Source organism: Desulfobacterales bacterium (genome assembly GCA_028704555.1).
Lineage (GTDB): Bacteria > Desulfobacterota > Desulfobacteria > Desulfobacterales > JAQWFD01 > JAQWFD01.
This window is the reverse complement of record JAQWFD010000015.1, coordinates 1-81,992: the sequence shown is the minus strand read 5'-3', so window position 1 is coordinate 81,992 and position 81,992 is coordinate 1. Positions and strand designations below refer to the sequence as shown.

Genomic DNA, 81,992 nt, shown 5'->3' with positions numbered 1-81,992 from the left:
ACCAGTCCATGGCCATGGTCAATCACGACCAGTTTGCCGAGCAAACCCTTGGTACCTGAAAAGGTAACCACGCCATCTGCCGTTGCAACAACCGGAGTACCTTTGGGTGCGGCGAAATCAATCCCTCTGTGCAGCTCTTTCAGACTGGTGAAGGGCGATTTTCTATAGCCGAATTTAGAGCTGATCCAGCCATTTGTCGGACGAATCGCAGGGGTACATGCCAGCAGGTTACGTTTCAGTTCCAGTCCCTGAAGAAGTGACTCGAAAGCATTCTTCTGCGAGACTGAGGCCGTATTCAGCTGTTCAACCTGCTCGTGCATCTCCCGTACCAGACTGCCGGAATTCTCTTTGAATGAAAGGTCCGGATCCAGATCCTCCGGCATTGGACCGCCCACCCCAAATAAGCCATCCTGTTCTCCGTCAGTTTCGAGATTGGCGATGATACGGATTTTTTTCTGAAACTCGTTCAGTACGGTCAATTCTGACTTTAATGTATTGATTTCAGCAGCAAACTTCCGGACCTGCTTTTTCTGCTGATAAATTATATCTGATTGTCCTGCGACCTTCCGTTCCAGATCGTCCTGACAAACAAGATCCTGTTTAAGGCCGTAATAATCATAGATGATAAAACCCAGCAACGTCATGCAGAAACCGAAACACAAGCCCAGCACCGCCAGCATTTTTTTTGTCGCGGCCACTTTACTGAGGCTTTTTCCGGTTTCATCAGATATGATAAATAAAATTTTACTCTGCATGGCTATGTTTAATCAAACCCCCGAATATGACCGGACAGGTCCGGTTCATCAGAATTATTCCAGCGGCAGCTCTCAGCTACTAACCACCTGATATTTTGTATAAACATCGATTTTTATTCATATTAAAATTATTTTTTTATCATAATTTGAACAAGGCTGTCAAGAATCCAAAACCCGAATTACGGAATAACCTCATAAAAAGTCAAATATGACGAACTCGTAAAAAGTCAAAATAAAGACAATAAAATAAATAAGACAAAGCTCAAAAAAACCACAAATCTCATTAAATTAATGGATGTTATACAAACTGCGTAATCACAGAATAAAACGAAACACAAATAATTTTTTTACTACGATGTCAAATATCGAGGGGTAAAAAAAGGTCTGAACGCTGATGCCTGCAGGCAATCAAAGAAGTCCGATCCGGTATTTCAGTGACGCCAGCGTATTTTTCATCAGCATCGTTATCGTCATTGGCCCCACCCCTCCAGGCACCGGCGTAATGGCGCCGGCAATATCTTTTGCAGTTTCAAAATCGACATCTCCACGCAACACGGGAATCATTTTCCCTGTTTTAAGACTGATTTTTTCTCCCACCCGATTAACGCCGACATCAATGACGCAAGCGCCCGGTTTTATCCATTCAGATTTTACCAGACCCGGAACACCGGCGGCAACGATCAATATATCCGCCCGCCGGCAATGATTTTCTATGTTCCTGCTGCCGGTATGCACCACCGTTACCGTCGAATTTGCGCCCTTACCTTTTTGCATCAGCATGTTGGCGATGGGTTTGCCGACGATATTGGAACGTCCCACCACAACCACCTCCGCACCGTCTGTCTGGATCCCTGCACGCATGATCATCTCCTGAATGCCTGCCGGCGTGCAGGGCGGAAATTTCATTTCCGATCCGCCAAGCATGACACGTCCCATATTCAACGGATGGAACCCATCGACATCCTTATCCGGATCAATGGCATAAATGACTTTCTTTTCATTGATATGCGCGGGAAGCGGCAGTTGAACCAGAATGCCATGAATTGAATCGTCCCGGTTATATTTACAGACCAAATTCAGCAATTGCTCTTCAGAAACCGTATCCGGAAGGTTTTCCTGAATTTCGTTAAAGCCCAATCGATCGGCAGTTTTTGCTTTCAACGTGACATAAGATACCGACGCTGCATTTTGACCAATCAGAATCGTCACCAATCCCGGAACCACGCCATGTTGTCTTTTGATCTGTTCGACTTCCTTACCGATTTCATCGAGTATCTGTTCGCGGATTTCCGTCCCACTGATGATTCTTGCCGACATTTTCATCTCCTTCAAAAAGTCATGGTAACAGTTTTTTTCGCCGATCCCCTTATGCCACGCGCATTGAACGTGCAAGTAAAAAAGTGATTAATAAAATGTAAATGCAGTGGAGTCAAGAAACCATTTAAAATATTACCCTCGGAATACCTCGTAATACCGTAAGGCAATCCATCCTGATGCCGTGGCCACAGAACCACAGGCTCAAATTTGCCATCAAAGGTTATAAATTCCTTGACAAAAAACCAAATCAAACCTATTAAAGAGGACTTCAAACAGTAATTTACGATTTATGCAAATGAAGGCAATATGATTTATTTTTTTAATCTCACCGAATTTATCTACATGTATTAATGCCTGCTGCCCCATCCGCATGTTAAGGGGGTAAGCAGGCTATCACACATCTGCATCTTTTCCCGGCGTGACCAAAACACAGAATTATTCCGTAGCGCGACTTGGTATTATTTTTATTTTTATATTCAACAAGTTACTAAAATTAAATACTGATTTATCTTTCCGGAGGATATGATGAAAAGAACCGTATTGTTCGTGATTATTTTTGGTGTAACAATGGCTGCCAGTTTATTCCAAACCGTTTCGGTAAGTATGGCCCGGCCTGTCAATCTGACTTACAGTATCTTTTTTCCCCCAACACATGAGCAATGCAAAGCCGGTGTGTTGTGGGCAAAGGAAGTTGAAAAACGCTCGAATGGCACCGTTAAGATTACCGTCTTTCCCGGTGGGACATTGACCAATGCCAATCAGTGTTATGAGGGAGTTGAAAATGGAATTTCTGATATTGGAATGTCCTGTTTTGCATATAACAGAGGGCGCTTTCCAATGATGGAAGCCATTGATCTTCCACTGGGTTATCCAAACGGTCAGACCGCCACTCATGTCGCCAACGAGTTTTATACCACCTTTCAGCCCAAAGAGTTAGCCGGTGTCAAAGTGCTTTATCTTCATGCTCACGGCCCCGGTCTGCTGCATACAAAACAGGCGGTTAAATCCATTGATGATTTGAAAGGAATGAAAATCAGATCGACCGGACTCAGTGCAAAAGTCGTTGAGGTATTAGGCGCCATCCCGGTTGCCATGCCTCAGCCGTCAACCTACGAAGCACTCCAGAAAGGCGTGGTCGAAGGAACATTTGCTCCCATTGAAACACTTAAAGGCTGGAGGCAGGCTGAGGTCATCAAGTACACCACAGGATGTTATTCAATCGGTTACACCACGGCCATGTTCGTTGTCATGAACCGGAACAAATGGAATTCACTGCCAAAAAAAATCCAATCCATTATTCAGCAAGTCAGCGAAGAATGGGTTAACGTTCACGGCGATATATGGGACAAGGTTGATATTGAAGGCCAAAACTATACACTCAGTCTCGGCAACGAATTTATTCAGATAGACAATAATGAACAACAGCGATGGGAAACAGCGGTAGAGCCGATTATTCAGAATTACATAACAGAATCCGGCAAAAAAAATATCGACGGTAGCAAGGTGATTTCGGGACTGAGACAACTGATTGACAAATACAGTAAAATTTATCTCAAATAAATCCGTCAACCCGGGGACGGTTAATCTGGGGGCAGAGATCACATGCCAGAGCTCAGATTAACCAAACGATTTTATTATAATCCATTACAATCAGGTATACAATGATTCGATTAAAAAAATATGTTCGATTCATCGCCGACAGGTTCAACTGGATTTCAGCCATCGCGATTGTGATGATGATGCTCCTGACATCTGCCGATGTTTTACTCCGGCTGTTCATTGCGCCCATCCCGGGGGTATATGAAATGGTTGGCCTGCTCGGATGTATTGTCATCTCATTTTCCCTGGGCTATACATCGTCAGAAAAGGGACATATCGCCGTGGAATTTCTGGTCCAAAAGCTGCCGGACAGTGTTCAGCACAGCATCAATATCGTAAATAATCTGCTATCCATGTCTCTGTTCGGCCTGATCACCTGGCAATGTATCGTATATGCCTCCGATCTTAAACTTGCCGGGGAGGTGTCATTGACCCTTCAGATGCCCATTTACCCGTTTGTTTATGGAATATCCATCGGATGCGGCCTTCTTTGCCTGGTATTGGCAGCAGATTTTTTTCAATCACTGGGAAGGATAATTGAACGATGAGCCCCACAGTTGTCGGCTTAATTGGAATCAGCGCCTTATTTTTATTCATATTTTCAAAAATGCCGGTCGGTTTTCTGATGGCCTTGATCGGGTTTATCGGCTTCGGGTCTCTGGTGTCTTTTGACGCGTCAATGAATTTAATTGCCCGGGATGTGTTTTCCGTATTCAGCTCCTATAATTTGACGGTCATTCCGCTGTTTGTACTCATGGGGCAATTCGCATTTCACTCTGGAATCAGCAGCAGGCTGTTCGATACCGCTTATAAATTCATGGGACATCTGCCGGGCGGGCTGGCGATCGCCACGATCGGCGCCTGTGCCGGATTTTCCGCTATATGCGGCTCAACCAATGCCACTGCCGCAACAATGGCTGCGGCCACCCTTCCGGAAATGAAACGTTATCATTACAAACCCAGCCTGGCAACCGGGGTGGTGGCAGCCGGAGGCAGCCTGGGGATATTGATTCCTCCCAGCATCATATTTATTGTCTATGGGATCATGACCGAGCAGTCCATCGGAGAGCTTTTTATTGCGGGGCTTCTTCCCGGAATAATGCTTACCGGGCTTTTTGTTATGGCCATTGTGATTTGGACTACAATCAGACCCGATCTGGCACCACGTTGCAAAAAATTTTCCTTAAAAGAAAAAATTGCTTCCCTGACGGGTATCATTGAAACGATCATTTTATTTATTCTGGTCATGGGGGGACTTTTCGCGGGTTTTTTTACGCCCACCGAGGCAGGTGGCGTGGGTGCTTTTGGAACCTTGATTCTGGCTGTATTCAAACGCAATCTCTCATGGGATGGATTTATCACGTCTCTTTGTGAAACCACCCGAATCACCTGCATGATTCTGGTGATCGTCACCGGAGCAACCATTTTCGGGCATTTCCTGGCCGTATCCCGTATTCCGTTTGATATCGCCGCATGGATATCAGGACTTGCCCTGCCGCCATATATGATCATGGGATTTATCATTCTGGTCTATCTGGCGGGAGGCTGTTTCATCGATTCCCTGGCGCTGATCATGCTGACCGTTCCGATTTTTTACCCGGTCGTCATCCACTTTGGATATGACCCGTTATGGTTTGGAGTTCTGATTGTTCTGATCACCCAGATCGGGGTTATTACCCCGCCGATTGGGATCAATGTATATGTAGTCAGTGGCGTGGCCAGGGATGTGCCGCTTCAGGTCATTTTCAAAGGCGTCATTCCGCTGCTCATCGCCCTGATCATTGCAACAGTTTTATTGATTCCGTTTCCGCAAATCGCTCTGTTTCTTCCCGGGCTGATTGGGGTGTAGGGTATTCAGTGTCTTATTTTTTATGCAGAACAGTTGCCGCCCGCTTCGCTCGAGACGCAGAAAACGCAGCGCACTGAAACAGCCGGCTCTGGTCTCTGCGATCTCTGTGTCTCAAGAGAGCAAAGCGTATCGCCACCCTTGCGGGGGCTGGGGGTTGAAAATGAACGATGAGGAAACGGTAAACCAACTGGCCTTTAATATACAGTGGTATTATGCGCTGAACATAACCGAAGAGTCGGATGCTGCAAAATTTGTCAAAAAGAAAAAAGGCCCTTTCACATGAAGGGCCTTAATATTTTGATCTGCTTTTCCTGCTACCTGAAAGTTGCTGTTTTACAGCGGATACGGAACGGTATTCAGTCCTCTGGTCTCATCGAACCCCAGCATGATATTCATATTCTGAACGGCCTGTCCGGCGGCGCCTTTCACCAGATTGTCGATGACTGAAACGATGACAATCCGGTGGGTTCGCTGATCGATTTTGAAACCGATATCACAATAATTGGTACCCCGGACATGGAGCGTATCCGGGAAACTGCCTTCAGGGCAAATCCGGACAAAGGATCGTCCGGAGTAAAAGGATGAAAGACAGTTTCGAATATCATCGGAGCTGACCGGTTTGGTCAGGGTCGCATAAATGGTGGAAAGCATTCCCCGTGTCATGGGAACCAGATGGGGGACAAAGGTAATATGGACCGATTCCCCGGCTTCATGGCTCAATACCTCTTCCATTTCCGGAGTGTGCCGATGCTGGCAGACTTTATACGCCTTGAACGACTCGTTCGCCTGGCAGTAATGGCTCCCCAAAGAAAGAGAGCGCCCTGCACCGCTGACCCCGGATTTGGAATCCACAACGATCGTACGATGATCAATGATCTCGTGTTTGATCAGGGGAATCAGAGGCAGCAGCATACTGGTGGGATAGCATCCGGGATTTCCAATCAGTCTCGCGGTCCGGATTTGATCGCCATACACCTCACAAAGCCCGTATACAGAAGTTTCAAGCAGTTTAGCGGCAGTGTGGGGCTGATAATAGGTTTCATAGACGGCCACATCCCTGAACCTGAAATCCGCTGAAAGATCGACCACTTTTTTTCCCCGATCGATCAACTCCGGCACGGTCTGCATGGGAATCTTATGCGGAAGGGCCATGAAAACGACATCCGCCATTTCACTAATGCGGTCAACCGAGAAATTTTCGCATTCGAGTTCGACAATTCCGTTCATCGCCGGATACACATGGTCAAATCGCACTCCGGCATACTGACGGGATGTTAACACAGTCAATTTTACATCATCATGGCCTGCCAGAATTCTGACCAGTTCGGCCCCGGCATACCCGGTTGCCCCGACTACGGCTACACGAGTCATATCATCTCCTTATCTGTTAAAACCATCCGGCCGGATTCTCTGATCCGGTTCACCTTTCGGATGGACATGACAATTTCATAACGTCAGAACACCTGGACCCTCGATCATAACATACCGATATTACATTACGCTTTTGAAAACGTATCGTAATATGGAAACCTATATTGCGAGCGATTTCCGATTTTCCTGTTCTGTGTGGGAACAATCAAAACAAAATCTCATGATGTTGCTTCAAACATTGTGTGAATTCAGAATGTATGACCTTCCTGATTTCACACAATGAAAGCAACAATCTGTATCACACCGTATCTGATTTATCATTTTTTTTCTTAAAATCCACAACCAGTTCTTTCATAATCGACATCACGTTTTTCCCTCTTTCCCGGGCAATCCGATGCGCTTCATCAATAATTTTACCTGACTGGCGCTTCAATTCGGCAAGTTCCGGAGCAGGAATATCCCGTTTTCCGTACTGCCTCATCAGCAGACTGATAGCCAAACGTTCTTCCTGACGTCTGATAAATCCCATCATTGTTCTTTCACCTTATAGTTTCTTCACCTTCACCATATTGGTCGTACCCGGCACCCACAACGGATGGCCAGCCGTAATAACGACCAGGTCCCCTTCATGAACCTTTCCGGTTTTAAGCGCTGTATCCGCAGCCACCTCGATCATCCTGTCCGTATCCGAAATATCATCGAATAAAACCGGAATGCATCCCCAATAAAGTGCCAGGCTCCGGATCACCTTCTTGTCCGGGGATAGCGCTATAATATCAGGAATCGGCCTGAATCTGGAAATCTGACGGGCGGTAAACCCGGAACGGGTGGTTGCAAGAATGGCCGTGGCTTCCAGGTTATCGGCCAGAATGCAGGTAGCATACGCAACGGATTCGGAGATCTCTTTTTTTTGTCTCAGCTGCAGATACATTTTGTGGGGAAAATACCGTTCCGCATCTTTGGCGATACGCACCATATACTGAACCGCCTTGACGGGAAAATCACCACTGGCGGTTTCTTCCGAAAGCATAACCGCATCAGCTCCATCGAGTACGGCATTGGCCACATCCGCGGCCTCGGCCCGCGTCGGACGGGGTGAATCCACCATGGATCTGAGCATTTGGGTTGCAATGATTACCGGTTTGCCCAGCGCGTTAGCCCGCCTGATCAACATCTTTTGAATACCGGGCACCTGTTCCAGGGGGATTTCCACCCCGAGGTCCCCTCTGGCCACCATGATTCCGTCAGAAACATCCATGATTTCATCAACATGATTCAAGGCTTCATGCTTTTCAATTTTGGCAATGACAGGGGTGTTTTTCCCCTGTTCATGAATGATTTCCCGAATTTTCAGTACATCCGCTGCCGAGCGTACAAACGACAGCGCGACATAATCCACATCGTTGGCCAGGCCCAGCATCAGATCCACCTTGTCTTTTTCCGTAATGGATTCCGCGCTGATAGAACCCGATGGCAGATTGATCCCCTTGTTCGATGTCAGCAACCCACCGGTGATCACCCGGCAGAATATTTCCGTATCCGTGGTTTTTTCAACAATCAGTTCCATCAGGCCATCGGCCAGCATGATCCGGTCATCGGGTTTGACTTCTCCGGGCAGATTACGATAGGAGACCGGTACCCGATTACCGGCGCCTTCAATCAGCTGACTGGTCAGAATAAACTGTTCACCGGATTTAAGACGGATTCCGGGTTCACGAATGCTGCCCACCCTGATTTTCTGCCCGCATAGATCCTGCAAAATCGCTACCGGCTTTTCCAGCTGATCAGAAATCATTCGAATGAGACGAATTTTTTCCAGATGATCCGCATGGGTACCGTGTGAAAAATTGAGTCTGGCCACATTCATACCGCTTTGGATCATCCGGGTGATTATTTCAGGGGTTTGACTGGAAGGGCCGATGGTGCAGACAATTTTAGTTTTTGACATGACACATTCTCCTGAGTCCGATGCATTGGAAACCTGTTTTCAACTCAACACATTACGGATAGTATCGGCAAGCTCCTTGATTATAAAGGGCTTTACCATGAATTCTTTGATCCCCATATGCAGGGCTTTATTCCTGTCCATCCCCTCACTGAAACCGGTGCACATAATAATTGGAATATCGTTTCGAATCTTCATAATTTCGCTTGCCAGTTTATCTCCTGTCATTTGCGGCATGGTCATATCGGTTACAACCAGGTCATAGCCGTCGGGATTTTCGCTAAAAATCTCCAACGCTTTCAAAGAGCTGGTAACCGCCGTCACCTGATAGCCCAATTGTTCCAGAGCGTACTTGCTCACCTCAACCAGCGAAGGCTCATCATCAACAAACAGAACTCGTTCGGTTCCTCGCAAAATCGGCCGCTGCTCCCTGATGCTCACCTTTTCTTTTTTTTTGAATGACGGAAGAAAAATATCAAATGCCGATCCGATCCCGGCCTTGCTCTCAACCTGAATAAAACCGCCACAGCCAGTGACAATTCCGTTTACCACCGCAAGCCCGAGTCCGGTTCCCTTTCCTTTGGGCTTTGTCGTAAAATACGGATCGAATATTCTCTCCAGCACATCCTGATTTATCCCGCATCCGGTATCGGTAACCGACAGTTTGCAGTATGGGCCCGGATGCGCATTCGGATAGCGATCGCATTGCTCTTCGGTAAGTGCAGTCTGCATCGACCCGACCTCCAGGATGCCTCCTTTGTCTTTCATGGCGTACGCGGCGTTTGTACAGATATTCATCATGATTTGATGAATTTGAGTGGAATCAGCAAAAATGCAGTCATCCGATGGTTCAATATGCTGACGGATCTCAACGGTTGACGGTAACGTGGCTCTCAATAATTGGATCGTCTCCTTGATGATCGGCTGCACCCGGATGTACTGTTTATTCTGGTCGGATTTGCGGCTGATTGCAAGGATTTGTTTGATCAAATCTCTAGCGCGCTGACAGGCCTTGATAATCTGTTTTAAATTATTTTCGTACCGGTCATAACAATCCATATTCCCATTGATCAGCGACAGTTCCGCATAACCGATAATGGCTCCGAGAATATTATTGAAATCATGGGCAATGCCGCCTGAAAGGGTTCCGATAGCCTCCAGTTTCTGAGACTGCCGGAGCTGGGCTTCGAGCTGCTGAGTCCGGGTAATATCTCTGGTTATGCCGCAGATTCCCGTAATTTCAGATGGACAGGAATAAATCGGCGCTTTAATGACATGAAAGATGCCCCGGGACCCGTTTATCGGAACCGTCTGCACTTCATCTACAATTTGTCCCTTCAACACTTTAGTGTCCGATTCCCGTGAATGCTCACCGGCTTGGTCTCCAAATAGATCTTTTGCCGTCATTCCGAGAATTTCTGACGCAGGCCGTTTAAATGTCCTGGCCATGGCGGGATTTACCAGCGTATACCGGTGATGCCGGTCTTTGATAAAAATGGAATCCCTGGCCGATTCGAAGATGGTCCGGAACCGCTCCTCGCTTTCGCGCAGCGCATCCTCGGCCTGCTTTTGCTCCGTAATATCATCATACGTAATCAGCTGCTTACCGTTGCCCATGAACACGCCTCTCATGTGGACAAGCCGCTTTCTTCCATCACAGGTAAAAACCGTTGAAATCCTCTCCCTGACCATCCCTTTGCTGGAATTATCCCAATCCTTTTCAGATAACGCCGTCATATTTTTTCGATACGAAGCATCCGGGTATGCGTTTTCAAACCAGGTCCGCTTGTCCGGCATATTGCCGAGATCATAGCCGAACATGGACATAAACTGAGGATTGAAATAGTCAAATTTCCCGTTCGCGTTCATTACCGAGAGCCCCACGGGAATATTTTCCGCAAGCATTTTGAATCGTTCTTCGCTTTCGATAAGGGCATCACAGATCTTCCGGTCTTCGGTTATATCGGTTACCGTTCCGACAAATCTCAAGGGGCGCCCATCGGCCGAGCGGGTGATGACTTTGCCTCGGTGAAGAATCCATTTACAAGCCCCGTTTTTGCAGATCACCCGGTGGAGGGTATTATACTGTGCGGTCTGTCCGTTGAAGTGTTTGTGAATTTCTTCACATACCCATGACCGGTCTTCCGGATGGATCCGTTTATGCCATTCACTGAAAATATCCTGAATCCGGTTTTCCTCATATCCGAGAATTTCAGTCCACCGTCTGGAAAATACGGCCTCATTGGTCTGAACATTCCAGTCCAGAACCCCGTCACCGCTTCCTTCCAGTGCGAATTCAAACCGTTTCTCGATTTCCATGAGTTTTTGTTCGGTGGTTTTGCAGACGGTAATATCCCAGCCAATGTACCAGACCTCATACCCGGAAATCCGGTTTATCCCCCTGACACTTGACCATGATATGACTTTGCAGGAACCATCCTTGCAGATTATCCGGCGGGTTGCCCGTCCATCTTTTTCGGATTTTTGATCCGGATCAGCCGTCATCGGCTTCCGGGAAAAATCCCCGGGAAACAACCGATCAAAAAACCCTTTATTGCCAATAATCTCTTCAGCCCCATACCCGGTGACACGTTCGCACTCATGATTCCAGGCAACCGGAACCCCGTCCGGATTCATGACATATACCAGCACAGGAAGATACTGGATAAATTCCTTCAGATACAGGGGATCCACCCGGGATGTATTTCCCGTCTGCCGGAGGCGTTGATTTTCATGTTCCAGTTCACTGATCCGCTTTTCCAGCTGCTCATATGTCGGTTGTGCGTGCACGAAATTTTTTCTCCAGTTCCGCTTAAAATCAAAGAAATCAAGCCTTCATTTTTCCGCAAAGTTCAAAGATCACTTCTTCCAGGATCAACTTCGGATTCTGTCCGGTTGTCTTCAACTTCACATCTGCCTTACCCAGCTTCAGCATTATTGCAAAGAGTTCTTCAGTTGTATAATGACCGGATTTGCTGACAATCTGATAAACCGGATACGGGTTATTCGGATTTTGAACCACGAAAAGATCGGCAGACGGCCTGCTTTTCTTTTTAACCCGAGGTTTTACAGCGCCTTCGGTTTCCGCTTCCCCGCTTTTGTTCAGGGCATCGGCCCAATGTTCCCAGTGTTCATTCAACGCAGCGTCAAACTTCTTTATCTCCGGCATCACACAGCTCTGGAATTGACTGTAGCTCATGCCGTCATGCCAGGACTGTCCATGCTGACTGGCCGTAAACGACTTCACCAGCAGCAGTTTTCTGATCTGATTGATGATTGCGGCAAGAATCTGAAGCGGATACACCGCATCACGAAGCAGCGAATTGAGGCAGTCGAGCGCGGTATCCAGATTCCGATCCAGTACGGCGCCGGTCAGTTCAAAGACAGGGCTCTTCCGGGTCTGTTTGATCACCGCATGGACATCATCAACCGTTATCAATTCACGATCTTTGATATACAGTACAAGTTTTTCCAGGTTGTTGAAAAAAGTGCGCGGATCAAAACCGGTCATATCATACAGGGCATTATAGGCCTGTTTATCCATGGCCTTGCCATATTGTTCAAGAACCGGCTTAATCCTCTCATTCAGAACGGCTTCCTGGGCGATCTTATCGGCCCTCCGGTTTCCCTGCGGCACCGAGCAGTCGATAATGACTCCGTTCTGATCAATTGCCTTAAACAAGCTTCGACGCTTATCCGCATTTTCGGCAATAATCACCAGATGATTTCCTTTGGGAAATCCTTTTTTTATCGCCGCCTCCAGAATTCCGGCATGATCCTTACCTGCGGAGACAGACATGCCGCTGGCTGTGCAATACCGAACCAATTTTTCGAGCCACTGGTCATCTGAAGCGCTATGGCCGGTATCCTGTGTCAGCAGATGCTGCCCGGTGCCGCGGATATCGTCAAAAGAAAGATTTAACAGGGAAAGCAGGTTGGCAAGATATTTCGAGGCCTTTGCAGGTTCATTGCTGTCCCAGGCGGTTTTTGCCTTTTCAAGAATCTTGTTTTTATCCTGTTTTGAATCAAACACCTGAGAATCATGAACCGCCACCACTTTCGTTCCGGAAAAAAACGAATACGTATTGACTCGTTCGACCGCGTCAGCAATCTTCTCATTTGCCCCGTCAATCGGCTCATAGCCATTCGTCCTCTCAGATTCCGGGAGCATGGCATTCAAAAGCAGTTCAAATGCATTTTTACACAGCCACGGGTCACCGGAAATCAGGTACACCGGAGAAAACCGTTCGGCCTGCCTATTGTTATTGATGGTATCGAGATATTTTTCCAGCGCTTTGTAACTGATTTGAGACATATTTACGGTGATTTTTTTCTAAGAATCGTCATCATTAAAATTGAAACAACGGCCATGATAATACCAATACACTGTGAAACAGAAAACATATCAAACAGCATGGTCCCTCTGAAATCACCCCGAAACAGTTCAATAGCCGAACGGGTCAGCGCATAAATCAATACATACAGCCAGAACAGCTGCCCGTCAAATTTCTTCCTTCGCCGATACGCCCATAAAAAGCAGAAAATAGCCAGATTGCTCGCCGAAGAATACAGCTGTGAGGGATGAAGCGGGATGTTCATGGGCGCGAGGGTTTCGGGATGGGTAAAGGTGACGGCCCATGGCAGATCACATACGCTGCCGTAGCAGCACCCGGCAAAAAAGCAGCCGATACGCCCGATACTGTGTCCCAATGCCAGAGACGGGGCCAGAATATCAGCGGTTTTCCACACCGACAGATGGTGCATCCTTAAATAGATGACCGAAACCAGCAATGCGGCTATGAATCCACCGTAAAAAACAAGACCCCCGTTCCACAGCCTCACAATTTCAAGAGGATCATTAAGAAACGTCCGGTAATTGATAACGACATAAAAAAGGCGTGCCCCGGCAATGGCGGCAACAAGAATATAAAAGCACAGATCCATTATCTTTTCAGGATCATGCCCCAGTCGCCTTGCTTCTTTTCTGGCAAGCCAGATGCCCATCACAAAGCCTGAGGCGACAAAAAAGCCATAGGTATATACGGTCAGGCTGCCAATCTTAAAAAGAATCGGATGCATGGTTGTTATCCAGTGGCACGGGCGATTTTCGCTGCTTCATTTTCTTTCATTCTCACCGGACGGGTACCCGCGAAACAAGGGGCACAAAATCCGCTTTCGTCAATCACCCGGGCATCTTATTGAAAATTACATGATACAAAAAAATAACGATACCGATAGAAATCGCGGAATCCGCTATATTAAACGCCGGCCAGTGAAAATTGCCGATATAAAAATCCAGAAAATCCACGACCCTGCCAAACCGGATCCTGTCAATCAGGTTTCCGGCAGCTCCGCCGAAAATAAAGGCCAGAGAGGTATTCAGCAACGGATGGGTTTTATACGTTTTCCCGTACAGGTAAAACACAACGCCCATGGCCAGTACCGCGGCAAGGAAAAACACCAGCAGTCGAAGTATCGGGCCCTGGCTGGCCAGAAAACCGAACGCTCCGCCCGGATTATGGATATGGGTGATACTGAAGAATCCGGCGATGACCGGTTTGGACTGGTAAAGCGGCAGAAAATCCATTACCACCGCTTTTGTCAGCTGATCGAATATCACGATAATGCCGGTAATCCAAAACAGCTTCAGGTATTTTGAGTAGGCTCTGTTTGAATGTGTCATCGTATGGATATCGGTTTGCGGATATTTTTTTTCATCAGGATGCCAGTCCGTTTTGTTATTGCAATCACAAGAGTAAAAAGAATAAAAAGAATCAGTTACACCGCCCGCCTCGCTTGAGGTGCTGAGAACGCAGCGTTCCAAGTGTCTCGAGTAAGCGCAGCGAAGCGGACGGTAAAATTCGAATCCTTTTATATTCTTCCTGCATTCCTTCGCGGATTACACCAATTATAACAGTGCCTTGCAGCATCGGCTGCAAATGGTCGGATTCTGCGGATCTGTTCCCACCGTTGAATCATGGATCCAGCACCGCTCGCATTTGCTGCCCTGGGCATGCTGCACCAGAACGCAAAGGCCTTCAACCTCTTCACTGACAAACGCCTCTTCACCGAGAGATTTATTTTTGACCAGAGTGGCATTCGACACGATACAAATGGCCCGGAGTTCGTCCGCATATGGAGCCAGTGCATCATGCATCGTTTCATTTACCGAAATGGTCACATCCGCATCGAGCGCATGGCCGATCCGTTTGGCCGCCCTTGCCGCTTCGAGTGCTTTTGTAATCTCTCCCCGGACGTCCAGAATTTGCTGCCACTTTGCCGCCAGTTCATCGTTTTTCCATCGTTCATCAAGCTCCGGCATCAAGGCAAAATGAACGCTTTCCTCTTTTCCTTCCCGGTTCGGCATGTACTTCCATATCTCTTCGGCTGTAAAGGAAAGAACCGGTGCCATCAGCCGTACGACCGAATTCAGAATCTCATAAATGGCTGTCTGTGCGCTTCTTCGCTCGGCAGACTTTGCCGGTGAGGTATAAAGCCTGTCTTTTAAAATATCCAGGTAAAACGAAGAAAGATCCACCGTGCAGTAATTGAAAAGCCCGTGATAAATGACGTGAAGGTCATAGCTTTTATAAGCGTTCAATGTCCTGTTAACCAGCTGATAAAGCTTATGAAGCGCAAATCTGTCGAGTTCGGGCATGGCCGCATAGTCAACCGCATCGGCAGCAGGATCAAAATCATACAGGTTGCCGAGCATGAATCGACAGGTATTTCGAATCCGCCGATAGGCATCGCTGAGCTGTATGAGAATTTTTTCAGAAATGCGGATATCATCACGATAATCGGACGAGGCCACCCATAGACGTAATATTTCTGCGCCATACTTGGCAATTACGGTTTTAGGGGCAACCACGTTGCCGACAGATTTGGACATTTTTTTGCCTTCGGCATCGACAACGAACCCATGAGTCAAGACGGCTTTGTAAGGGGCCTGGCCTCTTGTTTCAACAGCGGTCAAAAGAGAGCTGTGAAACCATCCCCGATGCTGATCACTGCCTTCCAGATACAAATCCGCCGGCCAGGTCAAATTGGACCGCTCTTCCAGTACCGCGGCATGACTGACCCCGGAATCAAACCATACATCCAGGATATCGGTTTCCTTTTCAAATTCATTATGACCGCAGCTGGCACAAGTGCTGCCTTCAGGAAGCAGCTGGCGGGTATCTTTTTCAAACCATACATCCGCGCCGTATGTATTGAACAGCTCAAAGATCCGGTCCGCGATCTGCGGGTTGATCATCAGTGCCTGACATTTTTTACAATAAAATACGGTAATCGGCACGCCCCAGGACCGCTGGCGGGATACACACCAGTCCGGCCGGTTCTCAATCATGCCGTAAATGCGATCCTTGCCCCAATACGGTATCCATTGAACTTTATTGATTGCATCCAGGGCTTTTTTTCTCAGACCGGTTTTGTCCATGGATATGAACCATTGAGGGGTGGCCCTGAAAATAACGGGCTTTTTACACCGCCAGCAATGAGGATAGGAATGTTCAATAGTTACCGAAGCAAGCAGTGCGCCGACTTCTTTCAGCTTTTCTATGACTTTCCGGTTGGCATCGAATACATACTGCCCGCTGAAAAATTCCACATCATCGGTAAAGCATCCCCGGTCATCCACCGGCGAATAGGCTTCCAGGCCATACCGGATGCCGACTTCATAATCTTCCCGGCCATGACCGGGTGCGGTATGCACACAACCGGTACCGGCTTCGAGCGTCACATGATCGCCCAGAATAATCAGCGAATCACGATCATACAGAGGATGACGGCAGCATTTTCTTTCAAGCGCCTGAGCCGTTATATCCGCGCAGATATTAAAATCGGAAAGGCCGAATGCCTTCATGCAAGTTTCCACAAGCGCTTTTGCCAGAATCCATACTTCGTTGTTGCCGACATCCACCGCTGCGTATTCAAAATCCGGGTGAAGGGCGATCGCCAGGTTTGCAGGCAGCGTCCACGGCGTTGTGGTCCATATCACAACCGATACCCGTTTTCCCGCCAGCTCGGGAATTTCGACACTCAGGTCGTCTTTCAAAGGAAATTTCACGTAAATAGACGGCGATTTTTCATTATGATATTCGATCTCGGCTTCAGCCAATGCCGTCTGGCAGGTGGTGCACCAGTAAATCGGCTTTTTACTTTTGAACAGGCTTCCGGCAAGAGCAAATTTACAGCATTCCCTGGCGATAATGGCTTCATAGGCGTAATTCATGGTCAGATAGGGGGTATTCCATTCACCCGCCACGCCGAGTCGTTTAAACTCTTCCCGTTGGATATCAATAAATTTTTCGGCATAGGCACGACAGAGTTTTCGAATCTGGACCTGTGTAAGTTCCTTTTTCTTCGGCCCTATTTCTTTATCGACATTATGCTCGATCGGCAACCCGTGACAGTCCCAGCCGGGCACATAAACCGCATCATACCCGGCCATCTGACGCGAACGGATGATGATGTCTTTCAATATTTTATTCAAAGCCGTCCCCATGTGAATATTGCCGTTCGCATATGGAGGGCCATCATGGAGAATAAACGGTTTTCTGCCCTTGGACATTTTTCTGAGTTTAGTATATGAATCTGCGTCTTCCCATTGTTTGAGCTGATCCGGCTCACGCGCTGCCAGATTTGCCCTCATGGGAAACTGAGTGACAGGAAGGTTAAGTGTTTTTTTATAATCCATGGAATCCTCCAGAAATCGGATCTATTTATTAAAAGTTTAAACGCTATCGTATTAGGACTATGCATGTCAATAAATTCGTAATGTATCATAAAAAGCGCAAGACAAAAAGCTTTGGTTATCCGAAAATCAGAGGACTGAGACATCGATGGGACATTGATGCTTTCTGTATCCAAAACCGGTTATGGATACACCGCATTCCGTATTTCCGAACGTGACCGCCTGATGCTACAGCATCCCTGTCCGGAATTGGGTATTTTCCTTCCGCAACTTTTGTATGGTTTGTTCCGGACTTTTTCATATTTAAAAACTCCCTGAATCAAGTCATCGGCAATCAGGCCGCTCGTGATATCGGGGCTTGATCATAACTGCGGCCATATTTTGCTGTGCGCAGCCTTGAAGTCCCGTCCGTTGCCGGCGTACGACATGGCGCGATCCGGGGAAAAGATGTCGGGACCATGAAGCGTTAAAAAGCGCAAACGGTTTGAGGCTTGCCGAGTTTTTGCGCTTTAGCTTCATGGGCCCGGCATCCCCCGGATCGTGCTGGAGAAGCCGGCAATGGACGGGACGGGCCCCGTGACATGGTGGCCGCAGTTATGATCAAACCCTGATATTGTTATCTGCCAGCACACGTTTAATTATTCAAACCGGCTGAATCCTGCAGTTTCCGCGACGAAACTGTTATATCGATCAGAACAGGATGGCCGATCCGCATGGCACGATGACACATCCCTCGCTCTGGCTGGACAAGTCCTTTAAAGACGTATTGACATATCTAACAGATACCGTCATTAATAGATTTGTCCAAACTTATGCTGCTTACTCCCGGATGATCATAATGTCCGGATCTATCCAAATCCGGACGATAGCCCTTATCCTCAAAATTACTTATTTGTATATTATGAAAATCTACCGAAAACTCATATCTCTGAAAACCATATCGGCATTATCAACGGACGAGGCCATAGAGCACATTGGACTTTTAACAGATGCCGCGTTTCGATGTCAGAAAAAAAAGGGACTGCATCAGGCGCTTTCGCTGTCAAATGAAATCAGAAAAAGAGATTTGACCATTGCCCAGCAGGCCATCCTCAACTATCATACCTCAAACATCTGGGGTAACCTGCACAAACTGCAGCTGACTTCGGAAACCGATAATTGGGAACAGATGGAAATCGAAAAACAGCTTTTTTATCTGCGTCGATCCGTCATTGCAGTCAAACAGGATGATTTCAGAGAGTTAACTGCCGTTCAGGTATGCCCCATTTATACAAACCTTGCGGCAGCGCTGTATCAAATCGGACGCTTTGTCGAAGCCATTGAGTATTGGAATAAAGCCCTGGACATCAAGCCGGATTTTTCCATGGCCAAAGGCAACAGGGGCCTGGGACTGATTCATTATGCACATGCCCTCTATGATGACGATCACGCGCTCCTTTTTTTAAGGCAGGCCCGTGACGATCTGAAATCAGCACTTGAAAGCGGGGTTGAACGCCAAGCCGAACCGGTTTTTCAAAATTATTTCCACGACCTCGAGCATGCCCTTTCTTCTGAAGCCATGCCTCATATCAATTCACACGTACAGCCGAACATACCCGGAAAAACAGAAGAAGAGATCAACTACAGAGCCTGGTGCCTCCAATACCGGCTGTTTCTCAATCCATTAAATGATCTGGGCACATTTCCGTCGGCCGCCTCAGATCTGCTGTGCACGCCGTCAATTATAATGGAGAAAGGTGAAACGCCCTATTTCCACGGATTTTACAATCAAATCAAGCAGGAATATGTTTCCGCCCGATGGCTCTACTATGACGGCATCACATCGCAGGAGCAGCACTTTTCAGACAGCCATGTTCTGCTCCTCAACACTCTGGATTATCCGGTATACGGGCTGGCAGCCGAAAAAATAAAAATATCATTCCGAATGCTGTACTCGCTGTTTGATAAAATCGCTTTTTTTCTGAATCGATACATGCCGCTATCGATTAAAGAAAAAAAAGTCCATTTCCGAACATTCTGGTATGAAAACCATACCCGCACAAACACCTTGCGAAAAACGCTGGAACTTTCAGAAAACTGGCCCCTGCGGGGATTGTTCTGGCTCAGTAAAGATTTATATGAAGACAGGGACGGCTTCAAGGAAGCTCTGGAACCGGACGCGAGAGAACTTCTTGCGATACGAAACCACCTTGAACATAAATATCTCAAATACCATGAGCCGCCCGAAAAACTGCCTTATTCCAACGACAATTCCGAATCATTCGGTTTTTCAATTCACCGCAAGGATTTTGAAATAAAAGTGTTGCGTATATTGAAAATGGTCCGGGCGGCATTAATATACCTGGCGCTGGCGATTCACAGCGAAGAAAAACGCCGACTGGAACAACGAAAGGCTTCGCAGCCGATTCAGGTAGTAGAATTGCCTTTTATCAATGACGATAGAAAAATGTAGCCCGCCCGGGGCCCGGGAAAGCATAAACCCTTTTGTTTGCCCTCCGGGAAAACCCGTATCTCCTGCGTTGCCAAGGGACGCGGCAACCGCCATATTCCGAGCTTTCGAAACGCAGTCGTACAGGATGCAGCAGCGCTTATCATATAAAATCAGGGTTTGATCATAACTGCGGCCATAACGTCGTGAGAGCCGTCCCGGCCGTTGCCGGCTTCTCCAGCACGATACAGGGGGATGCCGGTGCCATGAAGCTAAAGCGCAAAAACTCGGCAAGCCTCAAGCAGTTTGCGCTGCTTAACGCTTCATGGCCCTCATGGCGAGCCACCGGCAGCCGCCTTTAATAATGCAGGATGCAACCGCTGCCTTCCAAACGGCCCAGAAGCCGGGAAGCAGCCCGTTTCACTGCACTGTCCACATCGCAGAGCAATCCCTTGATCTCATTTCTGAAAATCTCCAGATGTTCATTATCAATTTCAAAAAGTCTTTCCAGTGCCAGAAGCCTCACCCGCACGTCGTTGTCATCAATACATTTATGAAGCGATTCGAGATAACTGATCGGGGCTGCTATCCCGCCAAGCAGCAACAGGGCATCATAGCGCAGATCGGCCTCATCATGATCAAGATATCTGAGATAAACCGATATGACCTCTTTCTGCTTTGAATAAAACCGCCACAGGTTGAAAAGTATACTTTGTTTCTGCTCCCGAGAGGCATTTTCCAATCGATCAACCAGCAGATTGAAGATCCGATCATCCCGAAGGTTGGAAAGCGCATTGACCGCACTTTCCTGGACTTCAACATCCGGATCATAAAGCAGCTCGATCAAAGATATGGCTGCCTGGGAATTTCCTTCCCACCCCAAAGCAAACGCAGCATGCATCCGGAGCATGGAGTCCTCATTTTTCAAATCTTCTATCAACCGGTCAATAAGCGGCTGGGGGTTTTTCAGATACGGAAACATGACACTGAGCTGAATCGATGTGACATGCCGGATTTCATCATCCTCTTTAGAATCGGTCAGCATCCGGTAAAATGACCATACTGACTTTTCCTTCGCAAACACGCCTAAAAACAAAACAATTTTCTGTTTCAAATCACTTTCAGCAAACGTCATGACTTTCAGCAGAATATCTACCGCTTTTTCCTTTTCATCATGGAAAAGTTCAATTGAATCCATATACGCTTCGGCTTTTTCACAAAGCCGTTTTCTGGGCGAAAACGGTATTACATTGTCTGCTTTCATTTTAATATAGATCCAGCTAAACGTTTAAAAATATGATTACCAGAAGTCTGATTCAATCATAAGTCAGCTCCAATAGACTTCAATTTTCAATCCACAAGCCCGACAACGCCAAGACGCTTTAAACAACCGAATCAAATACATCAGAATGCATTTACTTTATAAAAACAGGTTATAGCCACTTTCTTTTACTTTTTTTTTATTACAGAAGGCAATAATTATTTAGCATTGTCCATCCGAAAATGTCTTTCCCCCCCAATTTCTGTATCCATCTTCAGGGCGGGCGGTACGGTCTTCAGTCCGGCGTACCCGTGTACGCCTCCGTTCAATCCCCTGATTCACTTGATCTTAGGCAGATAAGCCCGGCGGGCTCGATCATAGGCTTCGGCCATAGTTCCGAAGTGTGGCCGCGGAGTCCCGCCCGCTTCCGGCGTACCCCATTGCGCGTTCCGGACGATGCCGCCTTCACTGAGAATTACCGGACAATCAGTTGACACTTCATTTAAAAAGAATTAGAATCATAGTTTTTATAAAAATATTGATTCGGAGGCTGATGTGTATTCAAAAATTCTTATTCTCCGGTTTGCCCAAACCGAATCCCGGGAGCCGGTTGTCTGCAATCTGGCAAAAAATTTTGACCTGACATTTAATATTCTCAATGCCACTATATTCCCCAGGAAAGAAGGGGTTATGGTGCTGGAATTGACGGGAACCAAAAAAAATTTCAAGGATGGGGTTCAGTTCCTGAAACAACACGGCATTAAAGTCCAGAATGCGTCTCAGGAAGTCAAACGAAACAACAATAAATGCACGCATTGCGGTGCATGTACCGCTGTCTGCCCAACCGGGGCACTTTCGATTCAACGGCCGGAAATGACGGTCACTTTCGATCAGACAAAATGCAGTCTATGCGAACTTTGCGTTCCGGCCTGTCCAACCCGGGCCTTTGAAATCCGTCAGCCCCGAGAGAACTTTTTTGAATGAAGCCCTTCACCGCGATTGCTGTCAGCGGCGGAATTGATTCGCTCATTGCAGCATGCCTGTTAAAGGAACAGGGCCATCATCTGATTGGCATTCATTTTATTACCGGATTTGAGCAGATTTCGTCCTCAGGCAACATGTATCCCGAGGCGCTTGAGGCCATTGGCACTTCGTTTTCATCTCTCCGGGAGTCGATAAGCCGGAAAATGTCAACCATCGCCGGGCAGCTGGATATCCCGATTGAAATCATCGATTGTCGTCATCAATTTAAAACCCACGTAATCGACTATTTTATACGTACCTACCGAAACAACAAAACCCCCAACCCCTGCATGGTCTGCAATGCTGCCATCAAATTCGGTGTTGTCTCGGACACCGCAAAAAAACTGGGTGCCACCCGACTGGCAACAGGCCATTATGCACGAAAAGTCAAAGACGCGTCCGGAAACTGTCATCTGCTCAAAGGCATGGACCTGATCAAGGATCAATCTTATTTCCTCGCCATGCTGACCCAAGATCAGCTGGAAACCGCTGTTTTTCCTCTCGGGGAGTTGACAAAAGCCCGGGTAATGGCCTTTGCTCGCGAAAAAGGCCTGTCCCCGGTTGAAAAAGCAGAAAGTCAGGATATCTGTTTTATCAAAAACGGAACCTATGGCGATTTTCTGCTGGCCCATCCGGATTTTGATCCGAAGCCGGGACCTGTTGTTGACACAAACGGAAAGCGGCTCGGAACCCATCAAGGGCTTCACCGGTTTACCGTAGGACAGCGGAAAGGGATCAATTGCCCGGCTGCCGAGCCCTACTATGTGGTCAAACTGGATAGTCGAAACAACCGACTGATTGTCGGATTCAAAAGCAATTTGCTGACGGACGGATGCGAAGTTGAACATATCAACTGGATAGGAACACCCCCCGAAACCGCATTCAGGGCGATGACCCGGATAAGATATCGGCACAGCGCTGTACCCTCCACCGTGTTTACCGACGGAGCAAATTCAGCAGCTGTCCGGTTCGATGAGCCCCAGCAGGCCGTCACCCCGGGGCAATGCGCGGTTTTTTACGATAACGATGAGGTATTAGGCGGAGGTTGGATTACTTTTGACCGGCAAGAACTGTAAATATCAGATCACGACGTTAGGCTGTAAAGTCAATCAATGCGAATCCGAAGCTCTGGCGCACCATTTATCCCAATCGGGATGGAATTCTTCTCAAGCCGATGATCAGGTAAACGTCTGTATCATCAACACCTGTACTGTCACACAAAAGGCAAGCATGCAGTCCAGACAGGCCATCCGGCAGGCGGTCCGGGCCAATCCCGACGCACTGATCATTGTCACGGGATGCTATGCCCAGACCGAACCCGATGCCATCCGAAAAATCCAGGGCGTAGACTATATTATCGGCAATTCAGACAAACACAACATCCCCCGCATTCTGTCCGGTTCTTTGGAAGCCCCTGCTTCTGCAACATGTCAATGTCATGACATATCCACAGAACGGCGGTTTCAGCCGTTGCCGGACATATCCATCGGAACCCGGACCAGGCCGTTTTTAAAGATTCAGGACGGATGCAATAATTTTTGCACATACTGCATCGTTCCGTTTGCCCGGGGACGAAGCCGGAGCATGCCGCCCGAAGACGTCCTGAGCCAAATTCGCAAGCTGAAACAGAGCGGCTATCGGGAAGTGGTTCTTACCGGTATCCATCTTGGCTGTTATGGGCTGGATCTGTCACCAGACACCAGTCTGTTGTCTCTGATTCGTCGGATTGAGGAATCCGGTTGTATTGACAGGGTACGGTTAAGTTCCATTGAACCGCATGAACTCAGCCCGGACATCATCCGGCTGGTATCTGTATCCGAAATGTTCTGCCGTCACTTTCATATTCCCCTGCAAAGCGGCGATGACCGTATTCTTAAAAGAATGCACCGTCCCTATACGCGCTCTTTTTTCAAAAACCTCGTGTTTCAAATCCATGAGCTGATGCCCGATGCCGCCATCGGGGTCGACACGCTGATCGGTTTTCCCGGAGAAAACCCGGAAGCCTTTGAAAACACGTATTCGCTGATTCAGGAATTACCCGTGAGCTATCTGCATGTATTTCCGTTTTCATCCCGCAAAAACACCCCGGCAGCACGATTTCCGGATAAAGTCCCCCCGGGTGAAATCAAAAACCGATGCCGGCTGATGCGCGAACTTGGGAACCGGAAAAAGACCCGATTCCTTGAAAACCTGGTTGGCACCCAAACCAGAATTCTGGTCGAAGAAAAAACAGACACAAAAACCGGCCTGATGAAAGGCATGTCTTCCAACTATATTCCGGTGCTGTTCACCGGAGAAGACCATTTCAAAAATAAAATCATTACGGTCAGACTCGATCGGATAACTAAAAACTCCCAGGTGTTCGGCTCCCGGATAGATCCCCGGATGTAGCCGGAATTTTCCCCGGGTATCCATCGGCAGTCTATTTTCCACGTATGCGACTTGGCCTGTGGAATGCGAAGCCCATTTTTCTATGGGTCAGGCTCGGATTTTAGACTTCAAAATACCCCATAGCGGCCATCCCGGAAAAAATCGGCTATATTATCCAGCGCAGGACCCAGATGCATCTTCATTTAATGGGTTCATTTTTCAATAAGGCATCCAGAATCTTCGGCACATAGTCTTCTGCCTTGCTGGCATGAAAACTGCATGATGCCGCCCCGTAATGGCCGCCCCCCTCAAACCCTGACAGCAGGAGCCCGGCATTGACTTTACAGTTACGATTAAAAATACTGTGCCCCACGCTGACAATCAGTTTGTCCCGATTGTCATTATCATAACGTATTTTCACGTTAACTGCAGAACCGGGAAACATGGAATAGACCAGAAACCGATTCCCTGAGGGTGTTTCAGTTAACATGCGGAAATCTGTGATCGAAACGTGCCTGTTCAGCCGGGTATATTTTTTCAGCGTCTCCTTGTAGCGCCTGTTCTGTTCAACCACAGAACGGCAGCGGGCGATGACTTCCGGATTCTTCATAACGAAATTAATATCATAAGTTCTGAGCAAATCAACGAGCCGGTTCCAGTAGGCTTCATCCTCTTGACTATGACTTGATATGGTCATGGAAAGCAGCACGTAGTCATACTTTTCCGGATACTGGACTTCATCCAGGGTTAATTCGGCAGAATCAATTTTATCTGTTTCTCTGACCAGTTTGCTGTAATTCCGTTGAAATCTGTCCAGATAATATCCGTAAACGACACCCGCGGCTGAAGGAGCTATTCTGAAAGCACCATTAAATGGCCTGGCAATCTGATTGGTATAATGATGATCAAACCATAACGAGCAGTCATAATGATATGGAAGGTTGGCAATTATATCACCGGACTGAATATCAACCAGCCCTTTTTGCATATCATTCGGTTCCACCCATTTTATCGGGGGCCTGATATCTTCGACGTCATAGAGAAGAACCGCACAAACAACACCATCAAAATCAGGACGTGTAACTATACGCATGGGTTAACTCCTATTCGTTTGTTTCCCCTTGTCCATCCGGAAACAGGATATTTTTTAAGTTCAAGGAAGTCGAACATTTGCACGCACTACATGAAGTATTTCGAGGATTAAAAACAGAGACTGGTCCCGGAGGAATTATTGAAATACCAGATGATTCCTCCGGATCAGGTATCTGCTGACCGTAATATTGATGAATGCTCAATAATAAATATTTGAAAAATTTTTTATATATTATATCAATGTACTGTATATAATATCAATATTATCTTTAAAATACTTCCATGCGTGGTTATCCCGCAAATCATATCAGATCCTGAATCAGGATTTTTCCCCATGAAGATAAGCAAATCTCCCTATGGACACGTTTAAGTCAGCAATGCTATGGTTAATCCACCTTAAAGTCTGCCTGAATTCAGCCAGGAAACATGATAGATTCTGAACCCCAGGGGTAGTTTTTTCAAATTCGAAGTAGACGAAGTTTTGTACACCCGACATATTCAAAGTATCCAAATTTTCGCCCAGAATCGAGCCATCCCGAAGATTGAAGCAGAGACTGGGTAAATAAGCGCAGACTTCGAAAAACCATGTGTGGATGAAAACTATCATAGCATACCGTATCTGATATAGAATCGAATTAATTCTTAACCGGAGAGGAATTATCTATGGGTGTTTTTGCGGAAAAATTTCAATGCAAATCTGATGGTGAACACTTCTGGATTTTATTTGAACAGGGAGAATCACGAAAGCCGATTTGTGTTTTAACCGATCAGGAAATGAATGAAATCGTTCAAAAGTATGTGCAGACAACCTACAAGTATGACAGCGGCCCCGAAAATATTTCGTACTATCCGAGCAAACAGACCGGCTGAAAAAGGGTATGCCGGGCGCTAATCATCATTGACCTGAAATCAAAAAAAACCAATCCCAGTTATATTTGCCGCCATACGATTGTCTTAAACAGCAAGCACTTCCGTTCTTCTGTCTGCCGGATTTTCCGGTACCATTTTCAAATGCGGCATTCTTACCCGTTTTTTATTCCCGATTCGGGCCAATCAGATTGGATCCTCATTTTTTACCACCCAAAAAGGGGGTTAGCCAATACAAGCTAACCCCCTTTTCTTATTTGTGGTGCCGAAGGGGAGACTCGAACTCCCACCGGAGTACTCCGACTAGACCCTGAACCTAGCGCGTCTACCAGTTCCGCCACTTCGGCATGAATCACATACAGATGAATCATCTGTTGCTTTATTTCATGAATGAGTATATCTATAAAAATTTAGTCTCCATGTCAAGCGAATAATTTTAAAGGTTCAGGGACATCCATGCAGCTGATAGAACGACTTGAGGATATTAAACAACCGTATAAAAATGCCGTAATTACCATTGGTAATTTTGATGGCGTCCACATAGGACATCAGGCCCTTTTTCAGGAAGTGATCGAAAAAGCCGATTCCATCGTCGGCACATCGATTGCCATGACCTTTGATCCACATCCAATAAAGTTTCTTAACAAAAACGGCCCTCCGCAAATAACCCTGTATGAACAGAAAATTGAACTGATTGAAAAATCCAATATAGATGTGCTGATCTGCACCCCATTTTCGAAGGAATTTTCAGAATTAACGGCCAGACAGTTTGTCGAGGACATTCTCGTAAAGCGCATTGGCGTAAAGGCCGTCATTGTCGGCGGGGATTATATGTTCGGACGCAACAGGGAAGGCAATCTTGATTTACTGAAAACCTACGGGCTTGAATATGGTTTTGAAGTAATCATTGCAGACTGGATTAATACATCCGATAAAGGGAACGAACGAATCAGCAGTACTAAAATTCGTGAACTGGTCATGGATGGACAGATTGAAAAAGCCCGAAAACTGCTCGGCCGACATTATCAGATCAAAGGAACAGTCGTTACCGGGCGCAACAGAGGCGGTAAGCTTCTCGGATTTCCTACGGCCAATATCCACCTGGATGATGAGTTATGCCCCAAGATAGGTGTATACGCCGTGACCGTCCAATACCGGGACAAACGGTACAAAGGCGTTGCCAATATCGGATACAGCCCCACCTTTGATGACCATATCTATACCATCGAAATTCATATTCTGGATTTTAATGAGAACATTTACAGAGAGGATATCCGGGTAAACTTTATCAAACGGTTAAGAGATGAAATTAAATTTTCCGACATCCACGCGCTTTCCGAACAAATCAAAACCGATATTGCGGTGGCACGTCGTATTATTTCCCTGTAAGGGCATCGGAAAAAATAAATTGTGCCGGGATTGCGCGGGATTTTTGTCTGTCTTCAAGGCGTATCAAAGATACGCATACTCATTGGATGTGCTCTTTGAGAGCAACGCGGAAGACGGGCAAAAAGACAAGCAAAACTGTGCAATTTATTCTTGCCGATGCCCTAACACCTGATATCACATACACGATATGAAACGACTTGTTTTTTCCTTTTTTTCAGGGTTGCTGATTTCGACAGCCGCGTTTTATCTTTCGTTCCGTAACATCCCAGTTTCTCAAGTAATTCATTATTTTAACTCCGTCAATTATATCTGGGTATTTCCCTCGGCTGCGATTATTTTAATGAGCTTCGGACTCCGGGCTATCCGTTGGCAGCTTATCCTGAGTTCAACTCACACCATCGGATTCTGGAAAGCGTTTCACCCGCTGATGACAGGATTCATGTTAAACTGCATCCTTCCTGGCAGAATGGGTGAACTGGCAAGACCCGCCATTTTAAAAAAAAAAGAGGACGTGCCCTTTTCAACGGGTCTGGCTACGGTTGCAGCAGAACGGATATTTGATGTCATTTTGCTGATTATTTTATGCGTTATCGTACTATTGACGGTCCAAATCGATCCGTATCTGAACATCCCGTTCGGAGGCTACACGTTAAACCGGGCCACCTTGATCACGTTAGGTTCCGGCATGATCAAACTCGTTCTCCTGTTGCTCGGTGCGATCGTACTGATCAGCTTTAAAGCTGCACGGGATCTGATACAAACGGCCGTTATCGGCATCCCCCATTTGTTTTTCTTTACCAGCGTTTCGTTCCGGGAAAAAATAAATAACAGATTATGTTCACCATTAATCCATTGTATGAACAATGTCACATCGGTATTCAGTCTGTTGAAAGATGTGAAAAAGACCTTGATTTGTTCCACTCTGTCAATCGGAATCTGGGGACTTGCCGCTCTTTCATATTATGCCATGGCGTTCGGCTGCCCGGGAATTGAGTTATCATTTCTTGAATTATCCGCCGTTATGATTATAATATGTGTATTTATTGTATTGCCTTCTGTTCCGGGATACTGGGGAATCTGGGAGGCAGGCGGCATGTTTGCCATGGCCCTGTTTGGTGTAACTGCAGAAACGGCCGCCGGCTATACGCTTGTAAATCATGTCGTCCAAATGGTTCCGGTCATCATAGTGGGCCTGATATCCACATTTGTGAGCAGCATTAAGGGCAGAAAACAGAGGGCAGAGGGCAGATGACAGAGGGCAGAGGGCAGATGACAGAGGGCAGATGACAAAGAACAGTGGGCAGTGGGCAGTGGGCAGAGGAGTATCAGAAATTTTTCAGCAAATCGAGGCATCCCCCCTCAGTCCCCAGCCCTCAGTCCTCAGTCCTGTTCCCCCTGCATAATCCTGAAAATATATTATCAGAAAGGTACTAAATATGGGCGTTTTTGAAGTCCTGACATATCCGGACAAATTTCTAAAGCAACCGACCCGGCCGGTTGAACAAGTTGATACGACAATTCAAAACATCATTGATAAAATGGCAAAAACCATGTATGAAGCCCCGGGTATCGGCCTTGCCGCCAATCAGGTGGGAGTGGGCCAAAGTATCATCACCTATGATGTATCCTCCGGAGAAGAACGCAATCTGCAGGTTCTCATCAACCCGAAAATCATATCCCATGAAGGGTCAATACTGTCAGAGGCTGAGGGATGTCTGAGTGTCCCTGATTTCAGGGCGGATGTAAACCGCGCTGAAAAAGTCATGGTTAAAGGGCTTGACAGAGAAGGCAACCCGGTTTCCATCGAAGCGGAGGGGATGCAGGCCATTGTGCTGCAACACGAAATCGATCATTTAAACGGCAAACTGTTTATTGACCGCATCAGTCCGCTAAAGCGGGAAATGTATAAACGCCGGCTCAAAAAGAAACAGAAAAGCAATTTGAAATGACACTGAAAATCGTATACATGGGAACACCGGAATTTGCCGTTCCTGCGCTCCAATCTCTGCATACACAGGGATATGATATCGCGCTGGTAGTAACCCAACCGGACCGGCCAAAAGGCAGGGGACGGAAGCTGATTGCGCCTCCTGTCAAACAAACGGCTGACGCACTGGGATATCGGGTTATCCAGCCCGAATCCATCAAAACCAGTGCATTCAAAGATCAGGTCGACTCACTGAAGCCGGATGTTATCGTGGTCGTTGCCTTTGGCCAGATATTGCCGGAAGCCATCCTGAATATCCCCGGATTCGGCGCCATAAACATCCACGCTTCACTTCTTCCAAAATATCGGGGGGCCGCACCGATTCAGTGGGCCGTAATCAATGGAGAGACAGAGACCGGCGTGACCACCATGTTCATGGATAAGGGACTTGACACCGGGGATATGTTATTATCCTCCAGAATACCCATCTGGCCTGACGACACGTCCGAGACGCTGCATGATCGCCTGGCTGATCTGGGGGCGAATTTGCTGATCAGGACCCTGCAAGATCTCGAATCAGGAAACCTTCACCCGGCAGCTCAGAATCATTCCAACTCAACCTACGCGCCGTTGCTGAAAAAAAGCGACGGACATATCGACTGGACTAAACCTGCCGAACTTCTGGACCCCTTTATCCGGGGAATGAATCCATGGCCCGGGGCGTTTACATTTTATGGCGGCAGCCGTCTTAAAATTTTAAAAGCAACGTCGATCGCCAAGCATACAGCCGCTCCACCCGGAACCGTTATACAAGGATTTCCGGATGAACTGGTCATAGCCACGGAGAAAGGCGTTTTATCGATCATCGAAATTCAGGGTGCATCCGGCAAGCGGCTTTTGATTAAAGATTTTTTAAGAGGCCACCCGTTGGTACCAGGGACAGTTTTGACTTAAACGGTCGTGAGTCTGCGGGTCGTGAGTCGTGGAAAATCTGTCCGGAAATCACAATAGCGTAAAAGCGAAAAGGGCTTCAGGCTCAGAATCATTTAATGAAAGCTTCATAACTATGCCAATTGATGCACGACAAATGGCCTTGTCCGTATTGAACCGTCTGCAGGATGAAAACAAAACGCTCGACACCATCATGGAAGAAGCCTACGCGTCAGACGTGCTCCATGACAAACGGGAAAAAGCGCTGCTTCAGGCGCTCGTATTCGGCGTTTTACGCTGGCAGGGCAGACTTGACTGGATTATCGCCCAATTTTCAAAAAGCCCTTTGCAGAGAATCGAACCTGAAATTTTGAATATTCTCAGGCTCGGCCTGTTTCAAATTATTTACCTGAGTAAAATCCCCGTCTCCGCCGCCGTCAACACATCTGTTGAAATGGCAAAATCCACTGCCCCCCTCTGGGTAGTCAAATTCGTCAATGGCGTTTTACGAAATGCGGTCAGAAAACATGAAACCCTCGAATTTCCGGACCTGCATACCGATCCGGTGACGGCCCTCTCGGCAACAAAATCATTCCCCCGATGGTTGATCCTCAGATGGCTGAAACGCTACGGCCTCGAGGAAACAGAACAGCTCTGCGATGCCATCAATAAAATTCCTCCGTTGACCATTCGAACCAACACGATTAAAGCAACCCGGGAAGAGCTGATCAAAAGTCTGGAAACCGGAGTCGAGCAACCTCAGCCTACCCGATTTTCACCCGATGGAATCACATTCAGTCACCCCGGAGTTGCAATACCTGACCTTCCGTCTTTCCGGCAGGGATGGTTTCAGGTTCAGGATGAAGCGGCACAACTTGTCACACTCATGTTGAATCCGCAGGCCGAGGATACGGTTCTGGATGCCTGTGCCGGCCTCGGCGGGAAAACCGGGCATATCGCCCAGCTGATGAAAAACCGGGGACGCATTGTCGCCATGGATAATGACAGCCATAAACTCGAGCGGCTTAAGGCTGAAATGCAGCGACTCGGGGTTGAAAATACCACTGTGCGCTGCCATGATCTGACCCGGCCGATAAGTGATGAATACCATGCGCTGTTTGATCGGATTTTAGTGGATGCCCCCTGCTCCGGCCTCGGCGTTCTCCGGAGAAACCCTGATATAAAATGGCGTCTGTCCAAAAAAAATTTCCGGAACTATCAAAAACGACAGATCCAGTTTATGGATCATCTGGCGCCGTGCATCAAACCATCCGGGATCATCGTCTATTCGGTCTGCAGCACAGAATCTGAAGAAAATGAAGACGTGATCAATGCCTTTTTAACCACACATTCCAAATTTATCATAGATAAAGAACTGGCATATCTGCCATCTCAAATCCACTCACTGGTCAATGAGAAGGGATATATGAAAACTCAGCCTCACGCACACCATATGGATGGATTTTTTGCCGTGGTCTTTAAACGAAATTCATAGGTACTGAAAACGTGCTGTTTCGAATATTGAAAATAACAGCACTGGCTGCCATTGCTGTAGCAGTTGCCGGTATAAGCGCCTATTTTACGTTTTCGCTGATCATCAAAAGCGAAGCGGCCGTAGTGGTTCCGGAGCTTGTCGATAAAGATGTGGTTTACGTGCTTGAACTGCTTACGGATCTGGAGTTGAATACGAAAGTGAAGGGCTCTGAATACAGTGAAACCATTTCCAAAAATCGTATCATTTTTCAGGAACCCGAGGCCGGGGCAGAGATCAAAAAAGGCAGAGATGTCACACTCATCATCTCCAAAGGCCCGGAGACCATACTGGTTCCAAATCTTAAAGGGGCTTCAGCCCGTCAGGCACGACTTATCCTTGAAGAAAATGGCCTGCGTCAAGGACATATTGCCTACACCTACCATAACCTTACGGTAAAAGAATTCATTATCGCTCAATCCCCGGCACCCGAATTCAAAACCCGGCACGACAGTGCCTGCAATATGCTTGTCAGTATGGGGCCACGACCCGGATCATTTAAGATACCGGAGCTGAAAGGACTCTATCTGGACGATGCCATTTCAAGGATCGAAGATATCCACCTTGTTGTCGGCAATATCACCGCCACGTTCCAACCCGCTCAAACCCAAAATACGATTATCAGTCAGCAGCCTCCTTCAGGCTATCGAGTTACGGAAGGCAGCGAGGTCAATCTGATTATCAATCGAAAGGCTGAAGCCAAAGAAGCGCACATTTCATATGGTATGCGTGGCATCGGTCTGTTTCAATATAAAGCGGCCGATGGCTTTCTAAAACGACATATTCGTATCGAACTGAACTGTTTCGGTCTTGCCAATACACTGTTTGACAATTATGTCCATCCGGGCAAAAGCCTATGGTATCTCATACCCGGAAACGCAGGGGCCACCGTTTTGATTTATGAAGACGATATCCTGATCCGGACACAGGTATTTGATTGATGGGTTGATTGAAAACACACTTTAATACCCATATTCTGAAGGCCAAATTTATCTGGATGGGCACGAGTAAAAAAATAACCCCTTTAAATAATCCGCGTCACTCTGCGGGATGCATTTTTATCTGAACAAAGGAGATGGTATACAATTATGAAACTCATCGCACCTTCAATATTATCCGCCGATTTTTCAAAACTCGGCAAAGAAATCACATCCGTTGAAAAGGCCGGCGCGGACTGGATACATGTAGACGTGATGGACGGTCATTTTGTTCCTAACATCACGATGGGGCCCATTGTGGTCAGTGCTGTCAAGCGCGTCACATCCCTTCCCATTGACGTACACCTGATGATTGAACAACCGGATCGATACATTCCGGATTTTGCAACCGCCGGAGCATCCTGGATTTCTGTCCAGGTGGAAGCATGCACGCATCTGAACCGGACCGTTCAACTGATTAAAGACTCCGGGGCAAAGGCAGGCGTTGTTCTGAATCCTGCCACGTCATTAACGTCACTGGACTGGATACTTGATGATCTGGACTATGTACTGCTTATGAGCGTCAATCCCGGATTCGGCGGGCAGTCTTTTATTCCGAACTGTTTAGAAAAAATCAATATGCTTCGAAAAATGATTCAGGCAAGAGGTCTTTCCACTCTGATAGAAATTGACGGCGGCGTCAATGAGAACAACATCAGAGATATTTCACGTGCCGGCGTTGACGTGTTCGTTGCCGGATCCGCCGTATTCGGAAACCCGGACTATGTAACTGCCATTGAAACGCTCCGGAAAAATTTATAGCCTGACGCAAACCGGCAGAGACAGATGAACAGGGTTCATAAAAACGTCCCGGAGGTTATGAACCCTGCCTCAAATTCAGTCCCACCCTGTCAGAAACCACCGCTTACAAGTCAACATCCAATCCGGTAAAATCCGGTCTGTGGCAGTACTTCAATGTATTTATTTTTTTATTTGTCATATACCTGAATATCCATCAAACCCCCTTCAATTCCAGTAAGATCTGGTTTTCTTCCGCTTGACACCCTACACGGCTTCTTATATTATTTTTTATATCTACCGGCCATCAGGAATCTGTCCTCTGACCGGTTCTATATTCTTAACTCAGTCCTCGGCACGCAGTCCTGCCCTCTGCCCTCTGGCAAATGAAAGGATCGCACATGAAACGGCTGTTTGTCTCACCGACATTTCATGCGTTTTTATTCTGCATCGTCTTTTTGTTGTTCAACTGGCCGGTTTTATCCGTATTTCAAGAAAAGGCACATGCCGCAATATGGATTTATCTATATTCAGTATGGGGCATTTTTATTTTGTTACTATTTTTGATCGCCATCTGCCACAACGATTCAAGCGCCCGCGTGAATAAAAAAAATCGTGTATAAGGTCGTGTATAAGGATTGATACATGGTTAACGAGTTGACAGCTATTCTGATTTTTCTCCTTTACTTCGGATTCCTGTTTCTGATTGCACATTGGGCAGAACGCAAGGCAGCCGCCGGCCAAAGCATCACCAACAATCCCGTGGTCTATTCACTGTCGATCGCGGTTTATTGCACCACCTGGACCTACTATGGCAGTGTCGGAATTGCTGCAACGACCGGCATGCTGTTTATCACCTATTTTATCGGACCAACCATCGCTACCGTTTGCTGGTGGATCGTACTCCGCAAACTGGTTCGGATTAAAAATACCCACCGCATTACCAGCATCGCAGACTTTATTTCTTCCCGATATGACAAATCCGGCGCATTGGCCGCTCTTGCTACCATAGTGGCAATTGTTGGCATCATGCCCTATATCGCGCTTCAATTAAAATCCATCCTGTCCACGGTCAGCATCATTACGGCAACTCCAACGTCAAGTTCATTGGTCGGAAGTCATTTGAGCTCCATTGTCGTTGGATTGTTGATCGTATTTACCATCATCTTCGGAGTCAGAAGACTGGACCCCACGGAACGCCATGAAGGCATGGTCATGGCACTTGCTGTCGAGTGCGTCATAAAGCTGCTGGCACTGGTCACCGTGGGGCTGTTCGTCACCTACTCCGTGTTCGATGGTTTTACGGATATTTTTCAGCAACTTTCCGAAAGCGCCTACAGCAGTCTGATGAGCGTTGGCGGAGCGGAAAAATCGCCCTATCTCATCTGGACCACCTACATCATTTTATCCATGTCAGCCATCATATTTCTGCCACGGCAGTTTCATATCGCCGTGGTAGAAAATTCTCATGAAACGCACATTCTCACCGCCATGTGGCTTTTCCCTCTGTATTTATTAGTGATCAATATTTTTGTATTTCCCATCGCCGCCAGCGGCCTGCTGCAGGGATTCAGCATACAGGATGCCGATACGTTCGTCCTTCAGATCCCCCTGTACGAAAATAAACCCTGGCTGGCCATGCTGGTCTTTATCGGTGGCTTCTCAGCCGCCGTCGGCATGATTATGATCAGCTCCATGACGCTTTCCACTATGGTGACCAACCATCTGCTGCTGCCGTTAATCAGCTGGATCAAGTGGCTGGAATTTCTCAAACGACACCTGTTGAAATGCAAATGGGCTTCCGTGGGCCTTGTCATACTGGCCAGTTATCTGTTTGAGCGTACAGTCGGCGGGACCTACATGCTGGTCAACATCGGGATGATTTCATTTTCAGCCGTCCTTCAGTTTGCCCCGTCAATCCTCGGAGGTATCTTCTGGCACAAGGGTAATAAAGCCGGAGCAATAACGGGATTGAGCGCCGGGTTTATCGTATGGGTCTATACCTCCATGACCCCGACCTTGATTAAAAGCGGATGGATGTCCACGGCAATTCTTGAAAACGGCCCATGGGGAATATCGTTTCTCAATCCCGAGCAACTGTTCGGATTATCCGGTCTGATTCCATTGAGCAACACCTTGTTCTGGTCAATGCTGGTCAATATCGGCGGCTACGTTCTCGTCTCTCTGATAATTCCACAGAGCAGAACCGAACAACGCCTGGCCGAAGAATTCGTCGGCGCCCTGCCTGCGGGTGCTTATGTAGATCGAAGCACCTTCAAAAGAGCCTATATTGACTTGCTCAAAAAAAAAGAAGAGATTCATCGCCTGTTGATGCAGTATTTTTCCGAAAAAGAGGCCTTCATCGTCACGGAAAAATGCTGCCAGCCCCTCAAAAACAAAAAAAAGATATCCATCACCGAACTTCTCAAACTTCACAGAGAAGTGGAAAGATTTCTGTCCGGCTCCATCGGAGCAGCCGCAGCCCATAAAGCCATATCGAAAAACGCTGTCTTCACCAGCCAGGAAACAAAAGATCTGATGGCCGTATACGGTGAAATATTAGCCAATTTCAGAGTGTCCCCGGAAGAACTCAGGGCCAAAATTGACTATTACCAGGAAAAAGAATCCTTGCTCGAACAGCATGCCGGAGAGCTGGAAAAACTGAACAAGGTATTGGAACTGCGCATCAAAAAGCAGAGAGAAACTGAAAAAGCCCTGGCAGAGTCTGAAAGAAAGTATCGGAGCATATTTGAAAACGCCCTTGAGGGAATTTTTCAATTAAGCCCGGAAAAATATTTTATTAATGTCAGCCCTTCAATGGCGCAGATTCTCGGCTACGATTCACCGGAGGATCTGATTGTCAATATCAATAATGTGGAGCAGCAGTTATGTGTTACCCCCCTGCAACTCAGGAATCTTCTGAACGAGTTAAATCAGCATGATGTGGTCAAAAATTTTGAATGCCAGTTTTACCGGAAAGACAGGAGCCTGATCTGGGTACTGATCCAGGCCAGAGCGATTCGTAATACGGCGGGGAACCTGATCGGAATCGAAGGATTCATCCAGGATATCTCCAACAGAAAAAAAGCCGAAGACGCGTTGCGTCAGGCCTATCTGGAAATGGAAAACCGGGTGGAGCAACGGACGGCCGAACTGAAAAAAATGAATGAGGAACTTCAGAAAACCAAAGAAAAAGCGGAAGCCGCCACTCGGGCGAAAAGTGAATTTCTGGCCAACATGAGCCATGAAATCCGAACACCCATGAACGGGATCATTGCAGCCACGGACCTGGCTCTCGATGAAGAAATGCCCGAAAAGATTCAGCATTACATGAAAATCATTCACACCTCAGCTTACTCGCTGTTAGGTCTGATCAATGATATACTTGATTTTTCAAAAATTGAGGCAGGAAAACTGGATCTGGAATCGCACCCTTTCCGATTGGATGAGCTTCTGGATCGGGTGGTGGAAATGTTTATCAACAAAACAGTGGAAAAAAAAATCGAGGTTCTGGTCGATATCGCTACCGATACCCCAAGAGCCCTGATTGGAGATTATCATCGCATCCAGCAGATATTGATCAATCTTCTCAGCAATGCGGTAAAATTTACGGATCCGGGTGGAGTGATTCTGATCGGGGTCAATGTCGTCCAGCAAACGGGCGACTGCATATCCCTGTCAATTTTTGTCAAAGATACGGGTATCGGCATTGCCCCGGAATATCAGGCCAGCCTGTTTGAATGCTTCAGCCAGGCAGATTCGTCTTCCACCCGGAAATATCAGGGAACAGGACTGGGGCTGTGTATCTGCGACAAACTGATCAAGATAATGAACGGCCGGATCTATTTCAGCAGCACCCCCCGTGAAGGAAGCACATTTTTCTTTACCATCCCGCTGGAACTTCAGCCGGAAGCAGAGCTTAAAAAACTGATTCCCCCATCGGATATTCAGGACTTGAAGGTCATGGTGGTTGACGACTGTGAAGACAGCCGTTTTATCATGCAGAAGATACTGGAATCATTCAATTTCAAAGTCGAACTTTTTTCTTCCGGCAAAGAGGCACTTCTTCGTCTGGAACGGCCTGACATCGCTCACTACCCGATTGATCTGATCCTGATAGATTGGCTCATGCCTGAAATGAACGGCATTGAAGCCTCAAAAATCATTCGGGAGAAACTGAAACTGACCCAGCCCATCATTTTAATGACGGCCTTCGGCACTGATGAAGAAAAACGTGAGGCTGAACAGGCCGAAATCAATGCATTTTTAACCAAACCCATATACCCGTCCACGCTCTTTGATGCCATCATGGATGCCTTCGGAAAAGAGCCCGCAGGCGTTGAAAAACTTGAAAATTATATCACCACAAAAGCATCCATTTACAAAAACCGCCTGCGCGGACTTAACGTACTGGTAGCTGAGGACAATTTCACCAATCAGCAGATCGCACAAGCCATTCTGGAAAAAGCCGGTATCGGGGTCCGCATCGCAAATAACGGAAAAGAAGCGATCGAAGCGATTGAAAAAGAGTCCTACGATGCCGTACTCATGGATATTCAAATGCCTGAAATGGACGGATATGAAGCCACTTCACTGATCCGAAAAAATCCCCGGTTCAAATCCCTGCCGATCATCGCCATGACGGCTCATGCCATGAAGGGTGATGAAGAAAAATGCCTTGAGGCCGGAATGGATGGATATATATCCAAACCGGTCAATCAGGACCGATTATTTTATACCATGTGGAAACTGATTCAGCCTGCCCGAAAGGACATGCTCGACGAACGGCCCGAAACCCGGCCTGAGGCCGGATCGAAACAAAAGGAGACAGCTCCTGTTCCGGACGAGGCCCTGCCCTCGTCCCTTCCGGGAATTGATATTCATAACGCCATGAAAGCACTGGACATAGCCCCGCACACATTCAAAAAAATCCTGTCAGGATTTGTAAAAAACAACAGAGAAACCGCAAAGCGCATCCTGGAGGCGAATCAAAACGAAAACTGGCACCTGCTTCACCGAATATGCCACAGCCTCAAAGGCAGCGCGGCGAACCTGGGTGCAAACAGATTATATCAAGCGGCTCAACAGGTAGAACCCTCTGTCAGAGAAAATATTCATCCTGAGCCGGAATTGATCCGCGAGGTCACAGACGCTCTGGATCAGGTTATTGCTTCACTGACATCACTGTTTGCCGGTTCAGATGCGGATACTGAGGTCTTCAACGACCGGCCAGCTGATCCGCTCGCGCTTCAAACCGCCCTTACCCGGCTTTCAGAGGCGCTGATAACTGCAGCTCCCCGGGAAGTAAATAAACACTTCCTGACTGTCAAACATAATTTAAAAAGTCCGATGGTTCAAAAACTCGAACAGCTGATTAACCACTATGACTATGATGAGGCTTTGATAACTTTGAAACAGATTTCAGAATTCTGCGGACTGGATCAGGAGAAACAAGATGGCACCGATGGATAATCAACAGGCTCTGGTTCTGATTGTGGATGACAATCCCACTAACATCGATTTGCTGGTCAACACGCTCCAGTCAGATTACCGGCTCGGAATTGCCAAAGACGGAGTCAAAGCACTGGCGTATTCGGCAACCTATCTGCCCGATCTGATCCTGCTGGATATCATGATGCCGGTCATGAACGGTTACGAAGTATGCAGCCGCTTAAAAAATACCGTTGAAACCCGAGACATTCCGGTCATATTCATTACGGCATTGATTGAAACCGACCAGAAAACAAGAGGATTTGAAGTGGGTGCCGTCGACTACATTACAAAGCCGTTTCATGCAGGAGAAGTCAGAGCCAGGGTGAAAACCCACTTATCGCTCAAACAGATGAGAGAAACTTTAAACGCGCAGAACATCATCCTTGAACAAAAAGTCGAAGAAAAAACCACACAACTCAGGGAAATGCTGTATTCAACCATTCGGACCATGGCGCTGACCCTGGAAATAAGAGACCCGTACACAGCCGGTCATCAACAACGCGTCGCGCAGCTGGCATGTACAATTGCCAGAAAGCTGGACTATTCCGAAGAAAAAATCAACGCCATACGGTTTGCGGGCCTTCTGCATGATATCGGAAAAATCCGAATTCCTGTTTCCATTCTCAACCGGCCGGGGGAACTGCTTGATGCCGAATTCATGTTGATCCGCATGCATCCGGAAACAGGGTATGAAATTCTTAAGCATATCCCGGCCCCATGGCCACTGGCAGATATCGTTCTCCAGCATCATGAACGACTGGACGGCTCAGGATACCCCAAAGGCCTCAAAAGCGACCAGATTCTTCCGGAAGCTAAAATCGTGTCTGTTGCCGATGTCATGGAAGCCGAAAGCTCTTACCGGCCTTATCGACCGGCGAAGGGAATTGAATATGCACTTGAGGAAATCACGAAAAATCGTGGAATACTTTATGATCCGAATGCGGTCGATGCTTGCGTCAACCTGTTTCGAAATGAAAATTTCAAATTTGAAACGGATGAAAAATCAACTCCAACGCCAGGTAATGAGCATCCGGAAATAACATAGTTTTCCTGATTTTTTTTTACTTTTTCTTACTATTGACCTTCATTGCATTGATTGATAAATTGTTTGACAAATCAGGACTGGTTCTATCATCGACCCTTGCGTCATCCCCCCTTTTGCGGGAATGCCGAGAACGGGATACAGCTCTGTAAAAAAGAGGACTTGATCATAACTGCGGCCATATTTTGCTGTGCGTAGCCTCGGAGTCCCGCCCGTTGCCGGCGTACGGCATCCGCCGGATCGCGCTGGAGAAGCCGGCAATGGGCGGGACGGACCCCGTGACATTGTGGCCGCAGTTATGATCAAGCCCAAAAAAGAATTTGGCTGAAGTTAGAACCCAGTCCGACAAATTAACCGTCAAATGTAGGTGCTTGAATTGGAAACACGTATTGACAAGGTATTCTCCAGAGCAACGCCAAATACCGCTGGTCAAAAAAACCGCTGGTATTCCATGATATTTTCCTGATATTGAAAGTGAGGATTAAATGAAAATCATTCATTATTCTGAGGCAGAATCCAGAAGTTTTAACAATGAAACCGTAAAAGGCGTGACGGGTCGGGTCTTGATTGGCAAAGCTGACGGCGCTTTGAACTTTTGCATGCGAGTTTTTGAATTATCTCCCGACGGGTATACACCCGGCCACTGCCATGAATGGGAGCACGAAATTTTTTTCCATTCGGGAAAAGGACAAATCGTTTGCGAAGGCAGCACCATACCGGTATCCGAGGGCTACACCGCCTTTATTGCCGGAAATGAAACTCACCAGATCAAAAATACCGGCACGAAGCCTTTAATTTTCGCATGTCTGATCCCTTCCGGAGCACCGGAATTGTAAAAACAGATTTGAAAACCGAGGGAAAAGAATATGGAAAAAAAATACCGGAACCCACTGCCTACGGTAGACATTATCATTGAAATCAATGACGGAATCATTCTGATCGAAAGAGCCAATCCGCCTTATGGATGGGCTTTGCCGGGCGGGTTTGTCGATTATGGAGAGTCTCTGGAAAATTCGGCTGTCAGAGAAGCAAAAGAAGAAACGTCTCTTGATGTTACACTGAAAGAGCAGTTTCACTCCTATTCTGATCCCGATCGTGATCCGCGTCATCACACGCTCACGACCGTCTTTATCGCCAGTGCATCGGGAAGTCCAAAAGCCGCAGACGACGCAAAAAATCTGGGCACATTCTGCGAAGACACCATGCCGGCACCGCTCGCTTTTGATCATGGAAAAATCATTCACGATTATTTCAGATATAAAAAAGGCGCGCCCAAAAGCGATATTTTCAGAATAGAAGGGAAGACCAGAGGTCAGAAGGCTGAAGACTGAAAGCTATTACAACCAAGGAGGATTTTATGGCCAGGATAGGTGTTTTGCTGTCGGGATGCGGTGTATATGACGGTTCTGAAATTCATGAAGCGGTGATAACACTACTGGCTCTTGATCGGGCCAATTCGGAAGCCATCTGCATGGCTCCGGATATTGACCAGTTTGATGTGGTGAATCATCTGACCGGAAAACCGAGCTCAGAAAAGCGAAATGTGCTGATCGAATCCGCCAGAATCGCCAGGGGCAATATTAAAGACATAAAAACAGTCACCGCCGATGATATTGACGGATTGATTATTCCGGGAGGCTTTGGCGCCGCTAAAAATTTAAGCAACTTTGCAGTCAAAGGCACAGATGCCCGTGTCAACGATCAAACCGGTCGCCTGTTGAATGAAATGATCGCTGCCGGCAAACCGGTCGGTGCCATTTGCATCGCCCCGGCCACTGTCGCCCGGGCCATCGCTGCCGTTCAACCCGAGGTCACCATCGGAAATGATACGAAAACCGCAGCTGCCATCGAAGCCATGGGAGCCGTCCACAAGGTATGCACCGTTGACATGATCCACGTGGATGAAGCGCACAAAATCGTCACAACACCGGCCTATATGCTCGGGCCAGGTATAAAGGAGGTCGCCGCCGGCATCGAAAAACTGGTGGCCAAAGTGCTGGAACTGGCCTGACTAAATGAGTGCCGAGATCAGAAGTCAGAGGACTGAGGCCAGAGATCGGAGGTCTGAGGGCGGAGTAAAAATAAGGGAAACATCTCGGGTCGTAGGGGCGGACCCCGGTGTCCGCCCATCGGGTAAAGGGTACGGAATAGAGGTGAAAAGGATAAAACAAAAAAAAGAAGAACCAGCTATTATTTATAAAATGAAGATCCGCGCCAATCCGCGTAAATCCGCGGCAAAATAAACTTCACACAGAATTTACAAAGGCAACAGAAGTCAGACGACTCACGACTCAATTTATCAGCACCCCGTAGCCCCAGAACATTATCATCCCGGCCAGAACCGTTCCCCCCATGGATTGGGTCTTACAGGCAACCAGAAAGGTCGGAATCGCAACCAGCAGCTCCGGTTTCAGTAAAGAAAGAAAACGAGGCTCCCCTGACGTAAACAGCACCGGCATCAGCAACGCGCTTAATATAGCCACCGGGATCAATTCCAGCCATTCAATCACCCATCGGGGCGGTTTGCGATTCGACAAAAAAAGCAACGGGAGCCACCGCGGCAGGTAGGTCACAACTCCCATTCCGACAACAATCAACAGATATTCGGATTTCAGCATGTCCTGCAACTTCTGTTTTTTATCAGTGCCCCCAGGGCAGCCGATATAATTGAAGCAACCATGATGTATGAATTGCCGGGCATCATCAACGACAGCATCACAGCCAACCCGCCTGAAATAATGGCCGTCACCAGATATATCCTGCCTCTGATCTGAATAACCAGCAGACTGATAAACATGGCAATCATGGCATAATCCATGCCAAATGCCCCCGCCGGAATGAACTGGCCGCTGTAGCCTCCGATGACGGTACTGATGACCCATGCCATGTTGGCTATCTGATTGACGGCCAGTGATCGGTAAAAGCCCCAGTGTCCCTTGTGAAATTTTGAAAGATTTACCGCAAAGGTTTCATCGGTAATACCGTAAGCAAACAGGGAAAGCTTTGCCGAAGAAATCCTGCCAAGATACAGCGCCAGCGATGAACTCATCAGGACATGCCTTAGATTCACCATAAATGTGGTCAGGATAATCGGAACCAGGCCGGCATGTCCGGATATCATGGACACGGCTATAAACTGTGCACTGCCGGCAAACACAAACACCGACATGACCCCGATTTCAAAGGGGGTCAATCCGGCCTTCTGTGCCAGAACCCCCAGGGCAATACCAATCGGCAGATAGGCGATACAAACAGGCCATGCAGCCAATAACGCCTGTTTCAGCCCCGAGCCCATGCCTTTATCTTGATCCGGCATCTTGATTTTATTGATCATTACGGACAGCTCCCGGAAAATCTTGGTTTTACTCCAAACACGAAACGGTTTCAAGACTGAATTGACGGACGCCTTTTCGACCGATCACCATTGGCTGCCGTCCACCCATAAATTCGGTTTTGACCGGATGGACACCCAAGTCTGTTTGCCGTCCGGAAATGATACTTTGATTAAAATTTTATTTGACAATTGTTTTTTTTTCGATTATCTTCTAAAAAGATTTAATAACAGTCCAGATTGAGACCGTGAAAAATGACCAAATTTGTCCGGGCTTTGCCAGTAGTATGATATATTAAAATACGGCAACACGATCAGGCCGTGTAAATATATTTGCGACTGATGCTGGAAGTGGGACAGATATGAACATTTTTTAATGGTCTTTTATTATATTAATTTCATATTAATCCCCATCTGGTTTGATGTCTCATTCCAAATGAGGGATTTTTTTTGTAAAAAAAAACAGCACGCCATCTGGTGAAAAGAACTTCCGATAAAGGACCCAATCAAGATGAAAAAACAAATTGAATTGATAAGAAACATTGGTATCAGTGCACATATTGATTCCGGCAAGACGACTCTGACCGAAAGAATCCTTTATTATACCAATCGAATCCATGCCATACATGATGTTAAAGGCAAGGATGGCGTGGGAGCCACAATGGATTCCATGGAGCTGGAAAAGGAACGCGGAATCACCATTGCTTCCGCTGCCACGTTCTGCAAATGGAAAAACCATGAAATCAATATTATTGATACTCCGGGACACGTCGATTTTACCATCGAAGTTGAACGTTCCCTGAGGGTTCTTGATGGCGGTATTCTGGTACTGTGCTCCGTCGGCGGGGTCCAGTCTCAATCCATGACGGTTGACCAGCAAATGAAACGCTATAAAGTTCCGTGTGTGGCCTTTATCAATAAATGCGATCGGAGTGGCGCTAATCCATCCCGCGTGATTCAGCAGCTTCGCGAAAAACTCGGCCATAACGCCATTCCTGTACAAATCCCGATCGGCCTTGAAGCGAATTTTATCGGTGTTATAGATCTGATCAGCATGAAAGCGATATATTTTGACGGCGATAACGGCGAAAAGGTTCGCATAGAAAAAATTCCTGCCGAATTGATGGCGCAGGCCGAGGAAACACGGGAAAAACTCGTTGATGCCGCCTCGATATTCTCAGACGAGCTGACAGAAGCGATCCTGGAAGAGAAGGAAATCAGTGAACCGCTTCTGATATCGGCTATCCGGACAGGCACGCTTACCCGAAAAATGACGCCGGTTTTCATGGGATCTGCTTATAAAAACAAAGGAATTCAACCGCTTCTGGATGCCGTGACCGCTTACCTGCCCTGCCCCATGGATGTTGAAAACCTGGCGCTGGATATGGACAATGACGAAAAGCCCGTAATCCTGTCATACGGCGAGAAAGATCCTGTCGTCGCGCTGGCGTTTAAACTTGAGGATGGCGCGTACGGCCAGCTGACGTATATCCGTTTATATCAGGGGACACTGGCCAAGGGTGATACGATCATTAACATTCGAAGCGGAAGAAAAATCAAAGTAGGGCGACTGGCCCGCATGCACGCCAATCAGATGGAGGAAATCGAATCGATACCGCCCGGCTTTATCGGCGCGTTGTTTGGTGTTGATTGCGCGTCCGGAGACACATTCGTGTCCCCCGGATTGAATTTGACCATGACCTCAATGTATGTGCCGGAACCGGTTATTTCCCTTGCGATCGTTCCCAAAGACAATAAAGCCCAGATCAATATGTCAAAAGCCCTTAACCGGTTCACCAAGGAAGACCCGACATTTAAAACCCATGTAAACGAAGAAACCATGGAAACGATTATTTCCGGAATGGGCGAACTTCATCTGGAAGTCTATATCGAAAGGATGCGGCGCGAATACAATGCGGAAGTCACCACGGGAAAACCCCGGGTGGCCTACAGAGAAACCATAACGCAAATGGCCGAGTTCAATTATATCCACAAGAAACAAACCGGCGGTTCCGGTCAGTACGGACGAGTTGCCGGTTACATTGAACCGATCTCGGATCAAGAATTTGTTTTTGAAAACAAAGTAGTAGGCGCTTCTATCCCGACTCAGTATATTGCGGCCTGTGAAAAAGGATTTAAAAATTGTCTCCAGAAAGGACCCCGCATGGGATTTCCCGTAACCGGAATCAAAGTGGTCCTCAACGACGGTTCTTCCCATGCCGTTGACTCGTCGGATATGGCATTTCAGGCGGCTGCCCGCGGGGGATTTCTCGAAGGCTACCGAAAGGCAAAACCCGTTATACTCGAGCCCATCATGAAAGTTGTGGTCGAAGCACCTACCGAATTTCAGGGAGGCGCAATGGGGTCACTGAATCAGCGCCGCGGCATGATTGTCGGATCTCAGGATGAGGGGCATATGTGTTCAATAGAAGCGCATGTCCCGTTAGCGGAAATGTTTGGATATTCAACGGTCTTAAGGTCACTGACCCAGGGCAAAGCTCAATTTACCATGGAATTTTCATCCTACAAACCGGTACCTAAAAACGTTGAAGAAGATCTGATCAAGAAAGTTGCTGAAGGAAAAAAGCATGTGGCATAAATAATGAATACCATCAAACGGCGATGTACCGGGAGCACACCGGTCGGCTTGCTAAACGCGGATCAACATTGTCAAAACAATATCATATACTTTCGTGAAAGGAATTTAGATATGCTAAAAAAGGATCTAATCCTTCGGAATCCGCTCAGGCTCATAGAACATGAAACCGAGGATATTCTTCCGGAGGGCGGATTTGGTGCGGTACTATCACGTGCCGGGATTGGCAAAACCGCTTTTATCGTTCAACTGGCATTGAATAACATTCTGAGAGATAAAAACGTTCTTCATATCAGTCTGGCTGATCCGGTTAATAAAGTCAGTCTGTGGTACGAGGAAACGCTTCGCAACATTGCCCTGCTGTATGACATCAAACCCATTGATAAACTCTATGAGGCGATCCTGGCCCACCGGCTTATCATGACATTTCAAGTGGGGGGATTTAGCGTACCCAAGCTGGCCGAGCGCCTGTCGGATATCACTGAGCAGAATATTTTCCGCCCCCAGATGATGCTGATCGACGGCTTGCCGTTTGACGATACGACATATGATTCTCTGTCCGAGTTGAAAGTCTTTGCCAAACAGCACGGTTTACATGTATGGGTTACGATAAGAACCCATCGCCATGAGAATGAATCACCGGACGGATTGCCGCTCCAGTTTACCGGAGTCTCTGACCTGTTCGAAGTTGCAATCCAGCTTCAACCGGAAGGGGAACAGATTCATGTCAATTTATTAAAAGGAAAATCCATAGCCACCTCGAATACTCAGTTTTTTCTGGACCCGGCCACCATGCTGATAAAAGATTCCATGTAAAACGACATCATTCGGTTGGGCAGCGTTCTGAACGTTAAATGGCATGGCAGCTTCGGCTGCCCGTTAATAACATTCTGAATTTGCTGTCCAGCTGATGTGTCACCTCTCTTTTCCCTTCAATATTATTGCCCATTTCCCCGGTTACCGTATCCTTCTGTGGCCGTTTTTTTCGCCACGGATCTACGGAGATCGGCACGGATCTTTTTTTTCCAAGCAACATCTGTAACTTCTTTGAAAATTTCTTTTTATCCGCAATTTTCAGCATTTATCTACGACTGATTTTTCCTTTTCTTGATACGGGCCTGCCCGGATTGGCGAGGCTCTCTCTTTATAAACAATAGCCTGTGGCTTCACAGCAGATGCACCCTTGTCCTGCCAGAACCGGTGATCAAATCATGTTGACTTATATCCCTGTTTGCGGGATAAACAGCATTTTGAGGTATAAACGATATCCACGCACTATCCTGCGCTGATCTGATAATCAGCAGTTAACATAAAGGGGGAAACAGGCATTCAAAACCCCGGACGCGCTGTTCCCTGATCACGACCTCAACCCTCAACCCTTGACTGACAGCCGACATGAACCCTGCACCCCGAGCTATAAACCCCTTATTTCCAAAAGGGGTTACAACCGCCATTTTATCCCTGTGCCTTTGCTGGATTCTTTCCTGCGCTACCGCTCCTGTCACGGGTCGATCACAGCTCCTGCTGATCAATGAGGGACAGGAAATCGCTCTGGGCATTAAAAGCTACCAGGAGATTCTCCAAAAAACTGAACTGAGCCGGGATCAGCGCATCATCGACATGGTCACCCGGGTGGGCAACAAAGTGGCTGCCGCTGCGAATCGTCCGGATTATGAATGGGAATTCAAGGTCATCGATGATAAGGATACCGCAAATGCATTTGCCCTGCCCGGCGGTAAAGTTGCCGTATATACGGGTCTGCTGCCTTATACACAAAACGAAGCCGGACTGGCCTTTGTCCTGGCTCACGAAGTTGCCCATGCCATCGCCCGGCATGGAGGGGAACGCATCAGCCAGCAGTTGCTGATCGGGCTGGGGCAGGAAGGATTGAATCTGGCAATCGGCTCCCAAAGCCCCGTAGCGATACAGGCCATCAATCAGGCCTATGGCGTGGCATCAGCGGTCGGCATTACCCTGCCATTCAGCCGGCGCCAGGAATATGAAGCCGATCATATCGGACTGATTCTGATGGCCCAATCCGGCTACGACCCCAGAGAAGCGCCAAAATTTTTTGAACGGATGATGTCAGAAAAAAAAGATGCCGGTCCGCCAGCATTTCTGTCGACACACCCGGCAGATGCACAGCGAATTCAGACGATTTACAAGCTGATTCCTGAAGCCCTCGGCTATTACAGGAATTAGCTGATGGCTATTTTTACACTGAACTGAAATTATGGATTTTACATCATGGGAATAAACAATCTCGTATTTCTTGAGAACATTGAGTGGTTTGACCATACTGGCACGGAGCTGGTTCACCGTATTCCGGAAACAGGCTCCGGCGAAATAAAATACGGCGCGCAGATGACCGTGCGTGAAAATCAGGCGGCGGTCTTTTTTTATCAGGGAAAGGCGGTCGAAGCTTTTGGACCGGGTCGGCATACGCTTAAAACCGGAAATATCCCCATTTTAACTAAACTCGCCAGCCTGCCGTGGGGCCTGAGCAGCCCCCTGCGTGCAGAAATTTATTTTATCAACCTGAAGGTCTTTACCAATCTGAAATGGGGAACACGTGACCCGGTCGCATTCAAAGATCAGGAACTGGGGCTGATCCGTCTCAGGGCGTTCGGGGTCTTTAATTTCAGGATCATCCAGCCTGTCCTGTTTATCAACAGACTCATCGGTACACAGGATATTTTAACGGCCCGGCAAATCGAAGACTATCTGAATCAGGTCATTGTATCCCGATTCAATGACTATATGGGAGAAACCATCGATTCAATTCTGAACCTTCCGGCCAGATATGATGAACTGTCTGAAAAACTGACTCAGCGGCTGAAAAATGATTTCAGCCATTTTGGTCTGGCCCTGACCCATCTGTACATCAATGCCATCACCCCCCCTCCGGAAGTTCAACAGGCGATTGACGACCGCAGCCGGATGGAAATTTTTCAGGATATGAACCGGCTGATGCAGATGAAATCTGCCATGGCCATGGAAAAAGCATCGGAATCGACAGGCGATGCAAGCACCATGGGGATGGGACTTGGCCTGATGCTGCCGGCTATGTTTGCCCAGGTTTTCTCCGGAAACAAACCGGCCGCTGAATCCGAAAACAACCAACCGCCCTGTATATGCCCGGAGTGTCACCAATCCATTCCTGTGGCCGCAAGATTCTGCCCTTTTTGCGGCCACCAGCAGCTGGTATTCAAACAATGCACGAATTGCGGAAAAAATCTGACCCCCAATGCAAAATTCTGTTCCAGATGTGGCACCCCGGCTGAAGAAAAACCCCGGCCTAAATTCTGTTCAAGGTGCAGAACCGAAAATCTCACCGAATCCCTGTATTGTAACCAGTGCGGTGAAAAACTTTAATTTCCATATCCGGCATCAATGCCCCCAGTGTGGAGCGCCGGCTGTTCTGGAGGAAACCGACAGACTCTTTACCTGTGGCTACTGCCGGGTAACCTCATATCTTCTGCAAAACGGCGTGTTCCGATACATACTGCCCGCCGCTGCCACTGCTGAAACTGAAGCGCTGTTTTATGCGCCCTACTGGCGCTTTAAAGGAGTGTTTTATTCCTGGGTCCCCGGCGATGAAATTCAACACCGATTTATGGATATCAGCCATTTGGCCATAAAATCAGATCATCTCCCCATTTCCCTGGGCTTCAGAAGTCAGGCGCTGAAACTCACATTTGCTGCCGGACAATCCCGCGGCAGATTTTTTAAACATCAGGTAACGAAAAACCAGGTCATGGATATCATCCGGAACCGGTTTAATGACACCGTGAACACGCCGTTGATTCAACAGGAATTTATCGGGGAGACGCTGAGCATGATTTATTTGCCGATCTACTCCAAAGGCAACCGACTCTTTGATGCGGTACTCAATACCCCGCTTTCATCACCCCTTCCGGCTTCATTTGATATCGAAACATTTCAGCCGGAGCCCCGGATACCGGATATCCGATTTATTGCCGCCCTGTGCCCGGCCTGCGGCTGGGATCTGACCGGGGCCAGGGATTCAATCGCTCTTCACTGCAATCATTGCAACCGTATGTGGCAGGCCACCCACAAGGGACTTCGTCAGCTTCCGGTAAGCCACGTACCGGAGGAAACAGGTTCCAACACCATTTACCTTCCTTTCTGGAAAATCAAAGCACGTACCAGCGGAATCGATTTAAAATCTTACGCCGATCTGGTCAGCCTCGCCAATCTTCCAAAAGTAATTCAAAGCAGCTGGCATGAAAAACCGTTTTATTTCTGGTGTCCCGCCTTTAAAATCCGCCCCGGACAATTTCTGCTTCTGTCCAGGGCGTTTACCCTTTCACAGCCCGGTGCGCTTGTTTCTGCCATTCCGGAAGGAAGCCTCCATCCGGTCACACTTCCGGTTTCCGAAGCGGCTGAAAGCTTGAAAATCAGCCTCGCCAATTTTATAAAACCGTCTATCATAACTCAATCAAAAGCTCAGTCCATCGCAATTCATCCTGAAACCTACCGCCTGGCTTACATCCCCTTTCATCAAACGCACCTTGAAATCATCCACCCGCGCTTAAATCTTTCCATCAATAAGCAGCTGATCACCCTGGCGCATAATTTATGAAAATGGGGGCTTGATCATAACTGCGGCCATATTTTGCTGTGCGTAGCCTCGGAGTCCCGCCCGTTGCCGGCGTACGACATGGCGCGATCCGGGGAAAAGATGTCGGGGCCATGAAGCGTTAAGCAGCGCAAACGGTTTGAGGCGTGCCGAGTTTTTGCGCTTTAGATTCATGGGCCCGGCATCCCCCGGATCGTGCTGGAGAAGCCGGCAATGGGCGGGACGGACTCCGTGACATTGTGGCCGCAGTTATGATCAAGCCCTGAAAATGGACAGGTCAGGGGCGCGTTAACAGCGGCGTAAAAATGTATCAAAATTGACGGTTTTAAAAAAAACTCATTAATTGGTATAAATTCCGAATCATCCTGGCCGCTTGTTCAACATCGCCTTTTGAAACCATACGGCCCTCGTCCCGACGTATGAATGAACGGGATAAGGAGGTCATTTTCAATCTTCAGTGGCATCAGCAGCGGTTATTTGATGCACTTTTCCCGACAGCCCTTTATCCGGCAAATCAAAGAGGCCGGGTTGCCAGAATTTCTGATAGGCTTCGCACCTGTGCTTCTGTTTGCAGTTAGCCCGGCAGGCCCTGGGGTTTTTCCGGATCGCATTCTTTTTCCTGGGGCACCATATATAAACTGTGGCTTGTTCCATAATCAACAGCTCTTATTTCCAATGACCTTTCGGAAGCCGTCTCAACCGAAAACAGACGCCCGAAAAGGAACCACGATTTATTAAATTCTTTATCAATAAATTAAATCTCTTTATTTCAACGATTCAGAAAGGTTAAAACGCGCCTGTATTTTGTTTTTATTCAATTGAGTATTTTTCACATCTGACGACAGCATCTGTATCGTAACGATACGGGCGCAATAACTCATGAACGTCATAATATGACTTTAAAAGTCATATCATGCCTGAACTGTGATTCAAAGCAGAAACGGCCCCTGATCATCTTCACCATCAAATTCAATTCAAAGGCACTGTGAATGCAAAATTCGGCATACCCGCACCTCCGCACCAATGGTTGACAACGAAAAACGCTTTTACTTTTACAGAATTTTTGCTTGTCACGAATATATCTATTCCGACGGCTGTACCCGATATTACTTGACGCTTCTGGAAATGAGTCGTAATATAAGGCCGCATCCGGATGCAGGGGCTCAGCGGCCGGTATGTGGTCCTCATCGTACATGGAATTCCCCTTTGCAGTCCGCATTCACAGACAGTGAGAACGGGAAAGATTTGACAACAATGGAAGCTGATGCAGGATTCTGTCGTCAGAGACAACTTCTCAATACGCTTGAAAAGCAAGGAGCTTTTCCATGTATGCTTATGTTGCGCGACAACCCATATTCAATAAAAGCAAAAAAATAAACGGATATGAGCTTCTGTTCCGCGGAGGGATGGAAAACAGTTTCCCTGACGTCGATGGAGATGAGGCTACACTGGAACTCCTTTCCACAACCTTCATGACCACCAATATCAACGATTATACGGGGGGGAAACAAGCCTTTATCAACTTTACCAGAAATCTTCTTGTCAACAAAACCCCCATGCTGTTCCCCAAAGAAACGACAGTGGTTGAAATTCTTGAAACCGTTGATTCCGAGGAAGCTGTTGTCGATGCGTGTCAGCATATTGCACGGCAGGGATATACAATCGCTCTGGATGATTTTGTTTACGACGCAACGCTTTTACCACTGATTGACCTTGCCGATATCATTAAATTTGACTTCAGACAGTCGTCTATTGATAAAATTGTCAGCGATATCCATCAGCTCCCCCGGTATGATCTTAAGCTTCTGGCTGAAAAGGTTGAAACATACGAAGAATTCCAAACGGCCATTGAACTTGGATTTGATTACTTTCAAGGATATTTTTTTTCCAGACCGGAAGTGATCAAAAGGAAAAAACTCTCGCCGGTTAAAATAAACCTGATTCGTATAATGGGAGAGATCAGCCAGAGGCAAGTGGATTACAGCAAACTGGATAATTATATATCCAGCGACGTTTCCCTGTCTTTCAAATTACTTCGCTATGTCAACTCATCTTTTTTTCGGAGAACCTCAGAAATATCATCCATTCAACAGGCCATCATCATGCTGGGAGAAAATGAAGTCAGACGTTTCATTTCTATGATGGCACTGGGAAAACTCTCCGACGACAAGCCAAAAGAGCTGGTCAAAGTATCCTCCATCCGGGCAAAATTCTGCGAACTTCTGACGCTGGCGGCCAAATCAGCCAGCAATCCGAATGAATTGTTCATGCTCGGCTTGTTTTCACTTATTGATGCGATTTTAGACATTTCGATGGAAACCATTATGGATGATCTCCCCCTTTCCAATCAGCTGAAAGATGCTTTAATAAAAAACCAGGGTTTCGAATTCTACTTCTTAAGACTGGCGATCTCTTATGAAAAAGGCGATTGGAGTGACGTTACATTCTGCTCGAATATTCTGGATATCCCTGAAAATCAGCTACCGGATTTATACCTGGATGCCCTTAAATGGGGGGATATGGTTGTGAATCTGTAGGGAAGGTAAAAAAAGGACTGAGTGCTGGGGACTGAGTGCGGAAGGGCAGAGGCCAAATATTTCGCTACTCTTTACTCTATGCCACCTTCTAAACTTTCCCCTGATTTCTTATATTCTACATCATAAACATAGTACTAAGCCAGCAGCTTTTTTTACGCTCCTTACTCCTTACTTTCTCTACCCCCCCGACCTCAGTCCTTTCCCCTCAGTCCTCTTCCCTTTCCCCCACCAGCTCCCGTCGCAACAGATCCAGAGCTTTCATGGCAAATACTTCTTTATTCATGTTTCTCATTCCGTAGTTGTACTGAAACCGGTACCCTTTGGCATATCGGGGTGTTGCCAGACCGATGCAGACGGTGCCAACCGGCTTTTCTTCGCTGCCTCCGTCAGGGCCTGCGATACCGGTCGTTGAAATGCCGTAGACTGCACCGGAAATACGCCGGGCCCCTTCTGCCATTTCCTTTGCGGTCTGTTCATGGACAGCGCCGCAGGTATTGATGGTTTCGGGGGATACACCGAGCACGTTGATCTTGGCCTCATTGGAATAGGTTACCCCGGAAAACAGAAAATAATTCGAACTTCCCGGAACACTGGTCAGCCAGTGAGCAATCAGCCCCCCCGTACAGCTTTCGGCGACTGCAACCGTGGCATTATGAGATGTCAGCAGCTTTCCGATTTCTTCTTCCATGGGATCCCCGTCAAGCGAATACATCCATTTGCCTAACCGGTGAAATATCCATTCAGCGGCAGCCTCCGCACGGGCATTCAACCGGACGGCATCTTTTCCGCGTGCATATACTTTTATCTGAACCTCCGGAAAATGCGCTCGGTAGCCCAGTTTAAGATCCGGAAAATATTCATCAAACCCGTCAAGCTCCCGGTTGGCATCCGATTCCCCCACGCCAAACAGCCCCATGGTCCTGACCTGATAGACATATCGATCCGCTCCCGAGAGCTTGACGATTTGCGGAAGGACCGCATCGGAAAGCATCCAGCGCATTTCATGGGGGACACCCGGCAGACAGAAAAATACACACCGGCCGATTTTCATGCTCAATCCCGGGGCTGTACCCACACGGTTCACCAGACACCGGGCGCCTTTCGGAAGCAGGGCCTGTTTCTTATTCGTATCGGTCAAAGGCCTTTTTCGAATTTTAAAAAATTCCTCCATGGATACCAGCGCATCCGGGTCAATCGTCAGTTCCACCCCGGCGGCCGCTGCAGCTGCCTCGGATGTCAGGTCATCGGTTGTCGGGCCCAGTCCTCCGGTCATAATGGCAATATCAGCCCGATCGCCGATTTCCTTCAGAATGGAAACCAACATATCAAAATCATCCCCTACACAGCTGTGACGAACCACGTCCACACCTGTCTCTTCCAGTTTCTGAGCGATATAGGCAGAATTCGTATCCACAAGTGAACCCGTACGAATTTCATCTCCGGTCGACAAAATTTCTGCAATCATATTGAAGTGCTTTCGGTTGAATGGGTTAAGCGTTTAAGGTATGGGTTGTCCTCTGTCCTCATTTTTTTTACAGTAATCCAATCCGAAACAGTTATCAAATAAATTTCTTGACAAGGGTCTACACTTCAGGCAAAATTTGTAAAAAAATTAATGAGGGCACAGAATATGATTTACAATCAGACAACTCAAAATTCCAAGGTACAAAACTGGTGGTGGCAGGCTCATACCCATGGGAATGCCGATCGAGCCATATGTGTCTGATGTAATCTTATAATAAAGTCAACCCGGCCGTGAGCATCCCCGATGCTCACGGCCTTTTTTATTGGTACCCCCCCAAGGGCCGTGAAGATTTCACGGCCCTTTTTTATTTTTAATCATTAAAATAACAGGTCATGCCATGTTTTTAAAACAGTTTCCCGATCCGCTTCAATTCAAACAGTTGTCCCGACAATACAACGTTGTCCCGGTATATGCCGAAATCCTGGCTGATATGGAAACCCCGGTATCGGTGTTTAAAAAATTGTACCGGGACCAGGGGCCTGCGTTTTTGTTTGAAAGTGCCGAAGGCGGTGAAAAATGGGGACGCTTCAGCTTTATCAGTGCCTCCTCATTCTGTGATATCCGTATTTTTAAAGAATTTGTTGAAATCCGTAAAAATGGCACGACCCGTCAGATCCCGCACCAGGGCAATCCGCTTTCGGTCCTGAAAGATATCATGGGCCGGTACAAAAGACCGGCCATGCCGGATCTGCCACGGTTCTGGGGCGGGCTGGCCGGTTATATCACCTATGAGATGGTGTCATTTTTTGAAGCCATCCCCAACACCGTACCGGAAGACACGCCACTGGCACATTTCATCATCCCGGATGTGCTGCTGGTTTTCGATAACATCCGGCACACCCTGCTGGTGATTGCGATCGCTTTTCTGGAAGACCACCCGGTTGCCGGACGCGCTTACCAAGAGGCCACCGGCAGAATCAGAAACCTGATCGGAATCATCAAACAGCCATTGCCGGATCAATCCGTTGCTGAGGGTCCGAAACATTTTCAATTAAAGGCTGATCTCGAGCCGGAACAGTTCCGAAAGCAGGTTACCACCGTCAAGGACCATATCCGGGCCGGCGATGTCATTCAGACCGTTATCTCCCAGTCTTTCAGCTGCAACGAGCTGCCCGATCTTTTTGAACTTTACCGTGCACAGCGCTACATCAATCCTTCACCCTATCTGTATCTGATGCATCTGGGCGATATTGCACTGGCAGGCTCTTCACCGGAAACCATGGTCCGTCTGGAAAATTCGGTAGCCACATTAAGACCCATTGCCGGCACCCGGCCCAGGGGAAAAACCGAAAAAGAAGACAGACGCCTGGCTGATGAACTGTTGCGGGATGAAAAAGAACGGGCCGAGCATCTGATGCTGGTGGATCTGGGAAGAAATGATCTGGGGCGTATTGCCGAAACCGGGACCGTTCAGGTGTCTGATCTCATGGTAGTGGAACGCTACTCCCACGTGATGCATCTGGTCTCCAACATCAACTGCCACTTAAAACCCGAGTACGACGCATGGGATCTGCTTCGGGCGGTTTTTCCGGCCGGCACGCTCAGCGGAGCCCCGAAAGTCCGCGCCATGGAAATGATTGCCGAACTGGAACAGGACGTCAGAGGCCCGTACGGAGGCGCGGTCGGCTACATATCATTTGACGGCAACATGGATATGGCCATCACCATCCGTACCGCCTGCATCCGCAATAACCGCCTTACGGTTCGGGCCGGTGCCGGGATCGTGGCGGATTCAGATCCTGAGACCGAACGGATCGAAACCGTCAACAAGGCCAGGGCCATCGAAAAAGCGCTGGAACTGATGCAGCAGAAGATACGATAAGGGGGGGGCATTCATCATGATCGTAATGATCGATAACTATGATTCTTTCACCTATAACCTGGTACAGTATATTGAACAACTCGGCGAATCCGTGACCGTTATCCGAAACAATGCGGCAACCCTGGACGATCTTCACCGGCTGAACCCATCGGCCATCGTCGTATCCCCCGGCCCGGGCCGACCCGAGACCGCCGGCCTTTCCATACCTGCCATCCAGAGCTTTTCAGGCAAAATCCCGATCCTTGGCGTTTGTCTCGGGCATCAGTCCATTGCCATCGCCTTTGGCGGAAAAGTCGTATCAGCCAGGCATCTGATGCACGGAAAAACATCCGCCATTTCATCGGACGAAAAAGGTCTCTACGCCGGTATCCGCTCACCGTTTCAGGCCATGCGGTATCATTCCCTGGCGGTCTGCAGGCAGCATCTGCCTCAATGCCTTGAGATCACATCAGAGTCTGACGACGGAGAAATCATGGGCATCCGCCACAAAACCCATCCCACCGAAGGCATCCAGTTCCATCCGGAATCCATCATGACCCCGGTGGGGAAACGATTGTTAAGAAATTTTCTCAAGAACAGTCATGAGTCGGGGAAAAGGGTATAGGTATGGGGTATGGGGTGCAGGGCAATTCTATATGATAAACCATTTGCCTTCACTAATGACCCTCGTTCCAACTTAACCATATACCATTCACCATATACCATTTCCTCTTATCTCACATACACGAAAAGGAGAATTTACATGTTTACCAGATATCTAAACACAATTATCCAGGGAAATACATTATCAGAATCACAGATGTCTCAACTGATGGATGAGATTTTTTCAGGCCGGGTCTCCGATATCCGGATCGGTGCTTTTATGGCGGCACTGGCAACCCGGGGCGAAACCTTTGAAGAACTTGCCGGGGCCGCAAAGGCCATGCGCAGAAAAGCACTTCGCATTCAAACGCCCGGCGCCACGGTTGTGGATACCTGCGGAACCGGAGGCGACACGGCCGGCACGTTTAACATCTCCACTACCGCTGCCTTTGTGGTCGCCGGATGCAGCGTTACCGTGGCCAAACACGGAAACCGGTCGGTTACCAGCAACTGCGGAAGCGCCGACCTGCTCGAGGCATTGGGCGTAAAACTTGACACCGTCCCGGAACTGGTCGAAGAGGCGGTATCCGATATCGGTATCGGCTTTTTATACGCGCCGCTGTATCACAGCGCCATGCGCTTTGCCGCCGGTGCCAGAAAAGATATAGGAATTCGCAGCATCTTCAACATGCTGGGGCCGCTGACCAACCCGGCCGCTGCAAACTGCCAGCTGGTCGGCGTATACAATCCGCAGCTGACGGAAATGTTTGCAGGGGCGCTTCGACTGCTCGGAAGCCGCCGTGCCTTTGTCGTCCACGGTCATGATGGTCTGGATGAAATTTCGGTCTGCGCCCCCACGCGGGTATCCGAACTGAACCAGGACCGGATCCGAACCTATGATTTATATCCGGAAACGTTTTTCGGAAAAACGGCCGCCCCCGAAGACCTTGCGGGGGGTGATCCTGAAACAAATGCCGATATCACCCGGCGCATCCTGAACGGCGAAAAAGGCCCGAAACGGGATATCGTTCTGATCAATGCCTCGGCGGCGCTGGTTGCCGCCGGGAAAGCCGAAAATCTAACCGACGGTATCCGCCTGGCCGAAGTATCCATTGACAGCGGAGCTGCATCAGAAAAACTCATCGCCCTGATTCAATTTACCCGGAAAAACGGATAACACTTATGGCCACCGATATTCTTCAGCAAATCGTCGATCATAAATTCTCGGAAATCAAGGCGGCTAAAATCCGGCTACCGGAAAAACAGCTTCAGCAAATGGCCTGTTCCGCAACTCATGATCAAAAGTCGCTGTTTAATGCGCTTCAACACCCCACCGGATCCGGCAGCCGTATCATCGCGGAAATCAAACGGGCCTCGCCTTCAAAAGGAATCATACGGCCGGATCTGGACCCGGCATTTTACGCAACGGCATACGAGCAGGCCGGCGCCTCCGCCATATCCGTACTGACCGAAGAGCGGTTTTTTCTCGGCAGCTGCAATGATCTCAAAACCGCCAGAAACGCGACAACGCTTCCGATACTTCGAAAAGATTTTATCATTTCAACGTATCAGCTCTATGAATCCGTCCTCATGGGCGCCGATGCCGTGCTTCTCATCGTCAGGATCCTGTCCAGAAAGCAGCTTGATGACTGTCTTCGGATAACGCATGAACTGGGAATGGACGCCCTGGTCGAGGTACATTCCGAAACGGATCTTGAAGCCGCTTGCCTTGCAGGCGCCCGGCTGATCGGAATTAACAACAGAAATCTGAAAACATTTGAAACCGATATCCGCACCAGCATGCAGATGGTATCCAGGCTTCAATCCGGTCAGGTCCCTGTGGCCGCCAGCGGAATCCACACCCGCAAGGACCTTCGGCACATCCGACAGGCCGGAATAGCCAACGCATTGATTGGAGAAAGTATCGTACGGGCCGAAGATCCCGGAGAGTTTATCAAACATCTCCTGTCATAAAAAAACGGGCTGAGTTAAGAGAAAAGAGGCCGCATAACTATTTTCTCTTAACCCTATACCCTTTACCCTTTACCCTTTACCCTTTACCCTTTACCCTTTACCCTTTACCCTTTACCTGAAAGATACCATATGGAACCTCAACAGCCAGAACATATTTTCACTTTACACCGGCCCCAGGTCAAAATATGCGGACTCACCCGTATCCGTGATGCGGTTGCCTGCGTCAAAGCCGGGGCCGATGCCATCGGTCTGGTATTTTACCCGAAAAGTCCGAGGCATCTGAGCGATGAGCGGGCGATGCGGATCTGCATCGGCCTGCCCCGAACCGTTTATACCGTCGGGGTGTTTGTAAACGAATCCTTTTCAGCCATCATGCGACGGGTGGATTGCTGCGGCCTGAAAGCGGTCCAACTTCACGGGCAGGAATCCCCGGCGCTTGCGGGCCGTCTTCGCCACCAGAATCTGGTGGTTATCAAAGCGCTTTTCATCCATGGCGTTCCCGATATCAGCCTGGCCGCAGATTATCCGGCATCGGCATTTCTGGTCGAAAGCGGAAAAGGGCCGCTTCCGGGCGGCAATGCACTCGCATGGGACTGGAATGCCGTCAAGGATTTTTCCACAAAATTTCCCGCCATTCTGGCCGGAGGACTCTGCCCGGATAATATTGCCCGTGCAGTTTCAGCCGCACATCCGGATGCCGTGGATATCAGTTCCGGTGTCGAGTCAACGCCAGGGCAAAAGGATCACAAAAAAATAACCGCACTGATGAACGCACTTTCTTATCAGGCTTCCGCCATCCGGCCGGAGGCTAATTCATTAAGGAGAATATTTTAATGCAAACGCAGCACACCCCTCAAAACCTGCCGCATCCATCCCCCGGAAAGCGCCCGGATTCTTTTGGCCACTTCGGCCCCTATGGCGGACGATACGTTGCAGAAACCCTGATGCCGGCCATTCTTGAGCTTGAAGAGGCCTATCGCAACCTTACTCCCAAAGCCGATTTTCAAACGGAATTAAGCGATCTTCTTCAACATTACGCAGGCCGCCCCACCCCGCTGTTTCATGCCAGACGGCTCAGCCGGCACCTGAACGGCGCCTCCATTTTTCTCAAACGGGAGGATCTGGCCCATACCGGCGCCCATAAAATCAACAATACCATCGGTCAGGCACTGCTGGCCCGGCATATGGGAAAACATAAGCTGATTGCGGAAACCGGCGCCGGCCAGCACGGTGTGGCCACCGCAACGGCTGCCGCTCTTTTCGGAATGGAGTGCAAGGTATTCATGGGCTCCGAAGACATCCGCAGGCAGCAGCCCAATGTCGAACGGATGAAACTTCTGAAAGCGGAGGTCATCCCGGTGGACTCGGGTACCGGAACATTGAAAGACGCCATGAATGAGGCCATGCGGTACTGGGTCGGTGCAGTTCGGGACACCTTCTATGTGATCGGGTCTGTTGCCGGCCCTCACCCCTACCCGGTCATGGTCCGGGATTTCCAGAAAATCATCGGGGAAGAAGCCCGGCGGCAGATAATCCAGCAGACCGGAAGCCTGCCGGATAAGCTCATTGCCTGTGTGGGCGGAGGCAGCAACGCCATGGGACTGTTTTATCCCTTTTTAAATGATCCGGTAGATATAACGGGCGTTGAAGCTGCCGGAAAGGGCATTGAGACTGGAAAACACGCCGCCACGCTGGGCGAAGGATCGGTGGGGGTACTTCACGGTTCCAAATCCTATGTGCTTCAGGACCCGGACGGCCAGATCATGGAAGCCCATTCCATTTCCGCAGGACTGGATTACCCGGGCGTCGGGCCCGAGCACGCCTTTTTAAAAGACAGCGGACGGGCAACCTATGTCTCGGTTACCGACGGGCAGGCGCTGGAAGCGTTTCACATGCTGTGTTCTCTGGAAGGCATCATTCCGGCACTGGAAAGCTCCCATGCGCTGGCCTGTGCGGTCACCGAAGCCCCCAGGCATACCGACGACTACAAGATCGTTGTCAACCTGTCCGGGCGCGGCGACAAGGATCTTGAAATTGTCTTGGAAAAAGGGATGAAGAAATGAGGGATGAGAAGGATGAGAAGGACTCACGACTCACGACTGATAAAAAATCAAGGAGCACATCATGACACAACGATTAAAACATACATTTGAGAAACTTAAAAAGCAGAACGCCTCTGCACTGGTCGGTTTTGTGACAGCCGGGGACCCGAATCCAACTGAATCGCTCAACATTATTCTTGCCATGTGCGATGCCGGACTCGACGTGCTTGAACTCGGCATCCCGTTTTCAGATCCTACGGCAGACGGGCCGGTAATTCAGCGATCTTCAGCACGGGCACTTACCCGCGGCGGCAATGTAAGCGCCGTGCTTGACCTGACGCGACGGCTTCGGAACCGCATACAGATACCGATCATCCTGTTTACCTATTACAATCCCATCCTGGCGTACGGAATCCGGCCATTTTATGAAGATGCCGCATCATCCGGCGCTGACGGGATACTGGTGGTGGATCTTCCGCCGGAAGAATCCCATGAAATGACCGCCATGGCTCCGGCAGATCCTCTGCCGCTGATCCGCCTGATTGCTCCGACAACGCCACCGGAGCGAATGGGCATGATTGCCCGGGACGGCGCCGGATTTTTGTACATGGTTTCAAAAACCGGGGTTACCGGAAGTGGGGGCCTGGACACGAACGAAATCCGGCATCAACTCAAAGCCCTCCGGACAGTCACATCCCTTCCCGTCTGTGTCGGATTCGGAATATCCACACCGGCTGATGTGGCATCGGTCTCAGCCATTGCCGATGGCGTGGTGGTCGGAAGCGCCTTTGAACGGCTCATTGAAGAAAATCTGGGCAATCCGGAGCTTCCCTCACGCATGGGCAGGAAAGTCGCCGAATTCAAAGCAGCCACGGGAAGGGATGAAGCTGAGGGAGTAGGGAGTAAGCCGTAGGCAGCAGGTAGGAAAAAAAACGGGTGGCAGGGTGCAGCGAGAGTTAAAATAAAAAACAGAGTTGTCTCATGAGGATAAAAACAGAAAAGGGGTTACAGTATGAGCTGTAACCCCTTGAATTTTTCTTTGGAGGCGGCATCCGGATTTGAACCGGAGAATAAAGGTTTTGCAGACCTCTGCCTTACCACTTGGCTATGCCGCCATAAAAAATGGAGCGGGAAACGGGATTTGAACCCGCGACTTCGACCTTGGCAAGGTCGCACTCTACCACTGAGTTATTCCCGCTCAGTGAAAACGAAACTAAAATATACTTTTTCTCCTTAAAAATGTCAAGATAATTTTTTCAGGAAAAAAGCAATTTTCTAAATCTTATGAAGTAGTCTGCCCCGGACAAAACGGTTAACCCCAGCGCTACCCATAAAAACACCAGGCCGATACCGTGAAAATCTATCTCAAAATAGCTGTAATGTATCAGCAGAGGTATAATGGCGGCAATCTGAAAACCGGTTTTATATTTGCCGAGCCGAGAGGCTGAGACATCGGCTTTATTTTCAACCACGATGATCCGCAGTCCGTTTACCGCCAGCTCTCTTCCTATAATAATACACACGATCCAGGCCGGTATCCATCCGTAGGATGACATCATGATAAAGGCGGATGACACCAGCAGCTTATCGGCCAGCGGATCCATGATCTTTCCGAATGTCGATACCAATCCGTGCCGCCTGGCAACATATCCATCCAGATAATCCGTTATCGCCGCCAGACTGAATAAAATGGCAGCCAAAAACGTACAGGTCCGATTCGGGTACAGCATCAAGGCCACAATACCCGGAATGGCAGCGACACGATAAAGCGTCAGGCTGTTGGGATGGTATAATTTTTTTCTGATATCATTGCCATTTAACATAATTTTTTACATACTGGGCGCAGTTTTATTTCCGAGTTTTTTTCCAGTCATCAAGAAACGTTTGTATGCCCTTGTCTGTCAAGGGATGTGCAGCCAGGCTGCTGAGAATTTTAAACGGAATTGTTGCAATATGCGCACCGATTCTGGCGGCCTCCAGAATATGAAGCGGGTTACGGATGCTGGCCACAATCACCTCGGTTTCAAACGCATAGTTCTGATATATTTCCATAATCTGCTCAACCAGCAACATGCCTTCATGAGAGATATCATCCAGCCTTCCCACAAAAGGGCTGACATAAGTTGCACCGGCTTTTGCCGCCATCAGCGCCTGAAGTGGAGAAAAAACCAACGTAACATTGGTTTTTATACCTTCTTCGGTCAGCTGCCGCGTTGCCTTGAGTCCATCAATTGTCATGGGAATTTTGACGACAATATTGGTATGTATTTTTGCCAGATGCCTGGCTTCTTTGATCATGCCTTCTGTATCCAGGCTGATCACTTCCGCGCTGATAGGACCATCCACGATTGCGCAGATGTCCTTGATGATCTCTTCAAAATCACGGCCTTCTTTGGATATCAGAGACGGATTGGTGGTGACGCCATCCACCATACCCATGTTGTGTGCTTCTTTGATTTGATCTATATTCGCCGTATCAATAAAAAACTTCATCAGACTATCTCCTGAGTTTCTTTCAACCTGCAGAATATTCTCCCGCAGCCGGTTCTATCTACCATATGCGTGTCAACGAGTGCCTGCCGGATTTTCGTTCGCGCACTACCCCTCACGTTTACCGTTTAATGCGATAAATTTATCTCTGCACGCTTTACTGCAAAAATACAGATTTTTCCCCTCAAATTCGAGATGTATCCCGGTTCGCTTCGGAAAGTATACATTGCAATACGGATCTTTGACCATCACATCATCCAGCTGCCGAGAGCTGGCATTGTCCGGATCATCATTCCCGTCCATTCCGCCCTTCGGGGCCAGTGCCCGGGGCTTAATGGCCTGATAAATCAAATAAATGAGCAAAGCGAGAAGAATTAACCGCATGGATACTCAATAATCCTCTGCCTGGTGTGATCCAGCTGATCCAGCAGATATTTTGCATCTGCGTTAAATACCGGATGTATGACACTGGGGTCTATATCACAAACAGGCTGCAAAACAAAGCGCCTTTTGTGCATTCTGGGATGAGGAACTACCAGATCGGAAGTGTTGATGACCATATCCTCAAACAAGATAATATCCATATCCAGTATTCTGGGCCCGAATCGGATAGCCGCTACCCTGCGCCCGGCATCACGCTCAATATCTTTAAGGCGTTTTAACAGCCGGAAAGGATCCAGCGCTGTTTCAATCTTGATAACGACATTTGAAAACCACTCCTGATCCGCATAATCCACCGGTTCTGTCAAATAAAACGAAGACTGTGCAAGCAGCACATTGCACCCGGACTGAATCAGTTTATCGATTCCGTATCGGCAGTTTTGAACTTTGTTTCCGCTATTTGATCCAATGCTGATATACGCGGTGTGGGAATCTCCAAAAAAGTTCATTCCTGACGTTTGAGATGTAACAGACATCGCATCGCTACTCCTCATCAGTAATTCCATGCATCTTTGCAGAGTTGCGCTGTGTATATCAGCCGGGCATCTCCTTCAAGGTAAACATCAGAAAATCTGCCGTCATGTTTCTTGAAATAAACGGTAAGCGTGGCACCGCTCCGGGTGATGACATCGATTGGCGAGATCATCACGCCGCGGGATGCCATAATGAGCGCTGCGGCAACAGAACCTGTGCCACAGGCCAGCGTTTCATCCTCCACGCCCCGCTCGTACGTCCGGATTCCAATAGTGTTATCTCCCCGCGGACAGACAAAATTTACATTGGTTCCCGCCGGGGCATAGTCCTGGTGATATCGAATTTCACTGCCCCGCTGAACTACCTGGACAGCATCAAGATCATCAACGGGAATCACGGCGTGCGGGACCCCGGTATTGGCACTGCCCAGCGTCACAGGTCCGCTTTTTAATTCAACGGAATAATCGGTCTTCAGATCCACCGGATCGGTCATCCGGATCTTAACCCGACCATCGGTGACCCGGGCGGAAATAATTCCGGCATCGGTTTCAAACGACATGTCCTTTCCGGCGATACCGTTTAACCAGGCAAAACGTGCGGCACATCGTGCCCCATTTCCGCACATCTCAGCGATGCTCCCGTCGGAATTAAAAAACCGCCATTTAAAAGCAACGGCATCGGACCTTTCGATAAGGATGAATCCGTCAGCGCCGATGGACATCTTCCGGCGGCAAATTTTGGATATAACCTCGGTCAGGCAGGTTTCATCGACAACCCGATCGCGGTTATCAATAATAATAAAATCATTGCCGCTTCCACTCATTTTGTAAAACGTGATATTTTCCATTTGCCCGTTATCTGTTTCTGTTATCTGTTATCAGTCGTGAGTCGTGAGTCGTTTCAGTTCTCTGATCTCTATTTTTAGATAAACGCCGGCACAGACTCACCGGCAATCAGGTCCTCATAATTCTGCCGGGCCTTTACAATCTGATATTCACTGCCCTTGACCATCACCTCAGCCACTTTAAGCCGGGAGCAGTAATTCGATGCCATGGTAAACCCGTACGCCCCGGCACTCATGACCGCAAGCAGGTCTCCTTTTGCCACATCTGTCATCCGTCGGTCCTGAGCCAGAAAATCAGCGGATTCACAGATGGGTCCGACCACATCCGCTTTAATCTCGACGCGTTCGGTCTTTTCAACCGGCTGAATGCCATGATAGGCTTTGTATATGGCCGGGCGCAACAAATCATTCATTCCGGCATCTACCACAACAAAATCCCTGGACTCGCCGGTTTTCCGGTACAGCACCCGGGTTACCAGTATTCCGGCATTTCCGACAATGACTCTGCCCGGCTCAAGGATAAGCTTGACCGGCACATCTTTCAGCACGTTCACAAAGGGGCTGGCATAATCCCCCGGAGCCAGCGGATGTTCATCATCGTAAACAATTCCCAGGCCGCCCCCCATGTCCAGATATTTAATGCTGATCCCTGATGCTTTAAGCGCATCCATCAGGATTTTAATACTGTTGAGGGCATCCTTAAACGGTTCAGGATCGATAATCTGAGAGCCAATGTGACAGTCGATACCGACCACTTCGATATGTTCCATCTGTGCAGCCAGCTTATAGCCTTCGACGGACGTTTTGATGTCAATGCCGAACTTGTTTTTTTTCAGACCCGTTGAAATATACGGATGCGTTTTAGGATCCACATCGGGATTGACCCGGATGGCAATCGGCGCTTTTCTGCCCAGAAGGCCGGCCCTCTGATTGATAAGCGACAGCTCCTCAAGGGATTCTACGTTAAACATCAATATGCCGGTTTCCAGGGCATAATCAATCTCATCAACGCGCTTGCCCACACCGGAATAAACGATATGATCCGGACGGAACCCGGCCTTCAGGCCTCTGAAAAGTTCTCCGCCAGACACGATATCCAAACCGCTTCCAAGTCCCCTGAAAAGGGATAATACCGCCAGATTGGTATTCGCCTTTGCCGAAAAACAAACCAGACGGTCAATGCCCTTGAAGGCCTTGTCAAAGGTTTCAAAATGCCGTTTCAGCGTCGCATGGCTATACAGATAAAATGGCGTTCCCACCTTTTCAGCCAGGTCCCTGATAGCGATATCTTCACAATACAATTGCCGATTTCGATAGGTAAAATGATGCATTCGTCATCCTGATATACAGTGGTGAGTCGTCAGTCGTCAGTCATGAGTCGTGAGTCTTCAGCCGTGGGTTATGGGTTATCATTATTTTTTTCTTCTGCCGTCAATATTTAAATTCCACATAATTGGAGTCAGCGCCTGACGCGTTCCCGTCTGACCGGGGTGAAACCTTGTACACATATTGGCAGAATTTTTCAAGCACTTCCGAATAGACCATTTTGCCTGCGAAACGTTTATCCGGTTTTCCGGTCCCGATCGGTAAATCCGCCACCGGTTTGAACATTACCGGGCAACCCTGACACACCTCACCGGAAAGTGACACCCGGGATCTGTATACGACAAACCCGGTCCAGCTGCCTTTTGCGCTGTGGAACTGCTCCGGAACCGTCCATTCCAGCTTCAACATGTCCTGATCGATAGAATAGCTTAAATCGGTCACCCCCGGGGGAGGGTCGAGGCCAGGCATGACGGGAAGTCCTTTTTTACCACATGATACCAGGAACACCGCACTGACTGCCAGCAGGATAAAAACCGCTGTTTTAAAGGGGTTTGTTGGGTTCATAGCGTTTATCGGGCCATCAGGGGTTTGCCCTTTTCCCTTCCGCTTTGAATTTCTTCTTTCTTCAGATCGTTTTCAGCTGTTTGCATGGCAGCCAATACATTTTCGGAGGCTGTTCCGCCGAAAGATTTTCGCCGGTCGATCATCTGCCGGAGGGTTAAGATATCAAAAACTTCCTCTTCAAACAAAGGCGATATGGCTTTGAGTTCATTCAGTGAAAGGTTTTGAAGTTCTTTGTGTTGAGAAATCGCGTAACCGACAGCCTTCCCGGAACAGCCGTGGGCTTCCCGGAAAGGCATCCCCCGGGTGACCAGATAGTCGGCCAGATCGGTGGCATTGATAAATCCGGTTTCTGTGGCCTGTTGCATCACCTGTTTGTTGACCTTGATCGTCGGAAGCATATTTTCATATACTTCGATACATGCTTTTAATGTATCCACCGTATCAAACAACGGTTTTTTATCTTCCTGCATATCCCGGTTATACGCCAGAGGAAGTGATTTCATCACCGTAAGCATTGCCATCAGGTTTCCGAATACCAGTCCGGTTTTCCCTCGCACCAGTTCCGGGACATCCGGATTTTTTTTCTGCGGCATGATGCTGCTGCCGGTGGTAAACGCATCCGAAAGTTCAATAAAACCAAATTCGGATGATGACCACAGGATCAATTCTTCAGAAAACCGGCTGAAATGAACCATACACAGACTGGCGGCAGCCATGAACTCAATAATAAAGTCTCTGTCGGAAACCGAATCGATACTGTTGGCCGATACTTCCGGAAAATCGAGTAACTGCGCCGTATAATGCCGGTCGATGGGATAGGTGGTCCCGGCCAGCGCCGCGCTGCCGAGCGGCATAACGTTGATGCGCACCAGGGCATCGTTAAACCGGCGTGTATCCCTTGAAAACATCTCATAATAGGCCAGCATATGGTGAGAAAACAAAACCGGCTGGGCCCGCTGAAGATGGGTGTAGCCCGGCATCACAACTCCCATATGGGTTCTGGCCAGTTTCACGATTTCAGATCGAAGCGTATGCAGCAGACCGATAATCTTTCCACTCTCCTGCCTTAAATACATCCGCTCATCCAGCGCGACCTGGTCATTACGGCTTCTTGCGGTATGCAGTTTCCGGGCGACCTTGCCCACTGCCCGAAGCAGGCGCGCTTCTATGTGCATATGGATATCTTCAAGGCTGTCGTCAGTCTGAAATTCCCCCCGTTCAATTTCTCTTTTGATACCCCCCAGTCCCTCAACCAGCGTGGAGGATTCAGCTTCGGTAATAATACCCTGCTTCGCCAGCATGCGGCAGTGTGCCACACTCCCGTCAATATCATGGGCATACAGTCTTTTATCAATATCAATGGAGGATGAAAACGCTTCTACAATTTTTGCTGTCTTTTCAGAAAATCTACCGCCCCAGGGTTTATTCGACATAAGTAACCTCATTTTCTGGGCCTCAGCAAGACCCTTATTTCAAATCAACGCTGACAACCGTTCCACCGGCAGCTGATCGGTTGCCAGTTAAGGGGTAAGCGGCCCTTACCTCAGCACTCAGTCCTTTTACCTCAGTCCTTGGTCCCCGGGCGGTCAGCGATCAGCTGCTCAATTCTGAGGCGCAGCGAATTGAGTCGAATAAAGCCGTCCGCATCTTTATGGCTGAATACGGTATCATCTTCAAATGTGGCAAACTCCTCACTGTAAAGAGAGTGGTCGGATTTTCTCCCAAGGACCATGCAATTGCCCTTGTAAAGCTTTAATTTAACAACCCCTGACACATTTTTCTGGGTTGCATTGACCATGGTCTGCAACAATTCCCTCTCCGGAGAGAACCAGAATCCATTATAAATCAAATCGGAATATTTCGTAATCAAAGAATCTCTGACATGCATGACTTCCCGATCCATGGTGATGGATTCCATGGCCATATGCGCGGTCCGCAGAATCGTCCCCCCCGGCGTTTCATAGACACCTCTGGATTTCATCCCCACAAAACGGTTCTCAACGATATCGATTCTGCCAATTCCGTTACGGCCCGCAAACGTATTTAATGTCTTGAGCAGACGTGCCGGAGTCAGCGGTTGCCCATTGACCGCGACCGGATCTCCCTGCAGGAATGTAATTTCGATGATTTCAGGCTGATCAGGGGCATTTTCCGGCGATACCGTCGTCTCATACATATCTTCCGGAGGCTGGTTCCACGGGTCTTCGAGAATCCCCCCTTCATAACTGCAATGGAGCATATTCCGGTCACAGCTGTATGGTTTTTTCGGTGTTGTGGGCACCTCGATCCCGTGTTTTTCAGCAAATGCCATCAGCGACGTCCGGGACGTAAAGTCCCATTCCCGCCAGGGGGCAACAATTTTGATATAAGGATTCAACGCCAGGTACCCCAGCTCAAACCGAACCTGATCATTGCCTTTTCCGGTGGCACCATGACTGACTGCATCGGCACCTTCAATCTGAGCGATTTCAATCTGGCGTTTGACAATCAACGGCCGTGCCAGAGAGGTTCCCAGCAGATATTGCCCCTCATATATGGCATTTGCTCTGAACACCGGGAACACGTAATCCTTGACAAATGTTTCACTCAAATCATCAATGTAGACCTTTGATGCGCCAGTCTTTATGGCTTTTTCCTCCAGACCGTTTAGCTCTTCTTCCTGACCGATATCGGCAGAAAATGTAATAACTTCACATTGATACGTTTCGATCAACCATTTTAAAATAACGGATGTATCCAGCCCTCCTGAATAAGCCAGCACAACCTTGTTGATGTATTCAGACAATTCCCGTCTCCTCGAATTTTTCCTGTCAAAGCTCAACCCGGCACCCAAACGAACGGGTGCTTAATTTTGACGACGCATGCTGTATCGTCAAAATTATCTCCTCTCCAAAAGTTCATAAACAACTAACGCAGCCTCAGAGGCCGCCTCACGTGTGCGAAGAGCTCCAGTGAATACATCTTCAAGCGCCACCGGTTCATGAACCCGTCACTGTCTTTTTGGACTATGGGAATATCCGTTGATATACCAACGGCAGGTCTCCTTCCCATATCCCCTTTTATAAAAAGGATCATTCCCTCCGTCCTCCAACAAAGGAAAATGCCCCGAATATTTTTTTACGTCACCTCCTTATATCAGCTGTTGACAAAAGCAGGCCCCTGTTTGTGCCTGCGCCTTGCGCTCCCGGGCCTCAGCACGCAGTCCTCCGGCCTATATCCATCAGCCATCGGCCGTCATTTTTTCAAAGCAGCTCATCAAGCGCAGCAATCAGCACATCGATATCCTCTTTTTTAATGATCAGCGGAGGGGCAAACCTCAGGACATTGCCCTGGACGCAATTGACCAGAAGCCCTTTTTCACGACAGGCATTGACCACTGGCGCGCCTTCCATGTTCAGCTCCATTCCCAGCAGCAATCCAAGCCCCCTGACAGCAACAACAGATTCATGCCGCTCTTTAAGCCACTGAAGACGCTGTTTGAAATAGGCGCCTGTCTCACGGCAATGATCCAGGATATGTTCCTCTTCCAATATCCGGAATACTTCTCTGGCAGCTGAGGCCACAATCGGCGTTCCACCGAACGTCGACGCATGGGCACCTGGCCCGAACGTCCGGGCGACCCGATCCGTGGCCAGCATGGCCCCCATCGGGAGTCCGTTGGCCAGGGCCTTGGCCAGGGTCATGATATCGGGTTCAACGCCGTAATGCTCATACGCAAACAGCTTTCCGGTTCTCCCGACCCCTGTCTGAATCTCATCGAAAACCAGCAACGTATCGGTCTCATCACACAACTGACGAACCGCCTTGACATATTCGTGATCCGGGCAGCGAACCCCGCCTTCACCCTGAACCGGTTCCATCATCACGGCGCACACCGAAGCATCCACCTTGGACCGCAATGCCTCTATATCGTTGTATGGAACAAAATCAAAGCCTTCCAGTACAGGCGCAAACCCAATCTTGATCTTATCCTGCCCGGTCGCGGATAATGTTCCCAGGGTGCGTCCGTGAAAGGACTTCTCCATGGAAATAATCCGGTAACGGCCGGTTACCCCCTTGTCATAATAATATTTTCGGGCCAGTTTGATGGCCGCCTCATTGGCTTCGGCGCCGCTGTTGCAGAAAAACACCTTGTCGGCAAAGCTGTGGTCAACCAGAAAGGAGGCCAGCTCGATCTGAGGGATCGTATAATACAGGTTTGACACATGCAGCAGTGTCTGCGCCTGTGCACAGATTATCTGCGCAATCCGGGGATGTGAATGGCCCAGATTACAGACGGCAATCCCCGCGAAAAAATCCGTGTAAGCTCTGCCTTCCGAATCCCAGAGCGTGCAGCCCTTTCCTTTAGTAATCACCAGAGGAATTCTTGAATATGTTGATGCAATAACCTGATCCGCTTTTTCAATCATTTCATTTTTCATACTGTTACTTCCGTTCCAATACCTTTTTCTGTAAATAATTCCTGCAGCAAGGCATGTCGCTGGGTGCCGTTGATAATATGAACCTTTTCCACCCCGTTGTTCAGAGCCTTCAGGGCGTATTCGATCTTCGGTATCATGCCGCCTGAAATCGTTTTATCTTCAACCATCTTATGGATGGTTTCAGAGCCGATAGCGGAAATTAAAGCGCCGGAGGAATCCAACACCCCGTCGACATCCGTCAGGTAAATCAGGCGCCCGGCAGAAAGTGCCATGGCAATTTCGCTTGCTACAAGATCCGCATTGATATTATAAGTCTCACCTGAATCACCGACGCCGACCGGCGCAATTACCGGAATAAAATCATGTCCGGTCAGCGTATGGATAATATCTGTATTGATTTTGACTACCTGGCCGACCAGGCCCGCGTCGACAATCTCGGGAGGCTTGCTTTCATCTTCCTGAAACGTAATATGGAGTTTTTCTGCAAGGATCAGGCCTCCGTCCTTGCCGCACAGACCGATGGCTTTTCCTCCGGCCTGGTTGATCTGCCCCACGATAGACTTGTTGACCTTACCGCCCAGCACCATTTCAACGACGTCCATGGTCTGTTCATCGGTCACCCGCATCCCCCGGACAAACCGGGAATGGATTCCCATCTTTTCCAGAACCAAATTAATCTGAGGGCCCCCCCCATGGACGACCACGGGCTTGAGCCCGATATATTTCATCAGGGTGATATCCTTCGCGAAATCTTCTTTCAACTGCAGATCCACCATGGCATGCCCCCCGTACTTGATGACGATGGTCCTGCCCGAAAGCCGGCGGATATTCGGAAGTGCTTCAATGAGGATATCGGCTATATTTTTTTGCTCCATGATATCTCCAGTGGATGGTTGCTTGTTATTCATTTTTTGTTCACCGGCTACAGAATATATCGGCTCAAGTCCTCATTTTCTTTTATTCCGGCAAGTTTGCTGTCGACATAGGCTCTGTCGATAACGAGGCGCTGGCCTTTCATATCCGGCGAGTCAAACAGGATATCTTCCAGCAGACATTCCATAATGGTGTGAAGCCTTCTGGCACCGATATTTTCGGTCAGATTATTTACTTCTTCCGCCGTTCTGGCAATATAGGCGATTGCCTCATCTTCAAACACCACATCCACATCTTCGGTTTTGATCAGGGCGATGTATTGCAGAACCAGTGCGTTTCTGGGTTCGGTCAGGATCCGGACAAACTCCTGCTGGCCGAGTGAATCCAGTTCCACCCGAATGGGAAACCGGCCCTGAAGTTCCGGGATCAGATCCGAAGGTTTGCTGGAATGAAAGGCCCCGGAAGCGATAAAAAGGATATGATCGGTTTTAACCGGGCCGTATTTGGTCGCAATCGTAGAGCCTTCCACAATCGGCAGCAGGTCTCTCTGGACCCCTTCCCTGGACACATCCGGGCCATGCCCGCCGTCCTGATTACCGGAAATTTTATCAATTTCATCCAGGAAAATAATACCGGACTGTTCCACTTTTTCAATGGACTGTGCCACGACCTTATCCATATCCACGAGGCTCTGGGCTTCTTCCTGGGCCAGGATCTTCATCCCCTCAGAGACCTTGACTTTTCGTTTCTTGGAGCCCTTTGGGAGCAGACTGCCAAACATATCCTTGAAATTGATACCCATCTCCTCCATGCCCACATTGGAAAATATTTCCACGATCGGCATCGAACGCTCAGCAATATCCAAATCGACATAACGGTCATCGAGCTTGCCGTCGAAAAGCATTTTCCGGAGTTTTTCACGAGTCTTTGATGACGCTTCCGCTTCACCCCCCTCGATCATTTCCGGAGATTCTTCACTTTTGGGCGCCCGGCGCTCCGGCGTCTCCGGGAGCAACAGATCCAGCATCCGTTCTTCGGCGATCTGCCAGGCTTTTTCCTGCACCGCCTCCTGTTCCCGGGACTTGATCATATTTACCGTAAGATCGAGAATATCCCGGACCATGGATTCCACATCCCTGCCCACATACCCTACCTCGGTAAATTTTGACGCCTCGACCTTAATGAAGGGAGAATCAGCAAGTTTTGACAACCGTCTGGCGATCTCCGTCTTTCCGACACCAGTCGGCCCGATCAATATGATATTCTTCGGCGCGATTTCATCCCGAAGATCTTCAGGCACCTGCTGTCTTCGCCATCGATTTCTCAATGCGATCGCCACCGAACGTTTTGCCCGGTGCTGCCCGATAATATATTTATCCAGTTCTTTTACAATTTCTGACGGTTTTAAATCATTCATGATTATTATCTGTTATCCGTTATCTGTTATAAGGAATCAGGAGATAGGGAAGTGGATAGAGAATAGCGAAAACAGGAAAGAGGAAATTGTCCATATTTCCGCCTGCCCCTTACTCCCTACTCTTTATCTTCCCTGATCTCTGACCTCCGGCCATCAGCTTTTTTTACCCTGCCTGCTTCCTTCTATTTCCGGCCCCTGCCCTCAAATCTCTTCTATCGTGACAGATGTATTGGTAAACACACACAGCGATGCGGCCACTTTCATGGCCTCCTGAACGATCGTTGCGGCATCCAGATCCGTATTATTCATCAACGCCATCGCAGACGCCTGTGCGGCGATGCCTCCGGAGCCGATGGCAATAACGCCTTCATCCGGTTCGATAACATCCCCGTTGCCGGAAATCAGAAAGGTGCGGGTCTCATCCACGGCAATCATCAGCGCCTCCAGGCGTCTCAAAAATTTATCCGTACGCCAGTCTTTTGCCAATTCGACTGCCGAACGGGTCAGATTGCCGTTGTAACGTTCCAGCTTCTGCTCGAGCTTCTCGGAAAGATTTAACGCATCGGCGGTCGCGCCTGCAAAGCCGACAATAATTTTATCGTTATATATCCGCCGGACTTTTCTGGCATGATGTTTTACAATATTATTGTTCATGCTAACCTGACCATCCCCGGCAACGACGATCTTACCGTTTCGCCGAACCGCCAGAATGGTTGTTCCATGAAATGTAGACATAGTATCCCCAATCACACTGAAATGGCTGTTAAATGTCTTATGCCTCTGCTGTTTATTATCAGAATATAAAACAGGGTTAAGGGCAGAATGGCTCTGACTTCTGCTTACTTCCTACTGCCTGCCCTATCTGACTTCCGTCCTCTGGCCTCTGGCCTCTGGCCTCCGTCCTCTGGCCTCTGGCCTCTGACTTCTGACTTCTGACTTCTGATCTCCGTCCCCTGTCCCTCACCGTCTCGGATGAGCCGTGTCATAAATCTGCATCAGCTGATCTATACTGACATGCGTGTATCTCTGGGTGGTTGAAAGACTCTGATGTCCCAGAAGCTCCTGAAGCCCCCGCAAATCAGCGCCACCATCCAACATGTGCGTTGCGAAACTGTGGCGAAACGCATGAGGGGAAACCGGCGTCGACAGTCCGCACCGCATCGCCACCTGATCCAGAATCCGTGCAATGGACCGGGTGGTAAGCCGGCTATCATATTTATTCAAAAACAGCGGTGCATCCGAATCCATACCGACCCCCCTGTCCATCATCAGCCGGTTCCGGTATGCCTTAACCGCTTCGATTGCTTTATGACCGACCGGTACGACCCGCTCCTTGTTTCCTTTGCCGAGAACACGGACGACAAGCTGCTGAAAATCAACCCCCCCCACATTCATCCCGGCCAGTTCTGAAACGCGTATGCCGCATGAATACATTATTTCAAACATCGCCCGGTTTCTAAGACCCTGCAAGGTATCGGTGCGGATGGAATCCAGCAGACGGAACATGTCATCAACCGTCAGATATACCGGAATAAATTTGCCCAGTTTGGGGGTCAGTATCATATCCGCAGGATTTTCTGTCAGTATACCGACTTTCACAAGATATTTAAAGAAAGAACGCAGGGCCGACAGCTTGCGTGCGATGGTGACCTTTTTATTTTTTTTATAAAGAAATCCCAGATATCCCCTGATCGTTAACGCATCAACCTGTTCCACCCTCAACGGAGATTCGTACGGGTCCGGCTGATCAGAATGAAATGAATCCGGATGTTCAGCGCCGGTGGTGTTTTTCTCCACCGCTCCTGTGCCCGTTGATATGAACGATACAAAATCCTCGATATCACGGCGATACGCACGACAGGTATGTGCTGAATACCCTTTTTCTGAAGAAAGGGATTCAATAAAGGATTGAATCAGTTGGTGAAATAGAGGTGAATGCATTAATATTCAATCAGTGATTCAAGCTCGCACCAGTCGCTCACCTCTGCAAACGGATGGCTTTCCCTGTTCCACGGCTGTTTGAACAGTACGGGTGTCACCCCGGCTTCTTTTACCGCAAAACAGGTTTCAAGCCTGTCTTCGACAAAACAGGTGATATTTCTGCTGACCAGCACCTGTGGCTTTGCCTCGAACGAGCCGGTCGTGATGACATCTACCGATACGGATTCAAGTGGCAGAACCTGCTGCAGCCAATCACAAATCGGTCCCGGATAGGGGCGTGCCGTGACAAAAAGAACCGGGCTGTGTCGCCTGGCCAACCGGGTCATCACTTCCGGCGCACCGGAAATGGGCCGCAAGGCTACCGAATACGTCCCATCCAGAATCTGTCTGACAATGGCATTGATAACGCTCGGGTCCATTTGAAGGCATTGCTCAAGGTGGTAAGACGTAATATCCTCATATCGGATATGATCGATATGATAGTCCTGACGGGCAATATCCAGAAACAGCCTCATGGTATCGGCAAACACGCCATCAATATCAAATGCCACAGATGCTGGATCAATCACGGTTTCTCTCTGATGGTTCATGCCACATCGGCCGTAAGCCGGCTGAAATTTATGAATTGCAATTGATGATCTGACCCCCCGGGAGCTTACTCATGCCTCTCTTCGGGTCTTTTTCTTGAGCTGATTGATACGTTTTTTGAAAATACCCGCCATTCGGCTATCGTCTGCTTTCAAGTACGCTTCCAGCCTGACCCGCAGGTCTCTGATCTTATCCTTGGTTTCCCGATTCGAATCATTCGACTTTTTGCCGGCATCTTCCGGAATGCCTCTCGCCTTTTTGATTTCACTGATCAGCTCGGCTTTATTCAAACCATGAACACCCGTAATTTCAGGCAGTTGTATAGCAAGTTCCCGGAGTTCCTTCGCAGTCATTTTTTCCAGCGGTTTTTCTTTATCGATCTTTGTCTTTGCCATATCTGACGAATCTCCTTTCAATTTCCGTAAAAATCCAAGCGGAGGCACAGCACCCCGGCAAGAATAAATTTCTCCGTCCTGTTTGTCTTTTCAACCATCTTCAACATTGTACCCAGGCGCAGATACAAATGAATACGGATCAGGGGAAGCGGGCTTGCAAGCATCAAAAATCCCGCTCAATTCCGGCACAATTTATTCCTGCCAAGGCCCTTATAGCCCCCGCACATTTGTGTTGGCCGCCAACTGAAATTACCCCGTTAAAAGTGTTTTAGATATACCGCTTTTCTCTGTCCTGTCAATGAAAAAACAGGAACGGGGAATCGGTTGATCAGTCCCTTTCAATTCCCATTTTTTCCATCAGCATCTTCATATCTTCCCACACGTCCCGTTTTTTGTCCGGGTTTCGAAGAAGATATAACGGATGATATGTCGGCAATACCTGTATTCCCCGATAATCATAAAAACGGCCTCTGAGATTTGAAACAGGCTCGGTGGCAGCCAGAAGGGTCTGAGCAGCCAATGGCCCCAATGCGCAGATGAATTCAGGCTGAATCGCATCAATTTGACGCTGAAAAAACGGAAGGCAGGCGCCGATTTCTTCAGGTTCGGGATCTCGATCTTCCGGTGGGCGGCATTTGATGATATTACAGATATACACCTGATCACGGCTCAGCTTGATCGCCTGGATGATTTTGGTCAGCAGCTGGCCGGCAGCACCGGAAAACGGTGCCCCTTGAGCGTCTTCATCCTGATCCGGCGCTTCACCGACAAAAGCCAGCCGGGCATGCGGGTTGCCCTCCCCGAACACGATATGCCGTCGATTCCCGCAGAGCCTGCACCGCCGGCAGTCGCCCAGCGCATGACGGATGTCCTCCAGGGTTTCGATTCCAACCGATTCCGGTTTTCTCCATCTGTCGATGATCTCGAGGCTGTCAGGGCTGCAGTCAAACCCGCGGATTCCGGTATCGGACACATACCCGAGGAAATCTTTAACCTCATCGATGACAGCAACTACATTTTTCAGGGAATTGGACATATGGATTAAAAAAGGGTTAAGGGTTAAGGGCTAACGACTCTCGTTACGCCGGTACAAAACTTTTTATTTTTTTCGTGTGTTCCGTGGTTAAATATGTTGCCGCGGATTTACACGGATTTTTCTTTTCTTTACGCTGCACGATCCCGGGGAAATTTCTTGACTCAGTCCTCATCACTCATTCCTCAGCCCTTTTACATGATCCAGCAGCACGTTGGCCACCTCATCCTTTTCCATCGCCGGAAGCGGCAGTACGGTGCCATCTTTAAAAAACAGGGTCACTTTGTTGGTATCGGTCTCAAATCCGGACGCCGGTTGACCGATCAAATTACCGACAATAATATCCAGATTTTTGGCAGCCAGTTTTTTGCCGGCATTTTCTGACAGGTCCTGAGTCTCTGCGGCAAATCCGACCAGAATCTGGTGCGTTTTTCTGCGCCCCAGCTCTTTCAGGATATCCGGATTCTGGGTCAGATTCAAAACCATTTCACTCTGCTGCTTTTTAATCTTATGCGCCGCCGGATCGACGGGCCGGTAGTCGGACACAGCTGCTGTCTTGATGACGATATCGACCGAATCCATATGTTCAAACACCGCATCGGCCATCTGCCGGGCCGTTGAAATACGAATAACCGATACATTTTCCGGATCAGTCAAGGTCACAGGGCCTGTAACCAGGGTGACATCTGCCCCCCGGTATTCGGCGGCCCTGGCCACCGCAAATCCCATTTTGCCCGAAGACGGGTTACTGACAAACCGGACAGGATCGATCGGCTCCCGGGTCGGCCCGGCGGTTACCAGCACCCGTTTGCCGGCCAGGTCTTTGGGCGTCAGACAGGCCCTGGCCCGGTCAAGAAGCGCTTCCGGCTCCGGCAGTCGGCCCGGTCCGGTCGTGCCGCAGGCCAGTTTTCCGGATGCCGGCTCAATAATATGATAGCCGTCAGCCCTCAGTGTTTCAAGATTTCTCTGAACCTGACGGCTTTGATACATGTGCGTGTTCATGGCCGGACAGATGATCACCGGTGCGGTCACGGCAAGCAGAAACGTGCTCAGCGCATCATCGGCTATCCCGGCTGCCAGTTTTCCGATAATATTGGCGGTTGCCGGCGCAATGATTACGGCATCTGCCTCTTCGGCCCAGGATATATGGCGGATGGAAGGATCCGGCCGGCTTCCGAACAGGGTAGCCCATACCGGCTGTTCAGACAGAACCTCAAATGTCATCGGACAAACAAACTGCTGCGCGTTCTGCGTCATGATAACCCGGACATCGGCTCCGTGCTTTTTCAGCAACCGTAATAATTCAACGCCCTTGTATACGGCAATCCCTCCGCATACTCCCAGAACTATCTGCTTATTTTTGAACATGTTACTCATAATTAATAGTTAATGGTTGTCGGGAAAACGATTTGATTTATGGGCACAGGGTTCAAGTTAAAAAACCGGTTGTCTTTCAGCTGCTTACAGCTTAATCCATCCGATTTCGGGCGGACACAGGGGGCCGCACCTACACACTCTGATCACCCAGTCCTCAGTCCTCAGTCCTCAGTCCTGTTTTTCTGTTATTTCAGAAGTCCGGAATCGACGGACATCACCGTCGGTGCCACCCAGATTTCGGCGTAGGTGTAAAATTCTTTTTCCGAAATATTTATGACACACCAGCGGTTTTCCTTCTGGTACAGCATGATAGACTGGGGGGATACAAACACGCTGATCAGTGACCAGTTATCCTTTTCCATATTATTTTCGAAAAACCGGATCAACGAACTGGCTTCCACCCGGCCTTTGACTGAAAGCACACCGGAGGAAAAAACCGGGGTTTTATAAACAAACGAATTTTTTTTATCCACTTTCATCTCCCCCGGGATGAGGATGTCCGGAAAATCCTTATAGTGGGGGGCTTTTTCACTTTTAACCGGTGTTGACGTAACCGAGGTAGAAGAACTGGACTTTTTCCCCTTGAACACCGCACATCCGCTCAGAAGCAGAAAAAAGGTCATCAGCATCACGATTCCAGCACAAATTATACGATTATGAATATTTTTTTTCATTAAAGAATCCTCCAGATTCACAAATAATAAAGGGATTTCTCAAACAGTTATGATCAAACCCACACGGATGAACTCATAAAAAGCCAAATCCGGGATGACAAAATAAAAAATTCAAATCCGAGGCGCCTGGTATTTCGTCGAATGAAGCCCAACGCACATGGACTTTATACGACACCGCAGATACTGGCGGACATTAAAAGCGGAATGGGCAGAAAAGTCAATCGGATTTTTGATTACCACTCTTTCTCAGCCATCATTAGCAAGCATGCTTGATGCCTGAGATTGTAACCGGATGATATAGAAACATATTTGTAAACCACCTCAGCTATATTTCGAGATTTTCATTGCAGAGGAATTGGAAAAACCACATTATGACTAAAAATAAAATTCAATTTCAAAAAGGCATGAGTATCCCTGATTTCATGGACCAATACGGAACCGAAGGATAAATGCCGTAGTGAATTATTCGGGCTTGATCATAACTGCGGCCACAATGTCACGGGGTCCGTCCCGCCCCTTGCCGGCTTCTCCAGCACGATCCGGGGGATGCCGGCAACGGGCGGGACTTCGAAACTACACGTAAGAGAATATGGCCGCAGTTATGATCAAGCCCGAAAGTTTTTTTGTAACAGGAAAAGTTTTAATTAAATGAGAAAAAAATCAACATAAAAAAAGCGGGCGGAGCAATCTTGATGCCATTTTGCTTCCGCCCGCTTCAATTGCTATTCTTTAACCCCCATACACGGTTGTCGTCGTGGTTGTCGTCGTGGTTGTCGTCGTGGTTGTCGTCGTGGTTGTCGTCATGGTTGTTGCCATGGTTGTTGCCAGCACCAAGGCTGTTATCTCCGATACCAAAGCCCTGGAAACCGATTGGATTTCATCGACAGCTGTTTTCTGCTGTTCAAGAACCGCCTGTGCACTAGCGGTGTCACCGATTGCGACAAATCTTTCAACCTGTGGCGCTGCCTCTTCAGCCCTCTGCCATACGCCTCTTGCAACTTTTAATTGCTCAGCAGCCCTTTGACCTATCTCCTCTGCTTTCTCGGCCACTTGGGCCTGCCCGGCGTCAGTGGCACTCTTGCTCAGCGCCACTGACCGATCAATCACGGACTGTATCTCGGCAGTTGCGAGCGCGGCATTATGGGCCAGTTCATTGGCCCGATCGATCAGTGTTTTACCGGGTAACCCCTCAGCAGCAAACGCAGAACCGGAAAATAAAATGCAGCTTATGACCCAAAACGCCAACATCACACATAAGTAGTTGTTTGTCTTCTTCATTTTTTCCTCCGCCCTATCAAATTTGTAATTTTGTGCAATAAATCCTAACCTGATTGTTCCTGCTTAAATTTTACGAAAACATCCCGATATCTTTTGCTGAACTTTTGTCATCCGAATATCATTTTCGCCCAAATTATTCGTAAACGAAACAAGTTCATTATCCATAAACCTGAGAACGTCTTGTTCGAAATCTCTTAGCCGTTCCAACAGATTTCTGGATTTTGATTTTTTAATCCGCCCCC

The 81,992-nt window shown here is 48.3% G+C and carries 71 protein-coding genes, 3 tRNA genes and 2 pseudogenes; 35 read left to right on the top strand and 41 right to left on the bottom strand.

Annotation, left to right across the window (positions count from 1 at the left end):
- A partial coding sequence (locus tag PHQ97_07610) for a M23 family metallopeptidase (protein MDD4392596.1) occupies window positions 1–755 on the bottom strand: 755 nt, incomplete at its 3' end.
- A gap of 408 nt (window positions 756–1,163) precedes the next feature.
- Window positions 1,164–2,072 carry a bifunctional methylenetetrahydrofolate dehydrogenase/methenyltetrahydrofolate cyclohydrolase FolD gene (folD, locus tag PHQ97_07605; GenBank protein ID MDD4392595.1) on the bottom strand — a complete coding sequence of 303 codons (909 nt, stop codon included), beginning with the start codon at window positions 2,070–2,072 and terminating at the stop codon, window positions 1,164–1,166.
- Window positions 2,073–2,594: 522 nt separating this feature from the next.
- Between folD and PHQ97_07600 the strand changes: the two genes are divergently transcribed.
- The 4 genes from PHQ97_07600 (at window position 2,595) to PHQ97_07585 (ending at window position 5,803) form a co-directional block, all read left to right on the top strand.
- Entirely contained in the window at window positions 2,595–3,632 is a 1,038-nt protein-coding gene (locus tag PHQ97_07600; protein ID MDD4392594.1) for a TRAP transporter substrate-binding protein, read from the top strand.
- 101 nt (window positions 3,633–3,733) lie between these two features.
- Window positions 3,734–4,219 (top strand): TRAP transporter small permease, encoded by a 486-nt coding sequence (locus PHQ97_07595; protein MDD4392593.1) that lies wholly within the window; start codon window positions 3,734–3,736, stop codon window positions 4,217–4,219.
- Complete coding sequence (locus tag PHQ97_07590) at window positions 4,216–5,520, top strand: TRAP transporter large permease (protein MDD4392592.1); 1,305 nt, start codon at window positions 4,216–4,218, stop codon at window positions 5,518–5,520. Before PHQ97_07595 ends, PHQ97_07590 begins: the two co-directional genes overlap by 4 nt.
- Window positions 5,521–5,680: 160 nt before the next feature.
- Entirely contained in the window at window positions 5,681–5,803 is a 123-nt protein-coding gene (locus PHQ97_07585; protein ID MDD4392591.1) for a hypothetical protein, read from the top strand.
- 50 nt (window positions 5,804–5,853) lie between these two features.
- Here the strand turns inward: PHQ97_07585 and argC are convergent, their stop codons facing one another.
- The 8 genes from argC to ileS all read right to left on the bottom strand — a co-directional run bounded on the left by argC (window position 5,854) and on the right by ileS (window position 17,537).
- Entirely contained in the window at window positions 5,854–6,891 is a 1,038-nt protein-coding gene (argC, locus tag PHQ97_07580; GenBank protein MDD4392590.1) for an N-acetyl-gamma-glutamyl-phosphate reductase, read from the bottom strand.
- A 298-nt stretch (window positions 6,892–7,189) separates the two neighbouring features.
- Window positions 7,190–7,423: a hypothetical protein gene (locus PHQ97_07575; GenBank protein MDD4392589.1), complete on the bottom strand. Its 234-nt coding sequence runs from the start codon at window positions 7,421–7,423 to the stop codon at window positions 7,190–7,192.
- Window positions 7,424–7,435: 12 nt separating this feature from the next.
- Window positions 7,436–8,839: a pyruvate kinase gene (gene pyk, locus PHQ97_07570; GenBank protein MDD4392588.1), complete on the bottom strand. Its 1,404-nt coding sequence runs from the start codon at window positions 8,837–8,839 to the stop codon at window positions 7,436–7,438.
- 39 nt (window positions 8,840–8,878) lie between these two features.
- Entirely contained in the window at window positions 8,879–11,626 is a 2,748-nt protein-coding gene (locus PHQ97_07565; protein ID MDD4392587.1) for a PAS domain S-box protein, read from the bottom strand.
- A 37-nt stretch (window positions 11,627–11,663) separates the two neighbouring features.
- Window positions 11,664–13,151, bottom strand: coding sequence for a hypothetical protein (locus PHQ97_07560; protein MDD4392586.1), 1,488 nt, complete (start codon window positions 13,149–13,151; stop codon window positions 11,664–11,666).
- A 2-nt stretch (window positions 13,152–13,153) separates the two neighbouring features.
- Window positions 13,154–13,915, bottom strand: coding sequence for a prolipoprotein diacylglyceryl transferase (lgt, locus tag PHQ97_07555; GenBank protein ID MDD4392585.1), 762 nt, complete (start codon window positions 13,913–13,915; stop codon window positions 13,154–13,156).
- 103 nt (window positions 13,916–14,018) lie between these two features.
- Window positions 14,019–14,519, bottom strand: a complete 501-nt coding sequence (lspA, locus tag PHQ97_07550) for a signal peptidase II (protein ID MDD4392584.1) — start codon at window positions 14,517–14,519, stop codon at window positions 14,019–14,021.
- Between the two features lie 225 nt (window positions 14,520–14,744).
- Window positions 14,745–17,537 carry an isoleucine--tRNA ligase gene (gene ileS / locus PHQ97_07545; protein MDD4392583.1) on the bottom strand — a complete coding sequence of 931 codons (2,793 nt, stop codon included), beginning with the start codon at window positions 17,535–17,537 and terminating at the stop codon, window positions 14,745–14,747.
- Between the two features lie 835 nt (window positions 17,538–18,372).
- Here ileS and PHQ97_07540 point away from each other — a divergent pair.
- On the top strand, window positions 18,373–19,986 hold the full coding sequence (locus tag PHQ97_07540; GenBank protein MDD4392582.1) for an LA2681 family HEPN domain-containing protein: 1,614 nt from the start codon (window positions 18,373–18,375) through the stop codon (window positions 19,984–19,986).
- A gap of 334 nt (window positions 19,987–20,320) precedes the next feature.
- Here the strand turns inward: PHQ97_07540 and PHQ97_07535 are convergent, their stop codons facing one another.
- Entirely contained in the window at window positions 20,321–21,226 is a 906-nt protein-coding gene (locus PHQ97_07535; protein MDD4392581.1) for a HEAT repeat domain-containing protein, read from the bottom strand.
- Between the two features lie 552 nt (window positions 21,227–21,778).
- Here PHQ97_07535 and PHQ97_07530 point away from each other — a divergent pair.
- Genes PHQ97_07530 through mtaB form a run of 3 tightly spaced genes read left to right on the top strand, consistent with a single transcriptional unit; the run spans window position 21,779 to window position 24,637 of the window.
- Window positions 21,779–22,207 (top strand): 4Fe-4S binding protein, encoded by a 429-nt coding sequence (locus PHQ97_07530; protein MDD4392580.1) that lies wholly within the window; start codon window positions 21,779–21,781, stop codon window positions 22,205–22,207.
- Window positions 22,204–23,322 (top strand): tRNA 2-thiouridine(34) synthase MnmA, encoded by a 1,119-nt coding sequence (gene mnmA / locus PHQ97_07525; GenBank protein MDD4392579.1) that lies wholly within the window; start codon window positions 22,204–22,206, stop codon window positions 23,320–23,322. Before PHQ97_07530 ends, mnmA begins: the two co-directional genes overlap by 4 nt.
- Window positions 23,303–24,637 (top strand): tRNA (N(6)-L-threonylcarbamoyladenosine(37)-C(2))-methylthiotransferase MtaB, encoded by a 1,335-nt coding sequence (mtaB, locus tag PHQ97_07520; protein MDD4392578.1) that lies wholly within the window; start codon window positions 23,303–23,305, stop codon window positions 24,635–24,637. Before mnmA ends, mtaB begins: the two co-directional genes overlap by 20 nt.
- A 178-nt stretch (window positions 24,638–24,815) precedes the next feature.
- Here the strand turns inward: mtaB and PHQ97_07515 are convergent, their stop codons facing one another.
- Window positions 24,816–25,709 carry an exopolyphosphatase gene (locus PHQ97_07515; GenBank protein MDD4392577.1) on the bottom strand — a complete coding sequence of 298 codons (894 nt, stop codon included), beginning with the start codon at window positions 25,707–25,709 and terminating at the stop codon, window positions 24,816–24,818.
- 662 nt (window positions 25,710–26,371) lie between these two features.
- Here PHQ97_07515 and PHQ97_07510 point away from each other — a divergent pair.
- Complete coding sequence (locus PHQ97_07510; GenBank protein MDD4392576.1) at window positions 26,372–26,578, top strand: hypothetical protein; 207 nt, start codon at window positions 26,372–26,374, stop codon at window positions 26,576–26,578.
- Window positions 26,579–26,835: 257 nt separating this feature from the next.
- Here the strand turns inward: PHQ97_07510 and PHQ97_07505 are convergent.
- A tRNA-Leu gene (locus PHQ97_07505) sits at window positions 26,836–26,922 on the bottom strand.
- Window positions 26,923–27,031: 109 nt separating this feature from the next.
- On the opposite strand from PHQ97_07505, the gene PHQ97_07500 reads away from it, so the two are divergent.
- From PHQ97_07500 to elbB, 12 genes are all read left to right on the top strand, one after another.
- Complete coding sequence (locus PHQ97_07500) at window positions 27,032–27,964, top strand: bifunctional riboflavin kinase/FAD synthetase (protein ID MDD4392575.1); 933 nt, start codon at window positions 27,032–27,034, stop codon at window positions 27,962–27,964.
- A gap of 187 nt (window positions 27,965–28,151) precedes the next feature.
- The gene (locus PHQ97_07495) at window positions 28,152–29,216 is read left to right on the top strand and encodes a lysylphosphatidylglycerol synthase transmembrane domain-containing protein (GenBank protein MDD4392574.1); all 1,065 of its coding nucleotides are present in this window, start codon (window positions 28,152–28,154) and stop codon (window positions 29,214–29,216) included.
- Window positions 29,217–29,400: 184 nt separating this feature from the next.
- Window positions 29,401–29,913: a peptide deformylase gene (gene def / locus PHQ97_07490; GenBank protein ID MDD4392573.1), complete on the top strand. Its 513-nt coding sequence runs from the start codon at window positions 29,401–29,403 to the stop codon at window positions 29,911–29,913.
- Window positions 29,910–30,845 (top strand): methionyl-tRNA formyltransferase, encoded by a 936-nt coding sequence (gene fmt / locus PHQ97_07485; protein MDD4392572.1) that lies wholly within the window; start codon window positions 29,910–29,912, stop codon window positions 30,843–30,845. The genes def and fmt overlap by 4 nt, the downstream gene beginning before the upstream one ends.
- 112 nt (window positions 30,846–30,957) lie before the next feature.
- Window positions 30,958–32,316 carry a 16S rRNA (cytosine(967)-C(5))-methyltransferase RsmB gene (gene rsmB, locus PHQ97_07480; protein MDD4392571.1) on the top strand — a complete coding sequence of 453 codons (1,359 nt, stop codon included), beginning with the start codon at window positions 30,958–30,960 and terminating at the stop codon, window positions 32,314–32,316.
- Window positions 32,317–32,327: 11 nt separating this feature from the next.
- The gene (locus tag PHQ97_07475; GenBank protein ID MDD4392570.1) at window positions 32,328–33,293 is read left to right on the top strand and encodes a PASTA domain-containing protein; all 966 of its coding nucleotides are present in this window, start codon (window positions 32,328–32,330) and stop codon (window positions 33,291–33,293) included.
- Between the two features lie 147 nt (window positions 33,294–33,440).
- The gene (rpe, locus tag PHQ97_07470) at window positions 33,441–34,091 is read left to right on the top strand and encodes a ribulose-phosphate 3-epimerase (protein ID MDD4392569.1); all 651 of its coding nucleotides are present in this window, start codon (window positions 33,441–33,443) and stop codon (window positions 34,089–34,091) included.
- 621 nt (window positions 34,092–34,712) lie between these two features.
- Entirely contained in the window at window positions 34,713–39,539 is a 4,827-nt protein-coding gene (locus PHQ97_07465) for a response regulator (GenBank protein MDD4392568.1), read from the top strand.
- Window positions 39,523–40,605 (top strand): response regulator, encoded by a 1,083-nt coding sequence (locus tag PHQ97_07460; protein ID MDD4392567.1) that lies wholly within the window; start codon window positions 39,523–39,525, stop codon window positions 40,603–40,605. Before PHQ97_07465 ends, PHQ97_07460 begins: the two co-directional genes overlap by 17 nt.
- Before the next feature lie 482 nt (window positions 40,606–41,087).
- On the top strand, window positions 41,088–41,438 hold the full coding sequence (locus tag PHQ97_07455) for a cupin domain-containing protein (protein ID MDD4392566.1): 351 nt from the start codon (window positions 41,088–41,090) through the stop codon (window positions 41,436–41,438).
- A 30-nt stretch (window positions 41,439–41,468) separates the two neighbouring features.
- A complete protein-coding gene (locus tag PHQ97_07450) occupies window positions 41,469–41,933 on the top strand; it encodes an NUDIX hydrolase (protein ID MDD4392565.1) in 465 nt (154 codons plus the stop codon).
- Window positions 41,934–41,959: 26 nt separating this feature from the next.
- Window positions 41,960–42,613 (top strand): isoprenoid biosynthesis glyoxalase ElbB, encoded by a 654-nt coding sequence (gene elbB / locus PHQ97_07445; protein MDD4392564.1) that lies wholly within the window; start codon window positions 41,960–41,962, stop codon window positions 42,611–42,613.
- Window positions 42,614–42,893: 280 nt separating this feature from the next.
- On the opposite strand, the gene PHQ97_07440 is transcribed toward elbB, so the two are convergent.
- Together PHQ97_07440 and PHQ97_07435 are read right to left on the bottom strand one after the other, a co-directional pair.
- Window positions 42,894–43,220, bottom strand: coding sequence for an AzlD domain-containing protein (locus tag PHQ97_07440; protein ID MDD4392563.1), 327 nt, complete (start codon window positions 43,218–43,220; stop codon window positions 42,894–42,896).
- Entirely contained in the window at window positions 43,214–43,936 is a 723-nt protein-coding gene (locus PHQ97_07435; protein ID MDD4392562.1) for an AzlC family ABC transporter permease, read from the bottom strand. The genes PHQ97_07440 and PHQ97_07435 overlap by 7 nt, the downstream gene beginning before the upstream one ends.
- 508 nt (window positions 43,937–44,444) lie before the next feature.
- On the opposite strand from PHQ97_07435, the gene fusA reads away from it, so the two are divergent.
- Window positions 44,445–46,532 carry an elongation factor G gene (gene fusA, locus PHQ97_07430; protein MDD4392561.1) on the top strand — a complete coding sequence of 696 codons (2,088 nt, stop codon included), beginning with the start codon at window positions 44,445–44,447 and terminating at the stop codon, window positions 46,530–46,532.
- A 111-nt stretch (window positions 46,533–46,643) separates the two neighbouring features.
- Window positions 46,644–47,345 (top strand): cytoplasmic protein, encoded by a 702-nt coding sequence (locus PHQ97_07425; protein MDD4392560.1) that lies wholly within the window; start codon window positions 46,644–46,646, stop codon window positions 47,343–47,345.
- 34 nt (window positions 47,346–47,379) lie between these two features.
- On the opposite strand, the gene PHQ97_07420 is transcribed toward PHQ97_07425, so the two are convergent.
- Window positions 47,380–47,565, bottom strand: coding sequence for a hypothetical protein (locus tag PHQ97_07420; protein MDD4392559.1), 186 nt, complete (start codon window positions 47,563–47,565; stop codon window positions 47,380–47,382).
- A 359-nt stretch (window positions 47,566–47,924) separates the two neighbouring features.
- On the opposite strand from PHQ97_07420, the gene PHQ97_07415 reads away from it, so the two are divergent.
- Genes PHQ97_07415 through PHQ97_07405 form a run of 3 tightly spaced genes read left to right on the top strand, consistent with a single transcriptional unit; the run spans window position 47,925 to window position 51,135 of the window.
- Window positions 47,925–48,731: a M48 family metallopeptidase gene (locus PHQ97_07415; GenBank protein MDD4392558.1), complete on the top strand. Its 807-nt coding sequence runs from the start codon at window positions 47,925–47,927 to the stop codon at window positions 48,729–48,731.
- Between the two features lie 45 nt (window positions 48,732–48,776).
- Window positions 48,777–49,904: an SPFH domain-containing protein gene (locus tag PHQ97_07410; GenBank protein ID MDD4392557.1), complete on the top strand. Its 1,128-nt coding sequence runs from the start codon at window positions 48,777–48,779 to the stop codon at window positions 49,902–49,904.
- On the top strand, window positions 49,891–51,135 hold the full coding sequence (locus PHQ97_07405) for a hypothetical protein (protein ID MDD4392556.1): 1,245 nt from the start codon (window positions 49,891–49,893) through the stop codon (window positions 51,133–51,135). The genes PHQ97_07410 and PHQ97_07405 overlap by 14 nt, the downstream gene beginning before the upstream one ends.
- A gap of 444 nt (window positions 51,136–51,579) precedes the next feature.
- Here PHQ97_07405 and PHQ97_07400 read toward each other — a convergent pair whose 3' ends face one another.
- Window positions 51,580–51,786 carry a hypothetical protein gene (locus PHQ97_07400; GenBank protein ID MDD4392555.1) on the bottom strand — a complete coding sequence of 69 codons (207 nt, stop codon included), beginning with the start codon at window positions 51,784–51,786 and terminating at the stop codon, window positions 51,580–51,582.
- A 671-nt stretch (window positions 51,787–52,457) separates the two neighbouring features.
- On the opposite strand from PHQ97_07400, the gene PHQ97_07395 reads away from it, so the two are divergent.
- The gene (locus tag PHQ97_07395; GenBank protein MDD4392554.1) at window positions 52,458–53,669 is read left to right on the top strand and encodes an HDOD domain-containing protein; all 1,212 of its coding nucleotides are present in this window, start codon (window positions 52,458–52,460) and stop codon (window positions 53,667–53,669) included.
- Window positions 53,670–53,874: 205 nt separating this feature from the next.
- Here PHQ97_07395 and PHQ97_07390 read toward each other — a convergent pair whose 3' ends face one another.
- Complete coding sequence (locus PHQ97_07390; protein MDD4392553.1) at window positions 53,875–55,134, bottom strand: competence/damage-inducible protein A; 1,260 nt, start codon at window positions 55,132–55,134, stop codon at window positions 53,875–53,877.
- A 397-nt stretch (window positions 55,135–55,531) separates the two neighbouring features.
- Here PHQ97_07390 and PHQ97_07385 point away from each other — a divergent pair, with 397 nt between their 5' ends.
- The 7 genes from PHQ97_07385 to trpA all read left to right on the top strand — a co-directional run bounded on the left by PHQ97_07385 (window position 55,532) and on the right by trpA (window position 62,527).
- The gene (locus PHQ97_07385; GenBank protein ID MDD4392552.1) at window positions 55,532–57,016 is read left to right on the top strand and encodes an anthranilate synthase component I family protein; all 1,485 of its coding nucleotides are present in this window, start codon (window positions 55,532–55,534) and stop codon (window positions 57,014–57,016) included.
- A gap of 16 nt (window positions 57,017–57,032) precedes the next feature.
- On the top strand, window positions 57,033–57,620 hold the full coding sequence (locus PHQ97_07380; GenBank protein MDD4392551.1) for an aminodeoxychorismate/anthranilate synthase component II: 588 nt from the start codon (window positions 57,033–57,035) through the stop codon (window positions 57,618–57,620).
- 138 nt (window positions 57,621–57,758) lie between these two features.
- Window positions 57,759–58,775 (top strand): anthranilate phosphoribosyltransferase, encoded by a 1,017-nt coding sequence (gene trpD / locus PHQ97_07375; GenBank protein ID MDD4392550.1) that lies wholly within the window; start codon window positions 57,759–57,761, stop codon window positions 58,773–58,775.
- Between the two features lie 5 nt (window positions 58,776–58,780).
- Window positions 58,781–59,572 carry an indole-3-glycerol phosphate synthase TrpC gene (trpC, locus tag PHQ97_07370; GenBank protein ID MDD4392549.1) on the top strand — a complete coding sequence of 264 codons (792 nt, stop codon included), beginning with the start codon at window positions 58,781–58,783 and terminating at the stop codon, window positions 59,570–59,572.
- Between the two features lie 129 nt (window positions 59,573–59,701).
- Window positions 59,702–60,406, top strand: a complete 705-nt coding sequence (locus PHQ97_07365; GenBank protein ID MDD4392548.1) for a phosphoribosylanthranilate isomerase — start codon at window positions 59,702–59,704, stop codon at window positions 60,404–60,406.
- Window positions 60,406–61,635, top strand: a complete 1,230-nt coding sequence (gene trpB, locus PHQ97_07360) for a tryptophan synthase subunit beta (GenBank protein MDD4392547.1) — start codon at window positions 60,406–60,408, stop codon at window positions 61,633–61,635. Before PHQ97_07365 ends, trpB begins: the two co-directional genes overlap by 1 nt.
- A gap of 61 nt (window positions 61,636–61,696) precedes the next feature.
- Complete coding sequence (gene trpA, locus PHQ97_07355; GenBank protein MDD4392546.1) at window positions 61,697–62,527, top strand: tryptophan synthase subunit alpha; 831 nt, start codon at window positions 61,697–61,699, stop codon at window positions 62,525–62,527.
- 127 nt (window positions 62,528–62,654) lie between these two features.
- On the opposite strand, the gene PHQ97_07350 is transcribed toward trpA, so the two are convergent.
- The 21 genes from PHQ97_07350 to PHQ97_07250 form a co-directional block, all read right to left on the bottom strand.
- A tRNA-Cys gene (locus PHQ97_07350) sits at window positions 62,655–62,729 on the bottom strand.
- An 8-nt stretch (window positions 62,730–62,737) separates the two neighbouring features.
- Window positions 62,738–62,812 (bottom strand) — tRNA-Gly (locus PHQ97_07345).
- 58 nt (window positions 62,813–62,870) lie between these two features.
- Window positions 62,871–63,437 carry a CDP-diacylglycerol--glycerol-3-phosphate 3-phosphatidyltransferase gene (pgsA, locus tag PHQ97_07340; protein MDD4392545.1) on the bottom strand — a complete coding sequence of 189 codons (567 nt, stop codon included), beginning with the start codon at window positions 63,435–63,437 and terminating at the stop codon, window positions 62,871–62,873.
- Between the two features lie 25 nt (window positions 63,438–63,462).
- On the bottom strand, window positions 63,463–64,107 hold the full coding sequence (gene fsa / locus PHQ97_07335) for a fructose-6-phosphate aldolase (protein MDD4392544.1): 645 nt from the start codon (window positions 64,105–64,107) through the stop codon (window positions 63,463–63,465).
- 105 nt (window positions 64,108–64,212) lie between these two features.
- Window positions 64,213–64,488 (bottom strand): YHS domain-containing protein, encoded by a 276-nt coding sequence (locus PHQ97_07330; GenBank protein MDD4392543.1) that lies wholly within the window; start codon window positions 64,486–64,488, stop codon window positions 64,213–64,215.
- On the bottom strand, window positions 64,479–65,021 hold the full coding sequence (gene folK / locus PHQ97_07325; GenBank protein MDD4392542.1) for a 2-amino-4-hydroxy-6-hydroxymethyldihydropteridine diphosphokinase: 543 nt from the start codon (window positions 65,019–65,021) through the stop codon (window positions 64,479–64,481). The genes PHQ97_07330 and folK overlap by 10 nt, the downstream gene beginning before the upstream one ends.
- 17 nt (window positions 65,022–65,038) lie before the next feature.
- Window positions 65,039–65,866 (bottom strand): diaminopimelate epimerase, encoded by an 828-nt coding sequence (dapF, locus tag PHQ97_07320; GenBank protein MDD4392541.1) that lies wholly within the window; start codon window positions 65,864–65,866, stop codon window positions 65,039–65,041.
- A 74-nt stretch (window positions 65,867–65,940) separates the two neighbouring features.
- Window positions 65,941–67,194: a diaminopimelate decarboxylase gene (lysA, locus tag PHQ97_07315; GenBank protein ID MDD4392540.1), complete on the bottom strand. Its 1,254-nt coding sequence runs from the start codon at window positions 67,192–67,194 to the stop codon at window positions 65,941–65,943.
- A gap of 100 nt (window positions 67,195–67,294) precedes the next feature.
- A complete protein-coding gene (locus PHQ97_07310; protein MDD4392539.1) occupies window positions 67,295–67,753 on the bottom strand; it encodes a hypothetical protein in 459 nt (152 codons plus the stop codon).
- A gap of 5 nt (window positions 67,754–67,758) precedes the next feature.
- Entirely contained in the window at window positions 67,759–69,186 is a 1,428-nt protein-coding gene (gene argH, locus PHQ97_07305) for an argininosuccinate lyase (GenBank protein ID MDD4392538.1), read from the bottom strand.
- Between the two features lie 131 nt (window positions 69,187–69,317).
- On the bottom strand, window positions 69,318–70,538 hold the full coding sequence (locus PHQ97_07300) for an argininosuccinate synthase (GenBank protein MDD4392537.1): 1,221 nt from the start codon (window positions 70,536–70,538) through the stop codon (window positions 69,318–69,320).
- A gap of 457 nt (window positions 70,539–70,995) precedes the next feature.
- The gene (locus tag PHQ97_07295; GenBank protein ID MDD4392536.1) at window positions 70,996–72,174 is read right to left on the bottom strand and encodes an acetylornithine transaminase; all 1,179 of its coding nucleotides are present in this window, start codon (window positions 72,172–72,174) and stop codon (window positions 70,996–70,998) included.
- The gene (argB, locus tag PHQ97_07290) at window positions 72,171–73,049 is read right to left on the bottom strand and encodes an acetylglutamate kinase (protein MDD4392535.1); all 879 of its coding nucleotides are present in this window, start codon (window positions 73,047–73,049) and stop codon (window positions 72,171–72,173) included. Before argB ends, PHQ97_07295 begins: the two co-directional genes overlap by 4 nt.
- A gap of 47 nt (window positions 73,050–73,096) precedes the next feature.
- Window positions 73,097–74,464 (bottom strand): ATP-dependent protease ATPase subunit HslU, encoded by a 1,368-nt coding sequence (gene hslU, locus PHQ97_07285; GenBank protein MDD4392534.1) that lies wholly within the window; start codon window positions 74,462–74,464, stop codon window positions 73,097–73,099.
- Between the two features lie 201 nt (window positions 74,465–74,665).
- On the bottom strand, window positions 74,666–75,199 hold the full coding sequence (gene hslV / locus PHQ97_07280) for an ATP-dependent protease subunit HslV (protein MDD4392533.1): 534 nt from the start codon (window positions 75,197–75,199) through the stop codon (window positions 74,666–74,668).
- A 225-nt stretch (window positions 75,200–75,424) separates the two neighbouring features.
- Complete coding sequence (locus PHQ97_07275) at window positions 75,425–76,405, bottom strand: tyrosine recombinase XerC (protein MDD4392532.1); 981 nt, start codon at window positions 76,403–76,405, stop codon at window positions 75,425–75,427.
- Complete coding sequence (locus PHQ97_07270) at window positions 76,405–76,995, bottom strand: haloacid dehalogenase (protein MDD4392531.1); 591 nt, start codon at window positions 76,993–76,995, stop codon at window positions 76,405–76,407. The genes PHQ97_07275 and PHQ97_07270 overlap by 1 nt, the downstream gene beginning before the upstream one ends.
- Before the next feature lie 69 nt (window positions 76,996–77,064).
- Window positions 77,065–77,388: a Rho termination factor N-terminal domain-containing protein gene (locus PHQ97_07265; GenBank protein MDD4392530.1), complete on the bottom strand. Its 324-nt coding sequence runs from the start codon at window positions 77,386–77,388 to the stop codon at window positions 77,065–77,067.
- 328 nt (window positions 77,389–77,716) lie between these two features.
- Window positions 77,717–78,424 carry a uracil-DNA glycosylase gene (locus PHQ97_07260; GenBank protein MDD4392529.1) on the bottom strand — a complete coding sequence of 236 codons (708 nt, stop codon included), beginning with the start codon at window positions 78,422–78,424 and terminating at the stop codon, window positions 77,717–77,719.
- Between the two features lie 171 nt (window positions 78,425–78,595).
- Window positions 78,596–79,789 carry a bifunctional phosphopantothenoylcysteine decarboxylase/phosphopantothenate--cysteine ligase CoaBC gene (gene coaBC / locus PHQ97_07255; protein ID MDD4392528.1) on the bottom strand — a complete coding sequence of 398 codons (1,194 nt, stop codon included), beginning with the start codon at window positions 79,787–79,789 and terminating at the stop codon, window positions 78,596–78,598.
- 194 nt (window positions 79,790–79,983) lie between these two features.
- Window positions 79,984–80,472, bottom strand: a complete 489-nt coding sequence (locus PHQ97_07250; protein ID MDD4392527.1) for a hypothetical protein — start codon at window positions 80,470–80,472, stop codon at window positions 79,984–79,986.
- Between the two features lie 371 nt (window positions 80,473–80,843).
- Between PHQ97_07250 and PHQ97_07245 the strand changes: the two are divergent.
- Window positions 80,844–80,946: pseudogene (locus PHQ97_07245) on the top strand (IS1595 family transposase).
- A gap of 255 nt (window positions 80,947–81,201) precedes the next feature.
- Here the strand turns inward: PHQ97_07245 and PHQ97_07240 are convergent.
- Both PHQ97_07240 and PHQ97_07235 read right to left on the bottom strand, forming a co-directional pair.
- The gene (locus PHQ97_07240; GenBank protein ID MDD4392526.1) at window positions 81,202–81,750 is read right to left on the bottom strand and encodes a hypothetical protein; all 549 of its coding nucleotides are present in this window, start codon (window positions 81,748–81,750) and stop codon (window positions 81,202–81,204) included.
- A 72-nt stretch (window positions 81,751–81,822) separates the two neighbouring features.
- Window positions 81,823–81,992 (bottom strand): annotated as a pseudogene (locus PHQ97_07235) (transposase).

Coding starts and splice junctions, on each gene's coding strand:
- folD (MDD4392595.1), bottom strand. CDS start 2,072: ATGTCGGCAAGAATCATCAGTGGGACGGAAATCCGCGAACAGATACTC.
- PHQ97_07600 (MDD4392594.1), top strand. CDS start 2,595: ATGATGAAAAGAACCGTATTGTTCGTGATTATTTTTGGTGTAACAATG.
- PHQ97_07595 (MDD4392593.1), top strand. CDS start 3,734: ATGATTCGATTAAAAAAATATGTTCGATTCATCGCCGACAGGTTCAAC.
- PHQ97_07590 (MDD4392592.1), top strand. CDS start 4,216: ATGAGCCCCACAGTTGTCGGCTTAATTGGAATCAGCGCCTTATTTTTA.
- PHQ97_07585 (MDD4392591.1), top strand. CDS start 5,681: ATGAACGATGAGGAAACGGTAAACCAACTGGCCTTTAATATACAGTGG.
- argC (MDD4392590.1), bottom strand. CDS start 6,891: ATGACTCGTGTAGCCGTAGTCGGGGCAACCGGGTATGCCGGGGCCGAA.
- PHQ97_07575 (MDD4392589.1), bottom strand. CDS start 7,423: ATGATGGGATTTATCAGACGTCAGGAAGAACGTTTGGCTATCAGTCTG.
- pyk (MDD4392588.1), bottom strand. CDS start 8,839: ATGTCAAAAACTAAAATTGTCTGCACCATCGGCCCTTCCAGTCAAACC.
- PHQ97_07560 (MDD4392586.1), bottom strand. CDS start 13,151: ATGTCTCAAATCAGTTACAAAGCGCTGGAAAAATATCTCGATACCATC.
- lgt (MDD4392585.1), bottom strand. CDS start 13,915: ATGCATCCGATTCTTTTTAAGATTGGCAGCCTGACCGTATATACCTAT.
- lspA (MDD4392584.1), bottom strand. CDS start 14,519: ATGACACATTCAAACAGAGCCTACTCAAAATACCTGAAGCTGTTTTGG.
- ileS (MDD4392583.1), bottom strand. CDS start 17,537: ATGGATTATAAAAAAACACTTAACCTTCCTGTCACTCAGTTTCCCATG.
- PHQ97_07540 (MDD4392582.1), top strand. CDS start 18,373: ATGTCCGGATCTATCCAAATCCGGACGATAGCCCTTATCCTCAAAATT.
- PHQ97_07535 (MDD4392581.1), bottom strand. CDS start 21,226: ATGAAAGCAGACAATGTAATACCGTTTTCGCCCAGAAAACGGCTTTGT.
- mnmA (MDD4392579.1), top strand. CDS start 22,204: ATGAAGCCCTTCACCGCGATTGCTGTCAGCGGCGGAATTGATTCGCTC.
- PHQ97_07515 (MDD4392577.1), bottom strand. CDS start 25,709: ATGCGTATAGTTACACGTCCTGATTTTGATGGTGTTGTTTGTGCGGTT.
- PHQ97_07510 (MDD4392576.1), top strand. CDS start 26,372: ATGGGTGTTTTTGCGGAAAAATTTCAATGCAAATCTGATGGTGAACAC.
- PHQ97_07500 (MDD4392575.1), top strand. CDS start 27,032: ATGCAGCTGATAGAACGACTTGAGGATATTAAACAACCGTATAAAAAT.
- PHQ97_07495 (MDD4392574.1), top strand. CDS start 28,152: ATGAAACGACTTGTTTTTTCCTTTTTTTCAGGGTTGCTGATTTCGACA.
- def (MDD4392573.1), top strand. CDS start 29,401: ATGGGCGTTTTTGAAGTCCTGACATATCCGGACAAATTTCTAAAGCAA.
- fmt (MDD4392572.1), top strand. CDS start 29,910: ATGACACTGAAAATCGTATACATGGGAACACCGGAATTTGCCGTTCCT.
- rsmB (MDD4392571.1), top strand. CDS start 30,958: ATGCCAATTGATGCACGACAAATGGCCTTGTCCGTATTGAACCGTCTG.
- rpe (MDD4392569.1), top strand. CDS start 33,441: ATGAAACTCATCGCACCTTCAATATTATCCGCCGATTTTTCAAAACTC.
- PHQ97_07465 (MDD4392568.1), top strand. CDS start 34,713: ATGGTTAACGAGTTGACAGCTATTCTGATTTTTCTCCTTTACTTCGGA.
- PHQ97_07460 (MDD4392567.1), top strand. CDS start 39,523: ATGGCACCGATGGATAATCAACAGGCTCTGGTTCTGATTGTGGATGAC.
- PHQ97_07455 (MDD4392566.1), top strand. CDS start 41,088: ATGAAAATCATTCATTATTCTGAGGCAGAATCCAGAAGTTTTAACAAT.
- PHQ97_07450 (MDD4392565.1), top strand. CDS start 41,469: ATGGAAAAAAAATACCGGAACCCACTGCCTACGGTAGACATTATCATT.
- elbB (MDD4392564.1), top strand. CDS start 41,960: ATGGCCAGGATAGGTGTTTTGCTGTCGGGATGCGGTGTATATGACGGT.
- PHQ97_07440 (MDD4392563.1), bottom strand. CDS start 43,220: ATGCTGAAATCCGAATATCTGTTGATTGTTGTCGGAATGGGAGTTGTG.
- PHQ97_07435 (MDD4392562.1), bottom strand. CDS start 43,936: ATGATCAATAAAATCAAGATGCCGGATCAAGATAAAGGCATGGGCTCG.
- fusA (MDD4392561.1), top strand. CDS start 44,445: ATGAAAAAACAAATTGAATTGATAAGAAACATTGGTATCAGTGCACAT.
- PHQ97_07425 (MDD4392560.1), top strand. CDS start 46,644: ATGCTAAAAAAGGATCTAATCCTTCGGAATCCGCTCAGGCTCATAGAA.
- PHQ97_07420 (MDD4392559.1), bottom strand. CDS start 47,565: ATGTTGCTTGGAAAAAAAAGATCCGTGCCGATCTCCGTAGATCCGTGG.
- PHQ97_07415 (MDD4392558.1), top strand. CDS start 47,925: ATGAACCCTGCACCCCGAGCTATAAACCCCTTATTTCCAAAAGGGGTT.
- PHQ97_07410 (MDD4392557.1), top strand. CDS start 48,777: ATGGGAATAAACAATCTCGTATTTCTTGAGAACATTGAGTGGTTTGAC.
- PHQ97_07400 (MDD4392555.1), bottom strand. CDS start 51,786: ATGGAACAAGCCACAGTTTATATATGGTGCCCCAGGAAAAAGAATGCG.
- PHQ97_07395 (MDD4392554.1), top strand. CDS start 52,458: ATGTATGCTTATGTTGCGCGACAACCCATATTCAATAAAAGCAAAAAA.
- PHQ97_07390 (MDD4392553.1), bottom strand. CDS start 55,134: ATGATTGCAGAAATTTTGTCGACCGGAGATGAAATTCGTACGGGTTCA.
- PHQ97_07385 (MDD4392552.1), top strand. CDS start 55,532: ATGTTTTTAAAACAGTTTCCCGATCCGCTTCAATTCAAACAGTTGTCC.
- PHQ97_07380 (MDD4392551.1), top strand. CDS start 57,033: ATGATCGTAATGATCGATAACTATGATTCTTTCACCTATAACCTGGTA.
- trpD (MDD4392550.1), top strand. CDS start 57,759: ATGTTTACCAGATATCTAAACACAATTATCCAGGGAAATACATTATCA.
- trpC (MDD4392549.1), top strand. CDS start 58,781: ATGGCCACCGATATTCTTCAGCAAATCGTCGATCATAAATTCTCGGAA.
- PHQ97_07365 (MDD4392548.1), top strand. CDS start 59,702: ATGGAACCTCAACAGCCAGAACATATTTTCACTTTACACCGGCCCCAG.
- trpB (MDD4392547.1), top strand. CDS start 60,406: ATGCAAACGCAGCACACCCCTCAAAACCTGCCGCATCCATCCCCCGGA.
- trpA (MDD4392546.1), top strand. CDS start 61,697: ATGACACAACGATTAAAACATACATTTGAGAAACTTAAAAAGCAGAAC.
- pgsA (MDD4392545.1), bottom strand. CDS start 63,437: ATGTTAAATGGCAATGATATCAGAAAAAAATTATACCATCCCAACAGC.
- fsa (MDD4392544.1), bottom strand. CDS start 64,107: ATGAAGTTTTTTATTGATACGGCGAATATAGATCAAATCAAAGAAGCA.
- PHQ97_07330 (MDD4392543.1), bottom strand. CDS start 64,488: ATGCGGTTAATTCTTCTCGCTTTGCTCATTTATTTGATTTATCAGGCC.
- folK (MDD4392542.1), bottom strand. CDS start 65,021: ATGTCTGTTACATCTCAAACGTCAGGAATGAACTTTTTTGGAGATTCC.
- dapF (MDD4392541.1), bottom strand. CDS start 65,866: ATGGAAAATATCACGTTTTACAAAATGAGTGGAAGCGGCAATGATTTT.
- lysA (MDD4392540.1), bottom strand. CDS start 67,194: ATGCATCATTTTACCTATCGAAATCGGCAATTGTATTGTGAAGATATC.
- PHQ97_07310 (MDD4392539.1), bottom strand. CDS start 67,753: ATGAACCCAACAAACCCCTTTAAAACAGCGGTTTTTATCCTGCTGGCA.
- argH (MDD4392538.1), bottom strand. CDS start 69,186: ATGTCGAATAAACCCTGGGGCGGTAGATTTTCTGAAAAGACAGCAAAA.
- PHQ97_07295 (MDD4392536.1), bottom strand. CDS start 72,174: ATGAAAAATGAAATGATTGAAAAAGCGGATCAGGTTATTGCATCAACA.
- argB (MDD4392535.1), bottom strand. CDS start 73,049: ATGGAGCAAAAAAATATAGCCGATATCCTCATTGAAGCACTTCCGAAT.
- hslU (MDD4392534.1), bottom strand. CDS start 74,464: ATGAATGATTTAAAACCGTCAGAAATTGTAAAAGAACTGGATAAATAT.
- hslV (MDD4392533.1), bottom strand. CDS start 75,199: ATGTCTACATTTCATGGAACAACCATTCTGGCGGTTCGGCGAAACGGT.
- PHQ97_07275 (MDD4392532.1), bottom strand. CDS start 76,405: ATGCATTCACCTCTATTTCACCAACTGATTCAATCCTTTATTGAATCC.
- PHQ97_07270 (MDD4392531.1), bottom strand. CDS start 76,995: ATGAACCATCAGAGAGAAACCGTGATTGATCCAGCATCTGTGGCATTT.
- PHQ97_07265 (MDD4392530.1), bottom strand. CDS start 77,388: ATGGCAAAGACAAAGATCGATAAAGAAAAACCGCTGGAAAAAATGACT.
- PHQ97_07260 (MDD4392529.1), bottom strand. CDS start 78,424: ATGTCCAATTCCCTGAAAAATGTAGTTGCTGTCATCGATGAGGTTAAA.
- coaBC (MDD4392528.1), bottom strand. CDS start 79,789: ATGTTCAAAAATAAGCAGATAGTTCTGGGAGTATGCGGAGGGATTGCC.
- PHQ97_07250 (MDD4392527.1), bottom strand. CDS start 80,472: ATGAAAAAAAATATTCATAATCGTATAATTTGTGCTGGAATCGTGATG.
- PHQ97_07240 (MDD4392526.1), bottom strand. CDS start 81,750: ATGAAGAAGACAAACAACTACTTATGTGTGATGTTGGCGTTTTGGGTC.